General features: G+C 48.9%; 83 protein-coding genes, 2 tRNA genes, 1 rRNA gene and 1 pseudogene. 48 read left to right on the forward strand and 39 right to left on the reverse strand.

Annotated features, from left to right (window positions below):
• Nucleotides 1-206: 206 nt before the first annotated feature.
• Nucleotides 207-319 (forward strand): 5S ribosomal RNA (rrf, locus tag IE074_RS10750).
• 165 nt (nucleotides 320-484) lie between these two features.
• Here rrf and IE074_RS10755 read toward each other — a convergent pair.
• Nucleotides 485-1,162: an FCD domain-containing protein gene (locus IE074_RS10755; RefSeq protein WP_189385468.1), complete on the reverse strand. Its 678-nt coding sequence runs from the start codon at nucleotides 1,160-1,162 to the stop codon at nucleotides 485-487.
• Nucleotides 1,163-1,306: 144 nt separating this feature from the next.
• Between IE074_RS10755 and IE074_RS10760 the strand changes: the two genes are divergently transcribed.
• From IE074_RS10760 to IE074_RS10780, 5 genes are all read left to right on the forward strand, one after another.
• Nucleotides 1,307-2,188 (forward strand): phosphate/phosphite/phosphonate ABC transporter substrate-binding protein, encoded by an 882-nt coding sequence (locus IE074_RS10760; protein WP_189385469.1) that lies wholly within the window; start codon nucleotides 1,307-1,309, stop codon nucleotides 2,186-2,188.
• 2 nt (nucleotides 2,189-2,190) lie between these two features.
• Entirely contained in the window at nucleotides 2,191-2,964 is a 774-nt protein-coding gene (locus tag IE074_RS10765) for a phosphonate ABC transporter ATP-binding protein (protein ID WP_189385470.1), read from the forward strand.
• Nucleotides 2,957-3,766 carry a phosphonate ABC transporter, permease protein PhnE gene (phnE, locus tag IE074_RS10770; RefSeq protein WP_189385471.1) on the forward strand — a complete coding sequence of 270 codons (810 nt, stop codon included), beginning with the start codon at nucleotides 2,957-2,959 and terminating at the stop codon, nucleotides 3,764-3,766. Before IE074_RS10765 ends, phnE begins: the two co-directional genes overlap by 8 nt.
• Before the next feature lie 25 nt (nucleotides 3,767-3,791).
• On the forward strand, nucleotides 3,792-5,054 hold the full coding sequence (gene phnA, locus IE074_RS10775; protein ID WP_189385472.1) for a phosphonoacetate hydrolase: 1,263 nt from the start codon (nucleotides 3,792-3,794) through the stop codon (nucleotides 5,052-5,054).
• A gap of 245 nt (nucleotides 5,055-5,299) precedes the next feature.
• Nucleotides 5,300-6,085, forward strand: a complete 786-nt coding sequence (locus IE074_RS10780; protein WP_229793995.1) for a class I SAM-dependent methyltransferase — start codon at nucleotides 5,300-5,302, stop codon at nucleotides 6,083-6,085.
• A 58-nt stretch (nucleotides 6,086-6,143) separates the two neighbouring features.
• Here IE074_RS10780 and IE074_RS10785 read toward each other — a convergent pair whose 3' ends face one another.
• Both IE074_RS10785 and IE074_RS10790 read right to left on the reverse strand, forming a co-directional pair.
• Nucleotides 6,144-6,617: a T6SS immunity protein Tdi1 domain-containing protein gene (locus IE074_RS10785; RefSeq protein WP_189385473.1), complete on the reverse strand. Its 474-nt coding sequence runs from the start codon at nucleotides 6,615-6,617 to the stop codon at nucleotides 6,144-6,146.
• Nucleotides 6,618-6,674: 57 nt separating this feature from the next.
• A complete protein-coding gene (locus tag IE074_RS10790; RefSeq protein WP_189385474.1) occupies nucleotides 6,675-7,145 on the reverse strand; it encodes a TM2 domain-containing protein in 471 nt (156 codons plus the stop codon).
• A gap of 109 nt (nucleotides 7,146-7,254) precedes the next feature.
• Between IE074_RS10790 and IE074_RS10795 the strand changes: the two genes are divergently transcribed.
• Together IE074_RS10795 and cueR are read left to right on the forward strand one after the other, a co-directional pair.
• Nucleotides 7,255-9,528 (forward strand): heavy metal translocating P-type ATPase, encoded by a 2,274-nt coding sequence (locus IE074_RS10795; RefSeq protein ID WP_189385475.1) that lies wholly within the window; start codon nucleotides 7,255-7,257, stop codon nucleotides 9,526-9,528.
• Between the two features lie 18 nt (nucleotides 9,529-9,546).
• Nucleotides 9,547-9,951, forward strand: a complete 405-nt coding sequence (gene cueR / locus IE074_RS10800) for a Cu(I)-responsive transcriptional regulator (protein WP_189385476.1) — start codon at nucleotides 9,547-9,549, stop codon at nucleotides 9,949-9,951.
• Here cueR and IE074_RS10805 read toward each other — a convergent pair.
• Both IE074_RS10805 and IE074_RS10810 read right to left on the reverse strand, forming a co-directional pair.
• The gene (locus IE074_RS10805; RefSeq protein WP_189385477.1) at nucleotides 9,932-11,185 is read right to left on the reverse strand and encodes a D-amino acid dehydrogenase; all 1,254 of its coding nucleotides are present in this window, start codon (nucleotides 11,183-11,185) and stop codon (nucleotides 9,932-9,934) included. The genes cueR and IE074_RS10805 overlap by 20 nt on opposite strands.
• Nucleotides 11,186-11,208: 23 nt before the next feature.
• Nucleotides 11,209-12,000 carry a ferritin-like domain-containing protein gene (locus tag IE074_RS10810; RefSeq protein ID WP_189385478.1) on the reverse strand — a complete coding sequence of 264 codons (792 nt, stop codon included), beginning with the start codon at nucleotides 11,998-12,000 and terminating at the stop codon, nucleotides 11,209-11,211.
• A gap of 97 nt (nucleotides 12,001-12,097) precedes the next feature.
• Here IE074_RS10810 and IE074_RS10815 point away from each other — a divergent pair, with 97 nt between their 5' ends.
• From IE074_RS10815 to IE074_RS10835, 5 genes are all read left to right on the forward strand, one after another.
• The gene (locus IE074_RS10815) at nucleotides 12,098-13,066 is read left to right on the forward strand and encodes a D-2-hydroxyacid dehydrogenase (protein WP_189385479.1); all 969 of its coding nucleotides are present in this window, start codon (nucleotides 12,098-12,100) and stop codon (nucleotides 13,064-13,066) included.
• A gap of 114 nt (nucleotides 13,067-13,180) precedes the next feature.
• On the forward strand, nucleotides 13,181-14,797 hold the full coding sequence (locus IE074_RS10820) for a GMC family oxidoreductase (protein WP_189385480.1): 1,617 nt from the start codon (nucleotides 13,181-13,183) through the stop codon (nucleotides 14,795-14,797).
• A 203-nt stretch (nucleotides 14,798-15,000) separates the two neighbouring features.
• Nucleotides 15,001-15,792, forward strand: coding sequence for a phosphoadenylyl-sulfate reductase (locus tag IE074_RS10825; RefSeq protein WP_189385481.1), 792 nt, complete (start codon nucleotides 15,001-15,003; stop codon nucleotides 15,790-15,792).
• A gap of 39 nt (nucleotides 15,793-15,831) precedes the next feature.
• The gene (cysD, locus tag IE074_RS10830) at nucleotides 15,832-16,782 is read left to right on the forward strand and encodes a sulfate adenylyltransferase subunit CysD (protein ID WP_189385482.1); all 951 of its coding nucleotides are present in this window, start codon (nucleotides 15,832-15,834) and stop codon (nucleotides 16,780-16,782) included.
• Between the two features lie 22 nt (nucleotides 16,783-16,804).
• A complete protein-coding gene (locus tag IE074_RS10835; RefSeq protein WP_189385483.1) occupies nucleotides 16,805-18,109 on the forward strand; it encodes a sulfate adenylyltransferase subunit 1 in 1,305 nt (434 codons plus the stop codon).
• A gap of 217 nt (nucleotides 18,110-18,326) precedes the next feature.
• On the opposite strand, the gene IE074_RS10840 is transcribed toward IE074_RS10835, so the two are convergent.
• Nucleotides 18,327-19,394 carry a sulfate/molybdate ABC transporter ATP-binding protein gene (locus IE074_RS10840; RefSeq protein WP_189385484.1) on the reverse strand — a complete coding sequence of 356 codons (1,068 nt, stop codon included), beginning with the start codon at nucleotides 19,392-19,394 and terminating at the stop codon, nucleotides 18,327-18,329.
• A gap of 290 nt (nucleotides 19,395-19,684) precedes the next feature.
• Between IE074_RS10840 and IE074_RS10845 the strand changes: the two genes are divergently transcribed.
• Nucleotides 19,685-21,487, forward strand: a complete 1,803-nt coding sequence (locus IE074_RS10845; RefSeq protein WP_189385485.1) for an ABC transporter ATP-binding protein/permease — start codon at nucleotides 19,685-19,687, stop codon at nucleotides 21,485-21,487.
• Nucleotides 21,488-21,655: 168 nt separating this feature from the next.
• Here the strand turns inward: IE074_RS10845 and IE074_RS10850 are convergent, their stop codons facing one another.
• The gene (locus IE074_RS10850; RefSeq protein ID WP_189385486.1) at nucleotides 21,656-22,036 is read right to left on the reverse strand and encodes a SirB2 family protein; all 381 of its coding nucleotides are present in this window, start codon (nucleotides 22,034-22,036) and stop codon (nucleotides 21,656-21,658) included.
• A 144-nt stretch (nucleotides 22,037-22,180) separates the two neighbouring features.
• Between IE074_RS10850 and IE074_RS10855 the strand changes: the two genes are divergently transcribed.
• The 6 genes from IE074_RS10855 (at nucleotide 22,181) to moaA (ending at nucleotide 29,200) form a co-directional block, all read left to right on the forward strand.
• The gene (locus tag IE074_RS10855) at nucleotides 22,181-22,942 is read left to right on the forward strand and encodes a TSUP family transporter (RefSeq protein ID WP_189385487.1); all 762 of its coding nucleotides are present in this window, start codon (nucleotides 22,181-22,183) and stop codon (nucleotides 22,940-22,942) included.
• A 134-nt stretch (nucleotides 22,943-23,076) separates the two neighbouring features.
• On the forward strand, nucleotides 23,077-25,536 hold the full coding sequence (gene rnr, locus IE074_RS10860; protein WP_189385488.1) for a ribonuclease R: 2,460 nt from the start codon (nucleotides 23,077-23,079) through the stop codon (nucleotides 25,534-25,536).
• 21 nt (nucleotides 25,537-25,557) lie between these two features.
• Nucleotides 25,558-26,298, forward strand: coding sequence for a 23S rRNA (guanosine(2251)-2'-O)-methyltransferase RlmB (gene rlmB / locus IE074_RS10865; RefSeq protein WP_189385489.1), 741 nt, complete (start codon nucleotides 25,558-25,560; stop codon nucleotides 26,296-26,298).
• A 29-nt stretch (nucleotides 26,299-26,327) separates the two neighbouring features.
• Nucleotides 26,328-27,584 carry a cystathionine gamma-synthase family protein gene (locus tag IE074_RS10870; protein WP_189385490.1) on the forward strand — a complete coding sequence of 419 codons (1,257 nt, stop codon included), beginning with the start codon at nucleotides 26,328-26,330 and terminating at the stop codon, nucleotides 27,582-27,584.
• 201 nt (nucleotides 27,585-27,785) lie between these two features.
• Nucleotides 27,786-28,058 (forward strand): HU family DNA-binding protein, encoded by a 273-nt coding sequence (locus IE074_RS10875; RefSeq protein WP_169294981.1) that lies wholly within the window; start codon nucleotides 27,786-27,788, stop codon nucleotides 28,056-28,058.
• Nucleotides 28,059-28,225: 167 nt separating this feature from the next.
• Nucleotides 28,226-29,200: a GTP 3',8-cyclase MoaA gene (moaA, locus tag IE074_RS10880; RefSeq protein ID WP_189385543.1), complete on the forward strand. Its 975-nt coding sequence runs from the start codon at nucleotides 28,226-28,228 to the stop codon at nucleotides 29,198-29,200.
• A 56-nt stretch (nucleotides 29,201-29,256) separates the two neighbouring features.
• Here moaA and mog read toward each other — a convergent pair whose 3' ends face one another.
• Nucleotides 29,257-29,820 carry a molybdopterin adenylyltransferase gene (gene mog / locus IE074_RS10885; RefSeq protein WP_189385491.1) on the reverse strand — a complete coding sequence of 188 codons (564 nt, stop codon included), beginning with the start codon at nucleotides 29,818-29,820 and terminating at the stop codon, nucleotides 29,257-29,259.
• A 196-nt stretch (nucleotides 29,821-30,016) separates the two neighbouring features.
• On the opposite strand from mog, the gene moaC reads away from it, so the two are divergent.
• The 5 genes from moaC (at nucleotide 30,017) to fdhD (ending at nucleotide 33,521) form a co-directional block, all read left to right on the forward strand.
• The gene (gene moaC / locus IE074_RS10890; RefSeq protein ID WP_189385492.1) at nucleotides 30,017-30,508 is read left to right on the forward strand and encodes a cyclic pyranopterin monophosphate synthase MoaC; all 492 of its coding nucleotides are present in this window, start codon (nucleotides 30,017-30,019) and stop codon (nucleotides 30,506-30,508) included.
• A gap of 108 nt (nucleotides 30,509-30,616) precedes the next feature.
• Entirely contained in the window at nucleotides 30,617-31,324 is a 708-nt protein-coding gene (modA, locus tag IE074_RS10895) for a molybdate ABC transporter substrate-binding protein (RefSeq protein ID WP_229793996.1), read from the forward strand.
• A gap of 18 nt (nucleotides 31,325-31,342) precedes the next feature.
• Nucleotides 31,343-32,005, forward strand: a complete 663-nt coding sequence (modB, locus tag IE074_RS10900) for a molybdate ABC transporter permease subunit (RefSeq protein WP_169294976.1) — start codon at nucleotides 31,343-31,345, stop codon at nucleotides 32,003-32,005.
• Nucleotides 32,006-32,036: 31 nt separating this feature from the next.
• A complete protein-coding gene (locus IE074_RS10905) occupies nucleotides 32,037-32,660 on the forward strand; it encodes an ATP-binding cassette domain-containing protein (RefSeq protein WP_229793998.1) in 624 nt (207 codons plus the stop codon).
• A 108-nt stretch (nucleotides 32,661-32,768) separates the two neighbouring features.
• Complete coding sequence (fdhD, locus tag IE074_RS10910; RefSeq protein WP_229793999.1) at nucleotides 32,769-33,521, forward strand: formate dehydrogenase accessory sulfurtransferase FdhD; 753 nt, start codon at nucleotides 32,769-32,771, stop codon at nucleotides 33,519-33,521.
• Between the two features lie 32 nt (nucleotides 33,522-33,553).
• On the opposite strand, the gene IE074_RS10915 is transcribed toward fdhD, so the two are convergent.
• Genes IE074_RS10915 through IE074_RS10930 form a run of 4 tightly spaced genes read right to left on the reverse strand, consistent with a single transcriptional unit; the run spans nucleotide 33,554 to nucleotide 36,060 of the window.
• Entirely contained in the window at nucleotides 33,554-34,762 is a 1,209-nt protein-coding gene (locus IE074_RS10915; RefSeq protein ID WP_189385496.1) for a molybdopterin molybdotransferase MoeA, read from the reverse strand.
• A complete protein-coding gene (gene mobA, locus IE074_RS10920; RefSeq protein ID WP_189385497.1) occupies nucleotides 34,762-35,367 on the reverse strand; it encodes a molybdenum cofactor guanylyltransferase MobA in 606 nt (201 codons plus the stop codon). Before mobA ends, IE074_RS10915 begins: the two co-directional genes overlap by 1 nt.
• Nucleotides 35,364-35,825, reverse strand: coding sequence for a molybdenum cofactor biosynthesis protein MoaE (locus IE074_RS10925; RefSeq protein ID WP_189385498.1), 462 nt, complete (start codon nucleotides 35,823-35,825; stop codon nucleotides 35,364-35,366). Before IE074_RS10925 ends, mobA begins: the two co-directional genes overlap by 4 nt.
• 4 nt (nucleotides 35,826-35,829) lie before the next feature.
• Complete coding sequence (locus IE074_RS10930; protein WP_229794000.1) at nucleotides 35,830-36,060, reverse strand: MoaD/ThiS family protein; 231 nt, start codon at nucleotides 36,058-36,060, stop codon at nucleotides 35,830-35,832.
• A 249-nt stretch (nucleotides 36,061-36,309) separates the two neighbouring features.
• On the opposite strand from IE074_RS10930, the gene IE074_RS10935 reads away from it, so the two are divergent.
• A tRNA-Val gene (locus IE074_RS10935) sits at nucleotides 36,310-36,385 on the forward strand.
• Nucleotides 36,386-36,580: 195 nt separating this feature from the next.
• Here the strand turns inward: IE074_RS10935 and IE074_RS10940 are convergent.
• Nucleotides 36,581-36,805, reverse strand: a complete 225-nt coding sequence (locus tag IE074_RS10940; protein ID WP_189385500.1) for a hypothetical protein — start codon at nucleotides 36,803-36,805, stop codon at nucleotides 36,581-36,583.
• A 308-nt stretch (nucleotides 36,806-37,113) separates the two neighbouring features.
• Between IE074_RS10940 and IE074_RS10945 the strand changes: the two genes are divergently transcribed.
• Nucleotides 37,114-38,253, forward strand: coding sequence for an exonuclease SbcCD subunit D (locus IE074_RS10945; RefSeq protein WP_189385501.1), 1,140 nt, complete (start codon nucleotides 37,114-37,116; stop codon nucleotides 38,251-38,253).
• Nucleotides 38,250-41,309: an AAA family ATPase gene (locus IE074_RS10950; RefSeq protein WP_189385502.1), complete on the forward strand. Its 3,060-nt coding sequence runs from the start codon at nucleotides 38,250-38,252 to the stop codon at nucleotides 41,307-41,309. The genes IE074_RS10945 and IE074_RS10950 overlap by 4 nt, the downstream gene beginning before the upstream one ends.
• Nucleotides 41,310-41,337: 28 nt before the next feature.
• On the opposite strand, the gene ogt is transcribed toward IE074_RS10950, so the two are convergent.
• Nucleotides 41,338-41,856: a methylated-DNA--[protein]-cysteine S-methyltransferase gene (ogt, locus tag IE074_RS10955; protein ID WP_189385503.1), complete on the reverse strand. Its 519-nt coding sequence runs from the start codon at nucleotides 41,854-41,856 to the stop codon at nucleotides 41,338-41,340.
• Between the two features lie 82 nt (nucleotides 41,857-41,938).
• Here ogt and IE074_RS10960 point away from each other — a divergent pair, with 82 nt between their 5' ends.
• From IE074_RS10960 to IE074_RS10970, 3 genes are all read left to right on the forward strand, one after another.
• The gene (locus IE074_RS10960) at nucleotides 41,939-42,613 is read left to right on the forward strand and encodes a response regulator transcription factor (protein WP_189385504.1); all 675 of its coding nucleotides are present in this window, start codon (nucleotides 41,939-41,941) and stop codon (nucleotides 42,611-42,613) included.
• Nucleotides 42,614-42,685: 72 nt separating this feature from the next.
• Nucleotides 42,686-43,813 (forward strand): sensor histidine kinase, encoded by a 1,128-nt coding sequence (locus tag IE074_RS10965; RefSeq protein WP_189385505.1) that lies wholly within the window; start codon nucleotides 42,686-42,688, stop codon nucleotides 43,811-43,813.
• Nucleotides 43,797-45,689, forward strand: a complete 1,893-nt coding sequence (locus IE074_RS10970) for a potassium transporter Kup (RefSeq protein ID WP_189385506.1) — start codon at nucleotides 43,797-43,799, stop codon at nucleotides 45,687-45,689. The genes IE074_RS10965 and IE074_RS10970 overlap by 17 nt, the downstream gene beginning before the upstream one ends.
• A 49-nt stretch (nucleotides 45,690-45,738) precedes the next feature.
• Here IE074_RS10970 and argG read toward each other — a convergent pair whose 3' ends face one another.
• Together argG and argF are read right to left on the reverse strand one after the other, a co-directional pair.
• Complete coding sequence (gene argG, locus IE074_RS10975) at nucleotides 45,739-47,082, reverse strand: argininosuccinate synthase (protein WP_189385507.1); 1,344 nt, start codon at nucleotides 47,080-47,082, stop codon at nucleotides 45,739-45,741.
• A 56-nt stretch (nucleotides 47,083-47,138) separates the two neighbouring features.
• Nucleotides 47,139-48,083, reverse strand: coding sequence for an ornithine carbamoyltransferase (gene argF / locus IE074_RS10980; protein ID WP_189385508.1), 945 nt, complete (start codon nucleotides 48,081-48,083; stop codon nucleotides 47,139-47,141).
• Nucleotides 48,084-48,237: 154 nt separating this feature from the next.
• Here argF and IE074_RS10985 point away from each other — a divergent pair, with 154 nt between their 5' ends.
• Nucleotides 48,238-48,552, forward strand: a complete 315-nt coding sequence (locus tag IE074_RS10985; protein WP_189385509.1) for a DUF3579 domain-containing protein — start codon at nucleotides 48,238-48,240, stop codon at nucleotides 48,550-48,552.
• Between the two features lie 61 nt (nucleotides 48,553-48,613).
• Here the strand turns inward: IE074_RS10985 and rpsT are convergent, their stop codons facing one another.
• From rpsT to lpxK, 7 genes are all read right to left on the reverse strand, one after another.
• Nucleotides 48,614-48,877 (reverse strand): 30S ribosomal protein S20, encoded by a 264-nt coding sequence (gene rpsT, locus IE074_RS10990; protein WP_189385510.1) that lies wholly within the window; start codon nucleotides 48,875-48,877, stop codon nucleotides 48,614-48,616.
• Nucleotides 48,878-49,015: 138 nt separating this feature from the next.
• Nucleotides 49,016-50,632, reverse strand: coding sequence for a murein biosynthesis integral membrane protein MurJ (gene murJ / locus IE074_RS10995; protein ID WP_189385511.1), 1,617 nt, complete (start codon nucleotides 50,630-50,632; stop codon nucleotides 49,016-49,018).
• A 92-nt stretch (nucleotides 50,633-50,724) separates the two neighbouring features.
• Nucleotides 50,725-51,483 (reverse strand): 3-hydroxyacyl-CoA dehydrogenase, encoded by a 759-nt coding sequence (locus IE074_RS11000; RefSeq protein WP_189385512.1) that lies wholly within the window; start codon nucleotides 51,481-51,483, stop codon nucleotides 50,725-50,727.
• Between the two features lie 16 nt (nucleotides 51,484-51,499).
• A complete protein-coding gene (adk, locus tag IE074_RS11005) occupies nucleotides 51,500-52,156 on the reverse strand; it encodes an adenylate kinase (RefSeq protein WP_189385513.1) in 657 nt (218 codons plus the stop codon).
• Between the two features lie 72 nt (nucleotides 52,157-52,228).
• Nucleotides 52,229-52,993, reverse strand: a complete 765-nt coding sequence (kdsB, locus tag IE074_RS11010; protein ID WP_189385514.1) for a 3-deoxy-manno-octulosonate cytidylyltransferase — start codon at nucleotides 52,991-52,993, stop codon at nucleotides 52,229-52,231.
• Nucleotides 52,990-53,178, reverse strand: coding sequence for a Trm112 family protein (locus tag IE074_RS11015; RefSeq protein WP_189385515.1), 189 nt, complete (start codon nucleotides 53,176-53,178; stop codon nucleotides 52,990-52,992). Before IE074_RS11015 ends, kdsB begins: the two co-directional genes overlap by 4 nt.
• 20 nt (nucleotides 53,179-53,198) lie before the next feature.
• On the reverse strand, nucleotides 53,199-54,257 hold the full coding sequence (lpxK, locus tag IE074_RS11020) for a tetraacyldisaccharide 4'-kinase (protein ID WP_189385516.1): 1,059 nt from the start codon (nucleotides 54,255-54,257) through the stop codon (nucleotides 53,199-53,201).
• A gap of 381 nt (nucleotides 54,258-54,638) precedes the next feature.
• On the opposite strand from lpxK, the gene xseA reads away from it, so the two are divergent.
• Together xseA and sodB are read left to right on the forward strand one after the other, a co-directional pair.
• Complete coding sequence (xseA, locus tag IE074_RS11025) at nucleotides 54,639-55,997, forward strand: exodeoxyribonuclease VII large subunit (RefSeq protein ID WP_189385517.1); 1,359 nt, start codon at nucleotides 54,639-54,641, stop codon at nucleotides 55,995-55,997.
• Between the two features lie 35 nt (nucleotides 55,998-56,032).
• The gene (gene sodB, locus IE074_RS11030) at nucleotides 56,033-56,611 is read left to right on the forward strand and encodes a superoxide dismutase [Fe] (RefSeq protein ID WP_189385518.1); all 579 of its coding nucleotides are present in this window, start codon (nucleotides 56,033-56,035) and stop codon (nucleotides 56,609-56,611) included.
• Nucleotides 56,612-56,703: 92 nt separating this feature from the next.
• On the opposite strand, the gene IE074_RS11035 is transcribed toward sodB, so the two are convergent.
• The 3 genes from IE074_RS11035 to IE074_RS11045 are packed head-to-tail and all read right to left on the reverse strand — an operon-like array spanning nucleotide 56,704 to nucleotide 57,817.
• Nucleotides 56,704-57,045 carry a hypothetical protein gene (locus tag IE074_RS11035; RefSeq protein ID WP_169294948.1) on the reverse strand — a complete coding sequence of 114 codons (342 nt, stop codon included), beginning with the start codon at nucleotides 57,043-57,045 and terminating at the stop codon, nucleotides 56,704-56,706.
• Between the two features lie 33 nt (nucleotides 57,046-57,078).
• Entirely contained in the window at nucleotides 57,079-57,558 is a 480-nt protein-coding gene (locus tag IE074_RS11040) for a DUF192 domain-containing protein (RefSeq protein WP_169294947.1), read from the reverse strand.
• A 13-nt stretch (nucleotides 57,559-57,571) separates the two neighbouring features.
• Nucleotides 57,572-57,817, reverse strand: coding sequence for a cold-shock protein (locus tag IE074_RS11045; RefSeq protein WP_169294946.1), 246 nt, complete (start codon nucleotides 57,815-57,817; stop codon nucleotides 57,572-57,574).
• 242 nt (nucleotides 57,818-58,059) lie between these two features.
• Here IE074_RS11045 and clpS point away from each other — a divergent pair, with 242 nt between their 5' ends.
• The 6 genes from clpS to IE074_RS11075 are packed head-to-tail and all read left to right on the forward strand — an operon-like array spanning nucleotide 58,060 to nucleotide 65,716.
• Nucleotides 58,060-58,389, forward strand: coding sequence for an ATP-dependent Clp protease adapter ClpS (gene clpS / locus IE074_RS11050; RefSeq protein WP_371808415.1), 330 nt, complete (start codon nucleotides 58,060-58,062; stop codon nucleotides 58,387-58,389).
• 52 nt (nucleotides 58,390-58,441) lie between these two features.
• Complete coding sequence (gene clpA / locus IE074_RS11055; RefSeq protein ID WP_189385519.1) at nucleotides 58,442-60,742, forward strand: ATP-dependent Clp protease ATP-binding subunit ClpA; 2,301 nt, start codon at nucleotides 58,442-58,444, stop codon at nucleotides 60,740-60,742.
• Entirely contained in the window at nucleotides 60,742-62,022 is a 1,281-nt protein-coding gene (locus IE074_RS11060; protein WP_189385520.1) for a paraquat-inducible protein A, read from the forward strand. The genes clpA and IE074_RS11060 overlap by 1 nt, the downstream gene beginning before the upstream one ends.
• 59 nt (nucleotides 62,023-62,081) lie before the next feature.
• Nucleotides 62,082-63,812, forward strand: a complete 1,731-nt coding sequence (locus IE074_RS11065) for a PqiB family protein (RefSeq protein ID WP_189385521.1) — start codon at nucleotides 62,082-62,084, stop codon at nucleotides 63,810-63,812.
• 15 nt (nucleotides 63,813-63,827) lie between these two features.
• Nucleotides 63,828-64,499: a PqiC family protein gene (locus IE074_RS11070; RefSeq protein WP_189385522.1), complete on the forward strand. Its 672-nt coding sequence runs from the start codon at nucleotides 63,828-63,830 to the stop codon at nucleotides 64,497-64,499.
• A gap of 59 nt (nucleotides 64,500-64,558) precedes the next feature.
• Entirely contained in the window at nucleotides 64,559-65,716 is a 1,158-nt protein-coding gene (locus IE074_RS11075) for an ABC transporter substrate-binding protein (RefSeq protein ID WP_189385523.1), read from the forward strand.
• Nucleotides 65,717-65,785: 69 nt separating this feature from the next.
• On the opposite strand, the gene IE074_RS11080 is transcribed toward IE074_RS11075, so the two are convergent.
• Genes IE074_RS11080 through IE074_RS11115 form a run of 8 tightly spaced genes read right to left on the reverse strand, consistent with a single transcriptional unit; the run spans nucleotide 65,786 to nucleotide 73,925 of the window.
• Nucleotides 65,786-66,796 (reverse strand): Bug family tripartite tricarboxylate transporter substrate binding protein, encoded by a 1,011-nt coding sequence (locus tag IE074_RS11080; RefSeq protein ID WP_189385524.1) that lies wholly within the window; start codon nucleotides 66,794-66,796, stop codon nucleotides 65,786-65,788.
• Between the two features lie 21 nt (nucleotides 66,797-66,817).
• Entirely contained in the window at nucleotides 66,818-67,264 is a 447-nt protein-coding gene (dut, locus tag IE074_RS11085; protein WP_189385525.1) for a dUTP diphosphatase, read from the reverse strand.
• Nucleotides 67,261-67,686 carry a hypothetical protein gene (locus tag IE074_RS11090; protein ID WP_189385526.1) on the reverse strand — a complete coding sequence of 142 codons (426 nt, stop codon included), beginning with the start codon at nucleotides 67,684-67,686 and terminating at the stop codon, nucleotides 67,261-67,263. Before IE074_RS11090 ends, dut begins: the two co-directional genes overlap by 4 nt.
• A 28-nt stretch (nucleotides 67,687-67,714) precedes the next feature.
• Complete coding sequence (locus IE074_RS11095; protein WP_189385527.1) at nucleotides 67,715-68,377, reverse strand: DedA family protein; 663 nt, start codon at nucleotides 68,375-68,377, stop codon at nucleotides 67,715-67,717.
• A 33-nt stretch (nucleotides 68,378-68,410) separates the two neighbouring features.
• Nucleotides 68,411-69,607, reverse strand: coding sequence for a bifunctional phosphopantothenoylcysteine decarboxylase/phosphopantothenate--cysteine ligase CoaBC (gene coaBC, locus IE074_RS11100; RefSeq protein WP_189385528.1), 1,197 nt, complete (start codon nucleotides 69,605-69,607; stop codon nucleotides 68,411-68,413).
• Nucleotides 69,604-70,116: a signal peptidase II gene (gene lspA, locus IE074_RS11105; protein ID WP_189385529.1), complete on the reverse strand. Its 513-nt coding sequence runs from the start codon at nucleotides 70,114-70,116 to the stop codon at nucleotides 69,604-69,606. The genes coaBC and lspA overlap by 4 nt, the downstream gene beginning before the upstream one ends.
• Complete coding sequence (ileS, locus tag IE074_RS11110; protein WP_189385544.1) at nucleotides 70,109-72,970, reverse strand: isoleucine--tRNA ligase; 2,862 nt, start codon at nucleotides 72,968-72,970, stop codon at nucleotides 70,109-70,111. The genes lspA and ileS overlap by 8 nt, the downstream gene beginning before the upstream one ends.
• Entirely contained in the window at nucleotides 72,960-73,925 is a 966-nt protein-coding gene (locus tag IE074_RS11115; RefSeq protein ID WP_189385530.1) for a bifunctional riboflavin kinase/FAD synthetase, read from the reverse strand. The genes ileS and IE074_RS11115 overlap by 11 nt, the downstream gene beginning before the upstream one ends.
• A 47-nt stretch (nucleotides 73,926-73,972) precedes the next feature.
• Here IE074_RS11115 and purN point away from each other — a divergent pair, with 47 nt between their 5' ends.
• From purN to IE074_RS14900, 6 genes and pseudogenes are all read left to right on the forward strand, one after another.
• The gene (gene purN / locus IE074_RS11120) at nucleotides 73,973-74,635 is read left to right on the forward strand and encodes a phosphoribosylglycinamide formyltransferase (RefSeq protein ID WP_189385531.1); all 663 of its coding nucleotides are present in this window, start codon (nucleotides 73,973-73,975) and stop codon (nucleotides 74,633-74,635) included.
• 5 nt (nucleotides 74,636-74,640) lie between these two features.
• Entirely contained in the window at nucleotides 74,641-76,038 is a 1,398-nt protein-coding gene (locus IE074_RS11125) for an RsmB/NOP family class I SAM-dependent RNA methyltransferase (protein WP_189385532.1), read from the forward strand.
• Between the two features lie 274 nt (nucleotides 76,039-76,312).
• The gene (locus tag IE074_RS11130; RefSeq protein WP_189385533.1) at nucleotides 76,313-77,518 is read left to right on the forward strand and encodes a DesA family fatty acid desaturase; all 1,206 of its coding nucleotides are present in this window, start codon (nucleotides 76,313-76,315) and stop codon (nucleotides 77,516-77,518) included.
• Nucleotides 77,515-79,782: a UvrD-helicase domain-containing protein gene (locus IE074_RS11135; RefSeq protein ID WP_189385534.1), complete on the forward strand. Its 2,268-nt coding sequence runs from the start codon at nucleotides 77,515-77,517 to the stop codon at nucleotides 79,780-79,782. Before IE074_RS11130 ends, IE074_RS11135 begins: the two co-directional genes overlap by 4 nt.
• 293 nt (nucleotides 79,783-80,075) lie before the next feature.
• Nucleotides 80,076-80,152 (forward strand) — tRNA-Val (locus tag IE074_RS11140).
• A gap of 176 nt (nucleotides 80,153-80,328) precedes the next feature.
• Nucleotides 80,329-80,463, forward strand: a pseudogene (locus IE074_RS14900) (MgtC/SapB family protein); the annotation flags it as partial.
• A 371-nt stretch (nucleotides 80,464-80,834) separates the two neighbouring features.
• Here the strand turns inward: IE074_RS14900 and IE074_RS11150 are convergent.
• From IE074_RS11150 to IE074_RS11165, 4 genes are all read right to left on the reverse strand, one after another.
• The gene (locus IE074_RS11150) at nucleotides 80,835-81,314 is read right to left on the reverse strand and encodes a DUF934 domain-containing protein (protein ID WP_189385535.1); all 480 of its coding nucleotides are present in this window, start codon (nucleotides 81,312-81,314) and stop codon (nucleotides 80,835-80,837) included.
• Nucleotides 81,298-83,325, reverse strand: coding sequence for a DUF2849 domain-containing protein (locus IE074_RS11155; RefSeq protein WP_189385536.1), 2,028 nt, complete (start codon nucleotides 83,323-83,325; stop codon nucleotides 81,298-81,300). Before IE074_RS11155 ends, IE074_RS11150 begins: the two co-directional genes overlap by 17 nt.
• Nucleotides 83,326-83,792: 467 nt before the next feature.
• Nucleotides 83,793-84,029, reverse strand: coding sequence for a hypothetical protein (locus tag IE074_RS11160; protein ID WP_189385537.1), 237 nt, complete (start codon nucleotides 84,027-84,029; stop codon nucleotides 83,793-83,795).
• Between the two features lie 102 nt (nucleotides 84,030-84,131).
• The gene (locus IE074_RS11165; RefSeq protein WP_189385538.1) at nucleotides 84,132-84,299 is read right to left on the reverse strand and encodes a putative hemolysin; all 168 of its coding nucleotides are present in this window, start codon (nucleotides 84,297-84,299) and stop codon (nucleotides 84,132-84,134) included.
• A gap of 194 nt (nucleotides 84,300-84,493) precedes the next feature.
• Between IE074_RS11165 and IE074_RS11170 the strand changes: the two genes are divergently transcribed.
• Both IE074_RS11170 and IE074_RS11175 read left to right on the forward strand, forming a co-directional pair.
• Nucleotides 84,494-84,862, forward strand: coding sequence for a single stranded DNA-binding domain-containing protein (locus IE074_RS11170; RefSeq protein ID WP_189385539.1), 369 nt, complete (start codon nucleotides 84,494-84,496; stop codon nucleotides 84,860-84,862).
• Between the two features lie 128 nt (nucleotides 84,863-84,990).
• Nucleotides 84,991-85,248: a hypothetical protein gene (locus IE074_RS11175; protein ID WP_189385540.1), complete on the forward strand. Its 258-nt coding sequence runs from the start codon at nucleotides 84,991-84,993 to the stop codon at nucleotides 85,246-85,248.
• Between the two features lie 40 nt (nucleotides 85,249-85,288).
• On the opposite strand, the gene IE074_RS11180 is transcribed toward IE074_RS11175, so the two are convergent.
• Nucleotides 85,289-85,540: a hypothetical protein gene (locus IE074_RS11180; RefSeq protein ID WP_189385541.1), complete on the reverse strand. Its 252-nt coding sequence runs from the start codon at nucleotides 85,538-85,540 to the stop codon at nucleotides 85,289-85,291.
• Between the last annotated feature and the right edge of the window lie 161 nt (nucleotides 85,541-85,701).

The raw sequence follows: 85,701 nt of genomic DNA on the forward strand, positions 1-85,701 counted from the left end.
TGATCCTATAACTCTGCAGGTTATACAGACTGCTGACAATAGCGTTTCAAGTGTCGTTCAAAAATCAAATCGTGTCCCATGACAACATCATGGCCACGTCAATCCCAACACCACAAACTCATCGCAATTACCCCACACAATTACCCACACTGTGCTTCTTCCAAATTGCTAACTGCATGCACAGCAGTAAGCCATACCAGCTTACGCTTGACGACCATAGCAAGGTGGACCCACTCCTTCCCTTCCCGAACAGGACAGTGAAACGCCTTCGCGCCGATGATAGTGGATGGACATCCGTGAAAGTAGGTCATCGTCAGGCTCTTTATTACAAAAAACCCCTTCAGAATTCCTGAAGGGGTTTTTTATTGCCCAATCAATGCGTGGATGACTTTGCGGCGCCAGACCAGGCGTCCCCACGCAGGTGCATGGGAACAAGACAATGGCCGCATAAGCGGCCATACTAAACATGGGTTTGTTTCAGGTATTATGGTTGCTTATTAATAGTGGCAGTAAGACGTTGCAGACTATCTTCGGCATGCTTTCGTAGTAACTCACTGGCACCATTTTCATCGCCAGTGCTTATGGCGTTAAAGATTGCAATATGTTCCTGTAAGGAAAGCTTGATGGTTTCCGGGCTATGCCGGAAAGTATGGCTTCTGAATAACCTGAGTTGAACAACCAATTTGCGGTATGTGTCATACAAGGGCAAGTTATTGGTATATTTGGCCAACAAGTCATGAAATTGCTGATTCAGTGTAGCGTAGGTACCAATATCTTTTTCATCAACAGCAATATGCATCATTTCTATTAACCGCTCAATCTGAATACGTCCTTCAGGTTTTAAATTCAGTGTTACCAATTGACCAATCAATCCTTCCAAAGGAATACGTACCTGGTAAATTTGTGCGGCTTGTTCGCTGTCCAGCTTGCGGACAGATACCCCGCAGTTTTTCTCAAAAAGCACTAAACCCCGTTCTTCCAGGGTCCTGAATGCTTCGCGCACAGGTCCGCGGGAAATGCCCATGTTAGTCGCGATGCTTGCTTCGCGCAAGGCATCTCCTGGCTGTATTTGACCTTGTAAAATTTGACGTTCCAGTTCTTCATGAACCAGAGTTGTCAAGGAGCGGGTACGGAGTAGTGTAATTGCGTCTGGTGAGCTCATAAATTATTGTTGCGTAGAATTATCGACTTGATTGAATAAGCTGAATTCTAGCACTATCTTCAACTTATTGCATATTGTCAACAATATGCAATATACAAAATATAGAATATATGCTTCTTCAACTAATCATAAAGGTAATGAACGATGTTCAGTAAATTTCTTAAAAACGGTCTGCTTGCTTTTTCTGCAATGGGCGCTTCTTTCTCTGTACAGGCAGAGTCAATTAAATTGGCAATCACTGATCTGGTCGGACTTGAAGAACTGCAGCGTGAATTTGGACCTTTTAAAAATGAATTGGAAAAGGTAACAGGCATGAGCATAGAATTCTTGCCGGTCACCAACCGTACGGCAGGACTTGAGGCCCTTCGATTTAAAAAGGTGGATTTTGTCCTGGCAGGGCCAGCGGAATATGTGGTAATGGAAAAACGGGCCAAAGCTTCAGTGGTAACCGGTTTATACCGTCCCAATTATTATTCACAAATAGTTGTAAAAGCCGACAGCCCGTACTTTACCTTGAATGATCTAAAAGGTAAGCAGGTTGGCATGGGTTCTGTGGGTTCAACTTCTCGTCACCTGGGGCCTGTCCAGTTGTTTGCGAATGCTGCTATTGATCCATTAAAAGATTTTAAAGTAACCCATACCAATTTGCGTTTGGCATGGGAAGGCCTGAAAAAAGGCGATCTGGATGCGATAGGAATGGGCCGTTCCGACCTGGAAAGTTTTTTGGAAAAAGAGCCTGACAATCAGAAAAATGCCTATCGTGTCCTGGCGCGCGGAGGGGATTTACCCAATGATTTATTGATGGCCGGTGAGCATGTACCTGCTGAAGTCGTTGAAAAGATGCGTACAGCCATTGGTGAGAATTCAGATGCATTAATTGCCAGTATCGCACAAGGGGCAGATCACGTAAAACGCTATAACGGCATGCGATTTTTGACCCAGATTACTGACAAGGATTATGATCCGGTTCGTGCCATGTATCGTACCGCCGGGTATCCCGAATATTCTGACTTTATTGGTGAGTAATGATGTCAGCGCAATTGAGCGATCCTTCTGCCAGTATGGCAGTACGGGTAAAGGGACTGTCCAAACGCTTTCAGGGTGGTGAAATTCCCGTATGGTCTGATGTTTCTTTTGATATTCCTTACGGTCAGCGCGTTGCCATTATCGGTGCTAACGGTGCGGGTAAAAGTACCTTGTTAAGAAGCTGTGTCCGGCTGGTTGAACCTGATTCGGGCGAGATTTTCCTGGACAATAAAAAAGTGACAGGGCTTCGACGTGCCGAATTGTCAAAAATCAGGGCAAGGGTGGGCTTTGTTTTCCAGAAGCATAACCTCGTCAATCGGCTTTCTGTCCTTACCAATGTATTGCATGGTGGTATGGCTCGCCTGTCTACGCCACGAATGTGGTTCCACGCGATTGCGGCAAAAGAAGAGCGTGATTACGCCATGTATTGCCTGGAACGGGTCAACCTGGGACACTTATGCAATCGTCGGGTTGATGAGTTGTCTGGCGGACAGTCACAGCGGGTTGCCATTGCGCGGGCACTCATGCAAAAGCCTGGCATGATTTTTGCCGATGAACCGGTTGCCAGCCTGGATCCCCAGGCCGGTGAAGAGGTTATGCAGGTTTTTTCCGATTTGTCTCAACATGAAAAACTGACATTGGTATTTGTGACGCATCACCTGGATCATGCGCTTAAATATTCCGATCGCGTCCTGGGTTTGCAAAACCTGCGTCTGACACTTGACGCCAGCAGCAAGAGTCAAAGTCTTGAACAGCTCAGAGGCATGTATGAATAATACCAGCAAGCATTTACTGCCGGCCCGCTTTGCGCCACCCGGTATTGGTTCGATCCTGTTGTTCATGCTGTTCATCGTGTTTTTTGCCTGGTCTGTCGCCGCTTCGGGTATTTCTGTCCCGGAGCTGGTAACGGGACTGCCAAATATGTTGCAAATCACCTCTGAAATGATTCCACCCTCTACGGACAGGGTGGAACCCATGATGAAATCGGTGCTGGTGACATTTCAAATGGCGCTGGTAGGAACCGTGATTGGTATTTTGATTAGTTTGCCACTGGCCGTGCTGGCTTCAAAAAATCATACGCCTCATCCGTTGGTACGTTCTGCTGTCCGCAGCATGGTCAGTTTTATCCGGACAGTTCCTGATTTGGCCTGGGCCTTGTTCTTTGTGGCCTCGGTTGGTTTGGGGCCTTTTGCCGGTACGCTGACGTTGATTATGGATACGATTGGTTTTTGTGCCCGTTTCTTTGCTGAAACCATCGAAGAGGTTGATGAAGGTTCACCCGAGGCATTGTCGGCTTTAGGGGCTTCGAATACTTCGGTCATTGTGTGTGCTGTCCTGCCAATGGCGATGCCAAGCTTAATCAATACCAGTTTATTTGCCTTGGAAAAGGCGGTTCGCTCGTCCGTGGTATTGGGTTTGGTGGGCGCAGGTGGGATTGGGGCGGAACTGGCGACTTCAATGGAAATGTTCCGGTATGACCAGGCAGCCACTATTGTTTTAATGATATTCGCGCTTGTGGTGGTAGTGGAAATGCTGTCGTCACGGGCCCGTATGTCTTTAATGCAAAAAAGAAAATAATCTTAACTTTGAATGTAAAACTAAAATGGAAAATGTAAAAAACAAAATGGTTAACGTCAATGGAATTGACTATCGCTGGCCTGAAAAACCGGTAGTGGTTGTGTGTATTGATGGGGGTGATCCTGAATATCTGCAGCAGTTTGTTGCTGAAAACGAACTTCCCAATATCCAGCGTTTCATCCAGGATGGCTTTGCAATGGTGGCAGATGGATCCATGCCTTCGTTTACCTGCCCGAACAATATGTCAATAATTACCGGTACGCCGACTTCAAAACACGGCATTTCCGGTAATTATTACCTGGACACCAAGACATGGGAGCCGGTTGTCATGACGGGGCCTGAACTGCTGCGCGGTGAGACGATTTTGGCACGCTTTGCAGATGCTGGCGCTAAAGTGGTTTCTATTACCGCCAAGGATAAATTGCGGCGTCAATTAGGAAAGGGGCTTGACGTCAGCCAGGGGCATGTGTCGTTTTCCACCGAGTTTGTTGATCGTTGCACGATTGAGGAAAATGGTATTGAAAACGTGCTTGATTACGTTGGCATGCCCAAGCCTGATATGTATTCGATGGAATTGTCTCTCTTCGTGCTGGAGGCGGGCATTAAACTGCTGAAAGAACGCCGCCCGAATTTAATGTATTTATCCTTGACTGATTTTGTTCAGCATAAATGGGCGCCAGATGAAGCCGAGGCTTTGCAGTTTTACCGTCAATTGGACAATGCCTTTGGACGCTTGGCCGAGCAGGATATTGTGCTGGCACTTACCGCAGATCATGGCATGAGTGACAAAAGCAATGATCTGGGAGAGCCTAATGTCATCTGGTTGCAGGATATTCTGGATGCCAAATTTGGAACAGGCGAGGTAACGGTCGTATGCCCAATTACCGATGCTTTTGTGGCCCACCATGGTGCTTTGGGTGGTTTTGTACGTGTCTGGAGTAAAGGCAATGTAAGTGCCCAGGATATTATCAGCCATATTAGTGTGATTGACGGGGTTGATTTGGCCTTGGACAAGAAAACGGCGTGCCGTATGTTTGATTTGCCTGAAGACCGTGAAGCAGATGTGGTGGTCGTGTCCAGAAAAGATGTATGTATAGGCAGTTCGTCCAGTCTGCATGATTTGACAGGTTTGCAGGGACATCGCTTGCGTACCCATGGTGGCCTTACCGAGGCAAGGGTGCCGATGATTTTGAACCGGCCCTTGAATGCTGCCTACAAGGCTCGTGTTGCAGGGGAAGATCTTAAAAGTTATCAGGTTTTTGACTTTGCCATTAATGGCACGCAATAAGTCATTAGCGATAAACCCGATATATTCTGGCGATTGATATCATCTTGTGTCGGCCTGCTTTACTTTAGCGTAAAGCAGGCCGGTATTTATTTGTCTTGCTGTTTCTTGCAGATTCTGGTGATGAACAATAAGAAAAAAGCGGTTTTACGAAAAATATGTTAATTTTCATTTATTTTTAATTAAATTATATAAAAACCCCCTAAATACCAGCTATCTTACATTTTTTTCAATAATAAGAATTATTTATGAAAATATGGGCTATAGTGACCGATGTGTCTATTGAATTGCAGGGGGCTATGCTTACATCCATACCATATAAAACCAAATTACGTACTATTCATATTCCAGGGCAAGAACCCTTGGAAATCTTTACTTTATTGGACAAACAGCAATATTATGATCCCAGCGGTGCTGCGCAACGTTTGGGAATTTGCTCAGCCGCCTGGCCCTTGTTTGGCATGTTGTGGCCTTCTGGGTTGCAGCTGGCCATTAAAGTGACTAAGGAACCCATTAATCCTGAGCAGCGTATTTTGGAAATAGGTTGCGGTTTGGGTTTGGCAAGTATGACAGCGCATCGTTTGGGTGGAAATGTGACCGCAAGTGACCGTCACCCACTGGCAAAGCATTTCTTATACAAAAATCTTAAAAACAATGATTTGCCGCCAATAAACTACCGTTATGGCCAGTGGGGTACTAATAGGGCAGTTTCTTTGGCAGACACCGGCGCACCCGTATTATCCGGTCGTTATGATCTGATCATGGGCAGTGACTTGCTTTATGAGCCTAGCAGTCCGGGGCAGGTGGCACAGTATATTCATGAACATGCGCAAGCCTGCTCGGAAGTTTGGGTAATGGACCCAAACCGGGGTTACAGAAACCGCTTTACAAAAGAAATGTCAGTATATGGCTTTGAGCTGGCGGAAGATAAAAAAATCCATCGGCCCTACGCCTTTGACATTAATGAAGCGCCTGAATCCTACTCTGGAAGATTTCTGCGCTATCAGCGGGATATTAGCCCTTCGTTACTGTAAATTGTTTTGCCAGGCTTTGCCTGGCAGGGATTGGATTTAAAGCACCCTCTGAATACGGTTATTCGTTACGGTTCTCGTCGCTGTCTTCATCTATCTTGATGTTGCCAATTTCCTCCCACAGCATGCCCATGTCTGAAAAATGATGTTCAACATCAAATATTTCCAGATTGGCGCTGTGGTATTCACCGCCCAGTACCGGTGGGGTTTTGAGGCCGTAAACGGTGTTCGGTGGCAATTGATGATGCAGTAATGGCGCAATCAGTTCGCAGGAAAAATAATCAATCACGAATGCTTCATCCTCAAGTAACTGCTGGAACGATTCAAGGGAGTCGGCCAGTACTTCAAGTTCGCCATCCAGGGTATCCAGGAAAAGGATGGAGCCGTTATCTTTTTCCATCAGGAATGCGTCACCGGTTTGGGTAATCATGATAATTTCCGTTTCAAAAGGAATGAGCCATTCCCAGGCTTTTAGCAGTTTTTTGCTGTCAATGGCGGAAGTGTCAATAACCAGGTCTTTGATATTTAATTGCATGGCATGAAAAACCGGGCTTGTGCCCGGCTGTAAATGGGTGATGAAGGATAGATAAGATTATGCCTTAATATTGGCCTTGAATTCTTCATCATTCATGAAAATATACCTGACCGCATCAATGAGGCCCAGAAACACGGATAGTGGCAACCAAATAAAGCTAAGAAGCAGATATAACAAACCCATACCTATATGACCTGCGTAGAAACGGTGTGCACCCAACCAGCCAAGGAAAATAGCCAGAAAAATGCCTATTTTGCGTGAATTGGCCTGGTTGTTCATTTCTTCACCTTTGTTTTTGTAAATCCAGATGCAAACAATGGCAGTAATGACAATGGCAACCACAATTTTCACTGGATGCCTTGAAACATAAAGCGATATTGTCCAGTAAAGATCCTGGAAATTATAAATAACGATGCCGGTAATTTGGCTTAACCATTGCGCCAGGGCAGTAAACACGCCTTCCCCAAAGGTCAGGCCAATTAGCACGATGATAAATACAATCACCGGTAGCAAAAGTTTTTGCAGCATTAATATTTTCTCCGTATGGGGTCGGGCGCAAAAGAGCTTGACCTTACCATAGTGTGAGGGTTGATAATAAATCAGTTAATATGGATTATCCTTTATTTTTGTGATTATCATGGCAAATTCAAAGTCCTTAGATGTTTCTCTTCATTACGAATTCGCGGTTCATGGCATGACTTGCGCCTCTTGCGTAAGGCGTGTTGAAAGATCTATTGCCAAAATCGAGGGTGTTGAGAAGGTTAACGTTAACCTGGCCTCAGAAACCGCACACGTTGAATTAAGCAATCGTGCCGTGAAAGCCGAACAGATTATTGCCGCTATTGGCAAGGCAGGTTACGAAGCAGCGCTTATTGAACGGGCAGACAAGCAGACCCAGGAACAAATAGAACATCGTAACCGTGAAATCGCAGACTTGAAACGGGATTTGATGATTGCTGCCATTTTTACGATTCCAGTCTTTATTCTGGAAATGGGCGGGCATCTTATTCCCGGTTTTCATCACTGGTTGCATGCATTCTTGCCCATTCAAACCAGCTGGATCATTCAATGGATCCTGACCACGATTGTGCTGGCCTTCCCGGGCAGACGTTTTTTTACGCTTGGGGTAAAAAGCTTCATGCAAAAATCTCCGGACATGAATGCCCTGGTGGCTATTGGTGCAGGCAGTGCTTACGTTTACTCGGCGATTGTAACGGCAATGCCCGCGCTTATCCCTGAAAACTCCCGTTTTGTGTACTTTGAGGCGGCTGCGGTGGTAAGCACACTGATATTGCTGGGACGTTACCTGGAAGCCCGTAGCAAGGGACAAACCGGACAGGCGATTGCCCGTCTGATTGGGCTGCAGGCCAAAACAGCGCACCTGATGGAAAACGGTCAGGTGCGCGATATTCCGCTGGATGAATTGAAAGTGAACGATACGGTACTGGTCAGACCGGGTGAAACTGTTCCGGCCGATGGGGTCGTGATTAGCGGCCAGGCGCATATTAATGAATCCATGATGACCGGCGAGCCTTTGCCGGTTAGCAAGACAACGGGCGATAAAGTGGTGGGCAGTACGGTCAGCACCAATGGCAGCCTGACGGTCAAGGTCGAGCAGGTGGGTGAGAATACCGTCTTGGCCAATATCATAAAAATGGTGCAGCAGGCCCAGGCCGACAAATTGCCGATTCAAAATATTCTGGATGTGGTGACCAGCCGCTTTGTGCCGGCGGTGCTGGTCGTTGCCGTGTTAACGTTTATGGCCTGGATGGTTTGGGGCCCCGAACCCTTGTTGCCGCATGCCTTAACCGCTACGGTTGCCGTATTGATTATAGCTTGCCCATGCGCCATGGGTCTGGCCGTGCCGGTTTCGATTATGGTGGCAACGGGCAGGGCTGCGCAGCTGAATATCCTGTTTCGCAGGGCCAGTGCCTTGCAGATATTAAAAGATACCAAAGTGGTGGTTTTTGATAAAACCGGCACGTTAACCCATGGTCGTCCTGAACTGACCGATTTACATGTGGCGGATGGCTTTGAGCAGTCGTCACTGCTGGCCAGTGTGGCAGCCATTGAACAGCGTTCAGAGCATCCCATTGCTTTGGCGATTGTTAAGGCAGCACAAGAACAGGGCCTTGGCTTGCCACAGGTGGACGATTTTCACAATATTATGGGGGCTGGTATTCAAGCCAGCATAGGTAATGACCGCTATCTGATTGGCTCGGAAAAATTCTTGCTCAGTCAGGGCGCGGATATAAGTGCTTTGACTCAAAAAGGTCTGGAGTTTGCCCATGCAGGCAAGACCCCCATCTATGTGGCGGTCAATTCCCGTCCCGCCGGCCTTTTTGTGATTGCAGATACCGTTAAGGAAGATGCGGAAAGCGCGATAGCGCAATTGCATGGGATGAATATTAAAACCGTAATGCTAACAGGTGATAATGAGCAGACAGCACAAGCCATTGCAAGTCAATTGAAGATTGACAAGGTGTATGCCCAGGCATTGCCTGATGACAAGGTGAAATATGTGAATCAGATCAGGCAGGAAATGGGTACATTGGTTTTTGTTGGCGATGGCATTAATGATGCGCCGGCTCTGGCCAATGCCGACGTGGGTGTGGCTATTGGCACGGGTACTGACATTGCCATTGAATCGGCCGATGTGGTGCTGATGGGTAAAAAAATCCAGAATGTGGCGCATGCCGTTTCCTTGTCCAAGGCGACGTTCAGGAATATTTACCAGAATTTGTTCTGGGCATTTGCCTATAATGTGGCGCTCATTCCCATTGCCGTAGGTGTGCTGTATCCGGCCTATGGTTTGGGGCTGTCGCCCGTTTTTGCCGCAGCCGCCATGGCTTTGTCCAGTGTATTTGTCGTGACCAATGCGTTAAGATTACGCCGGTTTTCAGTGAAATAACCATGCAGGAAAACTTCCATGAATATTGGTGAAGCAGCAAAACAAACAGGCATATCGGCAAAAATGATTCGTTATTACGAAGACATTGGTTTGATTCATCCGGTTCATCGCAGTGATTCGGGCTATCGGCAATACGCTGAAAAAGATTTGCATGCCTTGCATTTTATTCGCCGTTCACGGGATCTGGGGTTTTCTGTGCCACAAATCCAGGAGTTGCTGGCCTTGTGGAATGACAAGGGGCGTGCCAGTGCCGATGTTAAGCAAATAACCCAACAGCATATAGAAGCGCTGCAGAACAAGATCCAGCAGTTGCAGGCCATGGTGGATACCTTGCAACACCTGAACCGGCATTGCTCGGGTGACCAGCGTCCCGATTGTCCGATATTGGAAGACCTTGGCCAGACTACGCATTGTTCAGGTTGAACATCTCCCCTGGTATAGAGGGGTTTTTTCCGTTGATTTTGTCTGCCAGCAATTTGCCCGAGCCGGTGGCCAGGGTAAAACCCAGTGCGCCCTGGCCTATATTCAGCCACAGGTTTTTATATTGGGTACCGTCAATAATGGGCTTGCCCTTTGGCGTGGCCGGACGCAGTCCGGCCCATTGTTCTGCCTGGGCGTAATTGCCGGCCTCAGGAAAAACAGCTTTGGCTTCCTTGATAAGTGTTTTAATACGACTGGGGTCAATGCTTTTATTCATGCCTACCAGGTCGGCCATGCCGGCAATACGCAGGCGTTTGCCAATACGGGCATAAACCACTTTACGTTCAAAATCGGTAATGCTGATATGGGGGGCCTGGCTATCGTTCTGGATGGGCAGGGTAAGGCTGTATCCTTTAAGCGGGCGTACAGGCACATTAATTTGAAGGGGTTTGAGCAAGGCTGTGCTTTCGCAGCCTAAAGCCACCACGATATGATCGGCCGAAAGCGTTTCCCGGTTTTTCAGCATGACACTGACTCGTGATAACCCATTATTTTGTAAAAGTCCAACTTCCTGCTCGAAAAGAAATTCAACGCCCCGGTTTAATAAAACCGTTTTCAGGTTTTGGCAAAATTTAAAGCAATCGGCGGCTTCTTCACTGGGGGTATAAATACCACCAGTGATCTGGTTTTTCAGGGGGGCAAGCGAAGGTTCTTTGGCGATGCATTCATCGGTATCCAGGGCAAATTGCTCGCAGCCAAGCTGGCGCTGGAAATCAAGCAGCTGGACAGCGCTGTTGAAGGATTCCGTACTGCGATGCAGCACCATTTTGCCGGATGCCTGAAAATCAATGTCCAGTTTTTCAGTGTCCATCAAGGTGTGCAAGAGATCACGGCTAAGAAAGGAAAGTTGCAGTAGCTCACGGGTGGTTTTGTCGCTTTGAACAGCATTGCAGGCTTTCATGAAGCGCAGGTTCCAGCAGATATCGGCCGGGTCCAGGCTGGGCCGGAAACGCAAGGGAGAATCGGAGTCAAGCAGCCATCCGGGGACTTTTCCAATGACCCCCGGGCCTGCCAGCGGGGCAACATAGCTGTAAGAAAGCTGTGCCCCATTGGCATAGCTGGTTTCAAGGCCCACATCTGGATTTTTATCTAGAATACTTACTTTATGGCCTTGTTCAGTAAGGTAGTATGCTGTTGTCAGACCGATTACACCTGCACCTAAAATAAGTATTTCCATGGTTATTCCTGTGTGTGAAACGATTAATCCGAACCAAGCCAGGCCAGTTCTTCATCGGTAAAACCCGCCTGTTTTCTGGCCTTTATGTTAAGGGGCCCTTTGGGTTTAGCCACACGGTAAGTGTGTACCATGTTGGCATACGTGGCAATGGGGTCTTTACCGGTTTGCTGACATAAGTATAAATACCATTTGTTGCCCAATTCTACATGCCCCACTTCATCGTGCAAAATGATTTCCAGGATTTTGACACCTTCATGGTCATTGACACTGGCCAGCTTGTTTTGTATGACCGGAGAAACATCGAGGCCACGCGCTTCCAGGGTTCTGGGAACCAGTGCAAGCCGGGCCAGCAGATCGTTAGCGGTTTTTTCGCATATTTCCCATAAGCCGTTATGGGCCGTGAAACTACCGTATTCATAACCCAAATTGCGTAAATGCTCACGAACCAGCGAGAAATGATAGGCCTCTTCCTTGGCAACGCGAAGCCAGTCACGGTAAAATTCTTCAGGCAAGTGGGCAAAACGCCAGATAATATCCAGGGCAAGGTTAATGGCATTGAATTCTATGTGGGCAATAGAATGAATAAGTGCCGCTTTTCCCGCCTCACTATTGACCGAGCGGTAGGTGACTTTCTGTGGGGGTACCAGTTCCGGGCGCAAGGGTCGGCCCGGAATTGTCTGGCTGGACGGGCTTATTTCCTGTGTGTGGATGGGGGCGTCGAAAGCAATTTGCCGGACAGCGGCAATTTTTTCATCGGGATCCGAAACGATAAGTGCCTTAAAGGCACTTTCACGAAGGGAAAGGGGGATGGACATAAAAGCAATGATTCTTTGAAATAGTTGGTATTGACCCTATTTTAGCCAAATAAGGCTGATGATATAGTGAATGGTTTTAGTGTTGTGGATTATTCTCATGAGTCATGTTCCCCATATTGTATTTCTGGATCGAGCCACCATTCCGGCCTTCATTCAGTTAAAACCCTTTACCTTTGAGTGCACGGTTGATATGCATGACAATACACCGCCAAATCTGGTGGCCGAGCGTATTGAAAATGCTGACATTGTGATCACCAACAAAGTCCGGATTGACAATGACAGCCTGTCTCGTGCGTCGTTGCTGAAATTAGTTGCGATCTCTGCAACCGGCACAAATGTGGTTGATGTCAAAGCCTGTGAAATCAGGGGTTGTGTGGTCAGCAATATTCGAAATTATGCGGTCAATAGCGTGCCGGAACATGCATTGGCCCTTATTTTTGCCTTGCGCAGAAGCCTCATTCCCTACCATGCCTCTGTCAAGGCAGGGCGTTGGCAGCAAAGCGGTCAGTTTTGTTATTTTGATTATCCTATCAAGGACTTGGCCAATAGTACCCTGGGTATTTTTGGTTCGGGTGCGTTGGGTTCATCACTGGCCAACCTGGCCAGGGGCTTGGGCATGAAAACCGTTTTTGCTTCACGAAAAGGACAGGCGCCACGTGATGGAAACTATCGTCCCTTTGATGAAGTAGTTGAAACTTCAGATATTCTGAGCCTGCATCTGCCACTGACGCCAGAAACCCGGAATATGATTTCAGATCCTGAGTTCGACAGAATGAAACCATCTGCCTTGCTGATTAATACCGCACGAGGCGGGCTGGTTGATGAGGAAGCACTGGTGCGGGCCATTAAGGGCAAAAAGATTGGTGGTGCGGCATTTGATGTGGTTACCACTGAACCCATGCCCGATTCACATCCGTTTATGGCATTGATGGATTATCCCAATTTTATTTTGACACCACATGTGGCATGGGCCAGTGAGGAGGCCATCCAGACATTGGCTGACCAGTTGATTAATAACATTAATGCCTTTGTACGTGGGGAAATCCGCAATCAGGTGTTCTCGTAATCATTGAGCCTGAGACGATGGATAGGTGTTTGTCCTTCTTGTGTCAAGAATTGTAAACCTCTATGCTGGTTTTGCTTCCTTTGAAGTAAAAAAAACAGTATCTCAGAGGCGGATATGCAAAATCAGAAACCGGTTTTATTTGGAGAGTTTGATTACATTATTGTAGGAGCCGGTTCGGCGGGATGCCTGCTTGCCAACCGTTTGTCAGCAGATCCCAATAACAGGGTTTTATTGATAGAAGCGGGCGGGCCTGACTCCTGGCATTGGCTGCATATCCCGGTGGGGTATTTGTACTGTATAGGCAATCCGCGCGCTGACTGGTGTTTTAACACTAGGGCTGATGCCGGGCTTCATGATCGCAGTATTGCCTACCCAAGGGGTAAGGTTATAGGAGGCAGTTCTGCCATTAATGGCATGATTTACATGCGGGGACAAAAGCAGGATTATGACTGCTGGGCCAGCCTGGGTAATAAGGGCTGGGCATGGGAAGACGTGTTGCCTTTATTCAGGGATTTCGAGAATCACCATTTGGGCAATAGTGAATGGCATGGTGCCAATGGTGAATTGCGGGTGGAGAACCAGCGCCTTCGATGGGATATCCTGGATGCCTTCAGATCCGCAGCGGCACAGGCAGGTATTCCATCTATAGATGATTTCAATTGCGGGGACAATGAAGGAAGTGCTTATTTTGAGGTAACCCAAAAAAAGGGTTTGCGTTTCAGTTCGGCAAAGGCTTTTCTGCATCCGGTAAAGTCCCGCAAAAACCTGACCATTCTTATGCATGCCACCAGCGATCGTATCGTATTTGAAGGTAAACGGGCACGGGGTATTCAGTATTATATTAATGGCAAACTGTATCAGGCCAATGTTGCGGCAGAGCTGGTTTTGTCTGCCGGTGCGATTGGCTCGGTGCAAATATTGCAGCGCTCGGGTATTGGCCCTGCTTCTTACCTGAATAAACTGCAGATTCCGGTTGTGCATCATGCACCGGGGGTTGGCAAAAATCTTCAGGATCATTTGCAGTTGCGCATGATTTATAAAGTCTCCGGGGTAAAGACACTAAATAAAATGATGCAATCACCCTTGCAAAAAGCCTGGATGGGCCTGCAATATGCCTTGTTTCGCAAAGGCCCCTTAACTATGGCGCCTTCCCAGTTGGGGGTCTTTGCCCGCTCCTCTGGGGAACAGGGCAGCGCCAATCTTGAATACCACGTACAGCCCCTGTCGCTGGAGAAATTTGGCGAGCCTTTGCATGCGTTTTCTGCCTTTACCGCTTCAGTCTGCAATTTAAGGCCAACCAGCCGGGGCGAAGTCAATATTGTTTCGCCTGCCTGGCATGAAAAGCCCGAGATTATGTGTAACTATTTAAGTACCGATGAGGATATCCGGATTGCCGCACTTAGCCTGAAACTGACCCGAAAAATTGTGGGTCAGAACGCTTTGGCAAAATATAACCCCATTGAATATAAGCCAGGCACTATTTACCAAACCGAAGAAGACCTGGTTAGGGCTGCAGGTGAAATAGGCACCACTATTTTTCATCCGGTTGGTACGTGCCGGATGGGAACCGATGATAAAGCCGTGGTTGACCCGGAACTGAGAGTCAGGGGTGTTAGTGGACTGAGGGTGATAGACGCCTCGATCATGCCGCAAATCACCTCGGGCAATACCAATGCGCCTGTGATGATGATTGCTGAAAAAGGGGCCAGAATGATCCTGGCATCACGTTAAATTTATTCATTTATGCAGTTTTGGCATGATCACTTCAAGCGTAATGAGGGCAGCACGGATATAGCCTGGTTGAATATGCAAAGAAATATTAGTTAGTTTGCGTTGGCCCGGTAACTCTATATTATAAAAACCTGATTTGTTATACCGAACCAGAATATAAATTTCAATATGAAACAGGTTTGGTTTTTGAATTTAGGTTAATCATGTCTTTACTAACAGCCAGTGATTTTTCAGGTGGGTTTGAGCGGCCCTTGTTATGGTCACCTACCAAAGGTAGTGTCGGTGCCACTTTACTGCAGGATAAAAGGGCGGTGCTGGCAGAGCGGCTTCGTCTTATTGCAGTCAGCCATTCCCGTGTCAGGCTGGCTTCCAGCTTGTCTGCAGAAGACCAAGTGCTGGCAGATATTATTTTGACCGAGTTGAAAAACACCGGGAATCAGAACATTGATATTTTTACGCTGGAAACCGGACGCTTGCATCAGGAAACCCTGGCACTGCTTGAACAGGTAAAACAGCGTTATGGCTATGAGATCAAACTCTATCGGCCAGAGGCCGGTCAAGTTGCCAAATACGTTAATACCTATGGTCTTAACGGGTTTTACGATAGTCTTGAAGCCCGTAAAAAATGTTGCCAGATAAGAAAAATTGTTCCCCTTGACCAGGCGCTGTCACAGGCGGACGCCTGGATTACCGGCCAGCGTCGGGAACAATCGGTTACCCGCACAGAGCTTGCGTTGCAGGAACAGGATACGGCCAGAAATATTCTTAAATATAACCCCTTGTTTGACTGGTCCGAGGCGGAAATCTGGGCCTATGTCGACTTATACGATTTACCCGTTAATGTGTTGCACGACCAGGGTTACCCCAGTATTGGCTGTGAGCCATGTACCAAAGCCGTACGTGCCGGTGAAGACCCCCGTGCAGGGCGTTGGTGGTGGGAATCACAGGACAGCAAGGAATGTGGCCTGCATGTCAGCCCGGCCCCTACAGCGTAAGCAATAACAACAGAAATCTCTAGAAAACCAGGATTTGTAATGAATAGCATAACTGAAACCGTGCACCTTGAAAAAGCACAATTGCGTACCGAACACCTGAAGCGGCTGGAAACCGAATCTATTTATATTATTCGTGAAGTGGTGGCAGAGTGCCGTTCACCAGCACTGCTGTTTTCCGGCGGCAAGGATTCGGTTGTCTTGCTGCATTTGGCTATGAAGGCATTCCGTCTGGGCGATCGCAAACTGAATCTGCCATTTCCATTGGTCCATATTGATACTGGCCATAATTACCCGGAAGTGATCGCCTTCCGGGATGAACTGGTTAAAAAATATGATCTGAACCTGGTGGTGGGCCATGTGGAAGATTCTATTCGAAAGGGAACGGTACGCTTGTACCGTGAAAATGATTCGCGCAATGCCGCACAGGCCGTGACCTTGTTGGAAACCGCGGAGGAAAACGGCTTTGATGCTTTAATGGGTGGTGCCCGCCGTGATGAAGAAAAAGCCCGGGCCAAAGAACGTATTTTTTCTTTCCGTGATGAATTTGGTCAGTGGGACCCTAAAAACCAGCGTCCTGAACTGTGGGATTTGTATAACGCCCGTATTCACCCCGGTGAACAAATCCGTGTTTTCCCGATTTCAAACTGGACCGAGTTGGATATCTGGCAATACATTGAACAGGAAAACTTAAGCCTGCCTTCCATTTACTATGCACATGAACGTGAAGTGGTGCGCCGTAATAATTTGCTGGTTCCGGTAACGCCATTAACCCCTAAAAAAGAAGACGAGCAAAGCGAAGTGCTGACGGTACGCTTCCGTACCGTGGGTGATATCAGTTGCACCTGCCCGGTATTAAGTACAGCGGCTTCACCGCAAGCCATTATTGAAGAAACGGCAATTACGGAAATTACCGAACGCGGAGCAACCCGGATGGATGACCAGACCAGCGAAGCATCTATGGAAAAACGCAAAAAAGAAGGTTACTTCTGATAAGAATTGGATAGAGAGAAACATGACAGAAAAAATACATACCCGGGGTTTGCTGCGTTTCATTACCGCAGGCTCGGTGGATGATGGCAAAAGCACGCTGATTGGCCGTTTGTTATATGACAGCAAATCGGTGTTGACAGACCAGTTGCAGGCGATCCAGAAAGCGCGGCATAAAAGAACCAGTGGTGAACAGATTGACTTTTCCCTGCTGACTGACGGCCTTGAGGCCGAGCGCGAGCAGGGCATTACGATTGATGTGGCCTACCGTTATTTTTCAACGGCAAACCGCAAGTTCATTATTGCGGATACCCCTGGGCATGAGCAGTACACCCGCAATATGGTGACAGGGGCTTCTACCGCCGATGCCGCGATTGTGCTGGTTGATATTGTGCGTGCCATTAAAGAAAATGGCGAGTTTGAGTTGCTGGCGCAAACCAAACGCCATACCGCCCTGATTAAACTGCTGGGTATCCGTCATGTATTGGTGGCGGTCAATAAAATGGATCTGGTGGGGTTTGATGAAGCCCGCTTCAATCAGGTTAAAACCGCTTACCTGGCACTGGCCCGGCAGCTTGGTCTTGATACAAGCCAGATTCACTTCATTCCCGTATCGGCTCTGGGAGGTGACAATATCGTTTTCAAGAGTGAGCAAACCCCTTGGTATGATGGCAAGCCATTGTTATCTATTCTGGAGTCGCTGGATAACGGGGAAGATGACAAGCTGAATGCGCCTGAGGCATTACGCCTGCCGGTGCAGCTGGTGATTCGCCAGGATGGCTCACTGGCCGATGACTTCAGGGGCTATATGGGTAAAGTCGCCCAAGGCAGTGTGTACGTTGGCCAGCAGATCAGGGTCTTGCCCGCCAACCAGACTGCCACTGTGACAGAAATCATCACTCCTGATGGGAGTGTCCAGCAAGTGCTGAAAGAGGGTATGGTTACCATTCGTCTTGATGTGGATATTGATATTTCCCGTGGTGACATGCTGGTGGATGCACAGGCCAAGGTAGAGTCAAGCAAGACGCTGTTTGCTGATATTTGCTGGTTTGATGAGTTCCCCTTGAACTTGAAAAGAAAATATCTGTTGAAACATACTTCAGCGACTGTGCCGGTTCGTGTCAGCCAGATCCATCATGTACTGGATGTACAAACCCTGTTGGGGGCGGCAGATAAAGACCAGCTGGCCCTGAATGATATTGGCAAGGTTGGGTTGTCCCTGCAAAAACCGCTGTTGGTGGATGCCTACGCGCAAAACCAGATCACGGGTTCGTTTATTTTGATTGATGAGAGCAGTAATAATACGGTGGCAGCGGGTATTATTAATTAATTAATTGGCCGGGCGTCCCCACGCAGGAGCATGGGGACGAGTCGGTGTGATAGGCAACCCCACGCAGGAGCATGGGAACGAATTGGTGTCATAGATGTTTCCAGGCTGGTTCCCATCCTCGTTGACTGGTTCCCACGCTCTAGCGTCACTGCCATTAAGTTAAGCATTTTTACTCGTTCCCATGCTCCCGCGTGGGAACGCCCTGCTTCATGTGAATTCAAACACTGGCCGGGTCAAAAACAGCCACTTTCCTGGCTTTCACGTACACATTATCTCCTGGCATCAGGCCCAGTGTGCGGAAGCGTTCTTTGGTGAGCACTACTTCAATATTCTCGTCCTGGCTGTCGCGGGCAATCTCAACCCGGACAATTGGCCCAATGGAATGGATATGTTCTATTTGGCCATGGCCCAGGGCATTGGTGGCATCAAGGCTGATTTCAATATCATGCGGGCGGATGTAGGCAATGGCTTCAGCACCGCTAAAATGTGCGCTGTGCTGGCTGATCTCATGGCGGAAGTCACCGCTGGTGAAGTGTTTGTCCTGGATTCGGCCATGGAACAGGTTCACATCACCCAGGAACTGGGTCACGAATGGGCTGGCCGGTGTGTCATAAATCTCATCGGGGCTGCCGACTTGTTCGATATGACCGTGATTCATCACTACCACCCGGTCGGATACCTCAAGGGCCTCTTCCTGGTCGTGAGTGACGAAAATGCTGGTTAAATTGATCTCATCATGCAGGTCACGCAACCAGCGACGCAGGTCTTTGCGTACCTTGGCATCAAGGGCGCCGAAAGGTTCATCAAGCAATAATACCTGGGGCTCAACTGCCAAAGAACGCGCCAGGGCAATCCGCTGGCGCTGGCCACCAGATAATTGTGACGGGTAGGCATTGGCCAGCCAGTCCAGTTGCACCATTTTCAGTAAAGCCATGACTTTTTCCCGGATGACTTCTTGGGAAGGACGGTCTTTGCGTGGTTTTACATTCAGGCCAAAGGCGATGTTGTCAAACACGGTCATGTGCCGGAACAGGGCATAATGCTGGAAAACAAAGCCAATCTGGCGTTTTGAAACGTGGGTGTCTGTGCTGTCTTGTCCATCAAAAATAATTTTTCCGGAGTCGGCTTTTTCAAGACCGGCAATAATGCGCAGCAGGGTGGTTTTACCGCAGCCTGAAGGTCCCAGCAGGGCAAGCAACTCACCGCTGTGAATTTCCAGATTGATATTATCAAGGGCTGTAAACCCGGCAAATTTCTTTGAGATGTTCTGAACTTCAATACTCACGATAATTCCTGTTTATTTATCGACTTGCCAAGAAGGCATGGCGAATGCGAATTTGGTTCGCACGCCACCTTAGAGTGTAGAATTGCTTATGTAAAACCGGAACGAAGAAAAATTGATATTTATATAACTTATGGTTATAAATGATTTTCAAGCTATGGCATAAGTCACATAGCTTGTGGCGCAATGTCTGTAATTTTTTACCATTTAATACGGACATCAGGTAAAGTGGTGAACTTTATTGCCGATGGCAAACTCTATTTGCCCATGAGAAAAAATCATAAGGAGTATCAATGAATTGGGGCCAAGAATTACAAGACAGCGCGCTTTGGATCTTGCAGGCTTTGGTAATTTCATCAGTCATGCTGGGGCTGGTTGGTTTTATTCTGGTTAAAACAACCAAATGGGCGGGGCAGTTCTGGCTCTTGGCCGGTGATTACTTCAATCCCAGAAACAGTCTGCGTCCCCTGCTGACATTTAGTGTGATCCTGTTTCTAAGCTTGTTCGGGGTCCGGGTCAGTGTGCTGTTTTCAAACTGGTACAACACGATGTACACGGCTTTGCAAGAGCTTAATGAAGACGGGTTCTGGATCCAGATGGGGGTGTTTGCCATTCTGGCGGCGATTCATATTTCCCGTGTTCTGGTGTCTTATTATTTACAGCAGAGCTTTACCATCAAGTGGCGTGAATCCCTGAATGAATCCCTGCTCTCGCAATGGCTGGAAAAAAGCAGCTATTATCGCTCCCACTATCTTGAAACACCGGCCGATAACCCCGATCAGCGTATCCAGCAGGACGTGTCCAGCTTTGTGACAACGTCCCTGTCCCTGCTTCTGGGCCTGGTCAGTTCCCTGGTTTCGGCCGTTGCCTTTACCATTATTCTTTGGGGGCTGTCTGGCGATTTGACCGTTTTTGGATTCACCTTGTCAAAAGGGATGGTTTTTGCCCTGTTTATTTATATCCTGATTGCAACGGTCTTTGCATTCAAGATCGGGCGTCCGCTTATTCGCCTGAGCTTTCTTGATGAGCGTTTTAATGCGGATTACCGTTATTCACTGGTGCGTGTGCGTGAATATGCCGAAAGTATTGCCTTTTATAAGGGTGAAGCGATTGAAGGGCAGAAACTGCGCAACCGCTTTGCCCGGGTTATTGGTAATGTGTGGGCAATTGTTTTTCGTTCAGTCAAACTCCAGGGGTTCAACTTGCTGGTTTCGCAAACCGCGGTTATTTTCCCTTTCATTATTCAGGCAAAAAGGTTTTTTTCCCAGCAAATCACGCTGGGTGCCATGATCCAAACGGCGCAAGCCTTTGGTACTTTGCATGACAATCTCTCATTTTTCCGTGATGCCTATGATACGTTTGCCGGTTATCGGGCGGTTCTGGATCGCTTAAGCGGTTTTGTGCAAAATTCTCGTGCCGCTGATAAATTACCGGTCCCTGAAGTCAAGTCAGAGCAGGATATGGTTGCGTTGCGTAATGTCAGCATTACCACGCCGGCGGGGAAATGCCTGGTAAAGGATTTGTCTTTTGCGGTAGAACCCGGCCATTCCCTGCTGCTGCAAGGTCCTTCTGGGTCGGGTAAAACCACCATCCTGCGAACGATTGCCGGTTTATGGCCTTATTCGAAAGGGCAGGTGGTGCGGCCTGATAATAAGGTATTGTTTTTGTCGCAAAAACCTTATTTGCCCGAAGGTTCCCTGCTGGATGTGCTGTATTATCCCAATGAAGTACCAGAGGATGGCCATGAACATGCCCGTAAGGTATTGCAGGATGTGAATCTGGGGCACCTTGTCAGTCGTATGGATGAAGTGGTGAGCTGGACCAATATCCTTTCTTTGGGCGAGCAGCAAAGAATTGCGTTTGGCCGTTTGCTGCTGGCAAAACCGGTTGCCGCGTTCATAGACGAAGCCACTTCAGCGATGGACGAAGGTCTTGAAGATGCCATGTACAGGCTGATTGCCGAAAGACTGCCCGAATTGCGCCTGATTAGTGTGGGTCATCGCAGCACCCTGTATGCGCATCATACGCATTTGCTGTATTTGCGTGGAGAGGGTATTTGGGATTTCAAGCCTTTGCAGGCTGAGGCAACGGCTTAAGGCCCAAGGCGCTGTTTTCCGGGTTGGGCCGCCTGTTTTAGCGTTCTTTTGCCGGCTTTGGAAAACAGCTGAAAAATCAACCGTTTAAAAAAACCGTCTTCGCCGCAAACCGGATGATATCCAAATGCGATAAAGGCGGTTTTGTTGTTATTGTGCCAGATCTTTCGTTTAAACGAACCAGGACAGGGCGCTTTTGTTAATGGCGGCACCAATGATATACAGGAAAATCAGGCTGGCAATAACGGTGGCCATTAATTTTTGTACAGGCGTTTTTCCGCGCTTGATGGCAATCGTGCCTACACCAATATAGGCAATCAGGGCCACTATTTTGGCAAGAATAAAAGGTTGGTTGGGGCCGATCATGGCTGCCAGGATAAAACCGCAGATCAGCAGGATGGAATCAATCACATGCGGGGCGACCTTGACAAAACCTATTTGCAGCATGCGTGAACCCGTAATCGACCAAAATGCCCGAATCAGGAAAAAAGTGATGCTCAGGTAGGCACAGGTCATGTGCAGGTGCTTGATGGGTAGATAATAATCAGCCATAATCTCTTTTTGAAAAGTCAAATACTGGAAGCTTGGCATTTTAACTTATGATAATTGTTTTTGATTTTTCACCCTACGGTTTGTCGGTTTAATGTGTATTTATAGGCGTTTTTCTGATATTCGAGTCTTTTTTCCGGATGCTGCATGGATCTCGTTGTTGGCCCTGATATATTAGTTATTCTTTTCTTTGTTGCCATGCTTGCCGGTTTTGTCGATACTATCGCTGGTGGGGGTGGCCTGATTACTATTCCGGTGTTATTGCTGGCACAGGTGCCGCCCATCAATGCCTTGGCCACCAACAAGCTGCAGGGCAGTTTTGGTACCCTGACTTCTTCCCTGACCATGCTCAGAAAAAGAATCGTGCGCTTCGAGGATATTTGGAAACCGGCGCTATTGGCTTTTGCAGGGGCGGCATTGGGTACTTTTATCATTCAGCTGATTGATGTTTCGGTGCTGGATATTGTGATTCCGGTTGTGCTGGTAATGATTGGACTGTATTTTTTATTTACGCCTTCTGCCGGCAAGGTGGAGCGGGTGCCACGCATGAGTGCCAGGGCTTTCAATTGCACCGTTGTACCAACAATTGCGTTTTATGATGGCATTTTTGGTCCCGGAACCGGTTCTTTTTTTTCCCTGGCCAATGTGGCGTTGCGGGGGCAGCAAATTATCAAGGCAACCGCCAATGCCAAGGTGTTTAACTTTGCCAGCAATGTCGCTTCGGTGGCGCTTTTTGTACTGGGTGGCAAAGTCTTGTGGCTGATCGGTGGTATCATGATTGCTGGGCAAATAATTGGTGCTTATGCAGGTTCTTTAATGGTCATCAGTCATGGCAGCAAATTTATTCGTCCACTTATTGTGCTGGTCTGTTTTGTCATGGTTACCCGTTATCTGCTTGAAAAATTCTAGAAAACGGCAGCTTGTTACCGAACGGTTTTTTAAATAACAGACCTGTCATATAAGTATCATAAAGCCGTAATAGGATAGTATGGTCTTATAAGCATTTATTGCATCATAAATTGAAACAACCAGGAAGTACTGTATTGGCAAATCGAACCACCACTAAAAATCCGGCAAACAGGCCTGTTCAGGCAAACAGTTCCCTTACGGACAGCACGCCAGACTTTGATCCCGATGTTCCAAGCCGTGAAAATATTCTTCAGGTGTTCCGGGATTCAAAACCTCCCCTGACTGTAAATGCCCTGATTAGTGTATTCAGGCTGTCCCGGGACGCCAGCATAGTGGGTCTTGAAAGACGCTTGGGAGCCATGCAAAGAGATGGCCAGCTTGAGCAAATTCCGGGCGGTTGGCAACTGTCCCAACAGAAAAATTTTGTCATAGGCAAAGTCCAGGGACATCGTGATGGATTTGGTTTCCTGATTCCCGAAGACGGTTCGCAGGATTTGTTCCTGTCACCGCGTGAAATGCTTAAGGTATTGCATGGCGACCGGGTTCAGGTAAAACCCACAGGCGAATATAAAGGCAAGCTTGAAGGCACTATTGTAGAGGTTTTGGAGCGCGGTACAACACGATTGGTTGGACGTTTGCTGCATGAACAGGGCCTTTATGTCGTGGTGCCTGAAGACCAGCGTATCAAACATGACATTATTGTACAGAATGCCGACCTGGGTGGAGCCCGGCACGGGCAAGTGGTTACCGTTGAAATTATTCAACAGCCAACCCGTCATACCCAGCCTTTGGGAAAAATCATTGAGGTGCTGGGTGAAATAGATGACCCGGGCATGGAAATTGAAATTGCGGTGCGCAAATTTGATGTCCCGGTTGCGTTTTCCGATGCGACCCGGATACAGTCAGAAAGCCTTCCCGATGAAGTGCAGCCTTCGGACCTTAAGGGTCGTATAGATTTGCGTGATGTGGCATTTATCACCATTGATGGTGAAGATGCCCGTGACTTTGACGATGCCGTGTATGCCGAGATTGTAGATATAGGCACTGAAAAACGCCGTAAAATGGCATGGCGACTTTTAGTGGCCATTGCCGATGTTTCCCATTATGTTAAACCCGGCGATGCCATTGACCGGGATGCGATCGAGCGCGGAACCAGTGTTTATTTTCCGCGCCGCGTCATACCCATGCTGCCCGAAAAACTCTCCAATGGCCTGTGCTCCCTGAATCCTGAAGTCGATCGCCTGGTTCTGGTGTGCGATATGGTCATTCCCATGACGGGTGCCAAGGCGGGAACGGTGACGGCATACCAGTTTTACAATGCGGTTATCAACTCGCATGCACGTACCACTTATACGCAAATCTGGAATGCCTTGCAGCAGCCAACGGGGCCGGCCGCTACCGAATTGGGTGATTTGCTGCCACATGTTAAAGATTTATATGCTTTATATGAAGCGCTTGAAAAAAAACGGGAACAGCGCGGTGCGATGGATTTCGACACCATTGAAACCCGCATTCAATGCAATGAGATGGGCAAGATAGAGCAAATTGTTCCATTTATCAGGAATAATGCGCATAAGTTAATTGAAGAGTGCATGTTGGCAGCCAACACGTGTGCGGCCGATTTCGTGTTAAGAAACAAACGGCAGGGACTGTACCGCATTCATGAAGGTCCAACCCCTGAAAAACTGGAGGCCCTGCGTGAGTTTTTGCGTACCGTGGGGTTGTCGCTGGGCGGTGGAGATGATCCTTCCGGTAAGGACTATGCCGCGTTGCTTGATGCCGGGCGCTCACGTCCCGACTTCCAGATTCTTCAGACCATGTGCCTAAGATCCATGCAGCAGGCCATGTACAGTCCCGACAACGTGGGGCATTTTGGTCTGGCATATGAGCAATACACGCATTTTACCTCACCCATTCGCCGTTATCCTGACCTGCTTACGCATCGGGTCATCAAATCCATTCTTGCCCACAGGCACTATACGCCCGAGTTGGCGGCTGTGCCCAAAGTGCAGGGCGAAACCCATAAAGAGCATGAACATGCGGTATGGGATAGCCTGGGTATGGTGCTGTCCGGCTACGAACGCCGCGCCGATGATGCGTCACGCGATGTGGAGGCCTGGCTTAAGTGCTGGTATGTTCGTGAACATGTGGGTGAGGTTTTCAGTGGACGGGTAAGCGGCGTTGCACCTTTTGGGTTATTTGTGACACTTGACACTTTGTTTGTTGAGGGTCTGGTGCATGTTTCGGAATTGGGTACCGACTATTTCCAATACAATGAAGGTTTGCACGAATTGCGTGGAGAGCGCACGGGTATACGTTACCGCTTGACGGATCCGGTCCAGGTGCAGGTGACACGGGTAGACCTTGAGGCCCGGCGAATTGAGTTTTCGCTGGTCAAGGGCACTACCTTTGAATCATTGCGTAAAGATGCCCAGCGTGGCGAATCCGCACCGCGGCAGATAAAGCGCCCGGCCAAGCCCAAGCCTGAAGCCCTGAGGGGGCAAACCGCGCATCAAAGACGGGCAGAGTTGAAAAAGTCAACTCAACCCGCCGGCGTGCAAAAGAACAAAAAATCAACGCGTAAGCGAAGGTAAATACAAAGGTAATCAATTTATATGTCAAGCAGTCAAATTCTGGCCGGTTTTCATGCAGTAGTCGCTCGCATGCGCCACGCACCCGACTCAATCCGGGAAATTTATATCGAAGCATCACGCAAGGACAAGCGCATGCAAAGCCTGGTTGAGCAGGCGGAAAAAAATAAAATCCGTATTCATCCGGTTCCTATGAGCCGTCTTGATGGCCTCGCTAAAGGTGTTCGCCATCAAGGTGTGGTTGCCCTGGCCGACCCTAAACAGCTGGCAGTCAATATCGATGACGTTCTTGATGTGATCGAGGGGCCTGCCCATTTGTTGATTCTTGATAGCGTGACCGACCCCCATAACCTGGGGGCATGCCTGCGTACGGCAGATGCTGCCGGGGTTCATGCTGTCATTGCACCCAAAGACAAGGCGGTAGGCATCAATGCCACGGTTCAGCGCGTGGCATGCGGTGCCGCAGACACTGTTCCTTACATCATGGTTACCAATCTGGCCCGAACCATGCGCCAGCTCAAAGAGCGGGATGTCTGGCTGATTGGCACCGATGACCAGGCTAGCGCTACCTTTCATGACGTTGATGCCACCCGTTCCATTGCCTGGGTCATGGGCGCGGAAGGCGAGGGGATGCGACGCCTGACGAGGGAAACCTGTGATGAATTGGTGCGTATACCCATGCAAGGCTCGGTTGAAAGTCTTAATGTTAGTGTGGCGAGTGCAGTTTGCCTGTACGAAACTGTTCGCCAGCGCCAGGTAAAATAAATAAAAATCCATTCTTTAACAGTTATATCATGTCAAAAAACGAACATAGCGGGTTTACCACTTCCATTCTTCACGCAGACCGCCGTAAAGCCGTAGAGCACGGTGCCATTCACAAGCCATTGCATACGTCAACCGAGTACGCTTTTGCCGACTCAAGGGAACTGGCCGCCGTCTTTCAGGGTAAATCGGGGTATACCTATGCCCGTCAGGGAACCCCGACAACGGCTGCTCTTGAAGATAAAATCACTTTGATGGAAGGGGGAGCAGGCACCGTTACGTTTGCCACAGGCATGGCGGCCCTGTCCTCCATCTTCATGACGCTGTTAAAACAGGGTGACCACCTGGTTTCCAGCCAGTTTGTTTTTGGTAATACCAATAGTTTGCTGGGCACTCTTGATCGACTTGGCGTATCAGTGACTTTTGTTGATCCTGCCAATGCGCAACAGGTAAAAGACGCAATCCGCCCTGAAACAAAAATGATATTTACCGAAACCATTGCCAATCCGGGTACGCAAATTGCCGATTTGTCAGCAATTGGTGATATTTGCGAACTGCACAATCTGGTTTATGTGATAGACAACACCTTAACGTCACCATGGTTGTTTCAGGGTAAAAGCGTCAAGGCTTCATTGGTCATGAATTCATTGTCCAAATATATCTGTGGTCATGGCAATGCGCTGGGCGGTGCGGTTACCAATACCGGTTTGTATGACTGGTCCGGCTATGACAATATTTATGATAACTACAAAACCGGCCCTGCAAACGCCTGGGGTTTAACCCAAATCAAGAAAAAAGGCTTGCGTGACATGGGGGCTACGCTCTCATCTGATGCCGCTCATCGAATTGCCGTGGGAGCTGAAACACTTGCTTTAAGAATGAAGCAATCCTGTTCAAATGCATTGGCTCTTGCCCGTTTTCTTGAGAAGCATCCCGGGATCGCCAGTGTGCGCTATCCCGGCTTAAGCCAGCATCCGCAGCATGAACGTGCGGCTACCCTGTTTAACCACCGTTTTGGGGGGTTGCTGGGTGTAGAGCTGGTGGATGGCATTGATTGCTTTGAGTTTTTGAATAAGCTGAATGTGGTGGTGCTGGCGACGCATCTGGGTGATGCCAGGACCTTGGCTTTGCCAGTGGCACATACCATTTATTATGAAATGGGACCTGCCCGTAGGGCTGAAATGGGTATTGGTGATAATTTGCTGCGCGTCTCCGTAGGTATTGAAGATGAGGAAGACCTGATCAATGATTTCAGGCAGGCACTAGCACAATGCATGGATGCCGCGTAACAACAGGTGGAGCGTGGTTTTAACCGACCTTGCACGGGTGTATAAAAAATCATACAAATTAATTGCTTTCCATTGATAATGGCCGCAAGACTAGTAAATATGCGGGTTTTGCTGTATTTTTTCTTGACAGCCAATAAGATTAAAGGGAAGATACGCGTGATGATTTACATCAGAGTTAATTTAGAAAAGGGGTTTTCCTGAATGAATAAGACAGAATTAGTTGAATACATTGCATCTAAGGCCGATATTTCCAAAGCAGCTGCTGGCCGCTCTCTGGATGCAATGATCGCTGCAGTGAAAGCAACACTGAAAAAAGGCGAGACGGTAACCTTGGTTGGTTTTGGTACATTTGCCGTTTCTACGCGTGCAGCCCGCACTGGTCGTAACCCACGCACTGGCGAAGCCATCAAAATCAAAAAAGCCAAAGTACCTAAATTCCGTCCAGGTAAAGCACTGAAAGATGCGGTAAACTAAATTTGGTTTGTAATGCTTGGAAAACGGTTTTTAATTGAATAATCAACCGGTGCTGTTCCAGGCCTTGCAAAAAGTAAAGCACCCACTGCTTGATTAATGTCTGACAGTGTGGTGCTTTTTTTATGTTAGACTGCTTGGAATTGAGTAATACAATGGATAATTCCGGAATGCTGATTGACAGGTTTGGTCGAAAAATTGATTATTTACGCATATCACTGATAGATAAGTGTGATTTGCGGTGTTCCTACTGTATTCCGAAGGGATTCAAAGAGTTTGAGCGTCCTGCAAATTGGTTGTCTTTTGATGAAATAGTGCGTGTGGTTGCTGCTTTTGCCCGTATGGGAACCCGTCGTTTCAGGTTAACGGGTGGAGAGCCGCTGCTGCGCAAAGACCTGCCAGAGCTGGTTGCCCGTCTCTCGGCTTTGGAAGGGGTCCAGGACCTGTCCATGTCTACCAATGGCACACAATTGAAAAAATACGCACAACCCTTGCGTGATGCCGGTTTGCACCGTCTTAACGTCAGTCTGGATTCCTTGCGCCGTGAATGTGTCGAGGAAATTTCAGGCAGCGACAGTTTGTCAAAAGTAATGGCAGGACTGGATGCAGCCAGGCAGGCCGGTTTCACAAGAATTAAAATTAATATGGTCCCGTTGGCTGGTATTAACATTTCTGATATTGAGGATATGATTCAATACTGTATCCAGAATCAGTTTGTACTGCGCCTTATTGAAGTCATGCCCATGGGGGTAACCGGGCAGAAACAGGTGCCGGTTGATTTGCAGGATATTATTGAACAGGTTAAAGACAAGTTTGGCTTGCAAGAGTCCAACAAGGTATGGGGTGGGGGTCCGGCCCGTTACTGGGAAACACCCAACAGTGATTTTACGCTTGGTTTTATAACACCCAAATCCCAGCATTTCTGTGAAACCTGCAATCGGGTCCGGCTTGCCGTTGATGGGCATTTGTATTTGTGTTTAGGGCAAGAAGACAAGCTTAACCTGCTGCCTTATTTGCGTGATAACTGTACGGACGTCGAGCTTGAACAAGCCATTCGCGAAGCGATAGAGCTGAAACCTGAACGACATGAATTCAATACTCAGCCAGAGAAAATCATCCGTATCATGTCGATGACGGGTGGTTAAGTATTTTTTAAATAAAAAGCGGCCTGTGAGCCGCTTTGCTTATAGGGCAGACAAACTTACTTCGGACGCACCGATTTGCATACCTCGGGGTTGGTTTCAACCAGTGGCCCACCCACAGCATCAACACAAATAGGTACTGATGCAAAAATACCGTGGATGACTTGCTTGCCCTGTTCATCCTTAACGCCACCCAGGGTTTCGGCAATCGCATTAGGGCGGCCTGGCAGGTTCAGAATCAGGCTGTTGCCGCGGATGACACCCACTTGACGGGATAAAATGGCAGTAGGAATGAAGTGCAGGCTGATTTGTCGCATTTGCTCGCCAAACCCGGGGATGATACGATCGGCAACAGCAAGGGTGGCCTCAGGTGTCACGTCACGCAAATAAGGGCCGGTACCGCCGGTGGTTAAAATCAATGGGCATTTTTGAATGTCGGACAACTCAATTAGGGTTTGTTCAATCATGGGCTGTTCATCGGGAATTAAATGCGCTACAAATTCCAGCGGGTTTAATACTGCAGAGCTTAACCAGGATTTTAATGCAGGCAAGCCCTGATCTTGATAGGTTTTGTTGAAGGCCCGATCGCTGATAGAGACGATACCAATGCGTAGTGTTTCCATACTGATTCCTTTGACTGCATTTGCTTTTGATGAATAGCGGAGATTGTTTATAAAGATAAAGATGTGCTTTTGCCAGGCACTGGCCTAATTTATGCCAGAATACATGGCCTAAATTCTTACCATCAAAAGAATTGTATTCTATAACATTAAAATTATCTTATTCCCCCTGTTCTAGACAGTATTAAGGATATAAAACGTGACAGATCAACAATTAACGCATTTTGACAGTCAGGGCCAGGCCCATATGGTTGATATTTCAGAAAAAAAAGAAACAAGGCGGGTTGCCCGCGCCAGTGGGAAAATAAGCATGAACGAAGTGGCTTACCGTTTGCTGGTTTCCGGTGAAAGCAAAAAAGGGGATGTGCTGGGTATTGCACGCATTGCCGCCATCCAGGGTTCCAAGCATACCAGTTTGCTGATTCCCTTGTGCCATCCTTTAAGTCTTACGCACGTGAGCATTGAGTTCAATCTGGCCGAACAGACGCGATCCGTGGAAGTGGTGGCAACGACTGAAACCACCGGTAAAACGGGCGTTGAAATGGAAGCCCTGACAGCGGTCTCAACCGGTTTGCTGACTATTTACGATATGTTAAAAGCGGTTGATAAGGGAATGCAAATAAGCCATATTCATTTGCTTGAGAAAAAGGGGGGCAAGTCAGGTGATTGGCGTGCCCGGCAAGAGGCTTGACGTGGCTGTGACCTTGTGTTTTTTATGACGTTTTTTTATCATCTTCAGGTATTTCAAAGAGGTAGGTTGATGTTCAGACGAGTATGGCTGTTTTTGGCATGTGTGACAATGACGGGCAGTGTCTCGGCAGCAACCATAACGGTTTCCGCTGCGTCCAGCCTGAAAGACGTGTTTCAGGAAATTGGCCGGAAATTTGAACAGGTGCATCAAGGTCACACCATTGATTTCAATTTTGGCGGTTCAGGCAGTCTGCTTCAGCAAATCCGTCATGGTGCTCCTGTCGATGTTTTGGCCACTGCCGACCTTGCCAATATGCAGGCTGCCAATGAGGGCGGGATTTTGCAAAATAACCGGCATACCCATTTCGTCAAAAACGAACTGGTGTTGATTGTGCCGGCAGACAGCGATTTAAAACTGGAAACCCTGAATGATTTGCAAAACGATGCCGTCAATCGTATTGCCATTGGCAACCCGTCCAGTGTGCCGGCCGGACGCTATACGGCAGGGGCGCTTAAAAAGGCCGGTCTTGATGAAACACTGAAAGACAAAACAGTTTTTACGCAAAATGTCCGACAGGCCCTGGAGTACGTGGCCAGTGCGAACGTGGAGGCCGGTTTTGTTTATGGCACCGATGCCAAAATCCTGCCAGACAAGGTCAAGGTTGCGTTTAGTGTTGAGCTGGAACAACCGGTTGTATATCCGATTGCCGTGTTAAAAGACAGCCAAGAGCCAGATCTTGCCCGGCAATTTGTTGATTACGTATTATCGGAAGAAAGCCGGGCTATTTTTGATCAATACGGTTTTGTGCGTCCATAACAGCAAGGGAATCAGTTAATGCAGTCGATCATGATACCTTTATTTTTGTCTGTCAAAGTGGCTGTCTGGGCTACGATGATCAATCTTGTCCTGGGTATTGCTTTTGGCTGGTATCTGTCACGGAAGCGTAGTTTTTGCAGACAGGTGCTTGATGTGATGGCCACTTTGCCAATGGTATTGCCACCAACGGTATTGGGATATTATTTGCTGGTTTTGTTTGGTAACAAAACCGGTTTAAGCAAGTGGCTTGAAGCCAACTTTGGGTTTGGTCTTGTTTTTTCCCTTAATGGTGCCATTATTGCCGCGGCAATCGTCACTTTTCCGCTTGTTTTCAAACCGGCACGGGCCGCTTTTGAGTCGGTTGATGAGCAATTGCAGCAGGTTGGCTGGGTATTGGGTGTTTCCAAAAGCGCTGTTTTTTTTCGGGTTTTTCTGCCTTTGGCCTGGCGAGGAATTCTTGCAGGTTTGTTACTGGGCTTTGTTCGCGCATTGGGCGAGTTTGGGGCGACCTTAATGGTGGCTGGCAGCATTCCCGGCAAAACCCAAACACTTTCAATTGCCATTTATGATGCGGTTCAGGCCGGACAGGATGCTGAAGTCAATCAATTGGTTTTGCTGATATCGGTTGTGTGTATTGCAGTTTTGTCGTTGGCTTATTATCTATCTCCAAAGCGTGCCTGAAATGATTTTTGATATCGCTATCCGGAAAAAAATGCTTTCAGCTTCAAGAACATTCATGCTGGATATTCAAGTACGCAGTCACCGGGAACAGGTGATTTTATTTGGCCCTTCCGGGGTTGGTAAATCCCTGACGGTAAAATGCATAGCGGGCTTATTGACACCTGACAGTGGTACCATAAAAATTAAAAACAGCGTGCTGTTTGATAAACAGAATAATATAAATATTGCACCGCAGGCGCGTAATGTCGGTTATATCCTGCAAAACTATGCTTTGTTTCCACATCTGAATATTGCACAAAATGTGGGCTTCGGACTTAATCGTAAAGGCTGGCTCAACAGGATTACACCTGAAAATCATGAGAAAATCCACCACTGGCTGGAGCGGTTTCAGATTGCCGATCTGGCCCGTCAGTATCCAGACCAATTGTCCGGTGGCCAGCAGCAGCGGGTTGCCCTTGCCAGGGCGCTTATCATAGAGCCTGAATTGCTGCTTCTTGATGAGCCGTTTTCTGCGCTTGATAAAAAACTGCGCATGTATATGCGTGAAGAAGTACAAGAGCTGCAGGAAGAATTGAAAATTCCTCTTATGTTGATTACGCATGACGAGGAAGATATACAAGCATTCTCGGCAGAGTTGATAGAATTCAAATCATGATCCTTTGAAGCAATCAATATTTGCCTTTGGTTTCCTTCTTTTAAATGTGAAAAAATGACAGCAATACCCTTTAAAACCTTGCCTGTAAGATGTTTTAAACAAGGACAAATGTATGAAGCCGATGATTCTCTGAGCGATGAAGTGCCGGTGGCACTTGTTTATAATGGCATTTCACAGGTGGTTTTAATGGCAACCCCGCAGGATTTGCCCGAACTGGCTCTGGGATTCAGCCTTACTGAGGGGATTTTGTCATCGGTTTCCCAGCTTTATGATCTGGAAATAGAGCAAACATCGACAGGTATTCTGGTTAATATGGAAATTGCCTCGGAAGCCTTATTGCGATTGAAAGGGCGTCGACGTCACTTAAGTGGACGTACCGGCTGTGGTTTATGTGGCCTTGAGAGTCTGGAGGCTGTCAAACCGGTTATAACTCCTGTAATCGCAAGGCCTTCCGTATCGGTCGCGCATATTGTGGCTGCACTGAAAGCTTTTTCCTCTTTGCAGCCTTTGCGTGCCAAAACGGGATCCGTGCATGGGGCGGCCAAGGTAAGTGCCGGAGGTCAGATAGAGGCCTTGTTTGAAGATGTGGGGCGTCATAATGCTCTGGATAAACTGTTTGGGTGCGGCGCCAGGGCTGGATGGAATTGGTCCGAAGGTTTTGTGCTGGTTTCCAGCCGTGCCAGCTACGAAATGGTGGTCAAATCTGCTGTGATGGGGGTGGGGTGTCTGGTTGCTGTTTCAGCACCTACTGCGCTGGCGGTCCAATTGGCGCAAGAGGCCGGGATGACCTTAATAGGTTTTGCCAAACCGCAGCAGCAGGTGGTTTACTGTGGCCACGAGTCTCTTGTGTGGATGGAGTAAGCTGTTTTTTTGCCTATTCCATCCTGGCGGGCTTAAAACGAGTGTGACAAGGGATAAACATCAAGCCATTGGCCGTGCTCGACATTGGAGTGTGCAGGGATCTCGATTAAGACATCCGCGTTGACACAACCGGAAAGCATATGCGAGCCCTGGCCTTTGACGGGCGCTGCCCAGACACCGCTGTCTGTCATGGTAAGCACGCCACGCAAGAAATCCCGGCGACCCTGCTTATTGTTTGGAATGGAAAAATCTGCCTGGGCTTTCCATTTTTTGGGTCGGGCCTTTTCAAGTGAAAGGCCGGCCAGGTATTTAATGGCAGGAAGTGTCATGAGCAGGGAAGTGGCGTAACTGGCTACCGGATTGCCGGGCAACAGGAATACCTTGCAGCGGTCGTTGATATTGCCCCAGGCAAAGGGCTTGCCGGGTTTGATGGCCAGTTTCCAGTGTTCAAGCGTGCCCAGTTCGTCCAGTACCTGTTTGACATAGTCTTTGTCACCCACCGATGCACCGCCCGAGCAAACGATGATGTCTGAATGGCCGGCCGCCTGTTGCAGGGCCGTTTTGATACTGTCGTAGTTGTCAGGTAAAACACCACCATTAACCACATTCAGATAGGCATAATGCTTAAACCAGCCAAGCAGCATGGGGCGGTTCGAGTCATAAATCTTGCCGGGGGCCAGCGCTTCAGTCAGGGCCAGCAGTTCGTCACCGGTGGAGAACAGGGTCAGGGTAAGTGGCTTGAAGCAGTTGACACTGGCATAGCCCTGGCTGGCCAGCAACCCGATGGCCGCTGGGGACATAATGGAATGGGATGCAATCAGTACATCCCCTTTTTTCAATTCTTCACCCTGGCGGCGGATATTGGCATCTGGTTTCAGTGCTTGCTGAACCGACAGGCAGCGGCCTGTGACGGTCGTGTTTTCCTGTGGCACTACGCTGTCCGTATTGGCCGGAATGCTCGCACCGGTAAAAATGCGTATGGCCTGGCCGGGCTCAAGCTGTGTGGCGGTAATGTCATCGCCGGCGGCAACCACACCAATAATTTCCCATTCGGTCCGATCCAGGCCACATACCGCATAACCGTCCATGGCGCTGTTGTCAAACATGGGAGCGTCATAATTCACCGTTAATGTTTCGGCCAGTACATGGCCTTCAGCCTCTTCAAGGGTGAGGGTTTCTGTTTGGGTAGTTGCCTGGGTGTTGGCAAGAAGCTCTTCAAGTGCTTCGTAATAATCACGCATTATGTTGAACCTTGTAATGAATCCCAGAGCTTGAGTGATTCTGGATTATTGAAGTTGATAAAAAAATCTTCCTGCTCAAAATTGACCAATGTATGGGCGTTGTCCAAAACAAAGGAGCGCAGGCGTAATTTGTCCACGTGTTGATCAAGTCGTCGTTTCAGGTCGGGCAGTAGCGAGCGTCTGAATTGGATAATGCTGGGGTGCTGGTTGCTGCCACTGATTGCCATGGCAATATCGGTATTGGTTTGCAACAGGGCCGTATGCAGCTGTTCCACCAGGTGGTCAGGCAGGAAAGGCGTATCACAGGGAACGACCTGGATGAATGTAATGTTTTCAGGCAGCTGCATGCTGGCGCTGTAAATGCCGCCCAACGGACCCAATGCTGTGTACTGGGGCAGGTCCGGGATAACCGGATGCCCATAAGAGGCATATTTATCCAGGTTGCGGTTTGCGCTAATCACAATGCAATCCACGTTTTTCCGCAAAAGCGCCAGCGGATATTCAACCAGTGGTTTTTGTTTGAACAAAACCATGCCCTTGTCCTGGTGGTTCATTCTGCTGCCCAGTCCACCGGCAAGAATGAGTCCGGCTGTATTGGATATCATGCCTGGTTCCATCGCTGTGTGTGATCCAGATCGGACTTTTTCATATCCACCCAATGAGCGTCTCCGTTGGCAAAGCATTCTTTTTTCCAGAAAGGCGCTTCTGTTTTCAGGTAATCCATAATAAATTCGTTGGCCTGGTAGGCGTCTTTGCGATGTTCGCTGGCAGTCAGGACCAAAACAATTTTTTCACCGGTTTTGATTTCGCCAATACGATGAATGACTTTTACGTACTGTAAAGGCCATTTCTGCTGCGCCATCAGAATGATTTTTTCAATTTCCTGTTCGGTGACCCCGGGAAAGTGCTCCAGATATAAATGGCTTAGCAATTTCGCATGGTCTTTGCCTCGAACCTTCCCAACGAAGCTTACAAGCGCACCACAGTTGCTTGAGGACTGTTCGGCCAATTGTTCTTCGGTTTCAAGGTTGAAGTCTGTGGATTGGATACTGATGGCATACATGGTTTCAGCCTCCGGTAACCGGGGGAAGCAGGGCGACTTCAGCGTTTTCCGGTATGTGGGCATTTTGATGAACAATGCTATTGTTGATGGCTATTTTGTATACGTTTTCGGGGGCCAGGGTTTCGTGCCACAGTTGATTGCGGCTGCGTAATAACTGGATCAGTTCATCGCGGGTACCGCCATGCCACTCAATGGTTTCTTCGGCAATGGGTAATTGTTCTTTTAGTTTTGCCATATAGATGATTTTTAACATAGGATGTAATGCCATGGTTATGATGGTAGACAGGGCATTATAACCAAAGTTGGTGGAGTTGCCTTATTGTGAGCTTTGCGGGCATGTGGGTGAATTTTGTATGGGGAAACATTGTTTTTTTATGTTTGTTGTAAATTGGTCATGTTTTTTTGTGTAATTTGAATATATTTTCAATAAAAGCTTGTCATCCTATGAAAGGCTCTATATAATTTAATTCTTCAGTTAAGCAATGGGTGCTTAGCTCAGTTGGTAGAGCGGCGCCCTTACAAGGCGTAGGTCACAGGTTCGACCCCTGTAGCACCCACCATTGCAAAATTGGCAAATCAGGCACTTACATTGGTAAGTGCTTTTTTTATGCCTGTTTATTTTTTGCCTGTTTAAATAACACCTTGTCAGGTGCGCGGTTAAATGGGTCTCAAAAGTGGTGGGTTTCAAAAGCGGTGCTTGATAATCCTGGCGTTGTTTTCCGGTTAAACAATTTAACCGGAAAACAGAGGCCGGGTTATGAATGGTCGAACCAGCTTTTGAATAACTGGATTATTTCGGGGTTGCCCGATTGGGTTTGGCTGGGATCGAGTTCCAGAATGGCATCCTGATCAACCGGGAAGTATTCGTTGGCAATCCGGGTGGCCATCTCGTAAATGGGTTCCAGTTTAAAGCCTGGCTTGGCAATAGCATCCAGAAAAGTTTCAAGTGCGTATCTGCCCTTTTCATTTAACTTATACATATTCGTCTCCTGTAAAGCAGAATAGATGGGATGTCACGATGTCACGTGGATGTCGCAAAGGCATATCATAATTCTATTGTTTTCTACAGGGGGGAGCAATGAGAATATTTGTCAAGCGTGTTTATGGCTGCTTAGTCTTTTGTGTCAATGTGATTGGTGTGTGGGCGGTTGATGTGGTCAACGCCGATATGTCGGCACAAGATGAGTAAGGGATTGGGGAAAATATTCCTGGTGCTGACAGGATGTTAAAATGCTCTTGCGGTCATTGTTGACCGTCAATGCAAATAGAAAAAAATTACGACGCTTACATGAAATTCATTCATACCTCTGACTGGCACTTGGGCCGTCAGTTTGCCAGCCGTATTCTGATTGAAGACCAGGAGTATGTGCTGGACCAGATCATTGCTTACCTTGAGCAGCATCAGGTGCAGGCTTTGCTGATTAGCGGAGACATCTATGACCGTTCGGTACCACCGGTGTCGGCGGTTGCCTTGCTGGACAAGACTTTAAGCCGGATAGGGCAATTGAACATTCCGGTTATCATGATTCCGGGCAATCACGACAGTGCTCAGCGTTTGGGATTTGCCGCCCAACAGTTAAGTGCTTCGGGCGTGCATATCATTGCTGATTTTGAACAGATGCTCAGGCCGGTTGTTATTGATGCCAAGGGTGAACGGGTTGCGTTTTATGGCATGCCCTTTAATGATCCTGAGTTGGTGCGCAACCATTTTCAGGAGCCGGTCAATTCCTACGAGGCAGCGCATTGCCTGCTGACAGAAAAAATCAGGCAGGTAATGGATGTGCAAAGCGTCAATGTGCTGCTGGCGCACTGCTTTCTTGAAGGGGCAGTCAACTCCGAGTCTGAACGGCCTTTATCAATTGGTGGGTCTGACGTGGTTCCACATACGGTTTTTGAGGGCTTTGATTATGTCGCGCTAGGCCATTTGCATGCGCCGCAATACAAGGGTGCTGAACATATCCGTTATTCAGGCTCTATATTAAAATACAGTTTTTCAGAGCAGTTTCATAAAAAGGGCGTTACCTTGGTAGAGTTGGATGCTGGAGGCCGGGCAAGTGTTCAGAACTTGCCCCTGAAGCCCCTGCGGGATGTCAGGACTCTGGAAGGTACATTGACCGGGATTGTTGAAATGGGCAGGCACGATCCCAATGCACACGATTATGTCCTGGTAAAGCTTGCTGACACGCACGCCGTGCTGGATCCAATGGGCAAGATTCGCGAGGTCTACCCCAATGTATTGCAGCTGGAAAAGCCGGGATTGTATCGTGCCGAGGGTGAAGTAGTGGCACCGGGACAAGCCCTGAAGCGTGACGAATACGATCTGTTTTGTGATTTTTTTGAACAGGTGGCCGGACAGGCGCTTAGTGAGCCGCAGAAGCAGGCGGTTAAAGAAGTGATTCTTGAGGTTCGTAAAGAGGAGCAGGCATGAAACCCGTTTATTTGAGCATGCAGGCTTTTGGTCCTTTTGCGGCAAAAGAAGAAGTTGATTTTACCCGCCTGGGCGAAAACCCCCTGTTTCTGATTAATGGGCCAACCGGTGCGGGTAAAAGCACCTTGCTGGACGCCATCTGTTTTGCCCTGTATGGCCAGGCGGCCGATGATGACCGTGAGCCCGCTGCCTTGCGCTCGGATATGGCGGCCCCCCAATTGTTAACCGAAGTTGAGTTCTTGTTTGCATTGGGTGAAAAACAATACCGTATTGCCAGAATGCCGGCGCAGAACAAGCCCAAGCAGCGGGGTGAAGGTTTTACCACGCAGGCGACTGAGGCAAAACTGTGGGAAATAACGGCTGACGGGAATGAAATTCTGCTGGTGCAGAAAAAAGCCACCGAAGTAACTGAAAAGGTGGTTGAGCTGACAGGCCTGACAGCTGAGCAGTTCAGGCAGGTGATGGTATTGCCACAGGGCAAGTTCAGGGCTTTGTTATTGGCCAATTCCCAGCAAAGGGAAAGCATTTTCAGCCAGCTGTTTCAAACCGCCATTTATCGCAAAATAGAAGAGAAGCTGAAGCAGCGGGCAGCGGATATTGAAGAAAGCAAAAATAAGCATGACCAGAAAATTGCCGGTTTGCTGGAATCGGCCGATTGCGGTTCGGAAGCGGCCCTGAAAGAAAAAACCAGTCAACTTGCACCGCTTGTCGAGGAACTTAAAACGCAAAAAGAACTCGCCTTTGAGCAATTCTTGCTGTTTGAAAAAGAGCGCTCCGGCGCAACGGCTTTGCAGGAATTGTTCAGGCAGAAAGAAAGTTGCCAAAATTCATTGGCCACACTTGAGCAGGCGCGCGGACAATTGCGGCAATCCGAACATAAGCTTGCGCGTTCCAGCCAGGCCGCTTTGCTAATGCCGCTTATTCAGGCGCGCGAAGTGGCGGAAAAACACTGCGAAAATTTGCGGCAGGAATTGCAGGCGCTGGCGCTGAAAATGGCCAGTGCCGGGAAAAAGCTTGAAGAAACCCGCGGGCAATTTGAACTGGCCACAACCCAGTACCGGCAAAAAGATGACTTGAATGTTCAAATCCATGAACTTGAGCGTTACCGTGAAAAAATGGTCTTGCTTCAGCAAAAGCAAGTGGAGCATGAGCGCCTGCAGGCAGTATTGCGTCAAATAAACCAGTCACATGATGAGCAGTTGTTTGCCCGGCAGCATAAACAGCAACAACTGGAGCAAACCAGGGAAAAAATTGTCGGGTTGCAAATTTTTGTTGAGGGCCTGTCTGATGCCGTGCAGCAACTGGATCAGGCTGAACATGCCCTGCAATTAAAAAAACAGTATGATGCCTTGCTGGATAAAAGCCGGGCCTTGACAGAGCGTGTGCGGGTTGACACCGCATCTGTGGAGAAAACGCGGCAAATCTGGCAGGAGATGCACCAAGAAGATACCCGGCTGCAAATCCAGTGGCACCGGGAACAGGCGGCACAGTTGGCCAGCCGTTTGCGGTTGAATGAGCCTTGTCCGGTGTGTGGCAGCACCACGCATCCGCAACCGGCACAGGTACAACAGGCGTTACTTGACAAGGAAGATCTTGAGCGGTCTGCGCTAAGGCTTGAAAATGCGCGTCAGCAGCTGCAAAACATGGAAAATTCCCTGGTTCAGGTTCGTACCTTGCAAGAGGCGTTTGCGGTGCAAATCAATGAGCAGCTGGAGGCACTTGGTGACAGTGCCAGTGTACCCGCCAGTACTTTGCAGGACATGTGTGAGCAGGCCCGCAAACAGGTTAACCAGTGCAGGCAGGCCAGGCAGTCGCGGTCCTTGTTGCAAGAGCAGCTGGCTGTTCTTGCAAAGGAGCTGTCGCAGCTGGATGAAACCTTGCAGCATACCCGGGAAAAGCAGCAGGCCATCAGGCTTTCCCAGGCCTCCCTTGAAAATGAGCTCAAGCTTCGGCTGGCCGAATTGCCAGAGCCGTTTCGTGATGCCACCGTGCTGGAGCAAACGCTGACCGCTTTCAGGCAGCGTCTTGCTTTACTGCAAAATGAATATGAAATGTCCCGGCAGGCGTATGACCAAGCCAGCCAGGACAGTGTCCAGCTGCAGGAACGCAAGGCTGGGCTTGATAACCGGCAGGAACAGGCAATCGTTGTCTTGCAACAGGCGCGGCAGGCCTGTCAGGACCAGCTTGAGCGGCATGCTTTTGACAGTGAGCAGGCATGCAGGCAGGCGGTGCTGGACGAGCATGAAAGGCAGGCGCTTGAGCAGTATGTAAAGCGGTTTAACCGTCAACAGTATGAGCTTGAAGGACAGTATAAGAATATTTGTGAACAGCTTGAGGGTAAAACCCTGCCTGATTTGACGCAAATGGAAAGCCGGCATGAGCAGATGAAGCAGTTGCGTGACCAGGCCCAGCATGCCTGGCAGCAGCATGCCGAAAAATTGCATCAACTGGCATCGGTGGCTGTAAAAATTGACCGCATGCATGAACAAAATGCCGGTCTGGAACGGGAGTATGCCATTTATGGCACGCTCAGCCATATTGCCAATGGGCGCGGAGACAGCCGGATCAGCCTGCAGCGGTTTGTGCTAAGCGTATTGCTTGATGATGTCCTGGCCGATGCCACGATGCGCCTGCGTCTCATGAGCAAGGGTCGTTATCAATTGATCCGGAAAGAAGATCGGGCCAAGGGTAATAGCAGGTCGGGGCTGGACCTGGAGGTCATGGACGAATATACGGGTATTGCCCGGCCGGTTGCCACCTTGTCGGGGGGCGAGTCTTTCATGGCGGCGCTGTCGCTGGCGCTGGGCCTGTCGGATGTGGTTCAGGCCTATGCAGGCGGTATCAGGCTTGACACCCTGTTTATAGATGAAGGATTTGGCAGCCTTGATATGGACTCTCTGGATCTGGCTATTCGAACCTTGCTGGATTTGCAGGCAAGTGGCCGAACCATTGGTATTATTTCCCATGTAACTGAATTGAAAGAGCAAATGGCTTTGCGGATTGATGTCCTGCCTTCTGAAAGGGGTAGCAGCATTAAAGTGCAAGGCGTTCAATAGGTTTTTTTCGGCATAAACCGTGTTTATATCAAGGTATTAGGGGAGGCTGTCGGGACTCATGGCGTAATAGCCATGTTTTGCGTTCAAGACCGCCGCCATAGCCTGTCATACTGCCGTTTTTCCCAATAACCCTGTGACAGGGGATGACAATTGAAATGGGGTTGGCACCATTGGCCAGTCCTACGGCTCGTGAGGCTTTCGGGTTGCCGACTTTGGCAGCCAATTCACCATAGCTCATGGTTTGGCTATACGGAATGTCTTGCAGGGCCTGCCATACGGCACGCTGGAACCCGGTTCCACCAGTTGCGACCGGGATGTTATCCAGTGCGGCCAAATTGCCATTGAAATAGTCTTGCAGGTTTTTTGAGTAGGGACAGGGTGTGTGGGCAGAAATGATTTGCGTTTGCCCGTATTGCCGTTGCAATAAATTGTGCATGCGTTCGGCATAATCGGCAAAATCAAGAACTCTGAGGTTTTGCCTGTCATCGGTCATTAGAATGATTTCTCCCAGTGGGGAGGTCATTCTTGACATATAGAGTTTCAGCATATTTTGACCTAAGATTAAATTTTGCGCAAATTGAGATACCATTTGGTATTTTAAAGCGATTAATTCAATAAGAAAGCTCAAAATGAGAATATTGGTAATTGAAGATGACAGTATCCTTGGTTCTGCCCTGCAGGAGTTCCTCAGGGCGCAGGGGTATGCGGTAGACTGGGTGAATAATGGCAGTCAGGCGCTGGGGGCGGTATCGGCACAAGCTTATGATTTATTGGTGTTAGACTTGAATTTACCGGATATGAGCGGGCTGGATGTCCTGAGGCAGTTAAGGGCACAGGGGCAGCAAGCTCCTACCTTGATTTTAACTGCCCGCGATGGGGTTGAAGACCGTGTGGCTGGCCTGGACGCAGGTGCCGATGATTATGTGACCAAACCCTTCGAGTTGGCGGAACTTGCTGCCCGCGTTCGTGCGTTTGCCCGCAGGCAGGCGGGTCAGCCCAGTCCGATCCTTGAGGTTGGCCCTCTTGTATTTGATATGGTGGGTAGGGAAGTAAGGGCGAATGGTGAACGCTTGAATTTATCGGTTCGCGAGTTATCGGTGCTGGAAATGCTGATGGTTAGGGCGGGCAGGGTGGTAACCAAACGCCAGATCGTGAATTCGCTGTCAGCCTGGGATGCCGATTTCAGCGAGAATGCCGTTGAAGTGTATGTGTACCGTTTACGCAAGCGGATTGAAGGGTTGGGGATTTGCATTCAGACGGTACGCGGTTTTGGTTATCTGCTTGAAATTGATGTTGAAGCCTGATAGTTGCTGTTGGCGGGCCATGGGCGGTGGCTTGTGGTGCCTTGAGGTGCTTTGTTTTGCGAAAGGTTATCCATGCATAATCTCAATTCCCTGAAATTGTTGAAAAAAAACACCCGGCTTTTGTCAAAAGGTTCCCTTTCGCGATACCTGATTATTCGCTTGATGCCTGCCTTGCTGGTTTTGTTCCTGCTGGATTTTAGCGTGACCTGGTTTATTACCCACGAGTTTTCGGTTGTCTACTGGGATTTGCAGGATATTCTTCTGTTGATCCTGGCCGGTCAGGTCATTCTGGTTATATTGTTTGCCTGGCTGGTGGTGTACGGAATTCGCTCCGGACTGCGTTCGGTGAATCTTATTTCCACCCAGATTGCCCAGCGTAATGAAGAGGATCTGCAGGCCATTGACATGACCAATGTGCCTACCGAGCTTGCCCCGCTGGTGTCGCGAATAAATGAATTGTTTCGAAGGCTGGATGAATCCATGGCTGCGCAAAGGCGCTTCATTGGTCATGCCGCGCATCAGTTAAGGACGCCTTTGGCTGGTTTGCGACTTGAGTCCGAGCTCATGCTGGCGCAGCCTTTGCCCGAAGATGTCAGGAAAAGGGCTGAAAGGATAAAATCCATCAGTAACCGGATGATTCATTTGGGGCAGCAGTTGCTGGTGCTGGCTCGTGCCGACCCTGGCATACGGCCACAAAACAGCTTTTCCCGGATCGATTTGTGTGAGTGGGTGCAAACCAGCGGTTCCGAATGGGTGCCCAAAACCCGTCAGCAACATATTGATCTCTTGCTGGAGGCGCCTGCTTGCACCGTGTGGATTGATGGTGACCCGCTATTGCTGGAAGAGTTGCTGGGCAACCTGATTGATAATGCCCTGAAATATGCCAAAGGTGCAAAACATATTGTGCTCACAGTGGGCCAGAATCCGCCCTCCCTGTCGGTGGAAGATGATGGTTGTGGCATAGAGCCGGAAGACCGGCAGCATGTTTTTGAAGCGTTTTATCGTGCTTCAGGAGTGGGGGTCAGTGGTTCTGGCCTTGGGCTTCAGGTGGTGCAGGAAATTGCCAGGGCGCATGGGGCCGGGTGGAGCCTGGTCAGCAAGCCGGTTATAAAGGGTACGCGTATTACGGTTGTTTTTCCCGGCCCCAGAATTGGTACGCAATTAAGCCGTCAAGAGAAAAAAAATGCAAAAAAACAATAAAACCGCCAAACCGGCCAGTCCTGGAGCAGCCTTGCTGCTGGGTGCCCTGGGGGTCGTTTACGGGGACATTGGCACCAGTCCTTTATATACGCTGAAGGCCAGTCTTTCAGTTTATGGTGGACAGGTTGATCATCAGGATGTGATTGGGGTTTTGTCCATACTGTTCTGGCTGCTTATCCTGGTGGTCTCTATTAAATATGTTTTGTTCATGTTGCGGGCAGACAATAAAGGCGAGGGCGGTATTCTGGCGCTGATGGAGCTGGCGATTCGTGGTGCGGGCGGACGTCATCGGTTATGGCTGATTGTAATGGGCATTTTTGGGGCTTGCCTGTTTTATGGTGACAGCATTATTACACCTGCCATTTCAGTATTGTCGGCCCTGGAAGGTATTGGTGTGGTTTCGCATGCGCTGGATAAGTGGGTTGTGCCCCTATCGGTGATTGTTATTATTGGCCTGTTTTGGATCCAGTCACGGGGAACCGGAGCAATGGGAAAGCTGTTTGGCCCAGTCATGTTACTGTGGTTTTTTTCGCTTGCTTTGTTTGGTATCTGGAATATTATTCGTTATCCAGGTGTTCTACAGGCACTTAATCCTTTGTTTGCGCTGGCCTACGTCATTCAGGATCCGCTACACAGTTTTCTGCTATTGGGTTACGTGGTGCTGGCATTAACGGGCGCAGAGGCGCTTTATGCCGATATGGGTCATTTTGGTCGCCCTGCGATCAAGCGGGTCTGGTTCTGGCTTGTATTGCCGGCTTTGTTGCTTTGTTATTTTGGGCAGGGGGCAGCGGTGTTAATGGATCCTGCTGTGCTTGACAATCCCTTTTATTTATCCTTGCCTTCATTTGCTTTGTGGCCCATGTTGGTATTGGCGACATTGGCAACGGTTATTGCCTCACAAGCGGTTATTTCAGGTGCTTTTTCGGTTACGAGGCAGGCCGTTCAGCTTGGGTTCTGGCCACATATGGAAATTTCTCACACTTCAGACAAGGAAAAAGGGCAAATTTATTTGCATACGGTCAATAGACTGCTGCTGATGGCTGTCTTGTTTCTGGTGCTGGTTTTTCAATCCTCTGAGCACCTGGCTCATGCCTATGGATTTGCCGTGACCGGTACCATGCTCATGACTTCCATACTGGCTTTTAGGGTATTGCCCCGAAGATTCAGGGGAATCAGGCATATCCTGGTGTTTTTGATGGTACTTGTGTTTCTGCTTATCGATATCCTGTTGTTTTCCGCCAATGCCCTGAAAATTGCCGAAGGAGGATGGATACCCCTGGTTGTGGGGCTGCTGTTGTTTACCATGATGATGACCTGGTACAAGGGAAGGGCATATTTATCTGCAATGCAAATGAAAAATCAGCAAGCGCTTGAACCTTTCCTGGAACTCTTGATGCAAGATCAGATAACCCGGGTACCAGGCACTGCCGTGTTCATGTCTGCCCATGAAGGTCGGGTCCCATCCGCTTTATTGCATAATTTGAAACATAACAAGGTATTGCAGCGGCAGCTGGTCTTCCTGACGGTGAAAGGCAGGGATGAGCCCTATGTTACTGAAAATAAACGCTATGTTTTTGAAAATATTGCCAATAATGCATGGCAGCTAGTATTGTTTTATGGTTTCAAGGAAGATCCCAATGTGCCCGAGGTGCTTGGGCGGATTGCCATTGAACATCCGGAAATAGACCTGTCCGAAATGCAGACATCCTATTTTGTATCCCGCCAGTCAATTGTGCTTTCCCGCAAGGGAGCTTTGCATACGCAATGGTTAAAAAGCCTGTTTACACTGATGTCTAAAAATGCGATGCGCAGCACCCGATATTATAAAATCCCGCCCAACCGGGTTATTGAAATGGGAATGCAGATAGAGTTGTAGTGGAAAAAAATTACGCTTGCTTCGATAAACGGGCAAGCGTAATTGAGTATCAGTCTTCTTTGTTATGGCCAAGGAAGGGAGTGACTTCGCCTTCTTTATTGGTGCCAAGCAGGCCAATATTGCTGTAAATCTGAAGCTTGTCTCGGGTGTCACGGATATCCATGTTGCGCATGGTTAACTGGCCGATCCTGTCCAGTGGAGTGAACGAGTCTTCACCTTCTTTTTCCATGGTGAGCCGTTCTGGATGGTAAGTCAGGTTGGGGCTGGTCATGTCCAGCAGGGAGTAGTCGTTGCCACGACGCAGTTCAAGGGCGACTTCACCGGTAACGGCACTGGCAACCCAGCGCTGGGTAGTGTCACGCAACATCATGGATTGTGTGTCGAACCAGCGGCCTTCATAAAGCAGGCGGCCCAGGCGACGGCCATTGGTGCGGTATTGTTCAATCGTGCCTTCGTTGTGAATGCCGCTTACCAGTCGCTCGTAAGCAATATGCAGCAGGGCCATTCCCGGGGCTTCATAAATGCCGCGGCTTTTGGCTTCGATAATGCGGTTTTCAATTTGATCGGACATGCCCAGGCCATGGCGTCCACCGACTTCATTGGCGTAATAGAAAAGATCTACAATATTATCGAACTCTTTGCCATTGATGGCTACGGGACGGCCTGCCTCAAAGCGAATGGTGACTTCTTCTGCGGCAACCTTGACATCATCCTTCCAGAAAGCAACACCCATAATCGGCTCGACAATGCGAATGCCTTTGTTCAGGAATTCCAGGTCTTTGGCTTCATGGGTGGCCCCAAGAATATTGGAGTCGGTGGAATAGGCTTTTTCAACGTTCATTTTGTAGCTGAAGCCGTTGGCATTCAGGTACTCGGACATTTCCTTGCGTCCGCCCAGTTCGTCGATGAAGTTCTGGTCTAGCCAGGGTTTGTAAATTTGCAGGTTTGGATTTGCCAACAGGCCGTAGCGATAGAAGCGTTCGATATCGTTACCCTTGTAGGTGCTGCCATCACCCCAGATGTTGACGTTGTCTTCACGCATGGCGGTAACCAGCATGGTGCCAGTAACGGCACGACCCAGTGGAGTGGTGTTGAAGTAAGTGGCACCAGCGGTGGTAATGTGGAAAGCGCCACATTGGATGGCGGCAATGCCTTCTTCAACCAGCTGTTTACGGCAATCAATCAGGCGGGCTTTTTCAGCGCCATATTCCAGTGCTTTGCGGGGAATATCGTCGTAGTTGTCTTCATCGGGCTGACCCAGATTGGCGGTGTAGGCGCAGGGAAATGCGCCTTTTGCTTTCATCCAGTGAACGGCAACGCTGGTATCCAAACCGCCGGAAAACGCAATACCCACACGCTGCCCGACAGGCAGGTGTTGCAAAATTGTACTCATATTATTTAGTGCTCCAATAAAGATGCAAAATTTTAACCCATTTGTTTGTTGTTTACTTACTGTTTGGGATCTTTACCCAGTAACAGGAACTCCATCAAGGCTTTTTGGGCATGCAGGCGGTTTTCCGCTTCATCCCAAACCACGCTTTGAGGGCCGTCAATGACCTCGGCGGTCACTTCCTCGCCACGGTGGGCAGGCAGGCAGTGCATGAAAATGGCATCTTCAGCGGCGACTTTCATCATGTCATCGTCTACGCACCAATCGGCAAAGGCAATGCGGCGTTTTTCGTTTTCATCTTCAAAGCCCATGCTGGTCCAGACATCGGTGGTAATAAGATGCGCACCTTTGCAGGCTTCGATGGGATCATCAAATTCCTTCAGGGTGTTTTCACTGATGTTGCCAATGCGTTTGTGATCCAGCTGGTAGCCTTTGGGTGCGGATACGTGCAGGGTGAAGTTAAGCATTTTGGCAGCCTGGATCCAGGTATAGGCCATATTGTTGGCATCGCCTATCCAGGCAACGGTTTTGCCTTCGATGGGGCCACGGTGCTCGAAGAAGGTAAGCAAATCGGCCAGGATTTGGCAAGGATGGAATTCATTGGTAAGGCCATTGATGACAGGAACCCGGGAGTGGGCAGCAAAGCGTTCAAGCCGCGTTTGCTCAAAGGTTCGGATCATGACGATATCCACCATGCGGGAGATGACTCTGGCTGTGTCTTCAATGGGTTCGGAGCGTCCGAGTTGCGAATCACCCGAGGTAAGGTTGATGACAGAGCCGCCAAGTTGATACATGCCGGCTTCAAAAGATACGCGGGTACGGGTACTGGCTTTTTCAAATACCATGGCAAGCGTCCGGTCATGCAGGGGCATATGAGGTTCATAGCGCTTGAATTTTTCTTTAATAAGCAGTGCGCGCTTGAGAACGTACAGGATTTCTTCAGAAGTGAAATCCTGGAATTGCAAAAAGTGCCGCATGGGGCCGGTGATATGAGAGCTTGTCATGGGTACAAAGTGAGAAAGAAAATTGAATATGGTTTAAAATAGAACAAAAGGTGTATTTGTATAATTCTTTATCATATACAATTCTGCGTTTAGTATGTCCATCTTCCTGTATTTGTTTTTAAAAAAATACGGGGTTCTCGTAAAGTCTGATTAAGTGCAACAACTAATTATTCATGGTGTAACACAGCAAGGCCATCGATTTCGTCCCAGTGACTGGGCCGAACGTTTGGCCGGCGTAATGTCACAATTTCGTCCTGCCGGGTTTACGGGCAGCCACCTAACTTATTCACCTTATGTCGTGCCTAATATTCTTAATGGCGTCAAATGTGTGATTGTAGATACTCGCTTGCGCGAACTGGAACCCAAAGCCTGGAAATTTGTCGTTGACTTTGCAAGCGACAATAACCTGACCACTTCAATGAATAAAATTGAAGGGATTGACTCCGAACAAAATAAAAGGACGCAGTAGCGTCCTTTTATTTTTGCTGAAAAACTCGACAGCTTGTAAAAGCTGTCAGAGTGAAGCAAACTTAAGCGATTGCTTTAATGGCAGCTGCCAAACGGCTTTTTTGACGCGCTGCTTTGTTTTTGTGGATGATGTTTTTATCAGCCACGCGATCGATGACGCTGGTTGCCTTGACAAAAACTTCGTTTGCCAGCGCTTGGTCGCCAGATTCAATAGCTTTGCGAACGTGCTTGATGTTTGTGCGCAGCAAAGAACGCAGGCTAGAGTTGTGTTTGTTGCGTGCTACAGATTGACGTGCACGTTTACGGGCTTGGGCAGTATTGGCCATATCAGATTCTTCTATTAAGTTAATTCAGCAAAGTTCGTTATTTTATCATAAACTTCACTTTTTGCAAGATTTCTTTTTAAATACACTAATTTACGTGAGGTCTGCCATCATTGCGTTTGCCTGGAACAACATTTGATGTTATTTGCGGCGGGTGAAATCATGCTTTCTGAAGCCACAGGCCAGCAGTACACCAAAATAAACAAGACCGCATCCAATCAGAACCAGTAAAAGTGTAACAAGTCTTGAAACGGGAAATATAAAAGCAGACTCGCCAATAATACCAGAAATAAAGCCTCCAATAGTATGGATAAGCGTATTTGGACTGGCTTCCGTCCAATTGATATATTGCTGGATGAACAAGAGCCAGCCTGTCATGCATAACAAGGCAGGTGCCAGGCGAATGAAAAATGCAGGCCACTTGCCTTGGGGGATGTAGATTTTTTTTCTGCGCAGGCCAATGTAAAGGCAAAGGGCATTAAGGGTTGCGCCCAGGCCTATGGACAGGGCAAGCCCTGCATGGTCCAGTAACGGTACAAAAATAACGTTTAACAGTTGGGTGCTGATTAAGACAAATATGGCAATTTTGACCGGCGTGCGTATATCCTGTTTGGCATAAAAGCCCGGCGCCAGAATCTTGACGCTTAGTATGCCAATCAGCCCAACCGCATAGGCCATGACTGCGCTACGGGTAAAGAATACATCGTCACTGCCGAAGGCGCCATAATTGAACAGGGTGGCTACCAGGCCATCAGCCAGGAAGGCCATGCCCAATGCGGCAGGCATGCCAAGCATGAAAACCAGTTTTAAACCCCAATCCATAAGCTGGCTGTAAGCCTGGGCATCTTCTTTGGCATGGGCGGCAGACAGGCTGGGCAGTAACACTGTACCCAAGGCAACGCCCAGCAGGGCGGTGGGGAACTCCATTAAGCGGTCGGCAAATGAAAGCCATGTGACGCTGCCTGCTGCCAGCCAGGTGGCAATGTTGGTATTGATGAGGATGGATATTTGCGCCACCGAAACCCCCAGGGTTGCCGGGCCCATTTGTTTGACAATGCGCCGAACGACCGGGTCTTGCCAGGCCTGGCCAACTTTAAGGGACAGGCGTGGCACCAGCCCCAGTTTGGCCAGGGCCAGCCACTGTATGGTGAGCTGGGCAATGCCGCCCGCCATGACGCCCGCCGCAAGCGCATAAATAGGGGTGGAAAAATAGCCGGTTAAAAAAAGGCAGGCCAGTATCATCGCGATATTCAGCAGTACGGGCGTAAAAGCCGGGATGGCAAATTTGCGCCAGGTATTCAGTACGCCCGAAGCAAAGGCCACCAGTGACATGCACAAAATATAGGGGAACATGACACGGGTCATCCAGGTGGCCGCCTCAAAAGCCGTCTGGTTTTCCGGGCGTGTCATGCCCGAGGCCATTATTGTGACAATCCAAGGGGTGGCAATAATGCCCAATAAGGTAACCAGCATCAGGGCTACCGTCAGAAGTGAGGCAACATGATCAAGCAGGGTTTTTACTTTTTCTTCCGGGTGCTTGTTGCGGGCCTCACCAAGGATAGGGACAAAAGCCTGGGCAAAAGCACCTTCGGCAAACAGGCGACGCAGCAGGTTGGGAATGCGGAAAGCAACCCAGAACGCGTCGGTCAGGGGGCTTGCTCCAAATGTTCTTGCTATCAGGATATCTCTGGCCAGCCCGGTGATTCGGGATAAAAGAGTAAGGCCACTGATGGTTGCGGCAGAACGGAGTAAGCTCATGATGAAATAAAATGAAAAGTTAAAAAATTAGCGCCCGTAAAGCCTATGGTCAGACATTGTGCCGGGCGCTAATTGTGCTGGATTGAAAATGATTATTTTGGCTGCAGGCGAATAGCCCCGTCAAGGCGAATGGTTTCACCGTTAATCATTTCATTGGTAATAATGCTGTACACCAGTTTGGCGTAGTCTTCAGGGGTACCAAGGCGCGACGGAAACGGGATGTTCGCAGCCAGGGAATCCTGGACTTCCTGTGGCATGCCAAACATCATGGGTGTGCCGAAAATGCCAGGGGCAATGGTGTTGCAACGAATGCCAGAGCGGGCCAGATCGCGGGCGATAGGCAGGGTCATACCCACCACACCGCCTTTAGAGGCGGAGTACGCTGCCTGGCCAATTTGGCCTTCGTAGGCGGCGACCGATGCCGTGTTAATAATGACACCCCGTTCGCCAGTGGCTTCGGGGGTGTTTTGTTCCATGGCAGCGGCAGCCAGACGCAGCATATTGAATGAGCCAATCAGGTTGATGGAGATGACTTTCTGGAACAATTCAAGAGAATGGGCGCCTTGTTTGCCGACGGTGCGGGCAGCCGGTGCAATGCCAGCGCAATTGACCAGGCCAAACAACGGGCCCAGCTCGGTAGCCGCCGCAATAACTGCCTGGGCATCGGTTTCGCTGGTGACATCGCAATGAACATATTTTTGATTCAGTTCTGTTGCGATTTGCTGGCCTGCTTCGTCTTGCAGGTCAGCAATGACAACCCTGGCGCCATTTTTAACCAGCATTCTGGCAGTACCGGCACCCAGCCCAGAGGCTCCGCCAGTAACAACGAAAACTTTTCCTTGAATATCCATGTCTTCTCCTGATTGGTTATTTGGATAATGCTTCTTGTATGCGTTTTGTGATTTCTTCTACTTTACCCAAGCCGGATACTTTGACGTATTTAGGCGCTTTTGGGTCATTCTGGGCAGACCAGTCTGAATAGTAGTCAACCAGGGGACGCGTTTGGTTCCGGTAGACTTCGAGACGTTTTTTAACTGTTTCTTCCTGGTCGTCATCGCGCTGCACCAGAGGTTCGCCGGTGATGTCGTCTTTTCCTTCCACTTTGGGAGGATTGAATTTGGTGTGGTATGAACGGCCACTGGCAGGGTGAATGCGGCGGCCACTCATGCGCTCGATGATGTCTTCTTCGGGAACATCAATTTCAATCACGTAGTCCAGGCTGATATTGGCTGATTTCAGGGCATCGGCCTGGGGAATGGTGCGGGGAAATCCATCGAACAGATAGCCGTTCTCACAGTCTTGAGACTGAAGGCGGTCTTTAACAAGCCGGATGATGATGTCATCGGAAACCAGTCCGCCATTATCCATGATTTGTTTGGCTTCCAGGCCAACGGGAGTTTGGGCCTTGACCGCGGCACGCAACATGTCACCGGTGGAAATTTGGGGAATGGAATATTCCTGGGTGATAAAGCTGGCTTGAGTGCCTTTGCCGGCACCAGGTGGCCCTAACAGTATTAAACGCATGAATCCCTCCTGGGTAAAAATATATTAGTTTATAAATAAATGAGTGTATTTTATATGATGCATTGCAAAAAGTTACCGGTTTTCCAGGAAATTTCTAACTCTTTCCAGATCTTCCGGGGTGTCCACACCGGCTAAAGGGGCCTGACGGGTTTGCAGTACGTAAATTTTGTGTCCATGCTCAAGCGCTCTTAGCTGTTCGAGCGCTTCGGTTGTTTCAAGTGCGCCTTGCGCAAGCAATGGAAATTGCTTCAGAAAAAACGAACGGTAGGCATACATGCCAATATGGTGCAGCGCAGAAAAAGACGGGGGCAACCGGGAACGGTCCTGGTTGAAGGCATCACGTGCCCAGGGAATGGGCGCCCTTGAAAAGTAGATGGCAAAACCTTGGGTGTCCCGCACTACCTTGACTACATTCGGATTGAAGAATTGTTCGCTGCTGCTGATGGAATAAGCGCAGGTGGCAATGGATGCTTCAGGGTGGCTGGCCAGTGCATGGGCCGTCTGATTGATCAGTTCCGGATCAATCAGGGGTTCGTCGCCCTGCACATTGACAACAATCTGTGCGTTGTCAAAGCCCAGTTTGTTGGCCACTTCTGCCAGCCGGTCAGTGCCGGAAGGGTGATCTTCCCGGGTAAGCAGGGTTTCAAAACCATGTTGAAGGGCGCAATCTTCAATTTGCCGGTTATCGGTGGCGATAATGACCCTGCTGGCCTCGGAGGCCCGGGCACGTTCAGCGGTATGGATGACCAGTGGTTTTCCGGCAATATCGGCAAGCATCTTGCCCGGCAGGCGGGTAGAGGCTGCGCGTGCAGGTATAACAGCAATAAAATCTGTCATTTTGACGCAGGCTGGCCTGATTCTGAAAGGGAGCGGGCTTCGCCAGGCAGCATAATGGGGATGCCATCACGAATAGGGTAAGCTTTTTTATCGTTTTCGCAGATGAGTTCCTGCGCTCTGGAGTCGTGTTTCAAGGGCCCTTTACAAACGGGGCAAACGAGTTTATCTAATGGAGATGTTTTCATTTTATTGCTTGAATTATTGGTTAATTCGAAGAGTATAACGGCAACTGACGGATTTTTTCTTCAATTAGATCAAAAAAATGTGCATTCGAAAAGTGCGGTTCAACGTTCACGGACCATAACCGCTCTTCTGAAAGCGTATTGCATTTGCTGGCGTCCTTGCTGGTCATCAGGATGATGTCTGCGTTGATAGCCTTGAAATCACTGGCTGTATAGGCGTAATGATCGGGAAAAGGGATGGTTTGCGAAATCGTGAGCTGAAGCTGTGCCAGAGTGGCAAAAAAACGATCGGGCTGGCCGATGCCGGCAATGGCGGTCATGCGTTGGTTTTTATGTTCGTTAATGAATTGCCGGGGGGTAATGACTTTGCCGGTTGCAAGATGTGTAAAGGATACGGGTTCCAGTGTCATGGCAATTTCATGGTCGAATTCAGCCTGAAAACGGTTTAGTGGCGTGGATTTGAGGTTCGTAATAATAAAATCAACCTGCTTCAGTCGGGAGGCAGGTTCACGCAGGGGGCCTGCAGGCAACAACTTGCCATTACCGGTACGACGGTTGTCTTGAACAACGATTTCGATATCCCGTTGAAGTTTCAGGTGCTGGAGTCCGTCATCTGAAATAATGATGTCGGTTGCAGGCCAGGTGGCCAGTAGCTTCTCAACGGCCTGTTGCCTGCCTGGGTGGACGCTAATGGGGGCATGCCTTGCTATCAGGCTGGGCTCATCGCCAATCTGGCTGGCGCTGGCATTGGTCCCAAAAGCCGTGCGGGCTTCGGGACCAATATCCACCCCATAGCCACGGCTAATGACTCCGGGTGTAAAGCCTTTTTTTCTTAAAGCCTGTACCAAAGCAATCACAAGCGGGGTTTTTCCGGTGCCGCCAACATAAATATTGCCTACAATGATGACTGGACAGGGGGCACGGTAAGCGGTTTTCAGTTTTTTACGGTACAGGTACGATTTTATTGCAACCAACAAATAGACCAGCCAGGAAAAAGGGGTAAGCAGGCTGGATAGCAGTCCCCCTTGGTGCCATTGTTTTTGCAAGTATTGGGTAAATGCACGGGTGCGGGATTTTTTCATGGCTGGGCTGCCTGACTGGGGTTGGTTTGCATAAAGGTGTTAAACAGGGTACTGGAAAAAAAACGGTGGCAGACCAACGTTGTTTTCAGGAAAATGTGACAGTTTATAATTCATTTTTTATGAAGGCAATTGTAACTACCCACAAATTCTGTGGATAATTCTGTTGATAACATAAGGAAGGTCGTGTTTATACGTGTTGTACGTGGCTTTGCTTAATCATTGTGCAATTTAATTGAAATATTTAAAATCTTTTAATATCAATAACTTATCTTTTTTTCATGATGTTTTGCTTTACATATCGGTGCTAAAAGGCAGAGTAATGGGCTAAGTTATTGATTTTCAAATTTTGTGGAAAGATTTCATCTGAACCACGCGAGAAATATGAGTTTTTCTGAAAATTTAATAAAATCCGTCTCTGAAATACTGAGTGTTTCCCAATTGAATCGCATGGTTGGCATGCTTTTTGAACGGGAATTGTCTTTGATGTGGATCCGGGGTGAGATCTCCAATTTTGTACAGGCAGCCTCCGGGCATTGGTACTTTACGTTGAAAGATGAGCGGGCAGCTGTTAAAGGCGTCATGTTCCGGGGCAAGGCTGCCTCAACCGGTTTTGTGCCTCGCGGCGGAGACAAGGTCGAGGTGCGGGCAAGGGTTTCTTTATACGAACCACGCGGAGATTTTCAGCTTCAGGTGGATATGATGCGAAGGGCAGGTCAGGGTGATTTGCACGAAGCTTTTTTGCGCATCAAGCAAAAGCTGGAGTCAGAAGGCTTATTTGATCCGGCCCGCAAGAAAACCATTCCCCTGTTTCCCAAAGCGATCGGAGTAGTCACTTCACTGACTGCCGCGGCCTTGCAGGACGTGTTAACGGCATTGGCTCGCAGGGCCCCTTACGTGCCGGTTATTATTTACCCCAGCCTTGTTCAGGGGCAGGAAGCGGTGGCCTCTTTGATGGCCGCGCTTGAACAGGCAGGGCAGCGCCAGGAGGTAGACGTGCTTTTGCTGGTTCGCGGTGGGGGCAGTATAGAAGATTTATGGAGCTTCAATGATGAACAGTTGGCGCGCCTTATTGCCAGGTGCAGTATTCCCGTCATTAGCGGTGTAGGTCACGAAACCGATTTCACTATTGCTGATTTTGTGGCTGATTTGCGTGCGCCAACGCCCACAGCAGCGGCAGAGTTGGCCTGCGTTTCAGGGCAAGACCTGTCAAGGCGCATTAATCATGCTGTCAATGTACTTAACCGGATACAGCAGCGTCAGCTTGAAATGGCTGGCATGCGGCTTGACAGGGCGGCTTCCCGGCTGGTTTCTCCGGCACAGCTGTTGCTGCGATACGGGCAAAAAAACAGTTATCTGTTGCAGTCACTTGAAAAGTCCTTTCGCAGGAAAAAAGACGCCTTGCAAACCCGTGTCACATTACTGAACAATGCTTTGCAATACAATAAGCCTGATATTGCCAAAGAAAGAGTCAGGGTTAAGCAATATACAAGCCGACTCCACCAGCTTTGGTCGTTTCAGATGAGTAAACGGGTTGCCGCCCTGGAAAAGCTGGACAGCAATTTACGCAACATGAACCCGCGTGCTATTTTGGGGCGCGGTTTCTCGATTACCTATGATGAATTTGGTAATATAGTGAGAGATCCTGCCAAACTTGGCGCTAACCAGAAGTTGCGCCTGGAATTGGAAAAAGGTATTCAAAATGTTGTGGTCATTAAAGACAATCCTCAGGAATTGCTTTAAGATCATATGTTTTTTACAAAAAGGAAGGAAAAAAAATGGCACATACGTTACCCGCTTTGCCGTATGCACTAGATGCACTGGCTCCACACATTTCCCAGGAAACACTCGAGTTTCACTACGGCAAACACCATCAGACATACGTTACCAACCTGAATAATTTAATTGCTGGTACCGAGTTTGAAAACGCAAGCCTTGAAGAAATCATCAAGAAATCTTCAGGTGGTGTATTTAACAATGCGGCACAAGTCTGGAATCACACCTTCTACTGGAACAGCTTGTCTCCCAACGGTGGTGGTGAGCCAACAGGTGCATTGCTGGAAGCCATCAATGCAAAATGGGGCAGTGTTGCCGCATTTAAAGAAGCCTTCAACAAATCTGCCGCAGGCAACTTTGGTTCAGGCTGGACATGGCTGGTTAAAAAAGAAGACGGCACACTGGATATCGTTAATACCAGTAACGCAGCAACTCCATTGACTGGTAACGATAAGCCCCTGCTTACCTGTGACGTATGGGAGCATGCCTACTATATCGACTACCGCAACGCACGTCCTAAATATCTGGAAACATTCTGGAATATTGTGAACTGGGAATTCGCGGCAGCCAACCTGGCCTAAATCCCGCACAGCGATGAAAAACCGGCCATAAAGGCCGGTCAGGAGCCCCCGGCCATTGAAGTAACATAATGGCTGGGGGTTTTTATATATATTCAAAGACAGTCTTTGACCATTTGCGTGATTTGTGGGTCGGCGCCGGGTATGGCAAGGAGCCTGACCTTTGCCGTTAGCAGAACGCCGGTGTCTATAATTGCCTGGGCGATATCGGCATCGGGGCCAGGAATCGTGACAAGATAAAAATCAGTGGTTTGTCTTTGGATTTTTGTGGCCGGGTACTGGGCTTTCCATGCGTTGTTAATGCAATGTGCTGCCTGGGCCGGTAATTTTCCGGAACTGTTGTTGATTTCAGTCGGTTTAAGGGGGTAAGGGTTGCTGGAGGAGGAGCAGGCACTGATAAAAATGCCAGTCAATATAGCTGCATAAACCTTTTTCATGGGCGTCCTTAATGCTAGGCAAAAAACGGGGTATTAATGGGGCAAGAACCGTATGATATCCTGTTCCTTGACATTGTTGTCCCTGAACCAGTGCTGGTTCATTTCCAGCGCGTACTTTGCCGGGGCTGATGAGCAGTAAGTGTCATCGCGCAGTGGCAGCATCTCATGAAAGTTCAGGATTCTTCCCTGCTCATCCATAAAAGCAATGGCCAGCGGAATATAGGTGTTGCGCATCCAGAAGCACAGAGGCTGGCTTTCTTCGAAGACAAACAGCATGCCGTGATTGGTTGGCATTTGCCGGCGAAACATCAAGCCTTTCATGCGTGTTTCGTGTGTATCGGCGATTTCAGCGGTAATGTTGATGTTATTGATGGAAAGGCTGCGTGTTTTCAGGGGTGCTGTGTTTTCAGCACGACTGGATGACATGCACAGCAGAAAAACGCATAGAGCGAGAATGATGAAAAAAAAAGGCCCAATGGGACATTGCTGCCCCATTAACTTGATGCGTTGCATTATGCTTGTCCAGTCAGGCTTCAGTAATACTTAATGCCTGTTTGCCTTTTGGACCCTGGGCAATTTCAAAGGAAACTTTTTGGCCTTCTTTAAGGGTTTTAAATCCATTCATTTGAATGGATGAAAAATGGGCAAAGAGATCTTCTCCACCGCCGTCTGGGGTAATGAACCCGAAACCTTTGGCATCATTGAACCACTTGACGGTTCCTGTTTGTTTTTGTCCGTCGACGTGAACGTTTGATTCGGTTGTTTCTGACATATGCACTGCCTTTGAATAAAAATGAAACATAATCGGATAAAGGTGTGTCCTAATAATAAAGGAATAACCTTATCCTTTGTACACTAAAACCCAGGTTGGCGAACCATTTGCGCTAAAGTGTATCTAAATGATGCGTTTAAAGCACCGGCTCGTCAATAGTGGAAATTACCGATTAAGTCCGTTATTTGTATATAAGTGAAATAACAGGCAGAATCATGCTTACAATGTAAATTTATTTGTACATGTTTTTTCAAGAGTGGATAATGGGGCAACAATCTGGACTTGTGACCGAGAAGCAAAAGGCAAAACTCGCGCCACCACCTTTTTATCAGGTGTTATTGCTTAATGATGATTACACGCCAATGGATTTTGTCGTTGTGGTTTTACAAAAATTTTTTGCAAAATCTGAAGAAGATGCTACTTTGATCATGTTGAAAGTGCATCATGAAGGAAAAGCGGTTTGCGGTGTTTATCCCAAAGATGTTGCGGCAACCAAAGTGGCCATGGTGGCCCAGTATGCCCGTTCCAACCAGCACCCTTTGCAGTGCATAATGGAACCTCTCGAGACATAATGGGTCTACAGCAGGTAATGTTTGGCAGTTTAAGGAAGTATCGGAGGATGATGTGATTTCTCAAGAATTGGAAGTAAGCTTACATATGGCATTTGTTGATGCCAGATCATCACGTCACGAGTTCATTACGGTTGAGCATTTATTGCTTGCCCTGCTGGACAATGCCGCAGCACTTGACGTGCTCAAGGCCTGTGATGCCGATATTGAATCCTTGCGTGGCAAACTGCGTAAATTTGTTAATGAAAATACGCCTGTCGTACCCGGCGATGAAGAGGTTGACACCCAGCCTACCTTGGGTTTCCAACGGGTGATCCAGCGTGCGATCATGCACGTGTCATCAAACGGCAGTAACAAGAAGCCCACCACAGGTGCCAATGTGCTGGTGGCCATATTCAGTGAAAAAGACTCTCATGCGGTTTTCTTCTTGCAGGAAGAAAACATTACCCGCCTTGATGTGGTTAACTATATTTCGCATGGCATATCCAAATTGCCACCACCCAAGGAAGAGCGCCACGAAGAGTCAGTGGCAAGTTCGCGCGAACCCAGCGATTTTGATAAGTCTCCGTTGGCGTTGTATGCGCAAGACCTGAATGCCAATGCGCAGGAAGGCAAAATAGATCCGCTTATCGGGCGTGACCCGGAAATTGAACGGGTCATCCAGATTTTATGCCGTCGCCGCAAGAATAACCCCTTGCTGGTGGGTGAAGCCGGTGTTGGCAAAACCGCCATTGCCGAAGGCCTGGCATTAAGAATTGAAAACAGCGAAGTTCCGGAGATTCTTTCATCTGCACGGGTTTATGCGCTTGATATGGGGGCATTGCTGGCGGGCACCAAATACCGCGGAGACTTTGAGCAACGCCTGAAAGCGGTTCTCAAACAACTTGAAGAACACGAAAATGCCGTACTTTTCATCGATGAGATTCATACGCTCATCGGTGCCGGATCGGCCTCTGGTGGAACGATGGATGCATCCAACCTGCTAAAACCGGCTTTGTCTTCAGGTAAATTGCGTTGCATGGGTGCAACAACCTATAAAGAATATCGGGGTATTTTTGAAAAAGACCACGCCTTGTCACGCCGTTTTCAGAAAGTTGATGTCGCTGAGCCTAGCGTAGAGCAAACCATCCAGATTTTGCGTGGCCTGAAGTCCAAGTTTGAAGAGCACCATGGGGTGCGCTATTCATCTGCTGCGTTGGTTGCCGCTGCTGAATTGTCAGCCCGTCATATCAATGACCGGCATTTGCCGGACAAGGCTATTGATGTCATTGACGAAGCAGGGGCAGCACAAAGATTACTGCCCAAATCACGGCAGAAAAAAGTGATTGGCAAGGCAGAGGTTGAGGCTATTGTTGCAAAAATGGCGCGTATTCCACCGCAAAGTGTTTCTACCGATGACCGGAACAAGCTTGCCACGCTAGAGCGGGATTTGAAAACCGTGGTGTTTGGGCAAAACGATGCCATTACCGCCTTGGCCGCAGCCATTAAAATGTCGCGTTCCGGTTTGGGTAAACCCGACAAACCCATTGGTTCGTTCCTGTTTTCCGGCCCTACCGGGGTTGGTAAAACAGAAGTGGCAAGGCAGCTGGCCTTTACGCTGGGGGTCGAGCTGGTTCGTTTTGACATGTCCGAGTACATGGAACGTCATGCGGTTTCCCGCCTCATTGGTGCGCCACCCGGTTATGTCGGCTTTGACCAAGGGGGTCTTTTAACCGAAGCCATCACTAAACAGCCGCATTGTGTATTGCTGCTTGATGAAATAGAAAAAGCGCATCCGGATATTTTCAATATCCTGCTGCAGGTCATGGACCACGGTACCTTAACCGATAACAACGGTCGCAAGGCTGATTTCAGGAATGTCATTCTTATCATGACCACCAATGCGGGTGCTGAAATGCTTAACAAGCCCACAATCGGGTTTGCCGCTTCGCGCCAGGCAGGGGATGAAATGGCTGAAATAAAGCGGCTCTTCACCCCGGAATTCCGTAACCGTCTTGATGCTATTATTCCTTTTGCGGCGCTCAATAAAGAAGTTATTTTGCGTGTTGTGGATAAATTCCTGATTGAGCTTGAAGAACAGCTGCATGCGAAACGGGTGGAAGTGACTTTTACCGATGAGCTGCGTGCTTATCTGGCCGATAAAGGCTTTGATCCGCTCATGGGTGCAAGGCCCATGCAGCGGCTTATCCAGGATGTCATTCGTCGGGCGCTGGCCGACGAGTTGCTGTTTGGCAAGCTTGCCAACGGCGGGGCTGTACGCGTTGACATCAAGGATGAACAGGTTTCCCTGTTTTTTGAAGAGCCAGGCTCAAAAGCCGATGACCACGAACATAAGGAAGAGGTGCTTGTTTCCTGATGCAGGGTGCGGCAATCAGGCTGGCATGCCATCACTGTGGACAGCTTCATGTAAAACCGCAGCTCCATGAGCGCCAACGCGCCTCATGTGTACGCTGCGGTACTGTTTTGCTTCAAAAGGGAAGGCTCAATGTCAGTGCCTGGTTGGCCTTGTCGGTGGCGGCATTATGGGTTTTTCTTATTGCCAATCTTATGCCGGTTGCCACGCTTTCCTCAGCCGGTATGTCTCGCAGCGCTACATTTCTTCAATCTATCCAGGTGACCTGGGGGCAGGGTTTTCCTCTGGTTGCCACCATGTGTTTAATGGTGGGCTTTGCGGTTCCGCTTTTGCAATTAAGCCTGCTAACGTGGATTCTGTCTTTTCTGTATAAGAAGAAATATCCGCCAGGTTTGCGCACTTTTTCCCGTCTGAGCTGGTTGTGCAAACCTTGGTCCATGATCCCGGTTTTCATGCTGGGTGTGCTGGTGGCTGTGGTCAAGTTGGCAGATATGGCGTCACTTGATCCTGATGCCGGTTTGTGGGCATTTGCCGTACTGACCTTTTTGCTGACTTTTCTTAATAAACTCAATTCCCGTAAAATCTGGCAACTGGCACAAGAGCAAGGAGTCGCCAATGATTTGCCGGTTAAACCGCAAGCCGGGCAATACGTGCTTGCCTGTGAGGTTTGTTCACAGCTGACCTTAAGCCAACAGGAAACAGGGCGTTGTGTTCGCTGCAATGCCAGCGTGCATTACCGTAAACCCAAACATAAATCCCGAACCCTGGCCCTGCTTGCAGCGGCCATCGTGTTTTATGTCCCGGCCAACCTGTATCCGATTATGGTCATTGATACTTTGCTGGGCTCCAGCCGGCATACTATTTTGGGTGGCGTGTTGCAACTTTGGGAATTGGGTTCGTGGGATTTGGCTTTAATTGTTTTTGTGGCCAGCGTGGTAGTACCCATTAGCAAAATCGTTATTATGCTGGTTTTATATATTAATGATAAATCTGGCAACCATGCCATTCAGCAACAGCATACCCGCCTTTACCAGGTGGTTGAGTATATTGGGCAATGGTCCATGCTGGATGTTTTTGTGGTGATATTGCTGGCAGCTCTGGCCAGTTTTGGCAGCCTGATGAGTGTCATGCCCGGGCAGGGCGCTTCTGCCTTTGGCCTGGTGGTTGTTTTTACAATGCTGGCTGCACAAAGTTTTGACATCCGGGAAGGGTGGGACTGCGTTGATGATGGAATTGAAAAAGAAGATTTTGAGCCAGTAGAGACCGCACCCACATTTCAATGAGGCATTGCCTTTGAAGTACCTGCTCTATTCATGGCGTTAATTTATGTGGAAAACAAAAAATGTCTGAATCTGAAGACAAGCGATCACACCCCCGGGAAATGAAGGACTCATCGGTGACAGATAACTCATCAGAGGTAAAACCACCGATCGTCAAAGAGCCGGTAATCAGTCAAAAAAAAGGGAAAAACATCTCATGGATATGGCTGGTTCCCTTTATTGCGGCCATTGTGGGCATCTCATTACTGGTCCGCGATTACATGGATCAGGGACCGGAAGCCAGCATCATATTCAAAACAGCTGAAGGGCTTGAGGTTGGAAAAACACAGGTTCGCTACAAGGATGTGGTGATCGGGCATGTGAATAAAATTGGTCTCACTCCGGACAGAAACGAAGTAGAGGTCAATGTCAGTCTTTCCAATGAAAGTGAATTTCTGATGCAGAAAGGAACCCGTTTCTGGGTGGTCAAGCCTCGCCTTGGCGTGAGTGGGGTCTCGGGACTGGGAACCTTGGTGTCAGGTTCATATATTGGTGTTGATGTACCTGATGACAAGACGGAAGAGCCGGTTTATACCGATGAGTTTATTGGCCTGGAGCACCCACCTGAGATTTCCAGCAATCGTCCTGGTAAAAAATTTGTGTTGAATGCTGTTAACCTGGGGTCTTTGGATATCGGTTCACCGGTCTATTATCGACGTATTCCAGTGGGGCAGGTCATCAATTACCAACTTGCCAAAGATGGGCATGCCGTTAACATACTTATTTTTATTGACTCTCCCTATGACCAGTTTGTCACTGAAAACAGCCGTTTCTGGAATGCCAGTGGCCTGGATTTTTCCTTGGGTGCCAACGGCCTGAATTTTAAAACCCAATCCGTGGTTTCGTTGTTAAGTGGTGGGGTTGCCTTTGCCGATCCCCCACTCAGACATGGACAACAAAGCAATCTGGCCCAGGCAAACTCTGTGTTTTTGCTGGAAGCCACCGAGCAACGGGCCATGTCTGATCCGTATGGGCAAGCCTATCCGGTTCGTATGAAATTCAGCAATTCGGTACGTGGTCTGCAGGCAGGGGCACCGCTTGACTTCAAAGGCATCAATTTGGGAGAGGTGCGGGCTATTAGTCTTGAGTATGATGCCAGGAGCAAGGAAAGTTTTGCGGTGGTGGATGCGATTGTTTATGAAAACCGGCTGGGTGTTGTGCTAAACAGCAAGGCATCGTCTGGTGACCGGGTTAAAGAAGTGGGCGTTGATGAAATAAAAGATTTTTTTGCCAGTGGTTTAAGGGGGCAATTGCGTTTTGCCAATATTTTTACCGGCCAACTGTATGTCGCGTTGGATCATTTTCCTGATGAGCCACCTTTGCCAGCGCCTGATTTGTCGCAAGACCCGTTCATCATTCCAACGGTAGGCGGCAGTTTTGATCAAATTCAGGATAACCTGAATCAGATTATCCGCAAGCTCAAGGATCTTCCCCTGGATTCAATGGGCCAATCACTGGACAGTGCCTTGCAAGGGGTAGCCAAACTGGTTGGCAGCCTGGACAGCAAAACCCTGCCTGAAATGAATAAAACCCTGCGTCAGGCAACCCGCTCACTGAACGGGGCTGATAAACTGGTTAACAGCCTGGATGATACCGTGAGTCAGGATGGTGCGTTAATGTCCGAGGTGCGTACCATGCTCAGGGAGCTGACGCGTACCATGAGCTCGTTTCGTGCAATCAGTGACTTTTTGCAGACAGAGCCCTCTTCGGTCATCAGGGGTAGGCAGAAAGATCAAATACCATTTATGGAATAGTTCAACATCAAACTTATGCAACAACATCTCGTTATTTTGAAAAGATTGGCCGGTTTACTGGGGACAGGGGCAGTGCTAAGTTTAATGGCTGGTTGCGCTTCGGCACCGGCCGTCAAATATTATTCATTGCAGCCGCAGACGCAGTCGGCGACCGTCATGGGCAATGCGCCATTCGGTGTGCAAATTTCCTCACCGCAAATTCCCGAGTCAGTCGACAGGCCCCAGCTGATGGTGCGCAATCCGGCCGAACCGCAGGTTATGTATGCGCTGAATGCTGCCCGTTGGGCAGGTTCGCTGTCTGATGAAATTGGTCAATCCCTGTCATTTTATCTGGCAGCCCGGCTGGGCGCCCTTAATGTGCAGAACTTGCCTGTTGTATCTGGCGTTTTGCCGGTCTGGGCCGTTCAAGTTAATGTGCAGCAGTTTGACCTGATGCCGGGCAATAGCGCAACGCTTGATGTAGTATGGACCCTTAAGCCGCCATCAGGCACCCGTGCCTCATGGATTTGTCAAACGCGGGTCAGTGTACCGGTTATGCAAAAAGATGCCGCTTCCGTGGTCAATGGACAGCAGCAGGCGATTCGATTGCTGGCCAATGAAATGGCCCAAAAAATCAATCCTGGTGTTGTGGCGGCCGATAAGATGGTGCAGGCTTCGGTGCAAACCCGCGCTTGTCGCCAGTCGTAAACCAGGGGTGCAAAAACCCCGCATAAAAGCAATTTGTAACACTTAGGATAATATTTGCAATGAAAAAGAAAATTCTATTCTCTGGAATTATGGCTGCATTTGCCTTTCAATCGGTCAGTCAGGCTGATGTCGTGGTGGGTGTGAATGTCTCGGCTACCGGTCCTGCTGCTGCCATTGGCATACAGTCTCAAAATGCCATGAATTTGTGGCCAGAGACACTGGGTGGAGAAAAAGCCAAATATATTATTCTTGATGATGGTACCGATGTGAGCAAGGCCGTCAGGAATGTGCGCAAGCTGACTGCGGAAGATAAAGTCGATATGATTATTGGCCCCAATACAACTGCGGCTACCTTGGCTTTGCTGGATGTCCTGAAAGAAACCCAAACCCCTTTGATTGCATTGGCTGCCTCCAGCTCTATTGTAGAGCCTGCTGATGATCCGGGCCGTCGCTGGGTGTTCAAAATGCCCCAGAATGATAGCTTAATGGCCGATGTCCTGATTGATGAAATGGTTAAAAAAGGGCATAAAACCGTTGGCTTTATCGGTTTTGCCGATTCTTATGGTGAGAACTGGTGGAAAGAGTTTACCTCGCGCCTGGATGGCCGGCTTGAGGTGGTTGCCCGTGAATCCTTTCAACGCACTGATTCATCAGTTGTTGGCCAGGCCCTGAAGCTGATTTCCGCCAAACCCGATGCCATTTTGGTGGCTGGTGCCGGCACTCCTGCTGTATTGCCCGAAAAAACCCTGAAAGACCGTGGTTACAAGAACCCGATTTACCAAACGCATGGTATTGGTACGCTTGAGTTTCTTCAGGTAGGTGGCAAGTCTGTTGAGGGAACACTGTTCCCAACCGGTCCGGGGGTAGTTGCCCGTGGCCTGCCAGACAGTAATCCGGTTAAGCAGGTCGCCATGGACTTTACCGAACGCTATGAGGCCAAATACGGCCCGAATACGGCAACCCAGTTTGCCGGTGATGCCTGGGGTGCCTGGATTGTGGCCGACAAGGCCGTGTCACGCGTTATTAAAAAGGGAATCAAGCCCGGAACCATTGAGTTCAGGAATGCCCTGCGTGATGAAATTGAAAACACCAGGGACCTGATTGTTCCTAATGGCGTGCTGAATATTTCACCTAGTGATCATCAGGGCTTTGATGCCCGTGCTGCCGTCATGGGCACCATTAAGGATGGAAAATTTGTATACGCCGGTGAGCAATAAACCGGGCTGTATGACGCACTGATAAAAATAGCATCAGGCTAATTATCAGTGAGTCATCTTTGTTGCCGGTCAGTTAATGGTGGCACCCGAGATTTTTACGATTTCCTTGTATTTCTCGTGTTCGGATTTTACAAAGTCGGCAAATTCCTGCGCAGTGCCGGGTTTGGTATCGGAACCCATGGTTTTCAGCTGCTTTTGTACGGCCGGGTCATTCATGGCATTGGCATAGGCTTTGTTCAGTTTTTTAATAACCGGTTCGGGGGTGCCGCCGGTGGCAAATACACCAAACCAGGTGCCAATATCAAAGTCTTTAATGCCGGACGCTTCCATGGTGGGGGTGTCTGGCAGAAAGGGGGTGGCGTCTTTGGTCGTGACGGCTAGTGCTTTTACCTGTCCTTCATTGATAAGTGGCAAAGAAGATGCCAGGTTGTCAAACATGAACTGGGTCTGGTTAGACAATAAAGACAGTTTTGCCGGATTGGCACCCCCATAAGGGACGTGGACCGCATCAATGCCTGTGCGGGCTTTCATGAGCTCACCGGCCAGGTGGCCGGCACTGCCGCTGCCACCAGAAGCATAATTAAGCTTGCCGGCATTGTTTTTGGCATAGTCAATCAAGTCTTGCAGGTTGTTGATATTGTTGGTTTCAGCAAAATCTTTATTGACGATTAAAACATTAGGTACCGATGAAACCATAATGACCGGCGCGAAGTCTTTGATGGGATCAAAAGTAATGTTTTTATATAGCCAGGGATTAATGGCCTGGATCGCAACGGCACCCATTACCAGTGTGTAGCCATCGGGTTGGGCCTTGGCCACTGAAGCGGCACCAATATTGCCACCGGCACCGGCTTTGTTTTCGACGATAACGGTTTGTTTGAGTTCTTGCTGCACTTTTTCACCCAAGAGGCGGGCGATGGTATCAAGCGGGCCGCCAGCAGCATAAGGAACCACAAAATTAATCGGCTTTTCGGGCCAGGCTGCTGCGGCATCCTGCGCCATTGCCATCGTGGAACCCAGGAGGCCAGAGGCCAGCAGGGCGCCAGCGCTTTTCAAAATCATTCTGCGTGTCAGTGTCATTATTATGTCCTTATAAAAAAATTAACGGCGGCCGGTACTGCCAAAACCGTCGGTACCGCGATCACTGTCTTCAAACTCATCGACAAGATTGAATTCTACTTGCTGTACGGGAACCACCACCAATTGGGCAATTCGTTCCATGGGGGATATGACAAAATCAGTCTGGCCGCGATTCCAGGTTGAAACCATGAGTTGTCCCTGATAGTCGGAGTCGATGAGGCCAACCAGATTACCAAGTACGATACCGTGTTTATGACCAAGGCCGGAGCGTGGCAAGATAACGGCAGCATAGTTGGGGTTTTTTATGAATATGGATAAACCGGTGGGAATCAAGGTGGTCTGGCCCGGTTTCAGTGTGATGGCTTCATCAAGACAGGCTCGCAGATCAAGGCCGGCCGATCCGCCGGTAGCATAGGCCGGCAATTGTGAGCGCATGCGCTCATCGAGGATTTTTAGGTCTATTTTCATTTTTTCCTATTTGATTTCGTAGAATTGAAAATTGATGCCATGAACCGGAGCACGGCAATGGCAACAATGATAATCAGGACAATTGCCCCTTGCCCGTCTGATTTAGCAATGATGGAGCCCAGAAATGCAATCAGAAAAATCAGGAAGAAAAATCTTCTGATGTTTTTATTGAAAGCTGAGGCAGTATAGGCTTGAGGCTTGGTAGTATCTGTTGGTTTTTCTTGTTGTGGCAAGGCATAAGGCGCAGGTTTTGCAGGGACTGCGGGTGTTAAACCTTCGTTACTGGTGAAGCTCTCGGGAAAGTCCTGTGTAAAATCATTGTTTGGGTTTTGCGCGGGGGAAGATAAGGATGACTGCTTTACAAGCTCATCAATATATGAAGCATAATCCCCGTTTTTGGGGCTTTCGTGGCTCTTCAGCATGACACATCCTTTACCTTGTTAGGGGCGGCTACCGGCCTTGATCCTTTCCTTTATTGGTTTTGTTTTTTACAGGTGGTTTTTTCATGAGCGAATAGATTAGCCAGACACCGGCAACCACTGACAATATGGTACCAATTAACAGAGTGCTTCCACCGCCTGCACCATGGGAATCTGAAATGGCTTCGGCACCTTTGGCACCCAGATACCCTGGCATGATCATGACAGGCATCCAGATGATGGCAGAGGTTACGTTGGCGATTTGAAACCGCAGATGCGACATGTTCATGATGCCTGCAACGGCAGGTATCGTGGAGCGGATCGGACCCATAAAGCGACCCAGAAAAACCGATAAGACACCATATTTATAAAAGAACAGCCTTGTTCGCGCAACCATTTTCCGGTGCTGGTTCAGGGGCCATTTACGGGTGATATCCATGCCAAACCAGCGTCCGATCCAGTAGGAAAGGGCATCACCCAGGATAGCGCCAGTTATGCCCCAGATAATGATGGGCCAGGGAGACAGTACATCTGAGCCGATTAAGGTGCCGGTTGCCAGCAAAATGGCGGTTGCCGGGATAGCCAGGCCAATAATAAGCATGGACTCGCCAAAGGTAAGCAAGGCAATAATGGGGCCTGCCCAGACCTGGTTGTCCTGGATGAAGGTAATGATCTGTTGAAGCAGGTGATCCATGGAAATATACCGGTTGATCCTGAAAAAGGGCTTTTATGCCGACAGTTTCAAGGCAATATGTTTAATCAATTGGCGTGAAGCGGCCAGTTTGGGCAGGGTGGGCAGTTGTTGATGACCGTTTTCCTCGAAAAGAACCATGGTAGTGGAATCGGCATCCATCACGTCTTGCGCCAGGTTACCAACCAGCAAGGGAATGTTTTTACGTTGTCGTTTGCTTTCGGCGTATTCCAGCAGGTTTTCCGTTTCTGCCGCAAAACCTACACACCATGGCCCATTATCAAGTGCGGCAACCGAGGCTAGAATATCCGGGTTGGGCGCAAATTTCAGGTCCATGCCTGCATTCCCGGTTTTCTTGATTTTGTTCTCCTGGAAGTTGCTAACGTGCCAGTCGGCAACCGCAGCGACCGAGATGAAAATATCGGCCTCATGGGCGTGTTGCATGACTTGGTCGTACATTTGTTTGGCTGTCGTGACCGATATACGCTGCACATCATAAGGGGCTTCAAGCGCGGTAGGGCCAGAAACCAGGATAACCTGTGCACCGGCTTCTCGTGCTGCACGGGCCATGGCATAACCCATTTTGCCAGATGAGCGGTTGGTGATCATGCGTACCGGGTCGATGGGCTCTGCCGTGGGGCCAGCAGTAATTAGCACGCGTTTGCCATGTAACAGCTTTTCCTGAAAAAACGCAATGGTTTCATTTACGATTTCATGGGGTTCAAGCATGCGTCCGCTGCCGGTTTCGCCGCAGGCCTGTGAGCCACTGCCTGGACCCCAAACGGTGGCGTTGTCTTGAAGCAGCTGCTGCAGGTTGCGCTGGGTTGCCGGATGCGCCCACATTTCCCGGTTCATGGCCGGAACCACGATCAGGGGACAATTGCCTTTGGCCAAACACAGGGTTGAAAGCAGGTCATCGGCCAGGCCATGACTGAGTTTTGCAATGAAATCGGCACTGGCCGGTACGATAATGATGGCATCAGCCTGGCGGCTTAAATTGATGTGCGCCATGCTGTTGGCCATACGGGCGTCCAGTGTCTCGGTATAAACCGGGTTTCCTGACAGGGCCTGAAAGGTGGTGGGCGTTACGAACTGCGTGGCGGCATCAGTCATGACCACGGTAATTGTGGCACCGTGATCCATGAGCCTGCGGGTAAGTTCTGCCGCCTTATAGCAGGCAATACCACCTGTAATACCCAATACGATGCGTTTGCCGGAAAGGTCTGGATTCATGCTTGCTCTTGTTTGGTACGACGAATACGAAGGATCTCATCAAGAATGAGGAAGACAGCCCCTATGGTAATACAAATGTCCGCCACATTGAAGGCTGGAAAATAGACGTTTCCCCAATAAAAAAGAAGAAAATCAATAACATGGCCATAGGCCATGCGATCGATGACATTGCCCAGCGCGCCGGCCATGATAAGTGTAAGCGAAAAACAGAAAAACGTTTGTGCTTTGTGCTTTTTTAGCAGATGCAGAATAAATCCGGTTGCACCCAGGCCCAGGACCAGGAAGAACCAGCGTTGCCAGCCGCTGCCATCGGCCAGCAGGCTAAAGGCAGCCCCCTGATTGTAAACCAGAATGAAATCAAAGAAAGGAAGTATGTTCAGCCTTTCCAGATAGTCAAAATTTTGTTCAAAATACAGTTTGCTGGCCTGGTCCAGGGCGATCAGGAAAAGGGCGCAGGCAACCCATATGCCATAGGCAACGGGTTGTTTGCCGTTATGCTGGTCAGGCATATTCACGCGCCTCGCCGTCGCCGTACAGGTTGTCAACGCAGCGTGAGCAAATGCCTGGATGTTCCGGGTGACTGCTGACATCTTTACGATAGTGCCAGCAACGCTCACATTTTTCATGCCCCGACGGTGCGATTTCAAAACGGAGTTCTCCGTTTGACGCATGTACGGTTGCGCGCGACACAATGAAAATGAAGCGCAGATCATCGCCCAGGCTTTGCAGCCAGGCCAGATCCGGTTCGCTTGCATAAATATCCACCTCGGCCTGCAGGGCCGAACCGATCTGGCCAGCACTTCGCAAGTCTTCAAGCTGTTTATTCAGCTCAGCCCTGATTTCAAGCAGGCGTGACCATTTTACGCTTAATGAATCACTGTCTGCAGGTACTGGAATATCATGGTATACCTCGGTAAAGATGGTAATGCCATTGGCCAGTTCGGTGTTTTTCAGGGTGGATTCGCGCAGAACCGCCCAGGCTTCTTCAGCCGTAAACGACAGGATGGGAGCCATTAGTTTAAGCAGGCTGAACGTAATGTGCAGCAGGGCGGTTTGTGCGGAACGACGCGCCAGGCTGTCTTTGCCGCTGGTGTATAAACGGTCTTTCAGGGTGTCCAGGTAAAATGCGCCCAGGTCTTCGGAACAGAAAATTTGCAACCTTGCCACGGCAGGGTGAAAGTTGAGTTCCTGGTAATGTGCCAGCACCTCGTCTTGCATGGATTTGGTAAGTGCCAGCGCATAGCGGTCGACCTCAAACATGTGCTCAAGGCTGACTTCATCTTTGGACGCGTCAAAATCATTCAGGTTGCCCAGCAGGAAGCACAGGGTATTGCGAATACGTCGGTAGCTTTCAACCACGCGCTTCAGGATCTGGTCAGAAATGGACAGTTCGCCTGAGTAGTCGGTGGCAGCGGTCCAGAGACGGATGATTTCAGCACCCAAAGAGTCGGAAACTTTTTGCGGGGCAATCACGTTGCCCACGGATTTACTCATTTTCCGGCCTTGCCCATCTACCACAAAACCATGGGTCAGCAAGCCCTTGTAGGGCGGTTGGCCAAACATCATGGAAGACGTTAGCAGGGAAGAGTGGAACCAGCCACGGTGCTGGTCTGAGCCTTCAAGATACAAGTCTGCGGGCCAGCGCAGGGTGTCTGCGTGGGAGCCATTGCAAACGTGGTCTTTGCCGCCCATGACCGTAAAATGCGTGGTGCCCGAATCAAACCAGACATCCAGGGTGTCACGGTTTTTTTCGTATTGACCGGCTTCTTCACCCAGCAGTTCTTTGGGGTCCAGCGATTGCCAGGCTTCAATGCCTTCTTTTTCAACCCGTTGGGCAACCTGTTCCAGCAACTCAACACTGCGTGGATGGAGTTCGCCGGTTTCCTTATGTACGAAGAAAGCCATGGGAACGCCCCACTGGCGCTGACGTGACAAGGTCCAGTCGGGACGGTTGGCAATCATGGCGTGCAGGCGTGCACGGCCCCAGGCCGGATAAAAACTGGTGGCTTCAACGCCAGCCAGGGCTTTTTCACGCAGGGTGGCAGAGCCATCGTTGGGCTGGCGGTCCATGCCGGCAAACCATTGGCTGGTAGCGCGGTAAATAACCGGCGTTTTATGGCGCCAGCAATGCATGTAACTGTGTTTCAGGGGCTCGACTTTAATCAGTGTGCCAGCCTGTTTCATGGTTTCCACGATTTTGGGGTTGGCGTCCCAAATGGAGAGGCCGCCAAACAGGGGCAGGCTGCTGGCATATTTGCCGTCGGCCATGACAGGGCTGATGATGGCGTCGTCTTTAACGCCATTGGCTTTGCATGAGTTGAAGTCATCAATACCATAAGCAGGGGCCGAATGAACAATACCGGTACCGGCATCAACGGTAACGTAGTCGCCCAGATAGATGGGAGACAGGCGGTCATAACCGGCATCTGCCTGGTACAGCGGGTGGTGGAAAGCGATGTGGTCAAGCGCAGCACCCGCACAGCTGGCTTCAATGGTGCCTTCCAGTTCCCATGCCTGAAGGCAGGCTTCTACGCGGTCTGTGGCCAGCAACAGCAACGGGCCTGTGGGCAGGGATGGGGTAACACGCACGAGCGAGTATTCCAGCTCGGGATGAATGTTAAGCGCCATGTTGGACGGAATGGTCCAGGGAGTGGTGGTCCAGATGACCACGGCGCCATCATCGATACGGTCAAGATTGAAGGCTTTGGCCAATTTGTCTTTTTCAGCAAACGGGAAGGCGACATCAATCGCGGGGTCTTTGCGATCCTGGTATTCAACCTCGGCTTCTGCCAGGGCGGAACCGCAGTCAAAACACCAGTTAACCGGTTTGAGTCCACGGAAAATATATCCTTTGTCCAGAATATCGGCCAGGGCACGGATTTCATTGGCCTCGTTGGCAAAATTCATGGTTAGATAGGGGTTGTCCCACTCACCCAGTACCCCCAGTCGTTTGAAGTCTTTACGCTGGCGGTCTATTTGCTCGTACGCATAGGCACGGGCTTTTGACTGCACTTCAGCCACAGGCAAGTGTTTGCCGAATTTTTTCTCGATCTGGATCTCGATGGGCATGCCGTGACAGTCCCAGCCCGGTACATAAGGGGCATCAAAGCCAGCCATGTTGCGGCTTTTAAGGATGATGTCCTTGAGGATTTTATTAACTGCGTGACCAATGTGAATGTCACCGTTTGCATACGGAGGGCCATCATGCAAAATAAACGTTGGCCGCCCTTTGCTGGCTTTGCGGATGGCTTCGTAAACTTTATTTTCTTCCCATTGTTTAACCCATTCAGGTTCGCGTTTAGGCAGGTTTCCACGCATAGGGAAAGATGTTTCGGGCAAATTTAAAGTGTTTTTATAGTCCATGGACAGCAAAATAGTTACGAGCGATGCGCTCATCGTTGCGGATGGCATCGATCATTGTGGGTAAATTGGGAAATTTTTCTTCATCCCGCACATAGTGCAGGAATGCGACAGTAATAAGTTTACCGTATGCAGATACGGTTTTATCCAGAATATGTACTTCGAGCAATACTTTGCCATCGGATTCTACGGTGGGGCGCACACCCAGGCTGGCAATGCCCGGGAGCATTTGCCCGTCAAGGCCCTTGACCGCAACCACATAAATACCCGAGCGCAAGGCACATCTTGGCATGGCGCGGATATTCAAGGTTGGGTAGCCAATAGTCCGGCCCAGTTTTTTTCCGTGAATGACATGGCCACTGATTTCGTAGGGGCGCCCAAGATAGCTGCTGGCGCGGTCAAGATTGCCAAAGGCAAGCACATTACGCAGCTCGGTGCTTGAATAGCGCTGGTTTTGCTCATCCAGCACATCTTCAAGCGTTTCCACCTCGAAACCGAAGTGTGAAGAAGCATCGCGTAAAAGGGCAATATCGCCACTGCGTTTTTTGCCAAAACGAAAATCAACCCCAACATAAAGCCATTGGGTCCTTAGCCGGTGCACCAGAATGTCTTCAATGAATTGTTCGGCCCCAAGTGTGGCGAATTGTTGGTTGAAGCGATTCAGGAAAACCTGTTCTATGCCGGCATTGGCCAGGGCGCAGACTTTATCTCGCAGCGATGAAATACGGGTTGGCGCCAGTTCGGGGCGTTGCTCAAGAAAGGCAAAGTATTCCCTGGGGTGTGGTAAAAATGTCATGACCGATGGGACCAGGTTTTTTTCGCTGGCTACCTGGACGACGCGCTCAAGCAGACGCTGGTGCCCCAAATGGACACCATCGAAGTTGCCGATGGTTAATGCGCTTTCCCGTTGTTGGGAAGCGGGGAAAGCATTACGATAAAGATTAATAGTATTTTTCACGAATAACAGTTTACAATTTTACGCTTCATTAAGAAGGAAGTTATGCTGTGACTGTTGTAAATCAATCACCCAAACGTTTTGTTTTGCTGATTTCGGGCCGTGGTTCGAATATGCAGGCCATTGTCAAAATGGCCAAAAACCGGCCTGGCATCCATGTGGCGGCGGTTATTTCCCACTCAAGGAACAGCAAAGGTCTTGAATGGGCCAAAGAGCAGGGTATAACTGTACACGAAATCCTGAACAAGGATTATGATTCGCGCGAATCATTCGATCAAGCCCTGCAGGCAATTATTGATACCCATCAGCCTGATTATGTCTTGCTGGCCGGCTTCATGCGTATTCTGACCGAAAAATTCGTGCGTCATTACCACGGGCGGCTTATTAATATTCATCCTTCCCTGTTGCCATCCTTTCCCGGACTGGACACGCACCAGCAGGCGCTGGACGCAGGCGTACTGCTGCATGGCTGCACCATTCATTTTGTAACACCGGTGTTGGATCATGGCCCCATTATTGCGCAGGCGGCCGTGCCCGTTCTTAAAACCGATACGGCCGATGAACTGGCGCAACGGGTGCTGGGCATAGAACACATAATGTTTCCGTCCGTAGTGGGTTATTTGGCAGAAGATATTGTAAAACTGGGCGATAATGGCAAAGTTATTTATAAACGTGAAGTGCCATCACTGTTCATGTTTTCAGAAAAAGGATAATTAAAATGGGATCAAGTGCCACCTCACGCAACCGGCAGGGTTCTGCCGGCAGAAGAAAAGGCCCTGAAAAACCGGTTGTTAAAGCGCCGGTTTATGCCATACGCATAGAACAGGTTAAAACCGTTTTTGCAGAAGTGCAAAAATGGAAATTTCCGGCAGATTCGGTATTGTCTGCATGGTTTCGCATGAATAAGTCGCTGGGCAGTCGTGACCGTGCCGAAGTGGCCGAGGCTGTGTTTGATATTCTGCGTAACCTGCGCAGATACCGGCAATTTGCCGAAAGTGGTGTAGGCTCATCATTGCAGCGCCTGGCCATTCTGGGTTTGTCTTCAACCCTGGGACACGACGCGATCCGGGCTGTGCTTTCCGATGAGGAAAATGCCTGGCTTGAGCATTTGCAAACCATTGACCTGAATGCATTGTCACCCGCTGTGCGGGGTAGTCTGCCCGATTGGTTGTACGAGCATTTCAGCAAGCTCGACAATGCAGACTCCCTGATCGCTGCGCTGAACGAAAAAGCGCCACTGGATTTGCGCGTTAACAGTTTTAAAACCGATCGTGACACTGTTTTGGCCGCTTTCAAGGATTCTCCGGCAGAGCAGTTCGAGCCACAACCCACGCCGTATTCGCCGTGGGGGATACGCCTGAATGGCAAGCCGGCGATTAACCGCTGGCCTTTGTTTGAAAACGGCTCTTTGGAAGTTCAGGATGAGGGCAGCCAAATACTTGGCATGCTGGTGAGCCCGCGCCGTGGTGAGATGGTGATTGATTTTTGTGCCGGGGCGGGGGGTAAAACCCTGTTGTTGGGTGCACTTATGCGTTCAACCGGTCGGCTTTACGCTTTTGACGTGTCTGCAGCCCGTTTGGCAAAAGCCAAGCCGCGGGTTGCCCGCAGCGGTCTTTCCAACGTGACGCCTGTGGTGATTGCCAATGAAAATGATGCCCGTGTGAAGCGTTTGGCCGGCAAAGCACACCGCGTGCTGGTAGATGCGCCTTGTACTGGCATGGGCACCTTGCGTCGCAACCCCGATCTTAAATGGCGCCAAGCGCCCAAGGATGTGGCCGAGCTGGCTGCCCTGCAGGCCAGTATTCTGGCCAGTGCCTCACGCTGTGTCGCCCCTGGGGGGCGCCTGGTTTATTCAACCTGCAGTGTTCTGCCTGAAGAAAACGAACAACAGGTTGAGCGTTTTCTGCAAAACCATCCAGACTTCACCTTGCTGCATGTGAACCAGGTGTTGGGTGACCGTTGCCCTAATCTGGTCATGGAGAATGAATACCTTCGCTTGCGTCCGGATGTTCACGGTACAGACGGCTTTTTTGCTGCAGTGCTGGAGCGCCGTAAAAAAGAGGAAGTTTCAGGCCCGGTCGAAGGCATGCCGGCAAACGACAACCGGTCATCGTAAATCATTCAGAATGGCGGGTTGTTCATTTTTCAGGATGAAAACCGGCCATTTGTTTTGCGTTGCATATCTAAACATGCAATAATAATTCATTAATCAAATCAATCTGTTATTAAGTAACTTAATGCTTTTGACAGGTTTTTTGGATTTATATTGTTTTCAGCAAGATGGTAATCTGTTGAAGCAAGTAAACAGGGTTGGAAAAGAACTTTATTTCTGCTTTTCATTCCAATCCTGAATACTTAAACAAACGTTTTTAGGAGACCTGATAAGGTTTATGGATAGCATTCTGAATTTTCTGGCGGGCGGCTTGTTGCAACTGTCCTGGTGGCAACTTGTTCTTGTGACACTGGTTCTTACTCATATCACCATTGTTGGGGTAACAATCTTCCTGCATCGCAGCCAAACTCATCGTGGTCTTGATCTTCACCCCATTGCCGCCCATTTTTTTCGCATGTGGTTATGGCTTACCACCGGTATGGTTACCAAGGAATGGGTTGCCATTCATCGCAAACACCATGCCAAATGTGAAAAAGAAGGTGATCCGCATTCACCCATTGTGTATGGCATAGAAAAAGTCTTGTGGAAAGGGGCGGAGCTGTATCGTGAAGAGTCTGCCAATGAGGAAACGCTTAAACGTTATGGTCACGGAACTCCCGATGACTGGCTGGAGCGTAATCTCTATACCCGCCATTCCGGCCTGGGTATTATTTTGACCCTGATTGTAGACGTGCTGCTGTTTGGTGCTGCCGGTTTAACGGTCTGGGCCGTGCAAATGGCCTGGATCCCGTTCTGGGCGGCTGGTGTGGTAAACGGTTTGGGGCATTATATTGGTTATCGTAATTTTTCCAGCCCTGACAGCAGTACAAACCTGTTCCCGATTGGGATTATTATCGGGGGCGAGGAGTTGCACAACAACCACCATGCTTATGGCACATCAGCCAAATTTTCCAGCAAGTGGTACGAGTTTGATATTGGCTGGCTGTATATCAAGCTAATGGGGTACGTTGGTTTGGCGAAGGTGCGTAAAGTCGCGCCCAAGTTAAAACTTGAACATAACTCCGCTCAGGTAACGGAAAAGACCCTGCAGGGTGTTATTACCCATCGTTATGAAATCATGACCCGCTATGCCGATTTGTTAAAACAGGCAGCCCAGGCAGAAATTGAACGCCTTAAAGGTGTCAAGGACAATCTCAGCATTCAACAGGCTGCGTTGCTGAAATCGGTTGCCGATCGCATTACCCAGGCAGAACAGTCCCTGAAGCCAACCGAGAAACAAGAGCTTGAGCACGCGCTGTCCCAGAACAAAGTCCTGGCTACCCTGGTTAACATGCGTGATGACCTTACCCGTGTTTGGGCAAGCTCTACGGCCAGCAGTGAACAATTGTTGCAAGACTTGCAGGCCTGGTGCCAGCAGGCTCAGCAAAGTGGCATACACAGTCTTGAGCAATTTGCATTGCGCCTGCGACGTTACGCGGCATGATCGATCAGCTCAACCCCGAACAGCGTACTGCGGTAACTTCATCAGCGCAGTACGCGCTGGTGCTGGCCGGAGCCGGAAGCGGTAAAACCAAGGTTCTTACCACGCGTATGGCCTGGCTTATTCAAACGGGTCAGGTTTCACCGTATGGTTTGCTGGCGGTAACCTTTACCAATAAAGCGGCCAAAGAAATGCTTGCCCGTTTAACGGGTATGTTGCCGATTGATGCCCGTGGCATGTGGATTGGCACTTTTCACGGGCTTTGCAATCGTCTTTTGCGGGCCCATTACCGTGACGCGGGCCTGCCCCAGGGTTTTCAAATCCTTGATACGGCAGATCAGCTGTCGGCCATCAAGCGGCTTATAAAAACCGCCAACATTGATGATGAAAAGTTTCCGGCCAAAGATGTCCAGCGTTTCATTAACGGCGCCAAAGAAAAAGGCGAGCGTCCTGAAACCATGGAAGTCTGGGACGCGCATCGCCAGCGGATGGTGGATATTTACCAGCTGTATCAGGAACAATGTCAGCGTGAGGGTGTTGTTGATTTTGCGGAACTGCTGTTGCGTGCCTACGAATTGCTAAGCAGAAACGCGCTGGTTCGCGAGCATTACCAGCGTCGCTTCAGGCATATTCTGGTAGATGAATTCCAGGATACCAATGACTTGCAGTACAAATGGCTGTGTCTGCTGGCCGGTCAGGATGCCTGCCTGTTTGCCGTCGGTGATGACGACCAGTCCATTTATGCGTTTCGTGGTGCCAATGTAGGCAATATGGCAGCCTTTGAGCGTGATTACGCCAAGGGCAACATTGTTCGCCTGGAGCAAAACTATCGTTCTTATGGCAATATCCTTGATGCGGCCAATGCTCTTATCGAGCATAATAATGACCGAATGGGTAAAAACCTGTGGACCGATCGCGGTGCCGGTGAACCCTTGCGTATCATAGAGCAACCCACCGACTTGCAAGAATCGCAATGGCTGATGGAAGAGATTAAGGCGCTACTTAACGATGGGCGTGCAAGGCGTGATATCGCCATCCTGTATCGCAGCAATGCACAGTCACGCACCATAGAACATGCCCTGTTTTCAGCCCGGATTCCCTATAAGGTTTATGGTGGCCTGCGCTTTTTTGAGCGTCAGGAAATCAAGCATGTACTGGCCTATCTGCGTCTGGTTTCCAATTTGGGTGATGATACCTCTTTCATGCGGGTGGTTAACTTTCCCACGCGGGGAATTGGTGCCCGAACCCTTGAGAACCTGACTGATGCATCGCGTCAAATTGGTTGCAGCATGGCACATGCAATTGGTGCGGTTTCAGGAAAGGGGGGAAGCAATCTTGCTTCGTTTGTGCAGCTTATAAAGCAAATGGCAGAAGTGGCGCAAACGGTTACCTTGCCCGAACTGGTACAGCATGTTATTGAAATCTCTGGCTTAAAACAGTATTACGAACAAGAGCGTGAGGGCGCGGAGCGCCTGGAAAACTTAAGTGAGCTGGTTAATGCGGCAACCGTGTTTGCTCTTGAAGAAAACTTTGAGGGTATGCCAGCTGGCAAGGCGGTAGAACCTCCTGTTCCCGTTGATCCGGATATCATGTTCCAGGAAGCCATTTCTCCGCTGGCTGCGTTTTTGTCTCATGCTTCACTGGAAGCGGGCGATAATCAGGCCAAAGCCGGAGAGGATGCCATTCAGCTTATGACAATTCATGCCGCCAAAGGCCTTGAATTTGATGTGGTGTTTATTACCGGCGTCGAAGAAGGCCTGTTTCCTCATGAAAACAGCCTGATGGCTGATGGTGGTCTTGAGGAAGAACGTCGTCTTATGTATGTGGCCATCACCCGTGCCCGGGAGCGTCTGTATATCAGCATGGCACAAAGCCGTATGCTGCATGGACAAACCCGGTACTCCATTCGCTCGCGCTTTCTGGATGAGCTCCCTGAGGCCTGTATTAAATGGTTGACGCCCAAGGTTGCCACCTACGGTGCAAGCCAGAATGGCTGGGGAAGCGGGCAATCCCGTCAGCGCGATGCTTTTGCTCGTCAGGAAAGCGGAAACCTGTCACCACGTGTGCCGCGTACTGTAAGCAGTGGGGTGCAAGTTGGGTTGCAGCAATTCAAAGTTGGCCAAGGTGTGCGTCATGCCAGGTTTGGTGATGGAACCATTATTAATTTAAGTGGTCAAGGTAACGATGCCCAGGCACAAATCATTTTTCAGAATGCAGGTGCCAAAACCCTTGCATTGGGTATTGCCAAGCTGGAAATTATTGCCTGATCTGTATGCCAATTCAAGGGGGCTTTAAGAGCCCCCAATGAAATGAGGTGGAAAATGAAGAGAACACTGTTGCTATCGTGCTGTTTGTTAGGGCTTTTGTCCGGTTGTGCTTCTGGGTCGGGAAACACCTCCTTAAGTGGCTCTAAAGTAGAGATGTACGGCATTATGGATGTTGGGGTAGGCTATTCCAGCCAAAAAACAACATTTTCCAAATAAACGCTTGGATTTTTGGTTTTATACCACTGGGTGTTGACATAATTATTGTTGATGCATATAATTATATTCTTTCCTGAAGGCGGTTAGCTCAGTTGGTTAGAGCGCTACGTTGACATCGTAGAGGTCGCTGGTTCGAATCCAGTACTGCCTACCAGTAAAACATCACACAGATGCCCAGGAAACCCCATTAAACCCGCATGAATAAACGTTCTGCGGGTTTTTTGTTGCCATAAAATGCTGTCCCATACCAAGGCTTACCAGAAAAAAATAAGGGTAAGCAAAATGGCACGTGTGACTGCCCCTCTGACTGACCTTGCATGCAAGAAATCACAGTATCGCCAGCGTACTGCAGGACTGCGAACCAATGCGCTTGTCTGTGTAGGGGCGGCAATTTTCGTTGATATGGCCTTCCGGATTGGAGGCCCCGATGGCACTATTAGAGTCGTTGCTTACGTAGTCTCGGGGCATTCTGTTCAGCTCTGGCGTTATTCATATAAAATTGCAAAACGTATTGCTTTTAAAAGTAAGGAAAATGTTTATGCGGTTATTTTATCAAGCTGCTTCAATAGGTATGTGTGCCGCGCTTTTGTCCGGATGCTTTTCGGCAAGTCCGGTTGCCTCAAGTCGCGTCAGTAAATGCGGGTGGTGGGGTAATTGTGCTTATGAAGGATCATACGAACCCGGAGAGGAAGCGTTTGCAGAACGCGAGGCGGCACGGCTAAACCGGGCCCAATCAGTAAGAATGAGGGGCGGTTGATGAGAGTGATTGTGCCATCTGGAAGAAAGGGCTTGCAAATTGCTTGCAAGCCCTTTCTTGTTGGTAACCCTATTGTTAACTAGTAAGCGCTAACAAGCCGGTTCAATAAGTTGCCCGGTGCCGTGCTGGTTTTGCGTGACTCCACCAGCAGGGCTGCTTGAATCCAGCGTTCTTCAGGAAAGGTTTCAGCCACTTTGGCACTGCTGAATCCACAGGTAATCATTGATGAAAACTGGTCAGGCAACACATGTCCGCCAGCGCGTATATCACCTTTAAAACGGTAGCGTTCGCGAATAAGTTTGGCCTGCGTGAAGCCCCGGCCATCCCTGAATTTCGGGAAGTCAATCAGAACCAGTTCCGCGTCAGGCAAAAGCCTGGCAATGTCTGCAACATTGTTGTCGGGGCTTAACCAGATTCCTTTGCGAACCGGCAGGGTTTCAATTTCAGCCCATCGCTCAAGCGCAATCACAAGGTTACCATTGGCGGGAATGGTATCTTCGGATCCGATATATTGCCATTGATCCTGTATGTATTGTCCAGACTTATTTACCAGCAACATTAAGTGCCTCCTTGAAGGGTGCAGCACCAATACGATGATAGGTCTGCAGGAAAGTTTCAGCGTTGGTGCGTTCACGTAGATAAATATTCATGATTTCTTCTATCACCACGGGAACGTCCTCAAAAGTGACGGAGGAACCCAGGATCTTGCCAACCACGGCGTTCTCATCGGCAGAACCGCCAAGTGTGATTTGATAAAATTCCTGGCCGTTCTTATCCACCCCCAGAATACCGATGTTGGCAATATGGTGGTGGGCGCACGCGTTGATGCAACCCGAAATATTAAGAGTGAGTTTGCCCAGGTCATGTTCAATTTTCTTTTTATGAATCATGACTGCAATTTCCTGGGCAACCGGAATAGAGCGGGCATTGGCCAGGCTGCAGTAATCCATGCCAGGGCAGGCAATCATGTCGGTGACAAGGCCGATGTTGTCGGTTGCCAGATTGGCGTTGACCAGTGTCTGCCATACATCAAAAAGATCTTCTTTTTTCACGTGTGGCAGAACCAGGTTCTGTTCATGTGTCACCCTGATTTCATTCATGGAATATTGCTCAGCCAGTCTGGCAACCAGGTCCATTTCATCGGCAGTAAGATCGCCGGGGATGCCGCCTTGCGGTTTCAGGGAAATAACCGCGCTGATATAAGCGGCTTGCTTGTGCTGATAGGTGTTTTGTTTAACCCAGCGGGCAAAGGCCGGGTTGTTGGCAAGCGCAGCTTCAAATGCAGGAAACTGGCCGCTATCCGTCTCAAAGGCAGGGGTCACAAAGCGGGCATTGAAATGCTCCACCAGTTCGTTGCTGACCAGCGGTCGGTCATCGGGCAACGCGTTAAATTCTTCTTCTATCATGCGGATAAAATTTTCTGGTTTCAGTTCACGAACCAGAATCTTGATGCGTGCCTTATACAGATTGTCACGACGTCCCAGCGCATTGTAAACACGTACAATCGCTTCTACGTATTTGAGCAAATCCTGTTGTGGCAACCAGGCCCTTACTTTGGTGGCTACAATCGGCGTTCTGCCCAAGCCGCCACCGGCATGGACTTCGAAGCCGGTTTCACCGGCATCGTTCTTAAGGACACGCAGGCCAATATCATGAAAGCGGATGGCAGCCCGGTCGTTGGCGCTGCCGGTAATGGCAATCTTGAATTTGCGGGGCAGATACGTGAATTCAGGGTGGTCGGTAGACCACTGACGCAGGATCTCCGCATACACACGCGGATCAAGATCTTCGTCAAAAGCCGCGCCGGCAAACTGGTCGGTGGTGACGTTACGGATGCAATTGCCGCTGGTCTGTATGGCATGCAGGTCGACATCGGCAAGTGCAGATAAGGCATCAGCAGCCTGATCTAATCGTATCCAGTTGAATTGGATGTTCTGGCGGGTGGTGAAATGGCCATAACCCTTGTCATAGGTGCGTGCCACGTAGGCCAGCTGTTTTAACTGTTCTGCGCTAAGGGTGCCATAAGGAATGGCCACCCTGAGCATATAGGCATGCAACTGCAAATACAGGCCATTCATCAGGCGGTATGTCTTGAACTCGTCTTCGGTGAGTTCACCGCTTAAGCGGCGTTGAACCTGTTCGCCAAAAAAATGCGCGCGGTTTTTCAGAAAGGCATGCTCATCGTCATCATATTGGTAAATGCCTGCCTTGCTGTTGGCCTGACGCGGCTGCAGGGTCTTGCCGAAGGCAGGGTTGCCGTTTTCACCATTTCCGGACTGTTTGCCCAGATCGGGGCGTACTGAAGGCCCTTTACTGCGGATTCGTTCTTTGTAATCACAGGGTACCGGGGTGTCGTTTTCGCGGGTGGCCGGTAATTCCTGAACGCCAACAATAAAATTACGATCACTGGCCTGTTGTGCGGTATCCCGGGCAGCTTCAATGTTTTCCTGATCGAATAAAGAGACTGAATGCAGCTCCTGCACCCATTCATTGTTTTCTCCCAGCCAGACGACAATCCCGTCATGCAGGCGATTTGCCGAGAAAAGTGTCAATTCAGCCGTATTGCTCATTCATAAACTCCCTGAGCACTACATATTATTGCAATACCCATATTCATCATAAAAAACCACGGGAAGATGTTCTGTTTTCGTTTATGTTCAAGGGGTAAAGGAAAACAGGGGGCATCCGCCCGGTCGTTGCAAGGTGTGATGAACTTTAATGTTATAAGTCGCAGTTATATGTAAATAATTGCCATGCATATAATTAAAATTCATACAATCCAATAAAGGATAAAAATTTTATTTATACTCTATACATTTTTTATGACTTTCTCTACTGTCTTTATATAAAAATAATTCATAAAGAAAGACTTGTTTGCTATAAATAAGCATTAATAGGCTTTGCAGCAGGGAAAATGTCACACCAAATAAAGATTTGGCTATATTCAGGGTTGAAGACTGTTGTTTTTCCTGCTGCAAATGCCCATGTGCACGGCTCTGTGGGTTAGTTTAATGAATGGGCCAGGAGATAATTGCTGTTAATTAATCACCAGTTTGACCGTTGAGGGAGCAATGTTAACGTTATTCAGGGCATCATCAAGCAGTTCCTCGGGTGTTTTGGGTGATCCCGGGGTTTGATCGGCTGTATCAATGTCCAGTTTTTTAACCAATAATTTTTTAATCTCAATAATATTTTCCGGGACTGGATCATAGGGATCCAGATTAAGTTTTTCTGTGATGCCGTCCATGTTTTCGTAAGAAATATAGCGTGTCATATCGTATCTCATTTAAAGTGTGAAATTTGCCATGCATCTGGTAGGTTAATAAGGAATGCATATTAAGTGTTACCAGCTTAACATTATAACCGGGTGTATTTGTTACACTTCAGTGGCTTTGGTGACCTGATAGTGTTGGCGGTAAAATTCCCACTCTTCAATTTCCGTCCCGTCGGAAAATTGACAGATTCCGTATTGGCCATTTTTTCCTTGCTTGATGATTATCTTGCCACCTTTTTGCTGGCACAGCATTGAAGCAGGATTGGCCATTTCAACAGGAGCGATAGAGGTACACTGCTGAAAGCAGCAGTACACCCAAAACAAGATACCGTGTAATTTTCATGAGGAGATTCCTATTAATACAAGTAACCAAAACAGTATGATCAATACTGTAAAGATTCACAATAACTGCATAAGCGTGTTGTGTGTTAATGATAAATTATTCAGCAAGATGGAATCTGAAAATGATTGATGGATTGATTGCCGGCAAAATATTTGGGCAACCCAAGCAGGGTCAGGGTAAAAATGGCTCTTACGTAACGGCCAAGGTAAGGGCGGCCACCGAACAAGACACAATATTTGTAAATGTTATTTGTTTTAACCAGCAAGCCTGCTCCCAGTTGCTGGCCTTGCAGGATGGGGACAGCGTTTCGGTGGCTGGTTCGTTAACACCTCGGGTATGGGATTCCCAGGATGGTCCCAGGCCTGTTCTGGATATGGTTGCCCATGCAGTCCTGTCGGTTTATCACATAAAAAAGAAGCGGGATGAAGTTCAGGGCATCAGAAATCATGGAAGGCAGGAAGATTTCAATGATGATGTTGACGGTGAGTAAGTGAGTGACATGACATCTTTCTTCAGGATAAAGAAAGATGTCATGTTCCGGGCGTAAGATACGTGCTTTAATGAATAAGTCTTTGCTGTTTGAGAGGCTCTTTTAGATTAATTAAAAAGGAGAAATCAATGGCAGTAACCTTTTTTTTGGCGTTTGAGCTATGTAGTGGCAACGCGGAAAAGCATTTGGCCCTGTACGATGAGCTTGATCGCCTGGGGGCCCAGCGGGCCTTGAGGTCATTTTGGTGGGTGAAACTGGAAGATTTTACCAGTACCACTTTCAGAACCTACATCAAGCAATTTTTAGATGAACAGGATCGCGTCTTCATCATTAAAAATGGTGGTTGGGCGGCATTCCGGCCTGAAACAAATCCGTTGGATAATTAATGAAACCTGCTGTGCCCATTTAGGCATGCCTTACAGGCAGTTATGCAATTTTTACCAAGCTGTCTTCGGGCGGTATTTGATTGGATTCAAAAATACCAATTTCCAGAAACTCCATTAGCTGGTTGGTGAGCAGGTTGGGCACCCAGGAGGTGGTGGCTTTGTTCCATGTGGGTTTATTAAGATATGCATACAAGGTGCCATCTTTATCAATGGCCAGATACTTGTAGCCTTCAGGAATATTTATCTTGAAATTAAAATATTTGATGATATTTTCTTTGGGTATGAATGTCATTTTTGCCTTGGGAGTTATCTTGTGCATCAATGAGGAGGGTGTAAATAATTCTGTGTAACCGTCTGGGTTATATATAATCGCTGATGCGATCCTCAAACTCGATAATAAACCGATTCAGTGCAAGCTTCCAGTTGCGAATGGGCATGGTCCATTTTTTGGAC

This window comes from Advenella faeciporci (genome assembly GCF_014652395.1).
Classification (GTDB): Bacteria; Pseudomonadota; Gammaproteobacteria; order Burkholderiales; family Burkholderiaceae_B; genus Advenella; species Advenella faeciporci.

Excerpts from the sequence above, each read along its gene's own strand:
- IE074_RS11070 (WP_189385522.1), top strand. The coding sequence starts at position 63,828 with ATGCAACAACATCTCGTTATTTTGAAAAGATTGGCCGGTTTACTGGGG.
- IE074_RS10755 (WP_189385468.1), bottom strand. The coding sequence starts at position 1,162 with ATGAGCTCACCAGACGCAATTACACTACTCCGTACCCGCTCCTTGACA.
- mobA (WP_189385497.1), bottom strand. The coding sequence starts at position 35,367 with ATGATATCCAATACAGCCGGACTCATTCTTGCCGGTGGACTGGGCAGC.
- lspA (WP_189385529.1), bottom strand. The coding sequence starts at position 70,116 with ATGCCTGACCAGCATAACGGCAAACAACCCGTTGCCTATGGCATATGG.
- IE074_RS11040 (WP_169294947.1), bottom strand. The coding sequence starts at position 57,558 with ATGCAACGCATCAAGTTAATGGGGCAGCAATGTCCCATTGGGCCTTTT.
- clpS (WP_371808415.1), top strand. The coding sequence starts at position 58,060 with ATGTTTTTTCAAGAGTGGATAATGGGGCAACAATCTGGACTTGTGACC.
- IE074_RS11095 (WP_189385527.1), bottom strand. The coding sequence starts at position 68,377 with ATGGATCACCTGCTTCAACAGATCATTACCTTCATCCAGGACAACCAG.
- rpsT (WP_189385510.1), bottom strand. The coding sequence starts at position 48,877 with ATGGCCAATACTGCCCAAGCCCGTAAACGTGCACGTCAATCTGTAGCA.
- fdhD (WP_229793999.1), top strand. The coding sequence starts at position 32,769 with ATGTATGAAGCCGATGATTCTCTGAGCGATGAAGTGCCGGTGGCACTT.
- IE074_RS11135 (WP_189385534.1), top strand. The coding sequence starts at position 77,515 with ATGATCGATCAGCTCAACCCCGAACAGCGTACTGCGGTAACTTCATCA.
- ileS (WP_189385544.1), bottom strand. The coding sequence starts at position 72,970 with ATGGACTATAAAAACACTTTAAATTTGCCCGAAACATCTTTCCCTATG.
- ogt (WP_189385503.1), bottom strand. The coding sequence starts at position 41,856 with ATGCTGAAACTCTATATGTCAAGAATGACCTCCCCACTGGGAGAAATC.
- IE074_RS10785 (WP_189385473.1), bottom strand. The coding sequence starts at position 6,617 with ATGCAATTAAATATCAAAGACCTGGTTATTGACACTTCCGCCATTGAC.
- IE074_RS11175 (WP_189385540.1), top strand. The coding sequence starts at position 84,991 with ATGGCAGTAACCTTTTTTTTGGCGTTTGAGCTATGTAGTGGCAACGCG.
- modA (WP_229793996.1), top strand. The coding sequence starts at position 30,617 with ATGACGGGCAGTGTCTCGGCAGCAACCATAACGGTTTCCGCTGCGTCC.
- IE074_RS10855 (WP_189385487.1), top strand. The coding sequence starts at position 22,181 with ATGGATCTCGTTGTTGGCCCTGATATATTAGTTATTCTTTTCTTTGTT.
- IE074_RS10945 (WP_189385501.1), top strand. The coding sequence starts at position 37,114 with ATGAAATTCATTCATACCTCTGACTGGCACTTGGGCCGTCAGTTTGCC.
- IE074_RS11015 (WP_189385515.1), bottom strand. The coding sequence starts at position 53,178 with ATGAAAACATCTCCATTAGATAAACTCGTTTGCCCCGTTTGTAAAGGG.
- IE074_RS10960 (WP_189385504.1), top strand. The coding sequence starts at position 41,939 with ATGAGAATATTGGTAATTGAAGATGACAGTATCCTTGGTTCTGCCCTG.
- IE074_RS10815 (WP_189385479.1), top strand. The coding sequence starts at position 12,098 with ATGAGTCATGTTCCCCATATTGTATTTCTGGATCGAGCCACCATTCCG.
- IE074_RS11180 (WP_189385541.1), bottom strand. The coding sequence starts at position 85,540 with ATGACATTCATACCCAAAGAAAATATCATCAAATATTTTAATTTCAAG.
- IE074_RS10875 (WP_169294981.1), top strand. The coding sequence starts at position 27,786 with ATGAATAAGACAGAATTAGTTGAATACATTGCATCTAAGGCCGATATT.
- lpxK (WP_189385516.1), bottom strand. The coding sequence starts at position 54,257 with ATGAAAAAATCCCGCACCCGTGCATTTACCCAATACTTGCAAAAACAA.
- IE074_RS10825 (WP_189385481.1), top strand. The coding sequence starts at position 15,001 with ATGTCTTTACTAACAGCCAGTGATTTTTCAGGTGGGTTTGAGCGGCCC.
- IE074_RS11155 (WP_189385536.1), bottom strand. The coding sequence starts at position 83,325 with ATGAGCAATACGGCTGAATTGACACTTTTCTCGGCAAATCGCCTGCAT.
- IE074_RS10930 (WP_229794000.1), bottom strand. The coding sequence starts at position 36,060 with ATGGCAAAACTAAAAGAACAATTACCCATTGCCGAAGAAACCATTGAG.
- argF (WP_189385508.1), bottom strand. The coding sequence starts at position 48,083 with ATGACAAGCTCTCATATCACCGGCCCCATGCGGCACTTTTTGCAATTC.
- IE074_RS11125 (WP_189385532.1), top strand. The coding sequence starts at position 74,641 with ATGGGATCAAGTGCCACCTCACGCAACCGGCAGGGTTCTGCCGGCAGA.
- sodB (WP_189385518.1), top strand. The coding sequence starts at position 56,033 with ATGGCACATACGTTACCCGCTTTGCCGTATGCACTAGATGCACTGGCT.
- IE074_RS10835 (WP_189385483.1), top strand. The coding sequence starts at position 16,805 with ATGACAGAAAAAATACATACCCGGGGTTTGCTGCGTTTCATTACCGCA.
- IE074_RS10970 (WP_189385506.1), top strand. The coding sequence starts at position 43,797 with ATGCAAAAAAACAATAAAACCGCCAAACCGGCCAGTCCTGGAGCAGCC.
- IE074_RS11065 (WP_189385521.1), top strand. The coding sequence starts at position 62,082 with ATGTCTGAATCTGAAGACAAGCGATCACACCCCCGGGAAATGAAGGAC.
- IE074_RS10925 (WP_189385498.1), bottom strand. The coding sequence starts at position 35,825 with ATGTATGCCATCAGTATCCAATCCACAGACTTCAACCTTGAAACCGAA.
- argG (WP_189385507.1), bottom strand. The coding sequence starts at position 47,082 with ATGAGTACAATTTTGCAACACCTGCCTGTCGGGCAGCGTGTGGGTATT.
- phnE (WP_189385471.1), top strand. The coding sequence starts at position 2,957 with ATGAATAATACCAGCAAGCATTTACTGCCGGCCCGCTTTGCGCCACCC.
- IE074_RS11035 (WP_169294948.1), bottom strand. The coding sequence starts at position 57,045 with ATGAAAAAGGTTTATGCAGCTATATTGACTGGCATTTTTATCAGTGCC.
- IE074_RS11080 (WP_189385524.1), bottom strand. The coding sequence starts at position 66,796 with ATGACACTGACACGCAGAATGATTTTGAAAAGCGCTGGCGCCCTGCTG.
- IE074_RS10845 (WP_189385485.1), top strand. The coding sequence starts at position 19,685 with ATGAATTGGGGCCAAGAATTACAAGACAGCGCGCTTTGGATCTTGCAG.
- IE074_RS10850 (WP_189385486.1), bottom strand. The coding sequence starts at position 22,036 with ATGGCTGATTATTATCTACCCATCAAGCACCTGCACATGACCTGTGCC.
- coaBC (WP_189385528.1), bottom strand. The coding sequence starts at position 69,607 with ATGAATCCAGACCTTTCCGGCAAACGCATCGTATTGGGTATTACAGGT.
- IE074_RS10915 (WP_189385496.1), bottom strand. The coding sequence starts at position 34,762 with ATGCGTGATTATTACGAAGCACTTGAAGAGCTTCTTGCCAACACCCAG.
- modB (WP_169294976.1), top strand. The coding sequence starts at position 31,343 with ATGCAGTCGATCATGATACCTTTATTTTTGTCTGTCAAAGTGGCTGTC.
- cueR (WP_189385476.1), top strand. The coding sequence starts at position 9,547 with ATGAATATTGGTGAAGCAGCAAAACAAACAGGCATATCGGCAAAAATG.
- IE074_RS10810 (WP_189385478.1), bottom strand. The coding sequence starts at position 12,000 with ATGTCCATCCCCCTTTCCCTTCGTGAAAGTGCCTTTAAGGCACTTATC.
- IE074_RS11060 (WP_189385520.1), top strand. The coding sequence starts at position 60,742 with ATGCAGGGTGCGGCAATCAGGCTGGCATGCCATCACTGTGGACAGCTT.
- dut (WP_189385525.1), bottom strand. The coding sequence starts at position 67,264 with ATGAAAATAGACCTAAAAATCCTCGATGAGCGCATGCGCTCACAATTG.
- IE074_RS10795 (WP_189385475.1), top strand. The coding sequence starts at position 7,255 with ATGGCAAATTCAAAGTCCTTAGATGTTTCTCTTCATTACGAATTCGCG.
- murJ (WP_189385511.1), bottom strand. The coding sequence starts at position 50,632 with ATGAGCTTACTCCGTTCTGCCGCAACCATCAGTGGCCTTACTCTTTTA.
- IE074_RS10905 (WP_229793998.1), top strand. The coding sequence starts at position 32,037 with ATGCTTTCAGCTTCAAGAACATTCATGCTGGATATTCAAGTACGCAGT.
- IE074_RS11000 (WP_189385512.1), bottom strand. The coding sequence starts at position 51,483 with ATGGATATTCAAGGAAAAGTTTTCGTTGTTACTGGCGGAGCCTCTGGG.
- IE074_RS10940 (WP_189385500.1), bottom strand. The coding sequence starts at position 36,805 with ATGTATAAGTTAAATGAAAAGGGCAGATACGCACTTGAAACTTTTCTG.
- moaA (WP_189385543.1), top strand. The coding sequence starts at position 28,226 with ATGCTGATTGACAGGTTTGGTCGAAAAATTGATTATTTACGCATATCA.
- IE074_RS10950 (WP_189385502.1), top strand. The coding sequence starts at position 38,250 with ATGAAACCCGTTTATTTGAGCATGCAGGCTTTTGGTCCTTTTGCGGCA.
- IE074_RS10870 (WP_189385490.1), top strand. The coding sequence starts at position 26,328 with ATGTCAAAAAACGAACATAGCGGGTTTACCACTTCCATTCTTCACGCA.
- IE074_RS11150 (WP_189385535.1), bottom strand. The coding sequence starts at position 81,314 with ATGTTGCTGGTAAATAAGTCTGGACAATACATACAGGATCAATGGCAA.
- IE074_RS11160 (WP_189385537.1), bottom strand. The coding sequence starts at position 84,029 with ATGACACGCTATATTTCTTACGAAAACATGGACGGCATCACAGAAAAA.
- xseA (WP_189385517.1), top strand. The coding sequence starts at position 54,639 with ATGAGTTTTTCTGAAAATTTAATAAAATCCGTCTCTGAAATACTGAGT.
- IE074_RS10965 (WP_189385505.1), top strand. The coding sequence starts at position 42,686 with ATGCATAATCTCAATTCCCTGAAATTGTTGAAAAAAAACACCCGGCTT.
- IE074_RS10820 (WP_189385480.1), top strand. The coding sequence starts at position 13,181 with ATGCAAAATCAGAAACCGGTTTTATTTGGAGAGTTTGATTACATTATT.
- IE074_RS10760 (WP_189385469.1), top strand. The coding sequence starts at position 1,307 with ATGTTCAGTAAATTTCTTAAAAACGGTCTGCTTGCTTTTTCTGCAATG.
- IE074_RS11045 (WP_169294946.1), bottom strand. The coding sequence starts at position 57,817 with ATGTCAGAAACAACCGAATCAAACGTTCACGTCGACGGACAAAAACAA.
- IE074_RS11170 (WP_189385539.1), top strand. The coding sequence starts at position 84,494 with ATGATTGATGGATTGATTGCCGGCAAAATATTTGGGCAACCCAAGCAG.
- IE074_RS11090 (WP_189385526.1), bottom strand. The coding sequence starts at position 67,686 with ATGCTGAAGAGCCACGAAAGCCCCAAAAACGGGGATTATGCTTCATAT.
- IE074_RS11075 (WP_189385523.1), top strand. The coding sequence starts at position 64,559 with ATGAAAAAGAAAATTCTATTCTCTGGAATTATGGCTGCATTTGCCTTT.
- IE074_RS10805 (WP_189385477.1), bottom strand. The coding sequence starts at position 11,185 with ATGGAAATACTTATTTTAGGTGCAGGTGTAATCGGTCTGACAACAGCA.
- IE074_RS11165 (WP_189385538.1), bottom strand. The coding sequence starts at position 84,299 with ATGGCCAATCCTGCTTCAATGCTGTGCCAGCAAAAAGGTGGCAAGATA.
- rlmB (WP_189385489.1), top strand. The coding sequence starts at position 25,558 with ATGTCAAGCAGTCAAATTCTGGCCGGTTTTCATGCAGTAGTCGCTCGC.
- IE074_RS11130 (WP_189385533.1), top strand. The coding sequence starts at position 76,313 with ATGGATAGCATTCTGAATTTTCTGGCGGGCGGCTTGTTGCAACTGTCC.
- mog (WP_189385491.1), bottom strand. The coding sequence starts at position 29,820 with ATGGAAACACTACGCATTGGTATCGTCTCTATCAGCGATCGGGCCTTC.
- phnA (WP_189385472.1), top strand. The coding sequence starts at position 3,792 with ATGGAAAATGTAAAAAACAAAATGGTTAACGTCAATGGAATTGACTAT.
- kdsB (WP_189385514.1), bottom strand. The coding sequence starts at position 52,993 with ATGACAGATTTTATTGCTGTTATACCTGCACGCGCAGCCTCTACCCGC.
- IE074_RS10780 (WP_229793995.1), top strand. The coding sequence starts at position 5,300 with ATGAAAATATGGGCTATAGTGACCGATGTGTCTATTGAATTGCAGGGG.
- cysD (WP_189385482.1), top strand. The coding sequence starts at position 15,832 with ATGAATAGCATAACTGAAACCGTGCACCTTGAAAAAGCACAATTGCGT.
- IE074_RS10790 (WP_189385474.1), bottom strand. The coding sequence starts at position 7,145 with ATGCTGCAAAAACTTTTGCTACCGGTGATTGTATTTATCATCGTGCTA.
- IE074_RS10765 (WP_189385470.1), top strand. The coding sequence starts at position 2,191 with ATGTCAGCGCAATTGAGCGATCCTTCTGCCAGTATGGCAGTACGGGTA.
- adk (WP_189385513.1), bottom strand. The coding sequence starts at position 52,156 with ATGCGTTTAATACTGTTAGGGCCACCTGGTGCCGGCAAAGGCACTCAA.